The sequence below is a fragment of the Methylobacterium sp. CCH7-A2 genome, from assembly GCF_001557075.1.
Classification (GTDB): Bacteria; Pseudomonadota; Alphaproteobacteria; order Rhizobiales; family Beijerinckiaceae; genus Allobosea; species Allobosea massiliensis.
In genome coordinates, this window is record NZ_LSKN01000016.1 from 1 (window position 1) to 113,737 (window position 113,737).

General features: G+C 68.9%; 100 protein-coding genes, 1 pseudogene and 1 riboswitch (1 of these 102 cut by a window edge). Of the genes and pseudogenes, 52 read left to right on the forward strand and 49 right to left on the reverse strand.

Going from position 1 to position 113,737, the window contains the following annotated elements:
- Positions 1-281: hypothetical protein (locus AX750_RS26695; RefSeq protein WP_210171823.1), on the forward strand; the 281-nt coding region annotated here is incomplete at its 5' end.
- Here the strand turns inward: AX750_RS26695 and pqqE are convergent.
- The 7 genes from pqqE to AX750_RS00950 form a co-directional block, all read right to left on the reverse strand.
- Entirely contained in the window at positions 278-1,369 is a 1,092-nt protein-coding gene (gene pqqE / locus AX750_RS00925) for a pyrroloquinoline quinone biosynthesis protein PqqE (RefSeq protein WP_066722424.1), read from the reverse strand. The two genes, AX750_RS26695 and pqqE, sit on opposite strands and share 4 nt — an antisense overlap.
- Complete coding sequence (gene pqqD / locus AX750_RS00930) at positions 1,366-1,638, reverse strand: pyrroloquinoline quinone biosynthesis peptide chaperone PqqD (protein ID WP_066722426.1); 273 nt, start codon at positions 1,636-1,638, stop codon at positions 1,366-1,368. The genes pqqE and pqqD overlap by 4 nt, the downstream gene beginning before the upstream one ends.
- Positions 1,635-2,363: a pyrroloquinoline-quinone synthase PqqC gene (gene pqqC, locus AX750_RS00935; RefSeq protein ID WP_066722429.1), complete on the reverse strand. Its 729-nt coding sequence runs from the start codon at positions 2,361-2,363 to the stop codon at positions 1,635-1,637. Before pqqC ends, pqqD begins: the two co-directional genes overlap by 4 nt.
- On the reverse strand, positions 2,360-3,244 hold the full coding sequence (gene pqqB, locus AX750_RS00940) for a pyrroloquinoline quinone biosynthesis protein PqqB (RefSeq protein ID WP_066722432.1): 885 nt from the start codon (positions 3,242-3,244) through the stop codon (positions 2,360-2,362). Before pqqB ends, pqqC begins: the two co-directional genes overlap by 4 nt.
- 6 nt (positions 3,245-3,250) lie before the next feature.
- Positions 3,251-3,397 (reverse strand): pyrroloquinoline quinone precursor peptide PqqA, encoded by a 147-nt coding sequence (pqqA, locus tag AX750_RS25280; RefSeq protein ID WP_082735363.1) that lies wholly within the window; start codon positions 3,395-3,397, stop codon positions 3,251-3,253.
- A 103-nt stretch (positions 3,398-3,500) separates the two neighbouring features.
- Positions 3,501-5,021: a sorbosone dehydrogenase family protein gene (locus AX750_RS00945; RefSeq protein ID WP_066722435.1), complete on the reverse strand. Its 1,521-nt coding sequence runs from the start codon at positions 5,019-5,021 to the stop codon at positions 3,501-3,503.
- Positions 5,014-5,424 (reverse strand): DUF2231 domain-containing protein, encoded by a 411-nt coding sequence (locus tag AX750_RS00950; protein WP_066722438.1) that lies wholly within the window; start codon positions 5,422-5,424, stop codon positions 5,014-5,016. The genes AX750_RS00945 and AX750_RS00950 overlap by 8 nt, the downstream gene beginning before the upstream one ends.
- Before the next feature lie 226 nt (positions 5,425-5,650).
- Here AX750_RS00950 and AX750_RS00955 point away from each other — a divergent pair, with 226 nt between their 5' ends.
- A complete protein-coding gene (locus AX750_RS00955; protein ID WP_066722441.1) occupies positions 5,651-6,367 on the forward strand; it encodes a cytochrome c oxidase assembly protein in 717 nt (238 codons plus the stop codon).
- A complete protein-coding gene (locus AX750_RS00960; protein WP_066722444.1) occupies positions 6,364-6,858 on the forward strand; it encodes a CopD family protein in 495 nt (164 codons plus the stop codon). The genes AX750_RS00955 and AX750_RS00960 overlap by 4 nt, the downstream gene beginning before the upstream one ends.
- On the opposite strand, the gene AX750_RS00965 is transcribed toward AX750_RS00960, so the two are convergent.
- Positions 6,825-7,337: a DUF2231 domain-containing protein gene (locus AX750_RS00965; protein WP_066722447.1), complete on the reverse strand. Its 513-nt coding sequence runs from the start codon at positions 7,335-7,337 to the stop codon at positions 6,825-6,827. The two genes, AX750_RS00960 and AX750_RS00965, sit on opposite strands and share 34 nt — an antisense overlap.
- A gap of 60 nt (positions 7,338-7,397) precedes the next feature.
- Between AX750_RS00965 and coxB the strand changes: the two genes are divergently transcribed.
- From coxB to AX750_RS00980, 3 genes are read left to right on the forward strand one after another with little or no spacing between them, the layout of a single operon-like run.
- Complete coding sequence (coxB, locus tag AX750_RS00970; protein WP_245282272.1) at positions 7,398-8,003, forward strand: cytochrome c oxidase subunit II; 606 nt, start codon at positions 7,398-7,400, stop codon at positions 8,001-8,003.
- Positions 8,000-10,501: a cytochrome c oxidase subunit I gene (gene ctaD / locus AX750_RS00975; protein WP_066722450.1), complete on the forward strand. Its 2,502-nt coding sequence runs from the start codon at positions 8,000-8,002 to the stop codon at positions 10,499-10,501. The genes coxB and ctaD overlap by 4 nt, the downstream gene beginning before the upstream one ends.
- Positions 10,501-10,815: a hypothetical protein gene (locus AX750_RS00980; protein ID WP_156446589.1), complete on the forward strand. Its 315-nt coding sequence runs from the start codon at positions 10,501-10,503 to the stop codon at positions 10,813-10,815. The genes ctaD and AX750_RS00980 overlap by 1 nt, the downstream gene beginning before the upstream one ends.
- A gap of 140 nt (positions 10,816-10,955) precedes the next feature.
- Here AX750_RS00980 and AX750_RS00985 read toward each other — a convergent pair whose 3' ends face one another.
- The 4 genes from AX750_RS00985 to AX750_RS01000 form a co-directional block, all read right to left on the reverse strand.
- Complete coding sequence (locus AX750_RS00985; RefSeq protein WP_066722455.1) at positions 10,956-12,239, reverse strand: TRAP transporter large permease; 1,284 nt, start codon at positions 12,237-12,239, stop codon at positions 10,956-10,958.
- A gap of 26 nt (positions 12,240-12,265) precedes the next feature.
- Positions 12,266-12,781, reverse strand: a complete 516-nt coding sequence (locus AX750_RS00990) for a TRAP transporter small permease (protein WP_066722458.1) — start codon at positions 12,779-12,781, stop codon at positions 12,266-12,268.
- A gap of 67 nt (positions 12,782-12,848) precedes the next feature.
- Positions 12,849-13,844 carry a TRAP transporter substrate-binding protein gene (locus AX750_RS00995; RefSeq protein WP_066722461.1) on the reverse strand — a complete coding sequence of 332 codons (996 nt, stop codon included), beginning with the start codon at positions 13,842-13,844 and terminating at the stop codon, positions 12,849-12,851.
- Positions 13,845-13,920: 76 nt separating this feature from the next.
- Positions 13,921-15,261 carry a Gfo/Idh/MocA family oxidoreductase gene (locus AX750_RS01000; RefSeq protein ID WP_066722464.1) on the reverse strand — a complete coding sequence of 447 codons (1,341 nt, stop codon included), beginning with the start codon at positions 15,259-15,261 and terminating at the stop codon, positions 13,921-13,923.
- Positions 15,262-15,518: 257 nt separating this feature from the next.
- Between AX750_RS01000 and AX750_RS01005 the strand changes: the two genes are divergently transcribed.
- The 4 genes from AX750_RS01005 (at position 15,519) to AX750_RS01020 (ending at position 20,296) form a co-directional block, all read left to right on the forward strand.
- Positions 15,519-16,415: a LysR substrate-binding domain-containing protein gene (locus AX750_RS01005; protein ID WP_066722467.1), complete on the forward strand. Its 897-nt coding sequence runs from the start codon at positions 15,519-15,521 to the stop codon at positions 16,413-16,415.
- 291 nt (positions 16,416-16,706) lie between these two features.
- The gene (gene motA / locus AX750_RS01010; protein WP_066722470.1) at positions 16,707-17,564 is read left to right on the forward strand and encodes a flagellar motor stator protein MotA; all 858 of its coding nucleotides are present in this window, start codon (positions 16,707-16,709) and stop codon (positions 17,562-17,564) included.
- A 28-nt stretch (positions 17,565-17,592) separates the two neighbouring features.
- Positions 17,593-18,453 carry a flagellar motor protein MotB gene (locus tag AX750_RS01015; protein ID WP_066722472.1) on the forward strand — a complete coding sequence of 287 codons (861 nt, stop codon included), beginning with the start codon at positions 17,593-17,595 and terminating at the stop codon, positions 18,451-18,453.
- Between the two features lie 115 nt (positions 18,454-18,568).
- Positions 18,569-20,296, forward strand: a complete 1,728-nt coding sequence (locus tag AX750_RS01020; RefSeq protein WP_068072159.1) for a methyl-accepting chemotaxis protein — start codon at positions 18,569-18,571, stop codon at positions 20,294-20,296.
- A 92-nt stretch (positions 20,297-20,388) separates the two neighbouring features.
- Here the strand turns inward: AX750_RS01020 and AX750_RS01025 are convergent, their stop codons facing one another.
- Both AX750_RS01025 and rocF read right to left on the reverse strand, forming a co-directional pair.
- A complete protein-coding gene (locus AX750_RS01025; protein WP_066722477.1) occupies positions 20,389-21,432 on the reverse strand; it encodes an ornithine cyclodeaminase in 1,044 nt (347 codons plus the stop codon).
- 2 nt (positions 21,433-21,434) lie between these two features.
- Complete coding sequence (gene rocF / locus AX750_RS01030) at positions 21,435-22,364, reverse strand: arginase (protein WP_066722480.1); 930 nt, start codon at positions 22,362-22,364, stop codon at positions 21,435-21,437.
- A 128-nt stretch (positions 22,365-22,492) separates the two neighbouring features.
- On the opposite strand from rocF, the gene AX750_RS01035 reads away from it, so the two are divergent.
- The 4 genes from AX750_RS01035 to AX750_RS01050 all read left to right on the forward strand — a co-directional run bounded on the left by AX750_RS01035 (position 22,493) and on the right by AX750_RS01050 (position 24,491).
- Positions 22,493-22,948 (forward strand): Lrp/AsnC family transcriptional regulator, encoded by a 456-nt coding sequence (locus tag AX750_RS01035; RefSeq protein ID WP_066722482.1) that lies wholly within the window; start codon positions 22,493-22,495, stop codon positions 22,946-22,948.
- 135 nt (positions 22,949-23,083) lie between these two features.
- On the forward strand, positions 23,084-23,428 hold the full coding sequence (locus AX750_RS01040; protein ID WP_066722485.1) for a hypothetical protein: 345 nt from the start codon (positions 23,084-23,086) through the stop codon (positions 23,426-23,428).
- 71 nt (positions 23,429-23,499) lie between these two features.
- Complete coding sequence (locus tag AX750_RS01045; RefSeq protein ID WP_066722488.1) at positions 23,500-24,201, forward strand: SDR family oxidoreductase; 702 nt, start codon at positions 23,500-23,502, stop codon at positions 24,199-24,201.
- Between the two features lie 65 nt (positions 24,202-24,266).
- A complete protein-coding gene (locus tag AX750_RS01050) occupies positions 24,267-24,491 on the forward strand; it encodes a DUF2798 domain-containing protein (RefSeq protein ID WP_066722491.1) in 225 nt (74 codons plus the stop codon).
- Positions 24,492-24,497: 6 nt separating this feature from the next.
- Here AX750_RS01050 and AX750_RS01055 read toward each other — a convergent pair whose 3' ends face one another.
- The 5 genes from AX750_RS01055 to AX750_RS01075 all read right to left on the reverse strand — a co-directional run bounded on the left by AX750_RS01055 (position 24,498) and on the right by AX750_RS01075 (position 30,253).
- On the reverse strand, positions 24,498-25,025 hold the full coding sequence (locus AX750_RS01055; protein WP_066722502.1) for a YHS domain-containing (seleno)protein: 528 nt from the start codon (positions 25,023-25,025) through the stop codon (positions 24,498-24,500).
- Between the two features lie 15 nt (positions 25,026-25,040).
- A complete protein-coding gene (locus AX750_RS01060) occupies positions 25,041-26,423 on the reverse strand; it encodes a tetratricopeptide repeat protein (RefSeq protein ID WP_197426657.1) in 1,383 nt (460 codons plus the stop codon).
- Between the two features lie 77 nt (positions 26,424-26,500).
- Positions 26,501-27,685: an OpgC domain-containing protein gene (locus AX750_RS01065; protein WP_066722504.1), complete on the reverse strand. Its 1,185-nt coding sequence runs from the start codon at positions 27,683-27,685 to the stop codon at positions 26,501-26,503.
- The gene (locus AX750_RS01070; protein WP_197426658.1) at positions 27,685-29,328 is read right to left on the reverse strand and encodes a thiamine pyrophosphate-binding protein; all 1,644 of its coding nucleotides are present in this window, start codon (positions 29,326-29,328) and stop codon (positions 27,685-27,687) included. Before AX750_RS01070 ends, AX750_RS01065 begins: the two co-directional genes overlap by 1 nt.
- A 73-nt stretch (positions 29,329-29,401) precedes the next feature.
- Positions 29,402-30,253 carry an alpha/beta fold hydrolase gene (locus AX750_RS01075; RefSeq protein ID WP_066722506.1) on the reverse strand — a complete coding sequence of 284 codons (852 nt, stop codon included), beginning with the start codon at positions 30,251-30,253 and terminating at the stop codon, positions 29,402-29,404.
- A gap of 159 nt (positions 30,254-30,412) precedes the next feature.
- On the opposite strand from AX750_RS01075, the gene AX750_RS01080 reads away from it, so the two are divergent.
- Both AX750_RS01080 and AX750_RS26775 read left to right on the forward strand, forming a co-directional pair.
- Complete coding sequence (locus AX750_RS01080; protein WP_245282273.1) at positions 30,413-30,985, forward strand: sigma-70 family RNA polymerase sigma factor; 573 nt, start codon at positions 30,413-30,415, stop codon at positions 30,983-30,985.
- An 88-nt stretch (positions 30,986-31,073) separates the two neighbouring features.
- Positions 31,074-31,715, forward strand: a pseudogene (locus AX750_RS26775) (DUF1109 domain-containing protein).
- Positions 31,716-31,725: 10 nt separating this feature from the next.
- Here the strand turns inward: AX750_RS26775 and AX750_RS01095 are convergent.
- Positions 31,726-32,508 (reverse strand): class I SAM-dependent methyltransferase, encoded by a 783-nt coding sequence (locus AX750_RS01095; protein WP_066722513.1) that lies wholly within the window; start codon positions 32,506-32,508, stop codon positions 31,726-31,728.
- Positions 32,509-32,724: 216 nt separating this feature from the next.
- On the opposite strand from AX750_RS01095, the gene AX750_RS01100 reads away from it, so the two are divergent.
- The 3 genes from AX750_RS01100 to AX750_RS01110 are packed head-to-tail and all read left to right on the forward strand — an operon-like array spanning position 32,725 to position 35,700.
- Entirely contained in the window at positions 32,725-33,855 is a 1,131-nt protein-coding gene (locus AX750_RS01100; protein ID WP_066722685.1) for an ABC transporter substrate-binding protein, read from the forward strand.
- A complete protein-coding gene (locus tag AX750_RS01105; RefSeq protein ID WP_066722516.1) occupies positions 33,852-34,916 on the forward strand; it encodes an iron ABC transporter permease in 1,065 nt (354 codons plus the stop codon). Before AX750_RS01100 ends, AX750_RS01105 begins: the two co-directional genes overlap by 4 nt.
- A gap of 7 nt (positions 34,917-34,923) precedes the next feature.
- The gene (locus AX750_RS01110) at positions 34,924-35,700 is read left to right on the forward strand and encodes an ABC transporter ATP-binding protein (RefSeq protein ID WP_066722528.1); all 777 of its coding nucleotides are present in this window, start codon (positions 34,924-34,926) and stop codon (positions 35,698-35,700) included.
- 15 nt (positions 35,701-35,715) lie between these two features.
- On the opposite strand, the gene AX750_RS01115 is transcribed toward AX750_RS01110, so the two are convergent.
- From AX750_RS01115 to AX750_RS01135, 5 genes are all read right to left on the reverse strand, one after another.
- The gene (locus tag AX750_RS01115; RefSeq protein ID WP_066722531.1) at positions 35,716-36,120 is read right to left on the reverse strand and encodes a DUF983 domain-containing protein; all 405 of its coding nucleotides are present in this window, start codon (positions 36,118-36,120) and stop codon (positions 35,716-35,718) included.
- A gap of 194 nt (positions 36,121-36,314) precedes the next feature.
- Positions 36,315-37,712 (reverse strand): dihydrolipoyl dehydrogenase, encoded by a 1,398-nt coding sequence (lpdA, locus tag AX750_RS01120; RefSeq protein WP_066722533.1) that lies wholly within the window; start codon positions 37,710-37,712, stop codon positions 36,315-36,317.
- 165 nt (positions 37,713-37,877) lie between these two features.
- On the reverse strand, positions 37,878-39,197 hold the full coding sequence (locus AX750_RS01125) for a dihydrolipoamide acetyltransferase family protein (RefSeq protein WP_066722535.1): 1,320 nt from the start codon (positions 39,195-39,197) through the stop codon (positions 37,878-37,880).
- Positions 39,197-40,213, reverse strand: coding sequence for an alpha-ketoacid dehydrogenase subunit beta (locus AX750_RS01130; protein WP_066722688.1), 1,017 nt, complete (start codon positions 40,211-40,213; stop codon positions 39,197-39,199). Before AX750_RS01130 ends, AX750_RS01125 begins: the two co-directional genes overlap by 1 nt.
- A 4-nt stretch (positions 40,214-40,217) precedes the next feature.
- Positions 40,218-41,447, reverse strand: a complete 1,230-nt coding sequence (locus AX750_RS01135; RefSeq protein WP_066722537.1) for a 3-methyl-2-oxobutanoate dehydrogenase (2-methylpropanoyl-transferring) subunit alpha — start codon at positions 41,445-41,447, stop codon at positions 40,218-40,220.
- A 227-nt stretch (positions 41,448-41,674) separates the two neighbouring features.
- Here AX750_RS01135 and AX750_RS01140 point away from each other — a divergent pair, with 227 nt between their 5' ends.
- Positions 41,675-42,175 (forward strand): Lrp/AsnC family transcriptional regulator, encoded by a 501-nt coding sequence (locus AX750_RS01140; protein WP_066722539.1) that lies wholly within the window; start codon positions 41,675-41,677, stop codon positions 42,173-42,175.
- A gap of 152 nt (positions 42,176-42,327) precedes the next feature.
- Here AX750_RS01140 and phnN read toward each other — a convergent pair whose 3' ends face one another.
- Both phnN and nadC read right to left on the reverse strand, forming a co-directional pair.
- A complete protein-coding gene (gene phnN, locus AX750_RS01145) occupies positions 42,328-44,382 on the reverse strand; it encodes a phosphonate metabolism protein/1,5-bisphosphokinase (PRPP-forming) PhnN (RefSeq protein ID WP_066722541.1) in 2,055 nt (684 codons plus the stop codon).
- A 16-nt stretch (positions 44,383-44,398) separates the two neighbouring features.
- On the reverse strand, positions 44,399-45,232 hold the full coding sequence (gene nadC, locus AX750_RS01150) for a carboxylating nicotinate-nucleotide diphosphorylase (protein ID WP_066722544.1): 834 nt from the start codon (positions 45,230-45,232) through the stop codon (positions 44,399-44,401).
- 449 nt (positions 45,233-45,681) lie between these two features.
- Between nadC and AX750_RS01155 the strand changes: the two genes are divergently transcribed.
- Positions 45,682-46,665 carry a TAXI family TRAP transporter solute-binding subunit gene (locus AX750_RS01155; RefSeq protein WP_197426659.1) on the forward strand — a complete coding sequence of 328 codons (984 nt, stop codon included), beginning with the start codon at positions 45,682-45,684 and terminating at the stop codon, positions 46,663-46,665.
- Positions 46,666-46,714: 49 nt separating this feature from the next.
- Positions 46,715-48,628: a TRAP transporter fused permease subunit gene (locus AX750_RS01160; RefSeq protein WP_066722555.1), complete on the forward strand. Its 1,914-nt coding sequence runs from the start codon at positions 46,715-46,717 to the stop codon at positions 48,626-48,628.
- Positions 48,629-48,637: 9 nt separating this feature from the next.
- Here the strand turns inward: AX750_RS01160 and AX750_RS01165 are convergent, their stop codons facing one another.
- The 5 genes from AX750_RS01165 to AX750_RS01185 all read right to left on the reverse strand — a co-directional run bounded on the left by AX750_RS01165 (position 48,638) and on the right by AX750_RS01185 (position 54,400).
- Positions 48,638-49,783, reverse strand: a complete 1,146-nt coding sequence (locus AX750_RS01165) for an SUMF1/EgtB/PvdO family nonheme iron enzyme (protein WP_066722558.1) — start codon at positions 49,781-49,783, stop codon at positions 48,638-48,640.
- Entirely contained in the window at positions 49,780-50,970 is a 1,191-nt protein-coding gene (locus tag AX750_RS01170) for a hypothetical protein (RefSeq protein ID WP_066722562.1), read from the reverse strand. Before AX750_RS01170 ends, AX750_RS01165 begins: the two co-directional genes overlap by 4 nt.
- 211 nt (positions 50,971-51,181) lie before the next feature.
- Positions 51,182-53,107 (reverse strand): adenylate/guanylate cyclase domain-containing protein, encoded by a 1,926-nt coding sequence (locus AX750_RS01175; protein ID WP_066722565.1) that lies wholly within the window; start codon positions 53,105-53,107, stop codon positions 51,182-51,184.
- Positions 53,100-53,798 (reverse strand): Crp/Fnr family transcriptional regulator, encoded by a 699-nt coding sequence (locus AX750_RS01180; protein WP_066722568.1) that lies wholly within the window; start codon positions 53,796-53,798, stop codon positions 53,100-53,102. The genes AX750_RS01175 and AX750_RS01180 overlap by 8 nt, the downstream gene beginning before the upstream one ends.
- A gap of 2 nt (positions 53,799-53,800) precedes the next feature.
- Positions 53,801-54,400 (reverse strand): FecR family protein, encoded by a 600-nt coding sequence (locus AX750_RS01185; RefSeq protein ID WP_066722570.1) that lies wholly within the window; start codon positions 54,398-54,400, stop codon positions 53,801-53,803.
- A 306-nt stretch (positions 54,401-54,706) separates the two neighbouring features.
- Here AX750_RS01185 and AX750_RS01190 point away from each other — a divergent pair, with 306 nt between their 5' ends.
- From AX750_RS01190 to AX750_RS01225, 8 genes are all read left to right on the forward strand, one after another.
- Positions 54,707-55,537 carry an alpha/beta fold hydrolase gene (locus AX750_RS01190; RefSeq protein ID WP_066722572.1) on the forward strand — a complete coding sequence of 277 codons (831 nt, stop codon included), beginning with the start codon at positions 54,707-54,709 and terminating at the stop codon, positions 55,535-55,537.
- A gap of 114 nt (positions 55,538-55,651) precedes the next feature.
- Entirely contained in the window at positions 55,652-56,050 is a 399-nt protein-coding gene (locus tag AX750_RS01195) for a cytochrome c family protein (RefSeq protein ID WP_066722574.1), read from the forward strand.
- A 304-nt stretch (positions 56,051-56,354) separates the two neighbouring features.
- Positions 56,355-57,941: an ABC transporter substrate-binding protein gene (locus AX750_RS01200; RefSeq protein WP_066722576.1), complete on the forward strand. Its 1,587-nt coding sequence runs from the start codon at positions 56,355-56,357 to the stop codon at positions 57,939-57,941.
- 160 nt (positions 57,942-58,101) lie between these two features.
- On the forward strand, positions 58,102-59,076 hold the full coding sequence (locus AX750_RS01205) for an ABC transporter permease (RefSeq protein ID WP_066722578.1): 975 nt from the start codon (positions 58,102-58,104) through the stop codon (positions 59,074-59,076).
- Between the two features lie 121 nt (positions 59,077-59,197).
- The gene (locus AX750_RS01210) at positions 59,198-60,031 is read left to right on the forward strand and encodes an ABC transporter permease (RefSeq protein WP_066722580.1); all 834 of its coding nucleotides are present in this window, start codon (positions 59,198-59,200) and stop codon (positions 60,029-60,031) included.
- Positions 60,028-61,668 (forward strand): ABC transporter ATP-binding protein, encoded by a 1,641-nt coding sequence (locus AX750_RS01215; RefSeq protein WP_066722582.1) that lies wholly within the window; start codon positions 60,028-60,030, stop codon positions 61,666-61,668. Before AX750_RS01210 ends, AX750_RS01215 begins: the two co-directional genes overlap by 4 nt.
- Positions 61,669-61,749: 81 nt before the next feature.
- A complete protein-coding gene (locus AX750_RS01220; protein ID WP_066722692.1) occupies positions 61,750-63,039 on the forward strand; it encodes an ArgE/DapE family deacylase in 1,290 nt (429 codons plus the stop codon).
- A 172-nt stretch (positions 63,040-63,211) separates the two neighbouring features.
- Positions 63,212-63,655: an NUDIX hydrolase gene (locus AX750_RS01225; protein ID WP_066722589.1), complete on the forward strand. Its 444-nt coding sequence runs from the start codon at positions 63,212-63,214 to the stop codon at positions 63,653-63,655.
- Positions 63,656-63,676: 21 nt separating this feature from the next.
- Here the strand turns inward: AX750_RS01225 and AX750_RS01230 are convergent, their stop codons facing one another.
- The 7 genes from AX750_RS01230 to AX750_RS01260 all read right to left on the reverse strand — a co-directional run bounded on the left by AX750_RS01230 (position 63,677) and on the right by AX750_RS01260 (position 72,762).
- The gene (locus tag AX750_RS01230) at positions 63,677-65,401 is read right to left on the reverse strand and encodes a Na/Pi cotransporter family protein (protein WP_066722591.1); all 1,725 of its coding nucleotides are present in this window, start codon (positions 65,399-65,401) and stop codon (positions 63,677-63,679) included.
- A 145-nt stretch (positions 65,402-65,546) separates the two neighbouring features.
- Positions 65,547-66,614: an ABC transporter ATP-binding protein gene (locus AX750_RS01235; protein WP_066722694.1), complete on the reverse strand. Its 1,068-nt coding sequence runs from the start codon at positions 66,612-66,614 to the stop codon at positions 65,547-65,549.
- 15 nt (positions 66,615-66,629) lie between these two features.
- Positions 66,630-68,837 carry an iron ABC transporter permease gene (locus tag AX750_RS01240; RefSeq protein WP_066722593.1) on the reverse strand — a complete coding sequence of 736 codons (2,208 nt, stop codon included), beginning with the start codon at positions 68,835-68,837 and terminating at the stop codon, positions 66,630-66,632.
- A 148-nt stretch (positions 68,838-68,985) separates the two neighbouring features.
- Entirely contained in the window at positions 68,986-70,023 is a 1,038-nt protein-coding gene (locus AX750_RS01245; RefSeq protein ID WP_066722596.1) for an ABC transporter substrate-binding protein, read from the reverse strand.
- Positions 70,024-70,113: 90 nt separating this feature from the next.
- Complete coding sequence (locus AX750_RS01250) at positions 70,114-70,896, reverse strand: inositol monophosphatase (RefSeq protein WP_066722599.1); 783 nt, start codon at positions 70,894-70,896, stop codon at positions 70,114-70,116.
- Complete coding sequence (gene iolG, locus AX750_RS01255) at positions 70,893-71,915, reverse strand: inositol 2-dehydrogenase (RefSeq protein ID WP_245282274.1); 1,023 nt, start codon at positions 71,913-71,915, stop codon at positions 70,893-70,895. The genes AX750_RS01250 and iolG overlap by 4 nt, the downstream gene beginning before the upstream one ends.
- Before the next feature lie 55 nt (positions 71,916-71,970).
- Positions 71,971-72,762 carry an SDR family oxidoreductase gene (locus tag AX750_RS01260; protein ID WP_066722699.1) on the reverse strand — a complete coding sequence of 264 codons (792 nt, stop codon included), beginning with the start codon at positions 72,760-72,762 and terminating at the stop codon, positions 71,971-71,973.
- 389 nt (positions 72,763-73,151) lie between these two features.
- On the opposite strand from AX750_RS01260, the gene purU reads away from it, so the two are divergent.
- The 5 genes from purU (at position 73,152) to AX750_RS01285 (ending at position 79,908) form a co-directional block, all read left to right on the forward strand.
- Positions 73,152-74,015 carry a formyltetrahydrofolate deformylase gene (purU, locus tag AX750_RS01265; protein WP_066722602.1) on the forward strand — a complete coding sequence of 288 codons (864 nt, stop codon included), beginning with the start codon at positions 73,152-73,154 and terminating at the stop codon, positions 74,013-74,015.
- Positions 74,016-74,226: 211 nt separating this feature from the next.
- Complete coding sequence (locus AX750_RS01270; protein WP_066722605.1) at positions 74,227-76,014, forward strand: peptide ABC transporter substrate-binding protein; 1,788 nt, start codon at positions 74,227-74,229, stop codon at positions 76,012-76,014.
- Between the two features lie 151 nt (positions 76,015-76,165).
- Entirely contained in the window at positions 76,166-77,125 is a 960-nt protein-coding gene (locus AX750_RS01275) for an ABC transporter permease (protein ID WP_066722608.1), read from the forward strand.
- Entirely contained in the window at positions 77,091-78,032 is a 942-nt protein-coding gene (locus tag AX750_RS01280) for an ABC transporter permease (RefSeq protein WP_066722611.1), read from the forward strand. The genes AX750_RS01275 and AX750_RS01280 overlap by 35 nt, the downstream gene beginning before the upstream one ends.
- Before the next feature lie 25 nt (positions 78,033-78,057).
- Complete coding sequence (locus AX750_RS01285; RefSeq protein ID WP_156446591.1) at positions 78,058-79,908, forward strand: ABC transporter ATP-binding protein; 1,851 nt, start codon at positions 78,058-78,060, stop codon at positions 79,906-79,908.
- Between the two features lie 238 nt (positions 79,909-80,146).
- On the opposite strand, the gene AX750_RS01290 is transcribed toward AX750_RS01285, so the two are convergent.
- The gene (locus AX750_RS01290) at positions 80,147-80,614 is read right to left on the reverse strand and encodes an Lrp/AsnC family transcriptional regulator (RefSeq protein WP_082732760.1); all 468 of its coding nucleotides are present in this window, start codon (positions 80,612-80,614) and stop codon (positions 80,147-80,149) included.
- A 161-nt stretch (positions 80,615-80,775) separates the two neighbouring features.
- Between AX750_RS01290 and AX750_RS01295 the strand changes: the two genes are divergently transcribed.
- From AX750_RS01295 to AX750_RS01305, 3 genes are read left to right on the forward strand one after another with little or no spacing between them, the layout of a single operon-like run.
- On the forward strand, positions 80,776-81,804 hold the full coding sequence (locus AX750_RS01295; protein WP_066722616.1) for an ABC transporter substrate-binding protein: 1,029 nt from the start codon (positions 80,776-80,778) through the stop codon (positions 81,802-81,804).
- Positions 81,805-81,808: 4 nt separating this feature from the next.
- A complete protein-coding gene (locus AX750_RS01300; protein ID WP_066722622.1) occupies positions 81,809-82,561 on the forward strand; it encodes an ABC transporter permease in 753 nt (250 codons plus the stop codon).
- Complete coding sequence (locus tag AX750_RS01305; protein WP_066722626.1) at positions 82,537-83,328, forward strand: ABC transporter ATP-binding protein; 792 nt, start codon at positions 82,537-82,539, stop codon at positions 83,326-83,328. Before AX750_RS01300 ends, AX750_RS01305 begins: the two co-directional genes overlap by 25 nt.
- Before the next feature lie 251 nt (positions 83,329-83,579).
- Here the strand turns inward: AX750_RS01305 and AX750_RS01310 are convergent, their stop codons facing one another.
- The 3 genes from AX750_RS01310 to AX750_RS01320 form a co-directional block, all read right to left on the reverse strand.
- On the reverse strand, positions 83,580-84,587 hold the full coding sequence (locus tag AX750_RS01310) for a DUF4105 domain-containing protein (protein WP_066722629.1): 1,008 nt from the start codon (positions 84,585-84,587) through the stop codon (positions 83,580-83,582).
- A 96-nt stretch (positions 84,588-84,683) separates the two neighbouring features.
- Positions 84,684-86,294: a phosphoenolpyruvate carboxykinase gene (locus AX750_RS01315; RefSeq protein ID WP_066722632.1), complete on the reverse strand. Its 1,611-nt coding sequence runs from the start codon at positions 86,292-86,294 to the stop codon at positions 84,684-84,686.
- A 207-nt stretch (positions 86,295-86,501) separates the two neighbouring features.
- Positions 86,502-87,311 (reverse strand): DUF2470 domain-containing protein, encoded by an 810-nt coding sequence (locus AX750_RS01320; protein WP_082735228.1) that lies wholly within the window; start codon positions 87,309-87,311, stop codon positions 86,502-86,504.
- 131 nt (positions 87,312-87,442) lie between these two features.
- Between AX750_RS01320 and AX750_RS01325 the strand changes: the two genes are divergently transcribed.
- From AX750_RS01325 to trxA, 13 genes are all read left to right on the forward strand, one after another.
- On the forward strand, positions 87,443-88,144 hold the full coding sequence (locus AX750_RS01325; RefSeq protein WP_066722635.1) for a response regulator transcription factor: 702 nt from the start codon (positions 87,443-87,445) through the stop codon (positions 88,142-88,144).
- 75 nt (positions 88,145-88,219) lie between these two features.
- On the forward strand, positions 88,220-90,019 hold the full coding sequence (locus tag AX750_RS01330; RefSeq protein WP_066722638.1) for a sensor histidine kinase: 1,800 nt from the start codon (positions 88,220-88,222) through the stop codon (positions 90,017-90,019).
- Between the two features lie 7 nt (positions 90,020-90,026).
- Positions 90,027-90,470: a hypothetical protein gene (locus tag AX750_RS01335; RefSeq protein ID WP_066722641.1), complete on the forward strand. Its 444-nt coding sequence runs from the start codon at positions 90,027-90,029 to the stop codon at positions 90,468-90,470.
- 109 nt (positions 90,471-90,579) lie between these two features.
- On the forward strand, positions 90,580-90,981 hold the full coding sequence (locus AX750_RS01340; protein WP_066722644.1) for a PTS sugar transporter subunit IIA: 402 nt from the start codon (positions 90,580-90,582) through the stop codon (positions 90,979-90,981).
- Positions 90,982-91,041: 60 nt separating this feature from the next.
- Complete coding sequence (locus AX750_RS01345; protein ID WP_245282275.1) at positions 91,042-91,323, forward strand: HPr family phosphocarrier protein; 282 nt, start codon at positions 91,042-91,044, stop codon at positions 91,321-91,323.
- 192 nt (positions 91,324-91,515) lie between these two features.
- Positions 91,516-92,958 (forward strand): adenosylhomocysteinase, encoded by a 1,443-nt coding sequence (gene ahcY, locus AX750_RS01350; protein WP_066722648.1) that lies wholly within the window; start codon positions 91,516-91,518, stop codon positions 92,956-92,958.
- A 409-nt stretch (positions 92,959-93,367) separates the two neighbouring features.
- On the forward strand, positions 93,368-95,848 hold the full coding sequence (locus AX750_RS01355) for a PAS domain-containing sensor histidine kinase (RefSeq protein ID WP_082735229.1): 2,481 nt from the start codon (positions 93,368-93,370) through the stop codon (positions 95,846-95,848).
- Positions 95,845-97,389: a tRNA (adenosine(37)-N6)-threonylcarbamoyltransferase complex ATPase subunit type 1 TsaE gene (gene tsaE, locus AX750_RS01360; RefSeq protein ID WP_066722650.1), complete on the forward strand. Its 1,545-nt coding sequence runs from the start codon at positions 95,845-95,847 to the stop codon at positions 97,387-97,389. The genes AX750_RS01355 and tsaE overlap by 4 nt, the downstream gene beginning before the upstream one ends.
- 208 nt (positions 97,390-97,597) lie before the next feature.
- Positions 97,598-98,317: a nucleotidyltransferase family protein gene (locus AX750_RS01365; protein WP_245282276.1), complete on the forward strand. Its 720-nt coding sequence runs from the start codon at positions 97,598-97,600 to the stop codon at positions 98,315-98,317.
- A complete protein-coding gene (addB, locus tag AX750_RS01370; protein WP_066722655.1) occupies positions 98,310-101,417 on the forward strand; it encodes a double-strand break repair protein AddB in 3,108 nt (1,035 codons plus the stop codon). Before AX750_RS01365 ends, addB begins: the two co-directional genes overlap by 8 nt.
- Complete coding sequence (gene addA / locus AX750_RS01375; protein ID WP_066722657.1) at positions 101,414-104,884, forward strand: double-strand break repair helicase AddA; 3,471 nt, start codon at positions 101,414-101,416, stop codon at positions 104,882-104,884. Before addB ends, addA begins: the two co-directional genes overlap by 4 nt.
- Positions 104,881-105,537 carry a DUF1345 domain-containing protein gene (locus AX750_RS01380; protein WP_066722660.1) on the forward strand — a complete coding sequence of 219 codons (657 nt, stop codon included), beginning with the start codon at positions 104,881-104,883 and terminating at the stop codon, positions 105,535-105,537. The genes addA and AX750_RS01380 overlap by 4 nt, the downstream gene beginning before the upstream one ends.
- 128 nt (positions 105,538-105,665) lie before the next feature.
- Positions 105,666-105,986, forward strand: a complete 321-nt coding sequence (gene trxA, locus AX750_RS01385) for a thioredoxin (RefSeq protein ID WP_066722663.1) — start codon at positions 105,666-105,668, stop codon at positions 105,984-105,986.
- A 77-nt stretch (positions 105,987-106,063) separates the two neighbouring features.
- Here trxA and AX750_RS01390 read toward each other — a convergent pair whose 3' ends face one another.
- The gene (locus tag AX750_RS01390) at positions 106,064-106,456 is read right to left on the reverse strand and encodes a DoxX family protein (RefSeq protein WP_066722665.1); all 393 of its coding nucleotides are present in this window, start codon (positions 106,454-106,456) and stop codon (positions 106,064-106,066) included.
- A 299-nt stretch (positions 106,457-106,755) separates the two neighbouring features.
- On the opposite strand from AX750_RS01390, the gene AX750_RS01395 reads away from it, so the two are divergent.
- Positions 106,756-108,903 carry a PBP1A family penicillin-binding protein gene (locus AX750_RS01395; RefSeq protein WP_066722667.1) on the forward strand — a complete coding sequence of 716 codons (2,148 nt, stop codon included), beginning with the start codon at positions 106,756-106,758 and terminating at the stop codon, positions 108,901-108,903.
- 4 nt (positions 108,904-108,907) lie between these two features.
- On the opposite strand, the gene AX750_RS01400 is transcribed toward AX750_RS01395, so the two are convergent.
- The 5 genes from AX750_RS01400 to AX750_RS26355 form a co-directional block, all read right to left on the reverse strand.
- Positions 108,908-110,104 (reverse strand): multidrug effflux MFS transporter, encoded by a 1,197-nt coding sequence (locus AX750_RS01400; RefSeq protein ID WP_066722668.1) that lies wholly within the window; start codon positions 110,102-110,104, stop codon positions 108,908-108,910.
- A gap of 141 nt (positions 110,105-110,245) precedes the next feature.
- Complete coding sequence (locus tag AX750_RS01405) at positions 110,246-110,986, reverse strand: SprT family zinc-dependent metalloprotease (protein ID WP_066722709.1); 741 nt, start codon at positions 110,984-110,986, stop codon at positions 110,246-110,248.
- Positions 110,987-111,077: 91 nt separating this feature from the next.
- Positions 111,078-112,934: a phosphomethylpyrimidine synthase ThiC gene (thiC, locus tag AX750_RS01410; protein ID WP_066722671.1), complete on the reverse strand. Its 1,857-nt coding sequence runs from the start codon at positions 112,932-112,934 to the stop codon at positions 111,078-111,080.
- A gap of 77 nt (positions 112,935-113,011) precedes the next feature.
- Positions 113,012-113,115: riboswitch (TPP riboswitch) on the reverse strand.
- Positions 113,116-113,166: 51 nt separating this feature from the next.
- The gene (locus tag AX750_RS01415) at positions 113,167-113,364 is read right to left on the reverse strand and encodes a hypothetical protein (protein ID WP_066722673.1); all 198 of its coding nucleotides are present in this window, start codon (positions 113,362-113,364) and stop codon (positions 113,167-113,169) included.
- Between the two features lie 137 nt (positions 113,365-113,501).
- Positions 113,502-113,737, reverse strand: the 3' end of a protein-coding gene (locus AX750_RS26355; RefSeq protein ID WP_066722675.1) for an OmpA family protein. 673 nt of this gene lie beyond the right edge of the window; 236 of the gene's 909 nt are visible here — the last part of the coding sequence; its start codon lies off the right edge, out of view — the gene reads right to left on this strand; its stop codon occupies positions 113,502-113,504.

Below are 113,737 nucleotides of genomic sequence, written 5' to 3' on the forward strand. Positions count from 1 at the left end.
ATCGATATTTCAAATACATAAGTGTTCGCAGTTTTATCCTGAATGGCGCGCCATTTCAGAAACCCTTGAGATCACTCGGGTTTCGGCTTTTCATGACCTTCGCGGAATTCATCGCGCAGCTCGGCTGGCACGGCCTCCGTCACAATCGGCGCAGGGTTCGCGAGGCGCCGCGAGGGGGCTTTGGCTGGCAGGCATCGGCGCGGCGCGGAAGCCCGTTTCCGGTTTTGGGGAGCTATCGCCTCAGAACGCTGCTGCAGCATGGGCCAGGGCCCTGGCGCTAGCGCGTCGAAGCCTTGGCGGGTCGTTCTCGCATGATGTAGGCATCGACGCGGGGGACGGTCGTCAGGTGCTCGACGCGATCGTGGAGCGGAGAGAGGACGCAGACCGGATCCGTGTTGCGGGGATCTCCGGTCAGCGCCATCGCCTGGCAGCGGCAGCCGCCGAAGTCGATCTCGCGGCGCTCGCAGCTCCGGCACGGCTCGCGCATCCAGTCCGTGCCGCGGAACGCATTGAAGGCCGGCGAATCCCGCCAGATCTCCGCAAGGGAGCGATCGCGCACGTTCCAGAACGAGAGGCCGGGGATCGTCTGCGCGGCATGGCAGGGCAAAACCAGCCCGCGCGGCGTCACGTTCAGGGACTGGCGGCCCCAGCCGTTCATGCAGGGCTTGGGATAGCGCGCGAAATGGTCGGGCGGGACGTAGTCGATGGTGATCCGTCCGGCCGTGCGCTCGCGAAGATCGGCCACCGTCGCGCTCGCCGCTACAGCGTCCGTCAGCTCCGGCATCAGGGCCTCGCGATTGCGGGCGGCCCAACCGTAATACTGCGTGTGTGCCAGCTCGATCCGCCGCGCGCCCAGGCCGATCGCCTCGTCGACCATGGCCGCCATGCGGGCCAGGTTGCCGCGATGCAGAACGGCGTTGATCGTCAGCGGCAAGCCAACCTCGGTGACCATGGACGCGAAGGCGCTCTTGCGCCGGTGCGAGCCGGCCAAGCCGGCGATCCGGTCGGCGTTGCCTGCGTCGGTGTCCTGGATCGAGAGCTGGACATGGTCGAGCCCGGCCTGGGCCAGCGCAGCCAGCCGATCGCGATCAAGCCCGATGCCGGAGGTGATCAGGTTCGAGTACAGCCCATGCCGCGCAGCGGCCGCGACGAGCTCGGTGAGATCCTGGCGCGCTGCAGGCTCGCCGCCGGAGAGATGAAGCTGCAGGACGCCGAGGTCGGACGCCTCCTCGAAGACGCGGATCCAGTCGGCGGTCGCCAGTTCGTCGGCCTTGCGATCGAGCTCCAGGGGATTGGAGCAGTAGGGGCAGGCCAGCGGGCAGCGATGCGTCAGCTCGGCCAGCAGTGCGAAGGGGGCCGGGGCGCTCATGGGTCGATCAGACCTCGGGAGGCGAGATCGCCGAGCAGCGCGGTGACGTCGCGTTCGATCCGGGTCCGGTCGGCGGCATAGTCGCGCGCGAGGTGATCGACGATCGCAGGCAGCGAGCGCTGTCCATCGCACAACGCCAGGATCGCAGCCGTCGATGCGTTGATCCGCAGCACATGCTCGGGCGCCAGCATATTATGCCCGCCGCGGACGCGATCCTCCCGGATGCGCACACCCGCCGCCAGCCGGGGCTTCGATCCGGTGTCGGTCACGATTCAGGCTCGAATGCGCCGGGCGGAATCTGCCCCGGCTCGCCATAGGCATGGTCGAGCGCATCAAGCATCGCCCAGAGCACGTCGCATTTGAATTCGAGGGCAGCGACCACCGCCTCCTGATCGGCCGGTGTGGTGGCGTGGGCCGTGACGTAAGCGAGTGCGCTCTCGACATCGCGCGATGCCTGCTCGGGGCGGGCCGTGAAGTAGCTCAGGCTTTCGGCGCTGACGAAGTCGTAATGGGCGAGCATGCCCGCGACGCGCGTCTTGATCACCTGCGGCGAGAAGAGTTCGGTCAGCGACGACGCCACTGCCTCGAGCAGCGGACGCTCACGGACGAATTCGACATAGGCGCCGACCGCGAACCGCGTCGCCGGCAGAACGCCCCTGAACGCGACGACGTCCGCGCGCGCAAATCCCAGACTTTCGCAGAGGCGCAGCCAGCGCTCGATGCCGCCCTCGCCATCGGCCCCACCGTCATGGTCGACGAGGCGCTGGCGCCAGGCCCGCCGCAGAGCGGGATCGTCCAGGCGGGCGATGAGCGTGGCGTCCTTGCGGGGGATCGCGGCCTGATAGGCGTAGCGGTTCAGCGCCCAGGCCTGCACCTCGCCCCTGGTGCAGCGTCCGGAATGAAGACGCTGATGGAACGGATGCCGGTCGTGATAGCGCCGTGCGCCGACATCGCGGAGCCTGTCCAGAAAGGCGTCAGGTGAAAGCAGGCTCACAGAGGGATCTCCATGCCATCCCGGGCGATCTCGACGCCGGCGCTCTCGACGAGCCTGCGCTCGCGCGAGCCCTCGATGAGAACCGGGTTGGTGTTGTTGATGTGGGTGTAGATTTTGCGCGACGCCGGGAGCGCTGCGAGCCAGTCGAGCGAGCCGCCCGGACCGGTCATCGGCATGTGCCCCATCCGGCGACCGGTCTTTTCGCCCAGCCCAGACCTGATCATCTCGTCGTCCTCGAAGAGCGTGCCGTCGAACAGGACGATGTCCGCCCGCTCGGCCTGAACGCGCACCCCGTCGCTCAGAGTCGCACAGCCTGGGATGTAGAGGAGGCGCGTCCCGCGTCGGCTCACCACCAGACCGGCCGTTTCGCCGTCCTCGCTGCCGGTCTCAGGCTCGGGTGTCTCGAGATAGAGCGGCGCCTTGCCGGGCACCGGAAACAGCGTCATTTCGGTCTCGTCTCCAGCCGGGATCGGGGCATCGGCGCGGAGCGCGGCCCAGTCCGCCTGCAGAGGCTGCAGCATCGGATTATCCGCGATGGCGGCTCGGACAGGGTCCAGCGCCCAAATCTGAAAGGCATGGCGCTCGCGCAGCGACAACAGCCCGGCGACGTGATCGATCTCCGCGCTGGTCAGGACAACCTTGGCGATCGGGGAGTGCCGCGCGGATTGCGGCCAGAGAGCCGGCGTGGCGCGCAACTGCTGGCCGATGTCGGGGGAGGCGTTGACGAGGATAGCCTCGTCGCGCTCCACGAGAGCGAGCGAGGATTGCGTCCGCCAGGACGCACGCGGGTCACCGGCCCAGGCCAAAGAACAATTGGCGCAGCGGCAGTTCCATTGTGGAAAGCCGCCGCCCGCAGCGGAACCGAGGACGACGGCCTTCATCGATGGTCAGTCGGCCTGCGTGTCGGCGGTCGGCTGCGCGGGGAGGCTGGCGATCTCATGGCTGGCGATTTCATGGCTCTCGGTCGCCGGCGCGTAGGCCGTGACTTCCATGCCGCAAGCGATGGCTTCGATGGTGGGAGTTTCCCAGGTCATGACGTCTCCTTTCAACGATACAGAGGTAACGCGCCGGCCCGGTGTGAAGGTCCGGCTTGGGCATGCGCCATGATGGCGCGGCTTTCCGTGTCGGTATACGCGCTCACGGCGCCGTCGGTTTTGGTCCCTGTGCCGCCCCGGCACCGTCTTCCGGGCCGACCGCCGGTGCGATGTCGGTCTGCGACGGCTGGGACCGCGCGCCGACTGGCGGGGCCTCGCCGGTCGGACGCCTGGAATCCGGCGCCGCCGACGCGGCCTGAGCCGAGACGCGGTCCGTGGGGATCGGCTGGGGGGTGGTCGAGCCATCCGCCGCCGCGACGCGCCAGACCGTGTTGCCAGCATCGTCGGCAATGAGCAGCGCGCCCGTCCCGTCCATCGCCAGGCCGACCGGCCGCCCCCGCGCCTGTTCGCCCTCGAGGAACCCCGTCACGACATCCTGCGGCATGCCGGTGGGGCGACCGTTCTCGAAGGGGATGAAGATCACCTTGTAGCCGTTGAAGGCATTGCGGTTCCAGCTGCCGCGGTTGCCCACGAAGGCGCCGTTGCGATAGGCCGCCGGCATTGCGGAATCATGGGTGAAGGCCAGCCCCAGCGCTGCGACATGGCTCGTCAGCGCGTAATCCGGCGAGATCGCCTTCGCGACGAGATCGGGACGCGGCGGGACGACGCGCCGGTCGGCATGCTGGCCGTAATAGCTCCAGGGCCAGCCGTAAAACCCGCCCTCGCGAACGGAGGTCAGATAATCCGGCACGAGATTGCCGCCGAGCTCGTCGCGCTCGTTGACGACGGTCCAGAGCTGGCCGGTTTCCGGATGGAAGTTCAGCCCGTTCGGATTGCGCAGACCCGATGCGAAGATACGCGCCGCCCCCGTGCGGCGATCGACCTGCCAGATCGCGGCCCGGCCCTTCTCCGCTTCGAGACCGCGCTCGGCAGCGTTGGAATTGGAGCCGACCGATGCGTAGAGGAAGCGGCCGTCGGGACTGAGCGCCAGATCCTTGGTCCAGTGATGGTTGATCGGCCCGCCCGGTAACGGCGTCAGGACGGTCGGTTGCGCGTCGATCGCGGTCTGCCCGAGCGCATAGGGATAGCTCAGGATCGCATCGGCCGCGGCGACATAAAGCGTGTCCTCGTACCAGGCGACGCCGAAGGGCGAATTGAGCCCCGTGAGCAGCTCGACGCGCTCGTCGACCGTGCCATTGCGGTCCGTGTCGCGCAGAAGCGTGATCCGGTTCGTCTCCGGCTGCCCTTCCGGGCTACCCGAAGCGATCGACATGATGAAGTTGCGGATGATGTCCTTGGGACGGTTGATGGGCTTCCCGGGCGGGGCCTTCGACTGAACGACGAGCACGTCGCCATTCGGCAGGGTATGCACCGTCCGGGGGTTGGCGAGACCCTTCGCGAAGGGGGTTACCACGAGACCTTCCGGCACGCGCGGGGCCTGGCCATCGCGCCAGCCGACCACCTCGGCCACCTTGAGAGCCGGCAGCAGGTCCGAACTCGGAGCCGGCAGCACCGGATCGGGTCCGTACTGCTTTGACACGTCGAAGCTCTCGTCGTTGCAGCCCGCCAGAACGAGGCAGCTGGACGCGAGTGCGATCAGGGACAGGCGGGAGGTTTCAGTCATGGCGCGCTCCCAGCCAGGCGGTGGCGATCATCACGACGACGGTCAGCACCGACACGGTCAGCCCGTACGGCATGACCGCGGTCCAGCCGTCGGCCGTGTGGATGAAGCTGTTGAGCGTGGCGAGCAGCAGAACCACGATCCCCGCGAGGACAGCCGACCAGGCCGGCCGGACGCGGTGGAGGGCAAAATCGATCGCCAGCGTCAGCAGCGCAAACGCGCCGAAGACCAAACCTGCGAACAGCAGCCATTCCGAGAAATGCAGCCACAGCAGATTGAGCGTCTGCCAGTAGGCGACGTCGGTGAGAACCGTGAGCGTGAAGCAGGCGACGGGAAACGACAGCAAGGCCGACGAGACGAGGTCGATCGGGCGATGCCGGTCGAACCGGGCGTGTTGATAGGTCATGCGAACGGCTTGCCTTTGGTGCGAGGAACTCTGGACCCTACTGATGGATCACGCGCTGGTTCCGGGAGGTCACGGACGTGTGAAGGCGCGCGCGGCCCGCAAGCACAACCGATGCAAGCAGCGATCGGGACCCCGAGCTTAGGGAACCTCGCGCGGCGCTTTGCGTATTCCTGACTGGTGACCCCATTCCCTGGCCGGGGTCGCGCGGTCCGGGGAGGTGGTTCGGGTGTCGGTCGGAAGTGTCGTTCCCTATTGCGGGCTGCCACCCGCCCCCGCCGATCTCCTTGCCACCTGGAATTTCGACCCTCCCCTCTTGATGGTGCTGGCGCTGGCTGCCGCAGCCGCCCTCGGGCTGCGGGACCGGCGCCGCCTCGCGGGGCTTGTCGCGGTCGCGGTGCTGACGATCGTTTTCGTGTCGCCGCTCTGCGCCCTCGCCTCGGCGCTGTTTGCAGCGCGGGGCCTGCATCATCTGGTCATGGCTGCGCTGGCCGCGCCGCTCCTGGCTATCGCATTCCCGGCAGGGCGGCCCTCCGGCGTTGCGGCGCCGCTGGGTCTGTCGAGCCTTGCGCTGTGGTTGTGGCACTGGCCGGCGCTCTATGAGGCGCTCTATCGCGATGCGAGCCTCTACTGGCTGATGCAGGTGTTCTTGCTGGCGAGCTTCGTCTGGTTCTGGCGCAATGTGATGTCGGCGCGGACCGCACCGGTGACGGCGCTGCTGGCGATCGCGGCAGGGGCCGGGCAAATGGGCCTGTTGGGGGCGCTGCTCACACTCGCCCCGACACCGCTCTACCCGGTCCACGCCGCGGGCGCGCTGCTCTGGGGCCTCGATCCGCTTCAGGATCAGCAACTCGCCGGGCTGCTGATGTGGGTGCCGGCCTTCTTCATCTATGGCGGTTATGCCCTCTGGACCGCCAAGCGGCTCGACCGGGCGGCATTCTCATGATCGCCTGGCTCAAATTCCTGCACATCACCACCCTCCTGGTCTGGTGCGGCGGTCTGCTGTTGCTGCCTCTGCTGCTGGCGCGGGCCGACAATCCCGTGCGGGCCGGCGAGGCGGCGCGGATGCGGATCTTCGCCCATTTCGGCTATAATTTCTGCGTCAGTCCGGCCGCCGTCCTCGCCACGATCGCTGGCGGCAGCCTGATCTTCGCCCGCTGGGTGTTCGAGCCCTGGATGTTCGCCAAGCTGGCGCTGATCGGCGGGCTGGTCGTGCTGCACACCTATGTCGGGCATTGCGTCGCGCGGCTGGGCGAAGAGGGCTATGTCCGCCCCGCCGTGCCGCCGGCGCTGTTGCTGTCCGCGGGCCTCGCCATCATGACCGCGATCCTGCTTGTCGTGCTCGCCAAGCCGCATCTCGACGCCGCGCTGATGCCAGACTGGCTGCAGCAGCCCCTCAACCGTCAGCTTTTGCTGCCGCCGGCGCCGAGCCGGTAGTCGAAGACGAGCTTCCCGCCATGCCAGCCCGTCAGCCCCGTGAAACCGGCACACAGCACCGACAGCAGAACGCCGAATGGCAGCACCGCGTCCTCGTAACCGCTCAGCCTGTAGCCGAAATTGGCGCCGAGCATGCTGAGCAGCGCGACCGCGATCACGAAATGCGTCCAGCTCGGCGGGCGGGTGCGGATGCCCGGGACCAGCAGCAGTTCGACGGTGCCCGACAGGCCAGCGAGGAGGCCGATCAGGAAGGCGGCGCCAATCGCCCAGAGCGCGACGCGCGTCCAGAAGATGTCGCCGGTCCACCAGTAGAACAGGTCGGCGCCGAGCGTGCACATCGTCAGCGAGATCGGGAAGGCAACCAACATCGCATGGATCGGGTGGCCTGCGACGGCGACGCGGGTGTCGGTGTCGCTCAGCACCTTTTCCGCATGCAGCGGATCCAGCGCCTGGTCGGTATCGGGGCGCGGCGGGCTCATCGCCTCGCCCCCATCGCGACGGCCGGCATCGCTTGCGGGGCGTGCAGCGGCCCTCTCTCCGTGCTCGATCCTGCCGGCCCGGCGGCGGACAGCATCCTCACGCTGATGACCGTGCTGCTCGCGCTCTCGATCCTGTCCTTCGTCGTCATCTTCGGGCTGTTCCTCCTGGCCTGGCGCCGTCGCCGCAGGCCGGCGCCGTCGCTGCGCCTGTTCCTCGTCGGCGGCGGACTGGTCTTCCCGCTGGTCCTACTCAGCGTCGCCACGGTCTATGCGGTGGTGCTCGGCGAGCGCATCACCGGCGCCCGCGAGGTGCCGGCGCTCCGCGTCGAGGCGCAGGCCCGACAATGGCGCTGGGAGTTTACCCGCCAGGGCCCGGGAGGTTCCGTCACGCGCGCCGACGTGCTCGACATCCCGGCCGGGCGCAGCGTCGAGGTCTTCGTCACCAGCGCGGATGTGATCCACAGCTTCTGGGTGCCGCGGCTCGGCGGCAAGATCGACGCCGTCCCCGGCAGCCGCAACCGCATCCTGCTGCGCGCCGACCTACCGGGGCGCTATGGCGGCGTCTGCGCCGAGTTCTGCGGCACCGGCCACAGTGTCATGAATTTCAGCGTCCTCGCCCATGACGAGGCGGCCTGGGCGAAGCTCGCTGGCGGAGACCGTCCATGAGCGCGCTCAAGCTCCACGCCGAACTCGATGCGATCTGGCGGCGGCAGAGCGGCTGGAAAGGCGTTCTCACCAACGTCAATCACAGCGATCTCGGCATCCGCTTCATGGTCGCGGCGGGTGTCTACTTCACCATCGGCGGCATCCTCGCCATGCTGATCCGGGCGCAGCTGGCGACGCCGCGCTCGGCCTTCGTCGGGCCGGAGATCTACAACCAGATCTTCACGATGCATGGCAGCCTGATGATGTTCATGTTCGCGATCCCCTTCTTCGAGGGGCTCGCCATGTACATGCTGCCGAAGCTGCTCGGCTCGCGCGACCTGGCCTTTCCGCGCCTCTCCGCCTTCGGCTGGTGGTGCTATCTCTTCGGCGGATTCATCCTTCTCGCTGCGATGGCGCTGGGGCTGGCACCCGACGGCGGCTGGTTCATGTACACGCCGCTTGCATCGAAGACTTACACGCCAGGCATCAATGCCGATGTCTGGCTGCTCGGCATCACCTTCGTCGAGATTTCGGCCGTCTGCGCCTCGATCGAGATCACCGTCACCGTGCTCAAGCTGCGCGCGCCGGGCATGTCGCTCGGCAAGATGCCGATCTTCGCCTGGTACATTCTGGTCACGGCGCTGATGATGGTGGTCGGGTTTCCGCCGCTGATCCTGGCCTCCACCCTGCTCGAGATCGAGCGCGCCTTCGGCTGGCCCTTCTTCGATCCGGCGCGGGGCGGCCACCCGCTGCTCTGGCAGCATCTGTTCTGGCTGTTCGGCCATCCGGAGGTCTACATCATCTTCCTGCCCGCGGCTGGGGTCATCTCGACCGTCCTGCCGGTCATGGTCCGCCATCCGCTGGTCGGCTATGGCTGGGTCGTGGGCTCGATCCTGGTGCTGGGCTTCTTCAGCTTCGGGCTCTGGGTCCACCACATGTTCGCGACCGGCATCCCGCATCTGGCGCTGGCGCTGTTCTCGGCGGCCTCGGCGCTGGTGGCGGTGCCCACCGTGGTCCAGCTCTTCGCCTGGCTTGCGACGATGTGGGCCGGGCAGCCGCAGATGCGGCTGCCGATGCTCTACATCGCCGGCTTCTTCTTCAATTTCCTGATCGGCGGGCTGACGGGCGTGATGCTCGCCATGGTGCCGTTGAACTGGCAGGTCCATGACACCGCCTTCGTCACGGCCCATCTGCACTATGTCCTGATCGGCGGCTTCGTTTTCCCGATGCTGGCCGGGCTGCATTACTGGTTGCCGCGGCTGATCGCGCGCCGCAGCCACCCGCTGCTCGGGCAGCTCGCCTTCTGGCTCATCTTCGCCGGCTTCAACCTGACCTTCCTGGTGATGCATCTGACCGGGCTGCTCGGCATGCCGCGGCGTGTCTCCAGCTACGAGACCGGCCTCGGCTGGGACTGGCCCAACCTGCTCTCTTCGGTCGGCTCCTTCATCATGGCGATCGGCGTCGCCGTCGCCGTCATCGATTTCAGCCTCGCGGCGCTGTTCGGTCGGCGCTCCGGACGCAATCCCTGGCGGGCGGGCACGCTCGAATGGGCGCTGCCGATCCCGGCGCCGAGCTACAACCTCGCCAGCCTTCCGCAGGTCGACAGCCGCGAGCCGCTCGACCGGCGCCATGCGCTGGCCCGGAGCCTCGCCCAGGGCGAAGGCTATCTCGGGCGGACCCGCGACGGGCTGCGCGAAACGACCGGCGTCGACATCGTCTCGGGCGCGGTGAGCGAGATCGTGATCGTGCCCGGCAATTCCTGGCTGCCGATCGTGACGGCGGCCGTCACGGGGAGCTTCTTCCTCTCGCTGCTGCTCGGCTTCTACATGGCAGCGCCGGTGGCGCTGGCGGGTCTCGTCATCCTCGGATGGCACTGGGCGGCCGGACTAGGGGCCCGGGCCGATCTGGGTCCCATCCCGCTCGGCCGTGGCGAGCAAGCGGTGCCACATCATGAATCGGCGGAGGCGCCGGGTTGGTGGGGCAGCGTGTTCGCGCTGGTGACGGACGCGACCTTCTTCGCCTCGCTCCTCTTCGGCTACGCCTTCCTCGCCACCGTCGGCGCGGGATGGCCTCCGCCCGTGCTGGCGCAGCCCTCGCTCATGGCCGCGATTCTCGTCCTGGCAGGCGTGTCCGCAGCGCTGTTGGCCGAGCAAGCAGCGCTGGCAGCGGTCCGAACGGGGCGGCCGCAGCGGGCGCGCTCCGCTTATGCGCTGGCGACAACCGGCCTCGTCGTCGGGTTGCTGGCGCTCGGCACCTTCGGCTGGCTCGGCCTGCCGAGCCCGCAGAGCCATGCCTATGGCGCGGTTGTCTGGGTGCTGCTGATCTATGGCGCCGTGCATGGGCTGATCGCGCTCGTCATGCTGCTCTTCGTCCGCCGGCGACTGGCGCAGGGCTATGTCTCGCCGGCCCGGCTGCTCGAGCCGCGGGTGGCGCGGCTCTGGCTCCGCTACGGCGTGCTCGCGATGATCGTCTCGCTCGCCGCCATCGCCCTGCCAGCGGGGGCGTCATGGCGGTGGTGATGCGCCTCCTCGCCGGCCTGCTGATCTGGGCCCTGGGCTTCAACGCGATCTACGCCGCCCATGGCCTGGGCTGCGGCCTCGGCTGGGGAGAGCGCCTCCTGCTTGGCCCCTTCACGCTGCTGAACGGGCTGCTGATACCGCTCTGGTTGTCCTGTCTGGCGCTAAGCCTGCTGCCTTTGCGCCAGGCACTGCGCGCCCGCGGCACGACCGCCGATCCGGTGCTGCGGCGTGCCTGGCTCGTCGGCGGCTGGGCCGGTCTCGGCGGGCTTGCCGTCACCGGAGCGCCCGTGCTGCTACCGGCGCATTGCCTCTGACGGCGTTGCGACCATCTGCACCGTCGGCGGCGCATGGTCCTGGCGAGGGAACGCCGCGCCGCCCCAGCGGCACCGTGCGCGCTCATGCGCGAAGAGGCGCTCCGCCGAAGAGAGGCTCTCGCGCATCCACGCAGCGCGGGTCACTGCAACACGAGCCGTGGCAACCAGAGGACGACTTCGGGAACGAAGGTGATGATCGCCAGCACGCCGAAGCCAACGCCTAGGAAAGGCAGCACCTCCCGCACGACGCGCTCGATCTTCACTTGGGCGAAGTTCCCGCAGATGTAGAGCAGGATGCCAACGGGTGGCGTCAGCAGGCCGAGCATCAGGTTGAAAACGATGACCAGCCCGAAATGAACGAGGTCGATCCCCACCGCCTCGACGATCGGGATCAGCACCGGGATCAGGATGATCATGGCCGCGATCGCTTCCATGAAGCAGCCGACGATCAGCAGCAGCACGTTGATCAGGATCAGGATGACCCAGGGATTGTCCGAAAAGGCTCCGATCCACGCGGCAATCTCGCGCGGCAGGCCGCTCACCGCCATCAGCCAGCCGAAGCCGGCGGCAAAGGCGATGATGATCATGACCACGGCGGAATCGAGCCCGCTCTGGACGCAGATGCTCCAGAGCTGGCGCCAGGACAGTTCGCGATGGATGACCATGGCGACGAAGAGCGCATAGAGCACCGCCACGGCCGCGCTCTCCGTCACCGTGACGACGCCGCCAGTGACGCCGAACAGGATGACGAAAGGCATCATCAGCGCCCAGATCGCCTTGCTGCCGGAACGCAGCACCTCGCGCATCGGCACCGCCTCATGGACCGGGTATTTCCGGGCCCGCGAGATCAGGTAGACGACGACCGCGAGCCCGCCGCCGAGCAGCAGGCCGGGAATGACGCCGCCGAGAAACAGGGCGGCGACGGACACGCCCTTGCCGACCGAGAGGGCGTAGATCACGAGCGGGATCGAGGGCGGGATGATCGGCCCCATCACCGAGGCTGAGGCCGTGATGGCGGCGGCATAGCCGGGGTCGTAGCCGGAGCGCTTCATGCCCGGAATCAGCACCTTGCCCAAAGCGGTCGCATCGGCCACCGCCGAGCCGGAGACGCCGGAGAAGACCATGCAGGACATCACGGTGGTGAGGCCGAGCCCGCCGCTGAACCGGCCGACGCAGGCATTGGCGAAGCTGATGATGCGGGCGGTGATGCCGCCGACATTCATGATGTTGCCGGCCAGGATGAAGAACGGGATCGCCAGCAGCGAGTAGGAATCCGCACCGATCAACGCCCGTTGCACGAAGACCGAGAAGGGCAGAGTCGGGTGGTTGGCGATCGTCATGACGGCGGCGAGCGCCATCGCGAAGGCGATGGGCAGGCCCAGCACCATCATCACGCCGAAGGAGAGCATCAGCACGCCGGCCATGGGGATCGTCTCCTCGCAATGCGCGTCTAGAGATGAACGTCGCCGAACGGATCGCGACGGGCCGGATCCAGCAGCTTCTCGATCCAGAACAGGATCATCAGCGCGGCGCAGAAGGGCGCGGCGAAATAGAAGGAGGCCGGGCTGATCTCCAGCGCCCCGAAGGTCTGGCCGAGCGTGCCGATCGAAATCTGCAGCCCGAACCAGAGCATCAGCACGGCCAGCAGCAGGATCAGCCCCTGGTTGAGCCAGAGCACGACCATCTGCAGCCGCTGCGGCAGCATCAGCACGAACATGTCGATCGCGATGTGCAGCATGTTCCGGTAGAGCACCGCGGCGCCGGCGAAGACCGACCAGACGAACAGGATCCGGCAGACCTGCTCCGTCCAGGACAGCGGGCGATCCAGCCCGTAGCGGTACCAGACCGCGACGATGGTGATCAGAACGATGGCCGCGATCGACGCGCCGACGATGGCGCGGGCGATCCAGTCGCCGGCATCACAGACCCTGCGCCACAGCGCAGGCAGACCGGTCAGAGGCTGCATGGCAATCCCGTCACGCGAGAGCAAGGTGCCGGGCCCGACGGGCCCGACAACGGTGGCGATCCGGTGATCAGGCGATCGTCTTGATCCGGTCGACCCATTTCTTCACATGGGCGAACTCGGTCTCCATGCCTTCGAGCGTCTTGCGGAAGGCGTCCTTGTCGACATCGTTGATCGCGATGTTCTTGGCCTTGACCAGGCCGAGAATGCGTTCGTCGTCGGCGATCACCTTCGGACGCAGCGTATCCTCCGTGTCGCGGGCGGCCTGGACGAGGGCCTTGCGCTGGTCCTCGCTGACCGCACGGAAGCTCGCTTCCGAGATCACGATCATGTTGTCCTGCATCATGTGCTCGGTCAGCGCGAGGTTCTTGTTCACGTCGAAGATGCCGCCGTTGAAGGTCAGCGCCATCGGGTTCTCCTGACCCTCGATCACGCCCGATTTCAGCGCCTGGAACACCTCCGGCCAGGGCAGCGGCGTCGGCGAGGCGCCGAAGCGCTCGAAGGTCCGGCGCCACATCGTCGTCTCCGGCACGCGGATCTTGAAGCCCTTGAGATCGGCCGGCGTCTTGACCACGCGGCTGGAGGAGAGCTGACGCGGCATGCGCGGGATGGCGCCGAGCGGACGCAGCTTGGCCTGGGCCGCGACGTCGTTGCCGTATTCGGTCATGATCGCGGTCATGACCTTGTCCTTGTGGGCGACGTTCTTGAACAGATAGGGATAGGTGAAGACCTCGGCCGGCTTGTACCAGCCGGCGAGCAGGGCGGCGCCCGGCGTCGCGACATGGATCGAGCCCTGCAGCAGCCCCTCGACATTCTCGCGCTCACCGCCGAGCGCGCCGGCATGGTGCGAGGCGATGTCGATCTGGCCCTTGGTCAGCTCCTTCACGCGCGCGGCGAACACGTCGAGACTCTGGGCGATGAAGTCGGTCTGCGGCGTCGCCGAGGCGCCGATCCATTTCAGCTGCTGGGCCCGCAGGATGCCGGGCATGGCGACGAGGCCCGCGCCGAGCGCGGCTCCTGCCAGGACGGTCCGGCGGGTCGGCTGGTCTGCTCTGATCTTGGTCATGATGTCCTCCCTGGACGGTTTGGCCGGCCCGTTATCTCGGGCTCTCGCCGGTCTGCACTGCTGGGCCGGGGCGGCGTCAGCCCCGGAAGTGATCCTCCATCTCGCGGCGAACCTTGACCGCGGCGTCGTCGGCATCGAAGGCGACGTCCGACCATTTCAGTCGCTGGCCCAGCGCGATGTCGTGCTTGAGCTTGACGCGATGGGCGAGGCCGAGCGGCAGATAGCCCTCCGCCAGCGAGGTCTTGGCCGGTGTCTGCTTGCCCCAGACGCAGAAGCCGCCCTCGCCATCCAGCATCTCGCCGGCCTTGAGGTCCCGCTTGGCGGTGGCGACGACGTCGGAATTGAAACAGATCGGCGCGCCCGTCGGCTCGTGGCGCAGCGCTGCCGAGGCGACCGAGATTCCGAGCTCGAGCCCGATCATGTGGATCGGCCGGTAGAGGCAGGCATAGCGGCCGCTCTTGTCGGGCAGCATCGAATACTCCCGGAAGCACTCCTCGCTATAGGCGCTGTCGGATTCGAAGACGACATAGGTGCCCATGACCAGGCTGTGGGGCACATCCGCGCCGTCGCGATAGACCGAGGAGGTGACTTCGGTGACGCCGGCCCGCTCGAGCACGCCGCCATCGGCTTTCGGCTTGCAGATCTCGGCATGCTCGAACCGCGTCGCCGGCGGGAAGGACAGACCCTCGGCCTGGGATTCGAGCCCCGTCGCATTGCAGACGGCCGTCATCTCGATGCCCGACTTGGTGCCGTCGACGAAGGAGTTGAACATCTTCGGATTGATCGAATTGCGATCCTTGATCTTCATGTACTTGTCGAGGATGTCCCAGACCGTGTCGGGCGTCGACTGATGATAGGTCGGGTGGTAGCGCGTGCCCTTGCCCGCGCAGACGACGCGGAAGCCGGCCGCGCGGGCCCAGTCGACATGGTCCGCAATCAGGGCCGGCTGATCGCCCCAGGCCAGCGAATAGACGACACCGGCCTCGCGAGCCTTGCGCGCCAGCAGGGGCCCCGCGCAGGCATCAGCCTCGACATTGACCATGACGATGTGCTTGCCATTGGCAATGGCGCGCATCGCGAAACGGATGCCGGCGCCCGGATCGCCCGTCGCCTCGATGATGACCTCGACACCGGGATGGTCGATCAGCGCGTCGCCATCCTCGGTGACGAGCGTCGCGCCGTTCTTCAGGGCATCGTCGATGGAGGCCGCCGCATATTGCTCCTGCGGCCAGCAGGCCAGCTTCAGCTGCGAGCGGGCGCGGGCGGTGTTGAGATCGGCCACGCCGACGATGTGCATCCCGTCCGTGCTGCGCGCCTGGGAGAGGAACATCGTGCCGAACTTGCCCGCGCCGATGATGGCGACGGTGACCGGCTTGCCGGCGGCTTTCCGTTCGAGAAGCAGTCTGTGCAGGTTCATGCGCCGGTTCTTTCCTCGCCAGGCCGGCCATTCGGGCCGGACATCCCGTTTCTGGAGGAGGCACGCATGGAGGACGGTGGCGTACGCGACTGCGCGTCACCTGGCGCCGGTTGCCGGCGCGTTTTTCTCCCTGCGGGCCGCAGCTTCGTTTGATGAGCTGCATTCCTCATGCTTCAGGCGTAACATGGGGCTCGCTCGGGCGAAAAACGAAGAATTTTGGCGTGATCGACGAATAGGGCTCATCGATGATCGGGGGGATGCCACCGCTGCAATGGCTGCAGACCTTCCGCGCCGTGATGGAGGCGGGCAGCTTCTCGGGCGCGGCCAAGCTGATGAACCTGACGCCCTCGGCGATCAGTCACCAGATGCGCGCGCTGGAAGGCATGCTGGGCCGGCCCCTGTTCCTGCGCGTGCGGCGCAGCGTCGTCCCGACCGAGGAGGCGCTGACCTATTCCGCCTCGATCGGCGAGAGCTTCGCGCGGCTGATGACGGCGACGATCCGCGTCGCCTCCGGGGCCGGCGTCAGGCGGCTGCCGATCCATGCCTCGCCCAGCCTCGCCACGCTCTGGCTGATGCCGCGGCTCGGCCAGTTCCTGCGCGAGCACCCCAGCATCGACGTCGCGCTCTTCGCCAGCCATGAGCCGGCCCGGCTCGGGCAGGACGGCATCCTCATCGACATCCAGTATGCGCGGCCCGTTCCCGAGGATTGCGAAGCGGTGGCGCTCGGAGAAGAACTGATCGTCCCGCTCGCCAGCCCCGCCTTCGTGGCCGCACATGGGCTGGAGACGGCCGACGACATCGCGCGCGTGCCGCTGATCCACTCGCTGCGCTGCGTGGTTCCATGGGACCAGTGGGCCGCGCGTCATGCGCCCTTCGTGCCCCTGAGCGCCCGCGGCCTGCAGTTCGACCGCGCCCATCTCGCTCTGGCCGCCGCTGTCGACGGGCTGGGCCTCGCGCTCGAGTCGACCTTGCAGGCGCGCGACCTGCTGGCCGCCGGCCGCCTCGTCATGCCGCTGGGCCCGACCGGCATCGGCGTCGTGGCCCATCGCCTGATCTATCGACGCGCGGAGCGTGCCAATCCCGAGGTTCAGGCTTTCGTGGAGTGGCTGATGCGCGAGATCGTCGAAAAGCCCGTCCCGCCAACGGAGACGTAAGAGCGCCCGCAGGCCTCAAAGCCTTGGACCATCAGCCGGATTGACGGCCTCGGGCCGGTCTGCGGCTGCGACCTCCGGCGTCGGCTCCAGAGCGGTAGGTGCGGCCGGCCTTGCAAAGCTGCGCGGCGCCGCGGCGGCCTCCGCTTCACCGTGACGCAGCGTTAATCGGGGCGCCAGAGGGTGCGCGAAGCCCGGCTCTAAACCCGCCATTAACCTCAATCGGCGAGTTTCCGGGATCACCAGTGGCTTCGCGTGGGCTTTTCCTGCGGCGGCGCGAGGGTAGTAATCGCCATGCGGCTCATCGTCGGCTCGATCATCGTCATCCTCTGCGTCTTCGGCGGCTATGCCGCGATGGGCGGGAAGCTCGGCGTGCTCTGGCAGCCCTTCGAGTTCGTCATCATCCTCGGCGCGGCGATCGGTGCCTTCGTCATCGGCAATCCCGGCCCGGTGCTCAAGGCCGTGCCGTCCATGTTCGGCACTCTGATGAAGGGGCCGAAATACAAGCAGGAAGACTATGTCGAGCTGCTGGGAATGCAGTACTCGCTCTACAAGCTGATCAAGCAGAAGGGCATGCTGGCAATCGAGCAGCACATCGAGAATCCGCACGACTCGTCGCTGTTCAACGCCTTCCCGAGCTTCGCCAACAACCATCACGCGGTCGAGTTCGTGTGCGACTACATGCGCATGCTGACCATGGGCGCCAACAACGTCCACGAGATCGACGCGCTGATGGACGAGGAGCTGGAGACCCACCATCAGGAGCAGGAGCGGATCGTCGGGGCCATGCAGTCGATCGCCGACGGCACGCCGGCCCTGGGCATCGTCGCGGCCGTGCTGGGCGTGATCAAGACGATGGGCTCGATCACCGAGCCGCCGGAGGTGCTCGGCCATCTCATCGGCGGCGCGCTGGTCGGCACCTTCTTCGGCGTCTTCGTCGCCTATGGCTTCTTCAGCCCGATGGCGGCCTCGCTGAAGAGCACCTTCGAGGCCGAGTCGAAATACTATCTCTCGCTCAAGGCCGGCCTGCTGGCCCATATCGCCGGCCAGCCGCCGGTGATGGCGGTCGAGTTCGCCCGCAAGGCGCTGATGAGCGACGTCCGCCCGACCTTCGCGGAAGTTGAAGCGTCGACGGCCAATCTCCCCGCCTGACCCTCTTTCCCTTTCCAGCGGGGTTCCCATGGATAAGCCGGTCCAGCCGATCATCATCAAGAAGATCAAGAAGGCCGCCCATGGCCACCATGGCGGGGCCTGGAAGATCGCCTATGCGGATTTCGTGACCGCGATGATGGCCTTTTTCCTGCTGATGTGGCTGATCAGCATGACCACGCAGGAGCAGAAGGTCGGCCTGGCGGAGTATTTCGCTCCCGCGGCGGTCAGCCCTAGCAACAGCGGCGCCGGCGGCCTGCTGATGGGCACCGCTCTCGACAAATCGGGCAACAAATCCTCGTCGCCGCGCGATGCGGCCATGGGCACCTCCGGGCAGGATGACGGCGCGCGCCGGACCAGCTGGGACCGCGAACTCAGCCGGCCCGCGGCGAACCAGCAGTCCCTGCACAGCGCCATGGTCAGCATCCGTCAGGCGCTCCAGACCATGCCGGAAATCTCCGAACTCTCACGCAACATCCTGATCGAGCCGACGAAGGACGGGCTGAACGTCTCGCTCGTGGACGAATACGGCCGCTCCATGTTCCCCGAGGGATCGGTGCAGCCGCATGAGCGCACACGCCGTCTGCTCGAGGCGCTGGCGCCGACGCTGCGCCGGCTGCCGAACCGGCTCTCCGTCACCGGCCATACCTCGAGCGCGCGGCCGGGCTCGATGGAAACCACCGACGCCTGGAGCCTGACCGCCGGCCGCGCGCTCGCCGTGCGCGAGATCCTTTCCGGCGCGGGCTTCCCAAGCGACCGCTTCGCTTTCGTGGCGGGGCGCGCCGACACCGAGCCGGTCTTTCCCGACAATCCCTACATTCCGCAGAACCGGCGCGTGACGATCACGCTGCTGAACGCGGAGCCGCCCCTGCCGCCCAACGTGCTGCGCTGAGGCATCGCCGGGGAACAGAGCCAATATGGTTCCAGATGGAACCAGATCGCAATCCTTTGGTAACCTGAATCGCCAAGGTTCCTGACCCAGCGGCATAACGGTCAGGAACCCCATGATGAATTTCTTCAACAGGAAGACGACGCAGTCCCTGGCGGAAGCCTCCTCGATCCGGCGCTGGCAGGCCGTGATCGAGTTCGATCTCGACGGCACCATTCTCGAGGCCAACGACCTTTTCCTGAAGACCGTCGGCTATGAGCGCGCCGAGGTCGTCGGCAAGCACCATTCGATCTTCGTGCCGCCGGAGGAGCGCGCCTCGGTGGGCTATCAGGGCTTCTGGCGAGATCTGCGCAGCGGCAAGGCCTTCCAGGCGGAGTTCGCCCGCATCACCAAGACCGGCAGCCGGATCTGGCTGCAAGCGACCTACACACCGATCTGCGGCACGGACGGCAGCAAGCCGTTCAAGGTGATCAAATACGCGACCGACATCACCGCCATGAAGGCCATGGTCTCGAACGCGGAAGGTCAGATCGCCGCAATCCAGAAGGCGCAGGCCGTGATCGAGTTCGATCTCGACGGCACCATCCGCGACGCAAACGAGAACTTCCTCAAGACGCTCGGCTACACCCTCGCCGAGATCAAGGGCCGCAAGCACGACATCTTCGTCGCGCCCGCGGAGCGCGGGAGCGAAGCCTATCGCCAGTTCTGGGCGAAACTCGCCCGCGGCGAGCATGACGAGAACCAGTATCTGCGCATCGGCAAGGGCGGGCGCGAGGTCTGGATCCAGGCGAGCTACAACCCGATCCTCGACCCGTTCGGCAAAGCCTACAAGGTGGTGAAATACGCCACCGACATCACCGCCTCAAAGCAGGCGGCCGAAGCGCTGGCTGGCGCCGTTGCGGAAACAGGCTCGGTGATCGCGGCAACCCAGGGCAACGACCTGACCCGACGCGTGCCGCTGGAAGGCAAGAGCGGCGCGATCTTCGAGCTTTGCCGCGGCGTCAACGCGCTGCTCGACACCTTCTCAGGCGTGATCCAGGTCGTCGGCCAGATCTCGGGTCGGATCACCACCGGATCGCGCCGGATCGGCGCCGACAGCCGCGACCTCGCCCAACGCACCGAGGAGCAGGCCGCCTCGCTCGAGGAGACCGCGGCGACGACCGAACAGCTCGCCGCCTCCGTCAAGCAGAGCTTCGAGCGGGCCACGGAGGCCGCGGGCCTCGGCGCCGCCGCCAACGACATTGCCCATCGCGGCGGTTCGATCGTCACCGACGCCGTCATCGCGATGGAGCGGATCGAGAAGGCGTCGACCGATATCGGCGACATCATCCGGGTGATCGACGACATCGCCTTCCAGACGAATCTGCTGGCTCTGAACGCCGCGGTCGAAGCGGCGCGGGCCGGCGATGCCGGCAAGGGCTTCGCCGTCGTCGCCTCCGAGGTGCGGACGCTCGCCCAGCGCTCCGGCGAGGCGGCGAAGGACATCTCGGGGCTGATCAACAATTCGAGCGTCCAGGTCGCCAGCGGGGTGAAGCTGGTCAAGGAGGCGGGCTCCGCCCTGTCCGAGATCGTCGGCTCCTCGACCAGCGTCTCGGCCTCGCTCGACGAGATCAAGAGCGCCTCGCGCGAGCAGGCCCATGGCATCGAGGAGGTGGCGCGGGTCGTCGCCCATATGGACGAGATGACCCAGCAGAACTCCTCGGTCGCCGACCAGAGTGCGAAGGTGGCTGCGGACCTCCAGCAGGCCACCGAGGCATTGCAGGCCCTGGTCGAGACCTTCCGGATTCGCGCCGATCGCTCCGGCACGGCCGGCCCGTTGGGCAGTGCGGTGCCGCGAGCCGCCTAGCGCACGGCAACCGGCGTCGGGCGCGGCTGGGTACGGTATCTGTCCGTTACTGCTACGCGAGTTGCTGGCGTGCCCGCTGTCCGTCGACCTAACTACAATTGTTGGGCTCGCAGCAGCATGCCGAAGAGATCGCGCGGCTCGTCGGGGTCGGCGAGGAGGTCGAGTTCATCATACTCGCCCTGCCGCACAGCTTCCTTGGCCAGCCAGCGCAGGGCCGAGAAATCCTCGATCGCGAAGCCGACCGAGTCGAACAGCGTGATCTGGCGTGGATCGCGCCGGCCCGGATGCTGGCCTGCAACGACGCGCCAGAGCTCGGTCACGGAATGATCGGCCGGCAGCTGCTGGATCTCCCCCTCGATGCGGGTCTGCGGCGGGTATTCCACGAAGATCTCGCTGCGGCGCAGGATGTCCGGATGCAGCTCCGTCTTGCCGGGGCAATCGCCGCCAACGGCGTTGATGTGCAGGCCGGGCCCGACCATGTTGTCGGTGAGGATGGTGGCGTTGGCCTTGTCGGCCGTCGCCGTGGTGACGATCTCGGCGCCGAGCATCGCGGCCTCGGCGGAGGCGCACAGCGCAATGTCGAAGCCGTAGCCGGTGAGATTGGCGGCGCAGCGCGCGCTGGCCGCGGGGTCGATGTCGTAGAGCCGCAGCCGGTCGACGCCCAGCAGCGCCTTGAAGGCGAGCGCCTGAAACTCCGACTGCGCGCCGTTGCCGATCAGCGCCATGCAGCGCGCCCCGGGCGGGGCGAGGTGGAGCGCCGCCAGGGCCGAGGTCGCGGCGGTGCGCAGCGCGGTCAGGATCGTCATCTCGCTCAGCAGCAGCGGATAGCCCGTCGCGACATCCGAGAGCACGCCGAAGGCGGTCACGGTCTGGCGGCCGTCACGCGTGTTGCCGGGATGGCCGTTGACGTATTTGAAAGCGTAGTGCTCGCCATCGCTGGTCGGCATCAGCTCGATGACGCCGGTGCGGCTGTGGGCGGCGACGCGCGCCGTCTTGTCGAACCGCTCCCAGCGCCGAAAGTCGGCCTCGATCTCGCTCGCCAGCGCGGCCAGGGCCGGCTCGATGCCGCAGGCGCCGATGATGCGCATCATCCGGTCGACGCTGACGAAACGGACGAGGTTGAGCTTGCGATCCATCGTCAGAAGCTCCGGGTCGGGCGGTCGAGCACGCTGCGGCCCATCAGGCTGGCTGTGAGATCGACCATCAGCCGCGCCGTGCGGCCGCGCTCGTCGAGAAAAGGGTTGAGTTCGACCAGATCGAGGCTGGCGACGCGGCCGCTGTCATGCAGCATCTCCATGATCAGATGCGCCTCGCGGAAGGTGGCCCCGCCGGGAACGGTGGTGCCGACGCCGGGCGCGATGTCGGGATCGAGGAAGTCGACGTCGAGGCTGACATGGAGCAGCCCGTCCTGCGCCGCGACCTCGTCGAGAAAGCCGCGCAGCAGCGCCGCGACACCGTTCTCGTCGATGGCGCGCATGTCGTGGACGCGCAGACCCGTGGCGGCGAGCACCTGACGCTCCGCCGGATCGACGCTGCGCAGCCCCATCATGCAGACCCGCTCGGGAGAAAGCGCGGCGGCGAGCGGCGGGAAGATGCCGTCGAAACCCGGCAGGCCGAGCGCATAGGCCATCGGCACGCCGTGGAGATGGCCGCTCTCGGTCGTCTCCAGCGTGTGCATGTCGGGATGCGCGTCGAGCCAGAGCACGAAGAGCTTGCGGCCGCGCTCCTGGGCGAGGCGGGCATGGCCGGCGAGCGTCCCCGCGGCGAGGCTGTGGTCGCCGCCGAGCACGATCGGCATGCCCTCGGTGCCGGCGTCGTAGACGGCCTGCGACAGCACTTCCGTCCAGGCGACGATCTCCGGCAGCGCGTGGATGGCGGGGTTGGGATGGCTCAACGGGCGCAGCGGCGCCGGCGCGACATTGCCGCGATCGACGACGCCATGGCCTAGCGAGCGCAGCGCTTCGCCGATGCCGGCGGCGCGGAAGGCGCTGGGGCCCATGTCGCAGCCGAGCCGGCCGGTGCCGTCCTGGACTGGGGCCCCGAGAAGAATGCAGTTCGTCCGATCCATCGCGCCCTCGCCCTCGAACGGCGGGTCTAGACCGGTGGGGTGGCGGGACGAAGAAGCCAGATTGGCAGAAATGGAGGCTTAATCTATCGTTTTGAAATTCTCGACTTATCATAACGGCAGAACCGGACATGGATGATCTCGACCGCCGCCTGGTGACGCTGCTCCGGCGCAACGGGCGCCGCGCCATCTCGGACCTCGCGCTCGACCTCGGCGTCTCGCGGGCTACGGTGCGAACGCGGCTGGAGCGCCTCGAACGGGCGGGCGAGATCGTCGGTTACACCGTCATCCTGCGGGCGGACGTGGTCTCGGCGCCGGTGCGCGGCATCACGCTGATCGAGGTCGAGGGCCGGGCCAAGGACCGTGTCGTGACGGCGCTGAGCGGCTTCGCCGAGATCACCGCAATCCACACCACCAGCGGCAAATGGGATCTCGTCGCCGAACTCGGCACCGACAGCCTGACGGCCCTCGATGCCGTGCTGACCCGCCTGCGGCTGATCGGCGGCATCGCGGCGTCCGAGACCCATCTCCTGCTGGCGACGCCGCGCAGCAGCCGGGCAGGGCTCGGTCCGACGCAGCCGGGCTGAACAGCGGATCGCCTGGCGCGGATGGCCGCGCTTGCGGCGGGCCGCCCACCCCGGCACTAAGAGGGACGGGGAACGAATCGGCGGGCCCGGGGGTTGACGTCCCGCCGTATCAGGACGGCGCGAAAGGAATTTTGGATGAGCAGGCTTTCCGCCCTCGCGGGCCTCTTTGGCCTCGTCGTGCTGGCCAGCACCGGAGCGTCCGCTCCGGCCGCGGCGTCCGAGGCCCTTCCGGCCGAGGCCGCGCAGCGGCTCGACGGGCGGGATCTCGCCTTCACCATGACCGCCGCCAAGCAGCGCCGCCTCTACATGATGCAGGAAACCGCGCGTCAGCAGCGCGGCCGCGGCGGCCCCGGCTATGGCCGCGGCTACGGCCCCCGCCCCTCTTACGGCCGTCCCGGATATGGACCGCGGCCCTATTACGGTCGTCCCGGCTACGGCCCGCCGCCCGGCTATGGCTATCGCCGCTACGACCGCTACTGAGGTCAGGCCGCCCTATCCATCGCGCCGCTCGAGACGCTAGAACAGCGGACCGACAGCGCGAGGAGCAGGGCATGAGCAGGAAAGTCGCCATCGTCACCGCAGGTGGCAGCGGCATGGGGGCGGCGACCGCGCGCCGCCTCGCGAAGGACGGCTACGAGGTTGCCATCCTGTCCTCCTCCGGCAAGGGCGAGGCGCTGGCCAACGAGTTGGGCGGGCTGGGCGTCACCGGCTCGAACCTTTCCGGCGAGGACGTCAAGCGCCTGGTCGATCTGACGATGGCGCGCTGGGGCCGTATCGATGCGCTGGTCAACAGCGCCGGCCACGGGCCTCGTGGGCCGCTGCTCGAGATCAAGGACGAGGACTGGCAGCGCGGGCTCGACGTCTATTTTCTCAGCGCGGTGCGTGCGATCCGGCTGGTGACGCCGATCATGCAGGCGCAGAAATCCGGCACGATCGTCAACATCACCACCGCCTGGGCCTTCGAGCCCGAAGCGATGTTCCCGACCTCGGCGATGGCGCGGGCGGGGCTCGCCACCTTCACCAAGATCTTCGTCGACCAGTATGGCGCGGACAACATCCGCATGAACAACGTCCAGCCGGGCTGGATCGACAGCCTGCCGGCGACGGAAGAGCGGCGCCAGCGCGTGCCGATGCAGCGCTATGGCCGAAGCGAGGAGATTGCGGGAACGATCGCGTTCCTGCTCTCGCCGGATGCGGGCTACATCACCGGGCAGAACATCCGGGTCGATGGCGGGCTGACGCGCTCGATCTGAGCCGCCACATCGCCTGGCACGAAAATGGCCTGCACCACGCATCACCCGACCGAGGAACCCTCTCCATGGCCATCCCCAGGCGTTACGCGCATGTCCTCTTCGGCGTGATCCAAGCCGGGCTCACCTCGGCCATCGCCTCGGGGGTGGCGGTCGTAGCCGCTCCGGGGGCCGCGCCCGCCCTGCAGCGCTGGCTGTCGGCCTGGTTCCTGTCATGGGCCATGATGCTGCCCGTGGTCGTTTTCGCCGCGCCCTTCATCCGCCGGGCCGTCGAGGCGCTGACGGCGGACTGACGTGCGTCAGCGAATGTCCCGCGCGGTGAGGTTCGGCCAATTCCGCTCGGAGCGCGCGAGATAGGTCTTCGTGTCCTTCGACCAGGTCTCGCGGACATCGAGATCATAGTTGAGATACAGCCGCCCTTCGACGATCGACCAGGCCTCGGGCTCGATCTTCACGAGATAGCCGCGCGAGGTGCCATAAGCGCAGAAGCCGCCATAGGCCGGCTTGTAGCGCTCCGGATCGGCCAGGAAGAGCGCGCGGTTGGCGGCGCTGGCGAAATGCCAGGTCGCGCCGTCATGGCGGACGGCGTGCTCGGGCGAGCCCCGGCGCGGGCCGCCGTCGCGGAAATAGGCGACGGGGTCATAGCCGCGGATCGCGATGCCTTCCGCCGAGCCCAGCGTGTTGACGGGCTTGCCCGTCATGGCCGGCGCGATCGCGACGCCGGGAACGAACAGCGCAGCGAGAAGTCCGGCGATCAGCGCGACGAGGGCACCGGCCCGGCGGCGGCGGTTGGGTGTCGAGGCTTCCGGCAGGGTGACGTCGGACATGGGCACCGTCCCCGTTCAATGAGCGATGGCGAGGGGCGTCGCGGCGAGCGCGAGCGCCGCCAGCCCGGTTCGCGTGGTATCGAGGCGGGCGAGCCGGCGGCCGGCGAAGAGATTATGCCCGCCGCGGCGCGCCAAGCGCTCACGCAGCACATGGGCGGCACGGTCCCGCGCGCCGGAGCGGATCAGGCTCTCGATATAGGCCTGCTCGAAGAGATCGCGCTGGGCATGGCTGCCGCCGATCGCGACGAGGCCGCCGCGGGCGGCGCCGAGGAGCCGGGCCGCCTCGGCATGGTCCCGCTCGCGCAGCGCGATCAACCCATAGGCGGCGAGCGCCCCGGCGCGGGCGGCCTCGCGGCGCTCGCCGCTGGCATGGCCGTGGCTGTCGGCGGCGAGCGACCGGGCGATGGCTTCAGCCGCTTCCTCACGCCCGGCGCCGAGCAGGGCGAGCGCGTAATGCAGATCGGCGAAGACGAGGCGTCGGTCGTCGAGGCGGGCCTCGGCCTTCTCCGCCAGCTCCTCCCAACGCGCGCCGACATCGACTCCGGCATAATCGAGGCGGGCCAGCAGCGCGGCGCCATTGGCGATGTCGCGGTAATCGTCGGTCTGCTCGGCGCGGATGCCCTCGTCATAAAGCCGCAGCACCTCCGTCGTCTCGCCGCGCTCGAGCCGGAACAGGGCGAGATGCCAGGTGATGTGGAAGCGGAAATTGTTGGCATGGGCCCAGCCGGCGCTGTCGGCCAGCCAGGCGACGCCTTCGTCCGTGCGGCCGGTCATCTCCATAACATGGGCGACGGCATGGCGCCCCCAGGCGTCGCGCGGCGCCCGCTCGACGGCACGCCGGCCGGCGGCCTCGGCCTCGCGGTAGAAGCCGCGTTCCTCCAGCGCGAAGGCGTAGCAGCCGGAGACGTAACCGGCGAAGGGGTGGTCCTCCGGGAAACGCGGCACGATCCTGCGCAGGCAGGCGAGCATCTCGCCCTGATCGCCGAGCATGAAGCGGATCCCGTGGGAGAGCTTCAGCGCCAGCACGTCGCGGGGATGCTCCTCGAGAACGGCTTCAAGCGCTCGGGCGGCCCGGCGCGGCCTGTCCTCGAGCCACTGCGCCAGCGCCTCGACGAAAGCCGTCTCGCGCGTGGTCACCGGACGCTCGGCGATGGCGCGGCGGGCCTGGGCGAGACAATCCCGCGCGGTGCCGACCAGTTCGGCGCGCGCCAGGGAGAGCAGCATCAGGCCCTTGGCGGCATGGGCGAGCGCAAAACGCGGATCGGCCGCCAGCGTCCGGCCGAGATGCTCGGGCGCGGCCGCGGCATGGGCCAGGACCGCTTCGAGAGTGGCGTCCCAGGCGAGCCGGGCTTCGTCATTGGCGACGGCGATGCGGTGACCGCAGCAATCGAAGAACATGGCCGGCTCCTGGCTTTTGGGCGAGGCCCGACCCCGCCGCTCGACAAGGACTTCGCAGCGGCGCGATCAACCGCCGTTCAACTCGCTTCACGCAGGCGTGATGTCGACGCGGCCGGCATCTCGGGAGCCTCGCGCGGCGCGGGCGGCGGGCCGGCCCAGGGCGCGCGCTTGAACCATGCGACGACGCAGGCGACGCCCAGCAAGGCCGCAAAGCCGGCCAGGTTGAGCAGGGCGACGACGACCGCGTCATGGCCCGCCATCTCGGATGCCGTCCAGGCCAGCCGAGCGAGCACGATGCTGGCGAGGAAGGCCGCGAGCGACTGCCGGCCGATCAGGATGAGCAGGTGGCCCAGGCCTGAATCGAGCCGGTCCCGCACCGGCTCGATCGCGCTCAGGACGATGTAGGCCAAAGCGAGGAAGTGCAGGATGCGCAGCGGGTGCAGGTTGCTCTTCTCGAAATCGCCCGGCAGCAGGATGTCGCGCCAGCTCTGCGCGGCGGGCCAGATTTCCAGGATCCCCCAGAAGGAGAGCGGCACCGCTGCGACGACGATCAGCCCCGCCGCCAGCAGCAGGGCCGGCCGGCGCAGCGGCGGCACCGGCAGCCACTTCATCGCAATGAAAAAGCCGATGAAGAAGATCGCCTGCCAGGCAAAGGGATTGAGGAACCAGCCGGCGCCGTTCCAGGGATTTCCGGGGAGGTTGAGCCCTTCCGTCCAGACCAGGGCGTAGAGCAGCGCCACCATCAGGAAGGGCAACCAGGGGTGGAGCCGCCGCAGCGCGATGGCGAGCGGGATCAGCGCCAGGATGACGAGATACATCGGCAGGATGTCGAGATAGTCGGGCTGCCAGGTCAGGGTGACGAGGCCCAGCAGCGCGCGTTCTGGGTCGGCCATCAGCGGCGCGAACTGGCGCCCGAGTTCGGCACTGCCGACCAGCGTGTCGAGCAGCGCGGCCAGCGCCACCAGCGCGACGACGAGGCCGATATGGGCCCAGTAGACCTGCCAGAGGCGCTGCAGGATACGCGCCGTGCCAAGCCACCAGCCGCGCCGGACGAAGGTCGCCCCGAAGGCGAGCGCGCTGGCGAAGCCGGAGCAGAAGACGAAGAGTTCGGCGCCGGACGAAAAGCCGAAGCGGGCGGGTATCCAGGCGTTCCAACTGTTCGCCGGCACATGGGCGACGAAGATGATCAGCATGGTCAGACCGCGGAAGATGTCGAGGCGCTCGTCGCGCGGCCGTTTCGATGGGCGGGCGGCCTCGGCCATCAGAAGGCCCCCTGATAGGCGGCGGCGTCGATGCGGCAGGCGAGCAGGCTGAAACCGGGCCGCGCGAAGGCGGCGGCCGCCTCGCGGGCGAGGCTTTCTCGGTCCGCCACCGTCGCGCCATGGCCGCCGAGGGCACACGCCACCGCCGCGAAGTCGCTAAGGCCGAGATCGACACCGGCGCGGGCGAGGCCCATCTGCTTCTGCTTCAGCGCGATCAGCCCGAGCGCCTCGTCGACCAGCACCACGACGACGACCGGCACAGCGAGGTCGCGCAGCGTCGCGAGTTCGCCCAGCACCATTTCGAGCCCCGCATCGCCGACGAAGCAGAGCGTCGGCTGGCCGCTGCCCAGCGCCGCGCCGGTGGCGAGCGGCAGGGCGCAACCCATAGTGCAAAGCCCCGTCGACTGCAGCAGGCGGCGCGGCCCGTCGCAGGTCCAGAGCTGCGAGAGCAGGATGCGGTGGGCGCCGGAATCGGCGGTGGCGACCGTGCCGGATGGGGCGACCGCCCGCAGCGTCTCGAAGACGGCATGCGGGCCCCACTCCGCCGGTGCGGCGAAGGCCTGCCGGAAGGCGGCGCGGACCGCGGCCGGCTCGCCTTGGTCCCAGACAGTCATGGGCGAGAGCCGCTCCGTCAACCGGTCGAGGATCGTGCCGACATGGCCCTCGAGCGTCAGCGTGGCGCCATGCATGCCGTGCGGCAGTGCCTCTGCGACGATGTCGATGACCGGCTTGTCGGCCGGCCAGGGATTGCGCCAGCCCTGTCGCATCTCGATCGGGTCATAGCCGGCCAGCACGATCAGATCAGCCGCCTCGATCAGCGGGCGGATCAGCGCATCGGCCTTCGGCGAGAGGCCGACGCCGCCGATGACGCGCAGGTCGTCCTCCGGCAGCAGCCCCTTGCCCTTGTAGGTGGTGAGCAGCGGCGCGCCCGTCCTGTCGAGCAACCGCACGAGCGAGGTGGCCGCGTTCTCGTTGACGAGGTCCAGCCCGGCGAGCACGAGCGGCCGTCGCGCGCCGGCGAGCAGCGCCACCGCGCGGTCGAGGTCGGCGGGCACACACGCGGGCGCCATGGCGGCCGGCGGCGGCGGAACAGCGACGGCCTTGGCCTCGGCGACGGCGATGGGCAGGTCGATATGGACCGGGCCGGGCCGGCCGGAGCGGGCGATGGCGAGCGCCTTGTCGACGACCAGCGCCTCGGTGCCGGGCGCGGCGCGGAAGCTCGCCTTGACCAGCGGTCGCAGCACAGCCTGATGATCGAAGACCTGATGGGTGTAGCTCTCGGCGAGCGCGTGATCGACGCAGCCGGTGATGAAGATCAGCGGCACGCGGTCCTGCTGGGCATGGGCGACCGCCGTTACCGCATTGCTGACCCCCGGCCCCAATGTCGCGACCAGCACCGGCAGCGCCCCCGTGACGTGCCAGAGCCCCTCGGCCATGAAGCCCGCGGCGTTCTCGTGCCGCGCCAGTTCGAAGCGGATGCCGGCGCGCCCGAGCGCATCGACCAGTCCCAGGACCTCGCCGCCGGGAATGCCGAAGGCATGGGTCGCGCCCGCCGCCGCCAGCCTCGCCGCGATGATGTCCGCGCCCGTCAGGCCGGCCGCGCCGGCCGAGGTAGGAACGGGCGGCGGGGTCTGGATCGTCATGCAGGCAACTCCTCGCGGGCGACACGCCCAGGGCGGCGGTTCAGGCTGACAATCGTGGCGCAGCCTCCCGGGGTTACCGCTTCACGGAAAGGTGATCGGGTCGCGGCCCCTCGCCGCCCATCGTCAGCCGCCAGGCCCGCTCGATCCAGGCGGGATCGACGACATGGCCGCCCGGATGCAGGCAGAGTTCGAGAGGCGCCGTTCCTGCCGCATTCAGCGGCAGGCAGGCGAGCGCGTCCGGGCCGGTGGCGAAGTCCGCCACCGCGACCGCCCTCGCCTGCGGATCGAGAATGGCGAGGCTGCGGAAGACATCCCCCTGGCGGTAGCCGCCGCGCAGGGCCCGGCCGGCGAGCGGCACGGTTGCGTCGGCCGTACCGTGGGTGTGGATCAGCGCCGGCCGCGGCCCGGCGCAGGAGGCGGGCAGCGGCTCCCAGAAGGCGCCGGCGACGGGCGCGAAGGCCCGGAAACGCTCGGGCATGCGGCAGGCGAGATACCAGACCATCGAGCCGCCCTGCGAGAAGCCGCTAGCCATGATCCGGCGGGGATCGATCGGGAAACGCGCGGCGACGTCGTCGAGTACGCGGCCGACAAAGGCGAATTCGTCGCGATGACGGCCCGGCGAGCCGGGATAGGACCAGGTGCGCCCGGCGCCGTCGGGCGCGATCAGGGCGACGCCGAGCCGCGTCGCGAGCGCCCGCAGGCCGGGATCGGCCGCCGTCTCCTCGGCCGAGCCCTGCCAGCCATGGAAGTACATCAGCGCCGCGAGAGGAGCCGCAGGAGCCGCATCGGGCAGGACCAGCCGGTAATGCCCGCCCTCGACCTGGCAGCCCTGCTCGCCCGGGCAGGCCTCGACCGGATCGGCCCGTCCGGGGCCGGCCAGAACAAGGCCGGCGAGAACGAGCCAGAGCGGCCAGCGGCTGATCATCGATCGGCTCCATGGCCGGCCCGCCGATCGCCGGCCGCGCCCGAAACCGACGCTAGCGGCGTTCGGGAGCGACCGCGAGGCCCGCTCGCCGGCTTGTGAGCGGTGGAAAAGTCGTGCAAGGAGAAGATCTGCCTCCCCGTTCCGGACCCCTCACCGCCCGTGTCGCTCGACGATTTCGAAGCCGTGCTGCACCCCGCCTTCATGGCCGGGCTTGAGGGCGACGCCGGCGCCTATCGCCGCTTTCTCGACCTGATCGGAGGGCGCCTGCGCGGCTTCCTCCGCGGCCATCTGGCCCGGGCCGGCCTCGCCGGCGCCGAAGAGGCGGAAGACGTGCTGCAGGAGACGCTGCTGGCGCTGCACCTCTCGCGGCATACCTACGACCCGGCCGTGCCGGTCTCGGCCTGGGCCCATGCGATCGCGCGCTACAAGCTGATCGACCATCTGCGGCGCTCCGGCCGGCATCGCGGTCATCTGCCGATCGACGACGAGGCGCTCGCGCAGCCGGAACCCGGAGGCGCCGCCAGCGACGCGAAACTCGATGTCGAGCGTGCGCTCGCCGCCCTGCCGGAACGCACGCGGACGCTGATCGACCGCGTCAAGCTGCAGGGCGGCAGCCTCGCCGAGGCGGCGCAGGCCACCGGCATGACCGAAAACGCCGCCAAGGTCGCGCTTCATCGCGGTCTCAAGGCGATGGCGAAGGTGCTCAGCCGCCGCGGCACGCGGACCCCATGATCTTTCTTCCCCTGAGCCGCGTAACTTTCTTGTTCCCGCCTTCGAACTCCTTGAACCGCAGCAGGCCCCCGCAGGTTTCGACAGCGCCATGAAAACCGACGATCTCGTCACCCTTCTCGCCAGCGATGCCGGCCCCGTCGCCAGGGCAGGCTTTGCTCGCGCGACGGGTTTGACCGCGCTGGCCGGGCTCGCCGCCTGCTCCGCCGCCGTGCTCTGGATGTTCGGACCGCGGCTCGACCTGGCGGCGGCCGTGATGACGCTGCCCGTTCTCGCCAAATTCGCCCTGGGCGCCTCGGTGGCAGGGCTCTCGCTCATCGCCTTCCAGCGCAGCCTGCGGCCGGGGCGGGCGGCGGGAGGCCTGCTCGGGCTCGTCCTGCTGCCGGTCGCGGCCGTGCTCGCCTGGGCGATTGCCGTGCTGGCGACCCAGCCGATGCCGGCCTGGCCGGCGCTCCTGCTCGGGCGCACCTAGTCCGCCTGCCTTGTGCTGGTCCCGCTCTATGCGCTGCTGCCGCTGGCCGGGCTGTTCGCCCTCGCCCGCCGCGGCGCGCCCGTCCGGCCGCGGCTGACCGGTCTCGCAGCCGGTATCGGCGCGGCGGGGCTGGCCACGGTCGCCTATGCGCTGCACTGCCCGGAGGATGCGGTGCCTTTCCTCGCCACCTGGTATCCGCTCGCGATGGCCGTGGCCGGGGGGCTCGGGGCGCTCGCCGGGCCTCGCCTGCTGCGTTGGTGAGCCCTGCGCCTCAGGGCTTGCGGGCGGAGACGATGAACCGGTCCTGGCTGGCGCGCTCCAGCCGCTGATGCAGCGGCATGAAGCGCCCCTGCGCCCGGTGGATGGCGCGCAGGTCGCGGTCGATCACGACATCGACGAAGCCGGCCTCCACCAGCAGCCGCGCGATCTCCTCCGGCCGGCACCCTCCCGAGAAATAGACGCGCGAGACGATGTCGTCATGCGTCGCCTTGTAAGGCGGCGGCGGCTTCGGTGCCGAGACCATGCGGGCGAGCTTCGCCAGCAGGCGCAGCACCTTGCCGTTACCGGGGCGCGGATTGGTCATGTCGACATCGACGATGGCGACGCGGCCACCGGGCTTCAGCACGCGATGCCATTCGCGGAAGGCGGCCGGCGGGTCGGGCAGCGTCCAGACGAGATGGCGTGTCGCCACCGCGTCGTAGCTGTCGGAGGCCTCCAGCGTGTCCTCGGCGTCGCCCGCATAGAGGCGGATCGGCTTGCCGACCGTCTTGGCCCGGGCACGGGCGAGCATGGCCTCGGACAGGTCGAGCCCGGTGACGGCATAGCCGAGATCGGCCAGCAGCAGGGAGATGACGCCGGTGCCGCTGGCGAGGTCGAGCGCCTTCGCGCCCTGGGGCGGAAGGCCGAGATGGCGCGCGAACAAGGCGAGCCAGGCCTGGCGCTCCGCGACCGAGAAAATCTCGTGGCCGGGCATGGTGTCGAAGGTTTCGGACCGCATCGACCAGAAGTCGCGGATCTCGTCCTTGAGGCTGAGATTATGGTGCAGGGTCGTCATGGCCGGCACGTCCGATGCAGGGCTGTCGGCTGCGAAAACCACGGAAACCCGGGCACCGCAAGCTGTTTCGGCGAAATCAGCCAACTCCAATACGATTACTGCCGAAAACGCTATCGCCGATTTTGTTTGCAATAATTCTAAAAGATAAGACTTGACCCTTTACTGGCGCGGACATACGGACCCGGCCACTTTTCCCGGAGAACGCCCATGTCCCTGCTGCGCGTCCTGCTCGCTGCCGCTACGGTCGCCACCTCGCTATTGGCCGGCGGCGCGCCCGCCCTCGCCGACAAGGTCATGGTCACCGACGTGCTCGGCCGCAAGGTCGAAGTCGAGGCGCCGGTGCAGCGCGTCATCCTCGGCGAGGGGCGCCAGATGTATGTCGTCGCCGCGCTCGACAAGGACGATCCCTTCAAGCGCGTCGTCGCCTGGCGCGACGACCTACCCAAGGCCGATCCCGACAGCTACAAGCAGTATCTGGCGCGCTATCCGCAGGTCGCGAAGCTCCCGAGCTTCGGCGGCATGAAGGAAGGCGCCTTCGACATCGAGCAGGCGATCGCGCTCAAGCCCGATGTGCTGTTCCTCAACATCGAGGCTAAGGTCGCCAGCGACGAGGCGAGCCTGGTCGAGAAGTTGGCCGCAGTCGGCATCCCGGTGGTCTATGTCGACTTCCGCGAGAAGCCCTTCCAGAACACCGAGCCGTCGCTGCGGCTGATGGGCAAGCTCTTCGGCCGGGAGAAGGTCGCCGAGGACTTCATCGCCTTCCGGGCCGCCGAGATCGCCCGCGTCACCGACCGTCTCGCCAAGGTCCAGGGGCTGAAGCGCCCGCTGGTGATGATGGAGCGGGCCGGCGGCTACAGCGACGATTGCTGCATGTCCTTCGGCAACGAGAATTTCGGCAAGATGGTCGACATCGCCGGCGGCAAGAACTTCGCCTCGGACCTGATCCCGGGCACCTTCGGCACGGTCAATCCCGAGGCCGTCGTCGCCGCCAACCCCGACGTCGTGGTCATCACCGGCGGCAACTGGGGCGCCTATGTGCCGGGCGGGGCCTGGGTCGGCCTGGGGCCGGGCAGCGACCTCACCGAAGCGCGCCGCAAGCTGGCGGGCCTCGCCAGGCGGCCGGCCTTCAGCCAGACCAAGGCGGTGAAGGACGGGCGCGTGCACGCCATCTGGCACCAGTTCTACAACAGCCCCTACCAGTTCGTGGCGATCCAGGAGATCGCGACCTGGCTGCATCCAGAGCTGTTCAAGGATCTCGATGCCGAGGCGACGCTGAAGACCCTGCATGAGCGCTTCCTGCCGCTGCCCTACCAGCCGGGCTACTGGGTGACGGTGGAGCGCAAGTGAGCGCGGCCGTCGCAGCCACGGCCCGGCCGGCCCGGCTCGCCTATCGCGCGCTGACGCTGCGGCGGCGGCTGATCCTGCTGGCCATGTTCGGCCTGCTGCTGGCGAGCTTCGTCGTCGATCTGATGCTGGGCCCGGCGCGCTACGACGCCGGCCAGGTGCTGCGCACACTGATGAATCCCTCCGAGGCTCCGGCCGCGTTGCGGGTGGTGATCTGGGACATCCGGCTGCCGGTCGCGCTGATGGCGGTCGTCACCGGGGCGGCGCTCGCGATCGCGGGCGCGCAGATGCAGACGATCCTGAACAACCCTCTCGCCAGCCCCTTCACGCTCGGCATCTCGGCGGCCGCCTCCTTCGGGGCGGCGCTGGCGCTGGTCTTCGGCGTGGCGCTGGTGCCCTTCGCGATCGACTACATCGTGCCGATCAACGCCTTCATCATGGCCATGGGCGCGGCGATGCTGATCCATGTGCTGAGCCAGCAGCGCGGCGTGACGACCGAGACGGTGATCCTGCTCGGCATCGCGCTGGTCTTCACCTTCAACGCGCTGCTCTCGCTGCTGCAGTTCTTCGCCTCCGAGCAGGCGCTGGGCGCCGTCGTGTTCTGGACGATGGGCTCCCTGACCAAGGCGAACTGGCACAAGCTCGGCATCACCACGGCGGTTCTGCTCTTCACCCTGCCCTTCTTCCTGCGCCGGGCGTGGGCGCTGACGACGCTGCGGCTGGGCGACGACAAGGCGGCGAGCTTCGGCATCGATGTGCGCCGCTTACGGCTCGAGATCATGTTGCTGGTCAGCCTGCTCGCCGCCGTCCCGGTTTCCTTCGTCGGCACGATCGGCTTCATCGGGCTCGTCGGCCCGCATATCGCGCGCATGGTGATCGGCGAGGACCAGCGCTTCTTCCTGCCGGCCTCGGCGCTGGCGGGGGCGGCGATCCTCTCGGCCTCCTCGGTGGTCTCGAAGTCGCTGATCCCGGGGCTGATCTTCCCGATCAGCATCGTCACCGCGCTGATCGGCGTGCCGTTCTTCTTCAGCCTGATCATGGCGAGCCGGAAGCGCTCCTGGTGAGGTCCTGATGGTCCAGCTCTCCCTCAGCGGCGTCGGCGTCGCCTATGGCAAGCGCCGCGTCCTCAGCGACGTCGATGCCGCCGATCTGCGCGGCGGCGAGGTTGTGGCGCTGATCGGCGCCAATGCCGCCGGCAAGTCGAGCCTGTTCCGGCGCATCGCGGGGCTCGCCGCCGGGGACGGTACGGTCACGCTCGGCGGAACCAGCCGCGTCGCCGGCCGGACCACGCCGCAATGCTGCTACCTGCCGCAGGATACGGCGGTGAACGCCGTGCTCACGGTCTATGAATCGATCCTGCTCGCGCTCAAGCAGGGCGGGGCCTGGTCGGTCAGCGACGAGGAACTGCGGCGCATCGACGGCGTGCTGCGCGACCTTGAGATCGAGGACCTCGCCTTCCGGGGCCTGGGCGAGCTCTCCGGCGGGCAGCGCCAGCTCGTCTCGATCGCGCAGACGCTGGTGCGCGAGCCGGACGTCCTGCTGCTCGACGAGCCGACCAGCGCGCTCGACCTGCACCGGCAGTTCGAGGTCCTGAGCCTGGTGCGCCGGCTGGCGCGCGAGCGCGGCATGCTGGTGCTGATCTCGATCCACGATCTCAACCAGGCGCTGCGCTTCGCCGACCGGGTGATGGTGCTGGCGCATGCCCGGCTCGTCGCGATGGGCGATCCGCGCGCCATCGTGACGCCGGCCCTGCTCGACGAGGTCTACGGCGTGCGCGCCCGCGTCGAGACACTGCCGGGCGGCGAGCCCTATGTGCTGGTCGAGGGCTCGAGCCGGCAGGCGGCTTGAAGCGGCCCTCGCGCGTCAGGTCCGCGACGGCGGCAGCGGCTCATCCGGCCGGGCGAGGCGACCCTCTTCCGCCTTGTGGACATATTGCGACGCCACCAGCCAGCCCTTGAGCGGTTGCAGCGGCGGAATGCAGGTCAGCAGGATCAGCGGCAGCGTCGTGACCAGATGCACCCAGGTCGGCGGCTGGTAGGCGAGTTCGAGCCAGAGCGGGAAGGCCACAGCCGGCACGCAGACAAACATCATCACAAAGAAGGCCGGACCATCGGCCGGATCGGCGAAGGAATAGTCCAGCCCACAGACCTCGCAGGACGGCCTGATCTTCAGGAAGCCGTCGAAGAGATGGCCCTTGCCGCAGCGCGGACAGCGGCCGCGCAGACCGGTCTGCAGCGGCGACAGGGTCGGCCAATGTTCGCCGGACATCTCGTTCTCCTACGCAGTGCCGCAAAAATGGGCATAGACCCGAGATGGGCGCCATCGCCGCCGAAGGCAATCGTCGTGCGCGCATCGCGGGGCTGCATCATGCAGGTCAGACCGTCGAGATCACGGGAATTGACCACGAAGGGGCCCAAGATGGCCCCTGACGCATGCAAACGAGACGGTTTGCCGCAGCCGGCTCAGATGTGGATGGCGTGGCCGAGCGCCTTGAGCGCCGCCTCCTGGAAGCCCTCGCCCTGCGTCGGATGGGCGTGGATCGTGCCGGCGACATCCTCCAGCGTCGCCGCCATTTCCAGCGCGAGCCCGAAAGCGGTGGCGAGCTCGGAGACGCCGCAGCCGACGGCCTGGATGCCGAGCACCAGCCCGTTCTGCGCCTGGGCGACGATGCGGACGAAACCCTGCTCGCCGTCGCGGGTCATGGCCCGGCCATTGGCGGCGAAGGGGAACTGGCCGATCCGTACCTCCTGCCCTGTGCGCCGCGCCTCCTCGGGCGAGAGGCCGACCGAGACGATCTCGGGGTCGGTGAAGCAGACGGCGGGGATGGCGCGCTTGTCCCAGGCGCGCGGCAGGCCGGCGGCGATCTCGGCCACCATCTCGCCCTGTGCCATGGCACGGTGCGCCAGCATCGGCTCGCCGGTGACGTCGCCGATGGCGAAGATGCCACGCATCGAGGTCTCGCAGCGGTCGTTGATGCGGATGAAGCGGCCGTCCCGATCCAGCACCAGCTCCTCCAGCCCGAGGCCTTCGGTGGCCGGCGCCCGGCCGACGGTGACGAGGATTTTGTCGGCGGGGATGCGGCGCTCCTGCCCGTCGGCGGTCTCGACCAGCAGCGCGTCGCCCGCGGGCGCGATGCCGCGCGCCTTGGCGCCGAGCAGGACCTCGATGCCGAGCGCGGTCAGCCGCTTCGCGACGGGCGCGGTCAGCTCCGCATCGTAGAGCGGCAGGATGCGGGCTTGCGCCTCGACGATGGTGACCTTGCTGCCGAGCTTGGCGAAGGCGATGCCGAGTTCGAGCCCGATATAGCCGCCGCCGACGACGGCGAGACGCTGCGGGACTTCCGCAAGGGACAGCGCCTCGGTCGAGGAGATCACCGCCCCCCCGAAGGGCAGGAAGGGCAGCTCCACCGGCACGGAGCCGGTGGCGATGACGACGCGCTCGGCACGGATCACCTTCGGGCCGGTTTCGGTCTCGACCACGACGGTCTTGCCGTCGCGGAAGCGGGCGCGGCCTTGGACGATCTTGACCTTGGCCTTGCGCAACAGGCCGCCGACGCCGTTGTTGAGGCGGCCGACGATGCCGTCCTTCCAGGCGACAGCCTTGGCGAAGTCGAGCGCGGGCGCACCCCCCGTCAGGCCGAAGGGCGTCCGGCCGGCGGCGGCGTGGGCGGCCTTCTCGTACTCCTCGGCGACATGGATCATCGCCTTGGAGGGGATGCAGCCGACATTGAGGCAGGTGCCGCCGAGCTTGCCGGCCTCGACGATGACGGTGTCGAGGCCGAGCTGCCCGGCGCGGATGGCGCAGACATAGCCGCCGGGCCCGGCGCCGATGACGAGCAGCTTGCAGGTGATCTCGGTCATGGGCGGCCTCTCCGGTGCCGGGTCCCGGCGTCATTCGATGCTCCGTCCGTCATTGCGAGCGAAGCGAAGCAATCCAGGAGCGGCAGCACTCGACGCCCCCCTGGATTGCTTCGCTGACGCTCGCAATGACGGGGAGCGGAGTGCTTGACGAACATCCGCACCGCATCAGACATCGATGAACAGCGTCGCCGGGTTCTCCAGCAGCTCCTTCAGCCGCTGGACGAAAACCGCCGCGTCCCAGCCGTCGACGACGCGGTGGTCGAAGCTCGACGACAGGTTCATCATCTTGCGCGGGACGAAGGTCGTGCCGTCCCAGACCGGGCGGACCATCATCTTGTTGACGCCGACGATGGCGACCTCCGGGTGGTTGATCACCGGCGTCGTGGCGATGCCGCCCATCGCGCCGAGCGAGGTGATGGTGATGGTCGAGCCGGTGAGCTCGTCGCGGGTGGCGGTGCCGTCGCGGGCGCGCTCGGCGATGCGGTTCAGCTCCAGCGCGCAGCCGAAGATGTCGCGCGCCTCGGCATGCTTCACCACGGGCACCATCAACCCGCCCGGCGTCTGCGTCGCGATGCCGAGATGGATGCCGGCATGCTGGCGCACGATGCCGGCCTCGTCGTCATAGAGCGCGTTGAGATTGGGCTGCTCGGCCAGCGCCTTGACCATGGCGCGCATCAGGAAGGGTAAAAGCGTCAGCTTCGGGCGCTCGGGCGTCGGCTTTCTGTTGAGGACGGCGCGCAGATCCTCCAGCGCCTGGACGTCGACCTCCTCGACGATGGTGATGTGCGGGATGCGCGCTTTCGACAGCGCCATCTTCTCGGCGATCTTGCGCCGGAGGCCGACGACCTTGACCTCGCTGACGGCGCTCTTCTCCGCGAGGCCGGGCTTGCGCTCGGTCTCCGGTCCGCGCAGCAGGAAGGCGTCGAGATCCTCGTGCAGGATGCGTCCGGCCGGGCCGGTGCCTGCGACCTGGCGCAGATCGACGCCGGCCTCGCGGGCCTTGAGCCGCACCGCCGGAGACGCCAGCGGCGTTTCGCCCGGCGCGCGTCGCGGCAGGGCCGGAGCGGAGGCGGAGGCGCCCGCCAGCGCCTTGGCGGGGCGGGGCACGGTCATGGCCTGAGGGGGAGCGTCCGCCGTCTCGGGCTGGCGGGGCGCCGGCGCGGCCGGCGCCTGTGCTGCGGGGGCCTCCGCAGTCTGTTCCGGAGCGGCGTCCTCGGCCGCCGTTTCAGTCGCCCCGCCCTCGCCCGCGACTTCGAGCCGGACCAGCGCCGAGCCGATCGCGACCGTGTCGCCGATCTCGGCGCCGATCCAGGTGACCTTGCCGTCGACGGGGGCCGGGATCTCGACGGTCGCCTTGTCGGTCATCACGGCGGCGATGAGATCGTCCTCGCGGATGATGTCGCCGATCTTGACGTGCCACTCGACCAGCTCGGCCTCGGCGATGCCCTCCCCGACATCGGGGAGCTTGATGATGCGCTCGGCCATCAGCGGCTCTCCATGATCTCGCGCAGCGCCTGGCCGACGCGGGCGGGGCCGGGGAAATAGGCCCATTCCTGGGCATGGGGATAGGGCGTGTCCCAGCCGGCGACGCGGCGCACCGGCGCCTCGAGATGGTAGAAGCAGGTTTCCTGGACGAGCGCGGCCAGCTCGGCGCCGAAACCCGAGGTCAGCGTCGCCTCGTGCAGCACCATGCAGCGGCCGGTCTTGGCGACGGAGGCCGTGATGGCGTCGAGGTCGAGCGGGACGAGGGTGCGCAGATCGATGACCTCGGCATCGATGCCGGTCTCCTCCGCGACGGCTTCCGCGACATGGACCATCGTGCCGTAGGTGAGAATCGTGCAGGCGGAGCCCTCGCGGCGGATCGCGGCCTTGCCGAGCGGGAGGACAAAATGCCCCTCGGGCACCTCGCCGAGCTCATGCTTCGACCAGGGCGTGACGGGGCGGTCGTGGTGGCCGTCGAAGGGGCCGTTGTAGAGGCGCTTGGGCTCGAGGAAGATCACCGGGTCGGGGTCCTCGATCGCGGCAATCAGCAGGCCCTTGGCGTCGTAGGGGTTGGACGGCACCACGGTCTTCAGGCCCGAGACATGGGTGAAGAGGGCTTCCGGGCTCTGGCTGTGGGTCTGGCCGCCGAAGATACCGCCGCCGGTCGGCATGCGGATCACGATCGGGCAGGTGAAATCGCCATTCGAGCGGTAGCGCAGGCGCGCCGCTTCCGAGACGATCTGGTCATAGGCCGGATACATGTAGTCGGCGAACTGGATCTCGATGCAGGGGCGCAGGCCATAGGCCGCCATGCCGATCGCCGTGCCGACGATGCCGGCCTCGCTAATGGGCGCATCGAAGCAGCGGCTGACGCCGTATTTCTGCTGGAGCCCATGAGTGCAGCGGAAGACGCCGCCGAAGAAACCGACATCCTCGCCATAGACGACGACGTTCTCGTCGCGACCCATCGAGACGTCCATGGCGGAGCGGATCGACTCGATCATCGTCATGCGCGGCATGGCGTCAGACTCCGAGTTGCTGGCGCTGGCGGCGCAGATGCGGCGGCAGCTCGGCATAGACGCCCTCGAACATGTCGCGCGCCGAGGGCTTGCCGCCGGAATGCAGCGTGCCGAAGCGCTCGGCCTCCTTCTGCGCCGCGATCACCGTCTCCAGGATCTCGGCCTCGGTCTGCTTGTGGCGCTCCTCGCTCCAGGCGCCGATCGCGATCAGATGCTCCTTCAGCCGCAGCAGCGGGTCGCCGAGCGGCCAGCCGTCCGACTCCTGCTTGGGGCGATAGGCGGAGGGGTCGTCCGAGGTCGAATGCGCGCCGGCGCGGTAGGTGACGTATTCGATCAGCGTCGGGCCGAGATTGCGGCGGGCCCGCTCGATCGCCCATTGCGCCACGGCATAGGTGGCGAGGTAGTCGTTGCCGTCGACGCGCAGGGCCGGAATGCCGAAACCGAGGCCCCGCGCCGCGAAGGTGCCGGAGCCGCCGCGCGCGATGCCCTGGAAGGTCGAGATCGCCCACTGGTTGTTGACGACGTTGAGGACGACGGGGGCCTTGTAGGTCGAGGCGAAGACGAGCGCGGCGTGGAAATCCGATTCCGCCGTCGAGCCATCGCCGACCCAGGCGGCGGCGATCTTCGTGTCGCCCTTGATCGCCGAGGCCATCGCCCAGCCGACGGCCTGGACGAATTGCGTGGCGAGATTGCCGGAGATCGAGAAGAAGCCGTGCTGCTTCGAGGAATACATGATCGGGAGCTGCCGCCCCTTCAGCGGGTCGCGCTCGTTGGAGTAGATCTGGCACATCATGTCGACGAGCGGGTACTCGTCGGCGATGAGAAGCCCCGCCTGGCGGTAGGTCGGGAAGTTCATGTCGCCGGGCCGAAGTGCGATCCGGAAGGCGCAGCTCACCGCCTCCTCGCCGGTGTGCTGCATGTAGAAGGAGGTCTTGCCCTGGCGCTGGGCCATCTGCATGCGGGCGTCGAAGCTGCGCAGCGTCATCATGTGACGCAGGCCCCGGATCAGATCCTCCTGGCTGAGATCGGGCACCCAAGGGCCGACCGCCTGCCCCTCGCGATTCAGCACGCGGATGATCGAATAGGCGAGGTCCCGGATCGCCTTCGGATCGACGTCGACCGGCGGGCGCTCGACCGAGCCGGCCTTGGGGATCACGACATGGGAGAAATCCGGCTGCTCGCCCGGGCGGGAGGCCGGCTGCGGCACGTGAAAGCGAAGGGGTGTGTCGGTCATGCGCTCCGTCCCTGATCCGCCATATCGTCCGGTCGGCCAGCATTCCGCCGTCCGGCCCGGACGGCAAGCCGTCCGTGTTGGCGGGGCTTTGGTCGCGAGCGGCGACGCATCCCTCTTGGCGTCAGGCTAGCGCGGGGCTCGCGGAGATTCCTGTCGAAATCAGTTGCGTCCGGAACCGTCTGCGGAAATATCTTCCGACTTCTACCCACAGTGCAGGATGATGTTCCGTGATACCGCGCAACCGCCGGAGCGATGAACCGGACGCCACCGATCTGCGGATTCTCTCCGCCCTGCAGGAGGATGGCCGTCTGACCGTCAATGCGCTGGCGGAGAAGGTTGGGCTGTCGCCCTCGCCCTGCTGGACGCGGGTGAAGCGGCTGGAGGAGAGCGGGGCAATCGAGAAATATGTCGCCGTGCTCGACCAGAAGGCGCTGGGTTTCGGCAATGTCGTCTTCGTCGAGATCACGCTCGACAAGCATGACGACAAGATCCTCGATCATTTCGGCGAAGCGCTGACACGGATTCCGGAGGTGGTCGAGGCCTATCTCGTCACCGGCGAATACGATTACCTCGTCAAGGTCGTGGTCAGCGGCACCGACCATTACGAGCGCTTCCTGCGCGAGATGCTCTACCGCATCCCCGGCATCCGCCAGACGCGCACGACCTTCGGCCTGCGCACGCTCAAGCGCGCGATCTCGATCGATCCGTTGAAGATGCCGCGGACTTGAGGGGATTGAACCCGCCCCGACCCGCCAGGTCGTCCCGGGCTTGACCCGGACCCATTCCGGAACCTCTCCGTCAGCGCTCCGGAATGGATCCCGGATCTCCGCTGCGCTGCGTCCGGGATGACGCGCGTTCGGGTCGGACAAGAACGTGCCCGCTATCCCAGCACGAACCCCTCATCCGCAGCCGCCAGCGCCACCGCCGCTTCGAGGTCCGGCGCGGCGGCGGCATGGATGGTGAAGAGCCCCTCGCCCGCCGTCACATCGTCGCCCACAGCGCGCAGCAGGTCGATGCCGGCGCTCTTGTCGAAGGGCGCGCCGGCGCGGCGCGCGATGCCGGCGATGCGCCAGCCGTCGATCTCGCTGATGCGCCCGGCGCGGGTGGCGCGCATGGTGTGGCTCAGGGCGGCGGGCTTCGCGACGATGTCGCGGCGTCCCTGCGCCGCGACGATGCCGTCCAGCGCCGCGCGCGCCGCGCCCGAGGCCAGGAGTTCGGCCGCCCGGGCGCGACCCGCTACCGCTGAGCCGATCGCCGGGTCCCAGGCCAGGATGCGGCCGGCGAAGTCGAGCGCCTTCTCGCGCAGATCGGCCGGGGCCTGCGCATCGCCCTCCAGCACCCAGAGCACGTCGCGGACCTCGAGCGCCGGCCCGATGCCCCGCCCGATCGGCCCGGCGCCGCAGGTGGCGACCGCCTCGACCTGCAGGCCGACGGAACGCCCGACGCTCTCAAACAGCGCGCCGAGTTCGCGTGCCTCCGCCTCGCTGTGGAGCTTAGCGCGGCGGCCATAGGGCAGGTCGACCACGACATGGGTCGAGCCGGCGGTCAGCTTCTTCGAGATGATCGAGGCGACCGACCAGCGGTTGGAATCGATGCCCAGCGGGCGCGTGATCGCGTTCATCACGTCGTCGACGGCGGAGTGGTTGAGGCGGCCATTCCAGGCGATGCAGGCGCGCGCCTGGGCCACCGTGCGGCGGACATCGTCCTCCGTCAGGTCGACCCTGGCCAGAACCTCCATCGCGTCGGCGGTGCCCGCGGCCGAGGTGATGGCGCGCGAGGAGGTCTTGGGCATGGCGAGCCCATGGGCGGCGACGATCGGCGCGACGATCAGCGTGATGCGGCTGCCCGGAATGCCGCCCATCGAGTGCTTGTCGACGACGATCGGCTCGTCCCAGCGCAGCGGCGTCGAGAAGCCGGCGCGGACGCTCGCCAGCGCCGCGACCTCGGCATCGCTGAGCGAGCGCGTCGCAGCGACGAGGAAGGCGGAGATCTCGCCCTCCGGGTAGCGACCCTCGACGATGTCCCGAAGCAGCATGGCGTAGTCGGCGGCGCCGAGTTCGGCGCCCTGGATCTTGGCGCGCAGCGCATCGCGGCTGTGCTGCGGCGGGGTGCGTGTCAGCGTGATCTCGCTGCCTTCGGACAGGCCAAGCTGCGCGAAGGCCTCGCGCGACAGCCCGATCTCGTGAGGCTCCAGCAGCCAGCCGGCCTCCACGACGTTGACCCGCGCGCGGATGCTGCGGCGTGTCCCGTCCGCGGCGATCGGCCCGGCGACGTCGACCTTGCCCGGCCCGTCGAAGTCCGCGACGCCGATCACGCTGTCGCGCGGCAGATAGGCGATGCTGTCGCGCCAGCCGTCGATCGGGACGGGCTTCAGGGACAGGCGGCGTGTGGCGGCGTCGATGGCAGCGAGGAAATGCTCGATGCCCTCCTCGACGGTGCCATCGTTGGAGACGGTGATGGTCTCGATGCCGTCCGGCCATTGCGGCGGCTTGCGGGCGAGCCGCGCGGCGATGTCGTCCGCCGTCTCGCGTCCTCGGGAGGCGAGACGACGGGCGAGCGTCTCGGGGGAGGCGGTGACGTTGATGATGATCAGCCGCGGCACGGCGCCGGCGAGCGTCTCCAGCACCCCGCGCGAGCCATTGGCGACGATGTGCCGGCCGGCGGCGAGTTCGTCCCGCAGCGAAGCGCGCAGCCCGTAATGCAGACCATGCGCCTGCCAGGACACTAGAAGGCCGCCGGCAGCCGCGAGCGCCGCGAAGCCGGCCTCGTCGATCGCCTCGTGATCCTCACCGCCGGCATCGGCCGGACGGGTGATCAGGCGCCGCGCGAAGCCGAAGCGCTCGCCCTGCACCAGGACCCGCCTCGCCCCGTCCATCAGGGTATCCTTGCCGGCCCCGCTCGGCCCGACGACGACGAAGAGGATGCCTGGCCGCATGGAGGTTTCGTCGCCTTCAGGCCTCGTCGAGGCCGATATCGACGGCGGGCGCCGACTGGGTGATCTTGCTGGTCGAGATGTAGTCGACGCCCGTCTCGGCGATGGCGCGGATGGTCTCGTAGCGGATTCCACCCGAGGCTTCGAGCTTGGCGCGGCCGGCGACATAGGCGACCGCCTCCTTCATCTCCGGCACCGGCATGTTGTCGAGCATGATCACGTCGGCACCGGCGGCGACGGCCTCGCGGACCTGCTCCAAACGGTCGCACTCGACCTCGAGCTTGGTCAGGACGGGCAGCTTGCGCCGCGCGCGCTCGACCGCCTGGGCGATGCCGCCGCAGACGGCGATGTGGTTGTCCTTGATCATCACGCCGTTATCGAGCCCGAGGCGGTGATTCAGCCCGCCACCGCAGGCGACCGCATGCTTCTCCAACATGCGCAGGCCGGGCGTGGTCTTGCGGGTGTCGATCAGCCGGGCGTTCGTGCCCTTGATGATGTCGACATAGCGGGCCGTCTCGGTCGCGATGCCGGAGAGCCTCTGGACGATGTTGAGCGCCGTGCGCTCGGCGGTGAGGATGCCCTGGGCCGGCCCCTCGACGAGGATCAGCGTCGCGCCCTTCTCGACGCGGTCGCCATCGGCGGCCTCGACCTTGACCGAAAGCCGGGGCTCGTAGCGGGAAAAGACGCTGGCGGCGACGTCGATGCCGGCCAGCACCATCGGTTCACGGGCGTTCATGCGGAAGGCGCCGGTCTCGTCCGGCTCGATCATGAGCTGGACCGTGAGGTCGCAGGCGCCGATATCCTCGCTCAGCCAGAGGTCGATCAGCCGCTGCGTGGTGAAACGGTCATACATGCTCAGCCCCTGCCGCGCGCTCCGCCCGCCTTCGCGGGCATCGCCATGGGAGCGAATAGCATGGATGGCCCGATCTCATGACTGTTTGCACACCAACGATGCGAAGTGGGTTCCGACGTGTCAAGCAGGGATTCGGTGACAGGCTGATGACGGCAGGGGGCTTGATGGGTGAGCCCGCGAATTCGGCGTACCAAGCCCAGTTTTCGTCTGAGAGTTGCAAATTTTTGCTGCAGCGCACGCCCTGTTTTCGATCGTCGGACAGCATTGACAAGCCATATGCACACCAACAAACTCATCCTCGTGCTACGCAAGACAGCATTCGACAAGGCGGCTTGAAGCCGCCGGGGAACGGCAGCTACGTCAGATCGTCGGCCGATCCGATCGGCCGGCACCATGCGGTTGCGCGGCCCGCCTGCGGGCGCGCCCGACACGAGGCCGGGAGGGTGACCATGAAGAGACTGGGATTGGCATCGCTGGTGGCGGGTGCGCTCGCCCTTGGCGCGGGTCTTGCGGCGGCACAGACCGCTCCGGCGAAGAAGATCACCCTGACCGGCGGCTCGGTCGGCGGCGCCTGGAGCGCGATCGGCAACGCCATCGGCGAGACGATCCGGCGGGAATCCCCCGGCGTCGCCTTTGGTTACGAGCCCGGCCGCGAGGCAGCCAACATCCAGCTCGTCTCGACCGGCAAGGTCGAGCTCGGCATCGCCCACGCCCAGCTGGTGAAGCGCGCGCAGGCCGGTGAGGAGCCTTTCAAGGCGCCGGTCACGAACCTCCGCGCGATCGCCCTGATCGACCCGCAGGCGGCGGTGCAGATCCTCGTCCGCGAAGATGCCGGCATCGAGAGCTTCGAGAGCATCCTCGCCGCCAAGAAGCCGGTCCGCGTCGCGCTCAACCAGCGCGGCACGCTGATGGCGGTGACCGGCGAAGAGGTGTTCAAGGCCTATGGCATCAGCGCCAAGGACATCGAGTCCTGGGGCGGGCGCATCCACCATGTCGACTACAATGCCGGCCTGGAGATGATGAAGAACGGCCAGGCCGACATCATCATCAACATGCTCGCCTTCCCGTCGGGGCAGATCAACAGCGCCACCCGCGAGATGAAGGTCAAGATGCTCGGCATTTCGCCGGAGGCCAGCGCCAAGCTCGGCGCGCTGCTCGGCACGGCGCCGATCACCGTGCCGGCCGGGACCTACGCCTTCCAGCCCGCGGCGGTGTCGACCATCACCGGCAGCGTCGTGCTCTTCGCCTCGGCCGAGATGAAGAACGAGGATGCCGCCCTGATCGCCGACGGGATGATCAAGCATTTCGACTATCTGCGGCAGGCGCATGCGATGATGGCCCGGCTCGAGCCGGTCAACCTGACGCAGACCGCGCCGCTGGCGCTGCATCCCGGCGCCGAGGCCGCCTATCGGAAAGCCGGCCTGCTGAAGTGAGGCCCGCAGCGTCGCTCCCGTTCCACCGCCGAGAGAACGAGGTGTCGCCATGCTCGCCCTGCTGAAGCTGATCGCACCGGGACGGTCCCGCCAGCTCGGCACGCCGGAGCAGTGGACGGTGCACGTCATCGGCGTGTCGGCGGCGGTGCTGCTGATCGCAATTTCCTTCGGCTGGTACATCAAACGCGAGATCGCCCTGTTCCTCTTCCTCGGCGCGGTGCTGTCGCTGGCCTTCCTGACGACGACGGCCAATCCGCTGCGGCCGACCGGACGCTCCACCCCCTCCTGGTGTCTGGTCGCGCTCTCGCTAGGGTCCTGCGGCTATTTCGTCTGGATGCAGCCGGTGCACGAGATGCGGCTGCCGATGATCGACGAACTCTCGACCGCCGACATCGCCGCCTCGATCGTGCTGATCGCGCTGGTGATGGAGGCGACGCGGCGCTGCATCGGCATGATCCTCGTCGTGCTGGTCGCGACCTTCCTGGCCTATGCGATCTTCGGCAACCGACTCACGGGCTCCTTCGCGCATCGCGGCTTCAGCACGCAGGAGATCGTCGACCATCTCGTCTTCTCGACCAACGGGCTGTTCGGCCCGGCGCTCGAGGTCGCGGCCTTTCTCGTCGTCGTCTTCGTCGTCTTCGGCGCGTTGCTGGACCGCATCGGCGGGGCCGACTTTTTCTACGACATCGCCAACAGCCTCGTCGGCAAGCAGGTCGGCGGGGCGAGCAAGGTCGCCGTGGTCTCGTCGGGCCTCTACGGCTCGATCTCGGGCTCGCCGACGGCCGACGTCGTCACCACGGGATCGTTCAGCATCCCGCTGATGATCCGCACCGGCACGAGCCGGACCTATGCGGGCGCCATCGAATCGGCGGCCTCGACGGGCGGCGCCCTGTTGCCGCCGGTGATGGGCTCGGCCGCCTTCCTGATGACGGACTTCACCGGCATTCCCTATGCCACGATCGCGCTGTCGGCGCTCATCCCGGCCCTGCTCTACTACCAGTCGGTGTTTCTCGCGGCGCATTTCAAGGCGCATCGCGACGGGCTCCAGCCGATGTCGGAGGGCGAGACGCCGTCGATCCTCGCCGTCTTGCGGCGCGACTGGGCCTATCTCGTGCCGATCGGCCTGCTCGTCTGGGGCGTGCTGAGCCTGAACCGGCCCGCCTTCGCGGGCGCGCTCGCCTGCGCCGCCCTCGTGCCGGTCGCCGTGCTGCGTCACCCTGATCCGGTCCGGCTCGTCAAGACGCTGTTCTTCGGCCTGAGCGACGGCATGCGCGGGATGATCGGCGTCGGGGTCGCCTGCGCCATCGCCGGTCTCGTCGTCGGAACGCTCTCGATGACGGACCTCACCGGCAAGATCAGCTCCGGCCTGTTCCACATGTCCGGCGGCAGCCCGATCCTGACCATCCTCGTCTCCGCCTTCGTGATCATCGTGCTCGGCATGGGCATGCCGACCCCGGCGGTCTATGCGCTCTCGGCGGTGCTGGCGGCGCCGGCGCTGATCGCGCTCGGCGTCGCGGTGCTGCCGGCGCATCTCTTCATCGTCTACATCGCCTCGATGTCCGCGATCACGCCGCCGGTGGCGGTGGCGGCCTTCGCGGCGGCCTCGATCGCCAAGGCCAATCCGGTGCTGATCGCGGTGGTCGCCTGCCGGATCGCGATGGTCGCCTTCCTCCTGCCCTTCGTCTTCATGTACCAGCCGGCCCTGCTGCTGATCGGATCACCCGCCCAGATCCTGATTTCGGTCGGCACCGCGATCCTCGGTGTGCTGGCGCTCAACGCGGCGATCGAGGGCTACTTCATGATCAGGCTGGACGGGCTGAAGCGGGTGCTGCTGTTTCTCGCCGGCGTCGGCCTGTTCCTGCCCATCCCGAGCACCGAGATCGCAGGCGCGCTGCTGCTGTCGGCGACCACCGCGTGGCTCTGGTCGACTCGCCGGTCGGCGCCGCGCGCCCGTCCCGCGTGACCGTCGCGCTCAATGGCCGAGGTCGCGCGCGACGCGAAATCCGGCGACCTGATCGCGGATGCCGGGCTCGCTGACGATCCTTGAATCGAGCCTCCGCGCCGCCGGCGGATCGGCCCAGGAGCCGCCGCGCAGGATGCGCCCCTCCTCCTCGCGGCAGACCGGCGGCGGGAAGGGCTGGCCCGGCACCGAAGGGTCGGGCGGGCAGGTGTCGACCCATTCCCAGAGATTGCCGCTGAGATCGGACAGGCCCCAGGGGCTCGCCGCGAAGCGGCCGACCGGCGCCGTGGTGCGGAAGCCGTCACGGCAGGGGGCAACCGTCCAGGAGGGCATCGCCTGCTTCGCGGTCTCGTCGGCGCCATTACCGATGGCGCAAAGGCGCGCCGGATCGGCCATGTCCTTCGCCGAGGAAGCCGCGACATGGTGCCATTCGGGGTCGGTCAGCAGCCGGTAGCGCTGGCCGGTGCGCTTGGACAGCCACGCGACATAGGCTTTGGCATCGCCATGGCTGACGCAGGCCACGGGCTCGTCGTCGCCCTGCGGGTAGCCGGGATCCTGCCAGGACAGGGTCGGATCCAGCTTCCAGACCGGCGCCCGGACATGGCAGCCGAGATCGACGACATGGCCGGATTGCTGCATGAAGGCCTTATATTGCGCCCGCGTCACCTCGAAGCGGCCGACGGCGAAGGGCTGGGCCAGCGCGACCTCGACGATCCGCGGCGTCGTGCCCGTCCGGAGCTCCATGCGGACATCGCCTTCGGGCACCAGCACCAACTCCGGACAATCCGCGCAATCGCGGAAGCCCTCGCCGCCGCCCGGCTTCAGCCAGATCCGCTGGCCGCCCGCGGCGAGATCGACGAAGCCGAGCTGCGCCAGCCGCGCCGTGATCCGGGCCTTCTCGACGCCAGCCGCCAGAAGCTCGAGCAAGGCGGCCCGGTCGGTGGTGGCCGCGATGCGCGCGGCCATGTCGGCGCCGGCATCGCGGGGCGGGGCCACAGGCGCCAGCTTCAGCGTGGGCAGGGCCGAGGCGGGGCCGGGCTGAGGGCCCGTCTGCGCCGCGACCGGAGCCGCCAGTGCCAGGCCCGCCGCAGCGACTGCGACTTCGAGAAGGGCCCGCCGGCCTGCCGCCGGCGCTGGGGCGGAGGGCCGGGCGGTCATGCGCAGGGCGCGGTCTTGAACTCGACGCGGCGGTCGACCGCCGTGCTGGCATCGTCCCGCGGCAGGCCGACCAGCGTCTCGCGGAAGCCGACACCGGTGGCCCGCAGCCGCTGCGACATGCCCGGCGCCTGGGAACTCATCAGCCCGGCGATGCGCTCCGCCCGCTCGCGGGAGAGCCTGTCGTTGAGGGTCTCGGGGCCGGTGCGGCTGGCATGGCCGACGACCTCGAGGCAGACGCCGGCCCGCGTCGCCCGCATCGCGATCTCGCGCAGCCAGGCGGGGTAGCTCGCCGAGAGCTTGCGGTCGGCGTTGAAGGCGGTGGAGTTCGGCTCGAACAGGAACTTCACGCCGAGCCGGCCGAGGCTGAAGCCGCGCTCGACCATCTGGCCGAAGGTCTCATCCGCCGCGCCGGTCTCGCCGAGCGCGGCGTAGGAGAGGTAGAGCCCGTTCAGCACGCGCAGCTGGTCGCCGCCGGGCTGGGCCTGCGCCTCGCGGTAGAGATCGCGGGCGCGGCGATGGTCGCCGGCCTCGTAGGCCGCGCCGGCCTCGCGGATGCGGGCGGCCGCACCGAGCTGGTCGAGATAGGCCGGCGAGACCGGCGTACCCGGCTGCGAGCGCTGGCAGGCCTCGATATAGGCGCGCGTGGCGGCATCCAGCCCCCAGACCGGCGAGTCGGCATGGGAAGCGGCCGGTGCGATATCGACATCGCCGACGGTGGAGCGGGCGACGCTGCGGGCATAGACCGTCTTGGCCTCGCGCTCGACCAGGGCGAAGCAGATCCAGAAGGCGTCGCGATCACCGCCGGGCTGGCCGGCATTGTTGATGGTGTTGAAGGTGCCGATGAAGACGAAGCGGGCCTTGGCGACATTCTCGGGCGTGAAGGCGAGGACCTTCACATGGGGATAACGCTCGGCCACCAGTTCGGCGATGCGCCGGTCGAAGCCGCGCGTTGCCGCCGACTGGATGCCGGTGATACCGTCGATGAGGGGGTCGATGACCATCGTGACCTCGCCGCCGCCGGCGGGGAGTTTGGCGAAGAGATCGGTCGCCGCCTTCATGAACGCCTGTTCGAGCGGCAGCAGAGCCGGCGCCCGCGCCGCGGCGACGGGGTGGGCGATGGCGGCAGGGGCGCTGCCGACCGCGGCGAGCCCGAGCATGACGGCGGTGGTGACGGAACGCAGGGTCATGCGGCGGCTCCGGCGAGGCCTGTCGCCGCCCTGCTCCCCAGCCGGATCGCGACGAAGGTCGATCGAGTGCTGAACCATAGCGTCAACTCCTTTTTCGGGACAATCCTCTCCATGCGGTGAGGATCGGCATGAGCTGATCCTGCGCCACTCTCGGTCCGATGACTGTTCCAGGCGGAACAGCGACCGGGCGGACGCTGCGGCAGCCGCCCCGTCAGGCCGGCGAAAACACCGGGACGGGGCCTATTCCCCGCAGATCGACCTCGGCGAGCCGCCGCAGCCGGACGGGATCGCAGCGTGCCGCCGCGGCCGGACCGACGCAGATCGACGAGCCGAGCTCCTTGTTGAGCGCCTCGAGCCGCGCGGCCATGTTCACCGCCTCGCCATGGGCGGTGTAGTCGAGCTTGGCGCCGAAGCCGACGTCGCCGACGATGGCGAAGCCGGTCTCCAGCCCCTGCCGCGTGCGGCCGAGGCCGATCGCGGCGGCGGGACCGCTCGCCCGGTACGCTTCCGTCCAGGCGAGAATCGCGACGGCACAGTCCAGTGCGCGGCGCGGATGGTCCTCGAGGTCGAGCGGCGCGTTGAAGAGTGCGTGGACCGCGTCGCCGACGAGCTTGTCGACCATGCCGCCATGCTCGCCGACGATGCGGGTGACGCCCTCGAAATAACCGTCCAACACCGCGACGAGCTGTTCCGGCCCGGCCTCGCGGGTGGTGCGGGTGAAGCCCTCGATGTCCGTGAAGAGGGCGGTGACCTCGCGTCGCTCGCCGCTCAGCCTGAGGCTGTTCGGGCTCGCGACGATGCGCTCGACCACGCCCGGCGCCAGATGCTGCTCGAAACGGCGGCGCAAGCGGCTCTCGCGCCAGCGCGCTTCGGAAAATCCCGCGAGCGAGGCGGCGAGAAAGGCCAGCAGCGCCGCCGCCACAGCCGGCGTCGGATCGATCAGCCAGTCGGCGCGGGCGAGAAGAGCGCTGCCGAGGATGAGTGCGGCAACCAGCATCGCCATCGCGAGGGCTGCCGGCAGCGGGCCGAGGCGACGGGCGACGACGACCGCGCCTGCGATGGACAGCACCGCCAGCGCCATCTCCCAGAGGGTGGCCCCGGCCGGCCGTAAGGGGACGATGCCGGCGGCGAGCTGGCGCAGGGCCTGGAGCTGGAGAAGGGCGGAAGGGGTGAGCGGATCCTGCGCGCTCGCCCGCAGCGCCCCGAGTTCGGGCGCGCTGCCGCCGATGACGACGACGGCTCCGGCGAGCGAGGCGAGATCGGCCCCGCCCTGCAGCAGGGCCGAGGCGGGGATGACGGGAAGCGGGGCTGCCACAGGCAGCAGCCGCAGCATCCCGTCCGGCGGCAGGGGCCGGCTGACCGCGCCGAAGGTCAACCGCGGCGGATCCGCCGAGAGCAGATAGCCCGAGGCGCCTGCCGCCACGCGTGCGGCTTCCAAGGCCAGCCCGGGCCGCAGCTCGCCGCCCGCTCCAACGAAGAGCGGGACGCGCCGCACCAGACCATCCGCGTCGCCCGGCAGGGACAGCGTGCCCGCGCCCGCCGCGGCCGCCGCGAGCCTCGGTGGCGGGCCGCTCGCGCCGGCCTCTCGCCAGAGCCCATCCAGCGACACGCCTTCGCGCAGCAGCACCGGCACCGGCGCGAGCGCATCGGCGCCGCGTGGATCGAGCACCCAGCCGAGGACGACCGGGCCCGCGGCGATGGCGGTGGCGAGAGCCCGATCTCCGTCCGTCAGGGTGGGGGCGAGCGCGGCGATCTCGGCGCGGCCGGTGGCTTCGGCGAGCCGGCGGGCGAGTGCCGCCGGCGAGCGCTCGTCCTCCCCCGCCAGCAGGATGTCGATAGCGACGGCGGCGGGCCTGGCGGCCGTGACTTCCGCGACCAGTCGCGCCAGCGTCTCGCGGGGCCAGGGCCAGGGGCCGACCGCATCCAGGCTCGTGTCGTCGATGGCGACGAAGGCTATACGGGTCTCGGGCGTGGCCGGGCGCCACGGGGCACTCGCGTCCAGCGTCAGGTCGAAGACGCGCTCCCGCAAGCCGTCGCGCCAGGCGGAAGGCGCCGTCTGCGCCAGCAGGAGCACGGCCAATCCCGCCAGCAGGCCGGCGAAGACGGGCCTGGACGGCCGCAGCCGGCTCTCAGCCATCGCCCGTTCCGGCCGCTCGGGCGAGAAGATCGGGGTCGCAGAAGAGACGGTCGGCCGTGCGGCGGATGGCGCCGGCCTGTTCGAGCGCGCCGAGCGCCGCATTCACCTTGGGCCGGCTGGCACCGAGCAGCTGCGCCAGCTCGCCCTGCGAGAACGCCACGTCGAGCGGCACGCGCTTGCCGGGCGCGGCACGGCGCCCGGCGAGCCCCACCAGCAGGAAGCGCGCGAGCCGCGCCTCGATCGGGTAGAGCGCGATGCCTTCCAGCTGGTCGGTGGTCTGGCGCAGGCGGCGGCAGAGGAAGGCGATGATCCCGGCCGAGAGTTCGGGATGGCGCGCCCTGAGCTGGTCGAGCGCCGCCCGGCGCAGGGACAGGGCCAGGACCGGCGTGATCGCCACGGCGTCGGCGCTGCGGGTTCCGCCATCGAGAACCGCGATCTCGCCGAGCAGTTCGCCGCGCGCGGCGTGGCGCATGCTGAGCTCGCGGCCTTCCTCGGTCGTGACGGACAGGCGCACGCGTCCCTCCGCAACGAGGAGAAGACGGTCCCCCGGCTCGCCGCGGGCGAACAGCATCTGGCCGGCCTCGAAGCGCTGCTCGCGGAACTCGGCGGCGCAGTCGAGCAGCGCCTGCGGCGGCAGCCCGGCAAAGAAGCCGGCCTCGCCCAGCATGGCCGCGATGGCGGAGGACTCCATCGTCAGGCGATCTGGGCGAGCGCGGCCGCGATGCGCGCCTCACCCCAGCGCCGGGCGGGCGTCGGCGCGGCGCCGCGGCGGGCGATGTCCGTGCCCTCGCCCGCCGTCAGCACGACCTCCCGGCCAGCGGCCCGCACGGCAACCTCGCCGCGCTCGACGAAGACGCCGAAAACGCCGTTGCTCGGGCCAGCGAAGAAGCGCGTGCCACGCACCGCGATCAAGCCATAGGAGGAGCGGATGCGGATCCGCCCGGCCTCGCTGCCGGGTGCCTTGTCGACCAGGAGCGCACCCGCGCCCAGGCTGATGGTGCCGCCGGCATCGACGATGAAACGGTCGATGGTGATGCGGGTGTTCTCGCCGAGGCGCAGATCGGTGGCCCGGCCGAGGCGAAAACCGGCGCGGGCGCCCTCGCCCGTCTCGACCCGGTCGCCGACGAAAACGGGGCCGTCGGTCGCGAGTCTGCGCCGCGTCTCGCGGAGCTGGGCCATCGCGTCCCCCCGCAGATCGGTCACCAGCCCGGCGGTCGGCGCGCGCTCCGCCGTGGTCTGCGCCAGGGCAGCCAGCGGCAGGCCGCCGAGGCCGAGCAGGGTGGCGGCGCGCATGAGTCGGCGGCGGTCCAGAGCCCCTTCACCCGACCCCGTCGCTCCATCCCTGATCCCAGCCATGACGCCCGCCTTTCCCGCCCGCGATGCAGTTGCCCATGCCCGATGCTCCACGGTCAAGCGGAGGAGCATGGGACTGACCGATATCCTATCGGTCGCCGGGGGGCGAAGGCTGGTTCATGCGGCACTGTCCTGCGCCGACCGCGTCTCGCCCCTGCCGTCGCGACCATGGCGGTGCCCGGTCGGCTGCGCCATCCTTGGCGCAATGCCGGGCCGCAACGCACCGGTCGAGAAGGAGGTTGCCCCATGACCGCTCACCAGAGCGACCTGCCCGCCCCGGCCGGCTTCGATGTCCGCACCTCGGATGGCGCCGTGCTGAGCGCCTTTGTGGAAGGCCGCGGCCAGCCCCTGCTCCTGGTCACCGGGTTGGGCGGCGGCGCGGCCTTCTGGGCGAGCATCGCCGAGACGCTGGCTCGCTCCTTCCGCGTCATCCGCTTCGATCAGCGCGGCATCGGCGCCAGCACGCGCGGCAGCGACGCCTGCAGCATCGAGACCCTCGCGCGGGACTGTCTGGCCGTACTCAACGAGGCCGGGATCGACCGGGCCGTGGTGCTCGGCCACTCGACCGGCGGCTGCATCGCTCAGACGCTCGCGCATCTCGCCCCCGAGCGGGTCGGCGGGCTGATCCTGAGCGGGAGCTGGCTAAGGCCGAACCACTATATGGCCGGCTATTTCGGCGCGCGGCGCGAGATCATCGGAACGAACCCGGAAGCATACGCTGCCACCTCGGTGCTCTGCGCCTATCCGCCGGCCTGGATCGAGGCCAACTGGCATGTCTACGAGGCGGCACTGGCGGCCGCGCCGCTGACCGCCGTGCAGCAGGAGGTGATGCGCGAGCGGATCGATGCGCTGCTGGCCTTCGACGGCCGCGATCAGATGGCGGCTCTGACCGTTCCGGTGCTGGTGCTGGGCGCCCGCGACGACATGATCGTGCCCGCCTTCCTCCAGGAGGAGATCGTCGCTGCCCTGCCCGGCTGCGCCAAGACGATGCTCGATACCGGCGGGCACCTCTTCCCGGTGTCGCGGCCGGATGCCTTCACCGCGACGGTGGCGGACTGGATCAGCCGTCTCGCCTGAGGGAACCGGATGCTCCGCGTCGAATTGGCCCCTTAGCCGAGCGCCCTCTTTGGATTATGCCAGTTCCAGGGTTCGGCCGCTCGCCGACCCGCGCCGCAAGCCAAGGATACCCGCATGCACGCTCTCGCCCGCCTCGCCGCCCTGTCCGCGCTGTTTTCGCCCGTCCTCCTCGCCGCCCCGGCTTCAGCGCAGGATGTCGCCGCCGGCGAGCGCTCCTGGAACAAGTGCCGCGCCTGCCACCAGATCGGCGAGGGCGCCAAGAACATTGTCGGCCCGCAGCTGAACGGGCTGTTCGGACGGACCGCGGGCACGGTCGATGGCTACAGCTATTCGGCGGCGAACAAGAACTCCGGCATCACCTGGGACGAGGCGGTCTTCGCCGAATACATCAAGGACCCGCGCGCCAAGATCCCGGGCACGAAGATGGTGTTCGCCGGCATCAAGAACGACAAGGAAATCGCCGATCTGACGGCCTTCCTCAAGCAGTTCGGCAAGGACGGCAAAAAGCTCTGAGACACGCTTCGCGGCCGGCGATCCGCTCGCCGGCCCCCGCATCCTGCGCCCGGCGGCCATGTGCCGGGCGCAGTGCCCGGCACGGTCCTTTCCCCGATTGTTTTCCCTCCGGGCCGTCGCGCGCAACATCGTGCGAAAGCGGCCGCACGCGCCCCATCATGGCCCGTAACTTGAAAGCTCTCCCGCGCCACCGCACGGGCCGATGGCCTGTGCGACGGCTGCATGCTGTGTTCTAGTCGGCGCCGGACGGAGTCTGAGGGGGCTCCGCCACGCGCGACGGCGTGACGTACAAAGGGAGAGATCCATGACGACTTCATCAGTCCTTCGGGGGCGGCTGGCGGCCGCCACGGCGCTCGGCCTCATCGGCCTCGTGAGCGCGGGCCTGCCGGCCCTGGCTCAGACACCGAAACAGGGCGGGACCGTGCATGTCGTCGTCCAGCCCGAGCCGCCGATGCTGATGCAGGGCCTCAACCAGAACGGCCCGACCAACATGGTCGCCGGCAACATCTACGAGTCGCTGCTGCGCTATGACGAGAAGCTGCAGCCGCAGCCTTCGCTCGCCAAAAGCTGGGAGATCTCGGCCGATTCGAAGGTCTACACCTTCAAGCTCCAGGAAGGCGTGAAGTGGCATGACGGCAAGCCGTTCACGGCCGACGATGTCGTCTTCTCGCTCGACAAGTTCCTGCGCGAGGTGCATCCGCGCTGGCGCCCGATCGCCAACAACCAGGTCGAGAAGATCGAGAAGGTCGACGATCTGACGGTGCGGATCACGCTGAAGCAGCCCTTCGGCCCGCTCCTGCTCTCGCAGGAAGCCGCCGGCGCGCCGATGATCCCCAAGCACATCTATGACGGCACCGACTATCGCGCCAATCCGGCCAACAACACGCCGATCGGCACCGGCCCCTTCAAGCTCAAGGAGTGGAAGAAGGGCTCCTATATTCACCTCGTGAAGAACGAGGACTACTGGCAGAAGGGCAAGCCGAACCTCGCCGAGATCTACTGGCAGATCATCCCCGACGCGGCTGCGCGCGCCGTCGCCTACGAGACCGGCAAGGTCGATGTGCTGACCGGCGGCTCCGTCGACGTCTATGACGTCGCCCGCCTCTCCAAGCTGCCCAACACCTGCGTCACCACCAAGGGCTGGGAGATGTTCGCGCCCCATGCCTGGGTGACCCCGAACATCGCGCGCGGCGGCCCGCTCGCCAACAAGCAGTTCCGCCAGGCGATGATGTTCGCGATCGACCGCGAATTCGGCCGCGAGGTCGTCTGGGGCGGCCTCGGCAAGCTGCCGACCGGGCCGATCTCCTCCAAGACGAAGTTCTACTCGCCCGACGTGCCGAAATACGGATTCGACCCGGCCAAGGCGAAGGAACTGGTCAAGGCCTCCGGCTACAAGGGCGAGCCGCTCAAGATCCTGGCGCTGCCCTATGGCGAGGTCTGGAGCCGCTGGGCGGAAGCCATCAAGCAGAACCTGACCGATGTCGGCATCAATGTCTCGATCGAGACCACCGATGTGCCGGGCTGGACGCAGAAGGCCAGCAACGGCGATTTCGATCTGACCTTCAACTTCCTCTACCAGCTCGGCGACCCGGCGACCGGCGTGGCGCGCAACTACATCTCGACCAACATCGTCAAGGGCAACCCCTTCGGCAACCAGGGCGCCTATGTGAACCCGGAGGTCGACAAGCTCTTCGCCGAAGCCGCGATCGCGCCCACGGATGCGGCCCGCCAGGAGCTCTACACCAAGGTGCAGAAGCTGCTCGTCGACGAGGTGCCGGTGCTCTGGCTGCTGGAGATGGATTTCCCGACGATCTATCGCTGCAACGTCAAGAACCTCGTCACCACCGCGATCGGCGTGAACGACGGCTTCAAGGACGCGTGGAAAGAGTGATCGGGGTCGCCCCCTATCGGGTGATCACGCGCATCTCGTCATGGTCGGGCTCGTCCCGACCAACCACGGCTTCGTCGACCGAGGATGGTGTTCAAGGCGTGGATGCTCGCCACGAGGGCAAGCATGACGGCGAGAGCCTATCCGTCCGGACCATGACTGCATGAACCTCCTGCACTTCCTTTCCAGCCGGCTGGCCAAGGGCGTCCTGACGCTGCTCGCGATCGCCGTGCTCAACTTCTTCCTGATCCGTGCCGCGCCGGGCGATCCGGCGCAGGTGCTGGCCGGCGAGGCGGGGGCGGCCGATGCGCAGCTCCTGGAACAGCTGCGCGAGCGCTTCGGCCTGAACGAGCCGCTGCTGACCCAGCTCTGGATCTATCTCAAGGGCTATCTGACCTTCGATCTCGGCTTCAGCTACCGGCAGCAGCAGCCGGTGCTGACGCTGGTGCTCGACCGGCTGCCGGCGACGCTGCTTTTGACCGGCGCGGCCTTCCTGATCTCGCTCGGGCTCGGCGTGGTGATGGGCGCGCTGGCCGCGCGGCGGGCCGGGCGCTGGTCGGACAGCCTGATCACGACGCTCTCGCTCGTCTTCTATGCGACGCCGCTGTTCTGGATCGCGCTGATGAGCCAGATCGTCTTCGCGCTGAAGCTCGGCCTCGTCCCCAATGTCGGCTACGAGACGATCGGCGCGAACCATACCGGCCTGGCGCGGGCGCTCGACATCGGCCACCACCTGATCCTGCCGGCGCTGACGCTCGGCCTGTTCTTCACCGCGCTCTATGCGCGGATGATGCGGGCGTCGATGCTGGAGGTGGCGGGCGCCGATTTCGTCAAGACCGCGCGCGCAAAGGGGCTTTCGCCCGGCATCGTCTCGCGCCGCCATGTGGCGCGCAACGCCATCCTGCCCGTGGTTACGCTGGCGGGGCTGCAGGCGGGCCAGCTCGTCGGCGGCGCCGTGCTCACCGAGACGGTCTTTGCCTGGCCGGGCATCGGCCGGCTGATGTTCGATGCGCTGGTGCGCGACTATTCCGTGCTGCTCGGTGTCTTCTTCATGTCCTCGGCCATGGTCGTCGGCTTCAACATCCTGACCGATCTCATCTACCGGATCGCCGATCCGCGCATCGAGGCCGCGTCGTGATGGCGCCGGCCTCTCCGTCATGGTTGGGCTTGTCCCGACCATCCACGCCTTCGCTCGTCGAGGCCTGTGTTCAAGACGTGGATGCTCGCCACAAGGGCGAGCATGACGGCGAGGGCTGCCCATGAACTTCCTCAAGCGGTTCTGCCGCAATCGTGGCGCCGTATTCGGCCTCGTCATCCTGCTCGCGGTCGTCGCCTTCGCGCTGCTGGCGCCGACGCTCTATCCGCAGTCGCCCTGGCGCCCGGTCGGCCGGCCCTTCCTGGCGCCCTTCGTGATGGAGCGCTTCCCGCTGGGCACCGACACGCTGGGGCGCAACCTCGCCGCCGGCCTCGTTCATGGCGCGCGGGTCTCGCTGATGATCGGCGTGGTCTCGACGCTGGTGGCACTGCTGATCGGCGTGCCGCTGGGTGCGGCGGCGGGCTATGCCGGCGGCTTCGTCGATGCGCTGGTGCGCTTCACCGAGTTCTTCCAGACCATCCCCTCCTTCGCTTTGGCGATCGTGCTGGTGGCGATCCTGCAGCCGGCGCTGGGCTCGATCGTGATCGCGATCGGCGTCGTCTCATGGCCGCCGGTGGCGCGGCTGGTGCGGGGCGAGGTGCTGTCGCTGAAGACGCGAGAATATGTCCAGGCTGCCGTCACCATCGGCCAGTCGACGCCCCGCATCATCTTCAGCCAGGTCCTGCCGAACACCATCGCGCCGATCATCGTGATGGGCTCGCTGATGATCGGCTCGGCCATCCTGCTCGAATCCTCGCTCTCCTTCCTCGGGCTGGGCGATCCGAACCTGATGAGCTGGGGCTATATGGTCGGCGCCGGGCGCACGCGCCTGCTCGACGCCTGGTGGATCTCGTTCTTTCCCGGATTCGCGATCTTCCTGACGGTGCTTGCGCTCAACCTCGCCGGCGAGGGCCTGAACGACGCGCTGAACCCGCGCCTCGCCAGGGGGCGCGAATGAGCGAGGTCATGGCCAAGCCGGCCCCCGTCCTTGCCATCGAGACGCTGACGCTGGCTTTGCCGGCGCTGGCCGACCGGCCCCATGCGGTCGCCGACGTTTCGCTGACGATCGGGGCCGGCGAGACGCTCTGTGTCGTCGGCGAGTCCGGCTCCGGCAAGTCGATGATCGCCCATGCGGTGATGGGGCTCCTGCCCAAGGCGGTGAAGCCGGCCGGCGGCGCGATCCGCCTTGCCGGGCGCGATCTGCTGCAGCTCGACGAGGCGGCGATGCAGGATCTGCGCGGCCGCGAGGTCGGCATGATCTTCCAGGAGCCGATGACCTCGCTCAACCCGGTGATGCGGGTGGCGGATCAGATCGTCGAGACCTTCGAGGCGCATGGGCTGCACAGCCGTTCCGAGCGGCAGCGTCGCGCCGTCGAGCTGCTCGCCGAGGTCGGCCTGCCCGATCCGCCGCGGCTGGCGCGGGCCTATCCGCATGAGCTCTCGGGAGGGCAACGCCAGCGCGTGATGATCGCGATGGCGCTCGCGCTCGAGCCCAAGCTCCTGATCGCCGACGAGCCGACGACCGCGCTCGACGTGACGACGCAAGCGCAGATCCTCAAGCTGATCGACAACCTCCGCCACAAGCACGGCACCGCCGTGCTGTTCATCACCCATGACATGGGCGTCGTCGCCGAGATCGCCGACCGCATCGCGGTTCTGGAAAAGGGCGTCCTGGTCGAGGAGGGCACGGTCGATCAGGTGCTCGGCGCGCCGAACCACCCCTATACGCAGAAGCTCTTGGCCGCCGTGCCCTCGCTGACGCCGCCGGAGCGGGCGCCGCTGCCGGACTCGGCGCCGGTGCTGACGGTGGAAGGCTTGGGCAAGGTCTATCGCAAGCGCAGCTTGTTCGGCACCGCGCGCGAGGTCAGGGCGGCCGACGACATCAGCTTCTCGCTCCGGCGCGGCGAGACGCTGGGGCTGGTCGGCGAATCGGGCTCGGGCAAATCGACCGTCGGGCGCTGCTGCCTGCGGCTGATCGAGCCCGATGCCGGCCAAATCCGCCTGAGCAGCGCAGCGGCGGGCGATCTCGTGCTGAGCGATCTCAAGCCGGCGGCGCTGCGTGCCCAGCGCAAGCGCATCCAGATGGTGTTCCAGGACCCATTCGCCTCGCTCAATCCGCGCCAGACGGTAGGGCGCATCATTTCGGACGGGCCGGTGGCGCATGGCACCTTGCGGTCCGAGGCGCTGGCGAAGGCGGCCGAGCTGCTCGAACTGGTCGGCCTCTCGGCCAATGCGATCGACCGCTATCCGCATGAATTCTCGGGCGGCCAGCGCCAGCGCATCGGCATCGCGCGCGCGCTGGCGCTGGAACCGGACGTGCTGGTCGCCGACGAGGCGGTCTCGGCGCTCGACGTCTCGGTCCAGGCGCAGATCCTGACGCTGATCAAGGACATCCAGCAGCGGCTCGGGCTCGCCATCCTGTTCGTGACGCATGACCTGCGCGTTGCGGCCCAGATCTGCGACCGTATCGCGGTGATGCAGCGTGGCCGGATCGTCGAGGCGGGGCCGACGGCGGCACTCTTCGCCGCGCCGAGCCACGACTATACGCGGGCGCTGCTGGCCGCCGTGCCGGGCGCCGGGCGGTTCGGGCATTGATGACGTAACGAGACGACACTGGTTTCCGAGATGGTCGGGTCGAGCCCGACCATGACGCCCTCTCCCAGGAGCCCTATGACCATGCCTCTCGATCCCGCCCTTCGCGACCAAATCCTGGCTTCCGTCGAGGCCGGCTTCGCCGAGCAGATCGCCTTCACGCAGGAGCTGATCCGCTTTCCCTCGCTGCGCGGCGAGGAGCACGCCTGCCAGGACTTCGTCTACCGGGCGCTGCGGGAGCGCGGCTTCACGGTCGACCGCTTCAAGATGGACGAGGCCGCGATCAAGGCCCATCCCGGCGGCGGGCCGTTCTCCGAGCATCATTCCGACGCGCCGATCCTCGTCGGCATCCACCATCCGCGCGAGGAGAAGGGCCGTTCCCTGATCCTGCAGGCGCATGTCGATGTGGTGCCGACCGGGCCGGTCGAGCAGTGGACCCATGCGCCCTTCGACCCCGTGATCGAGGGCGACTGGCTCTATGGCCGCGGCGGCGCCGACATGAAGGCCGGGCACGGCGCCAATTTCGCCTGCCTCGACGCTCTCCGGCGCATCGGCCTGCAGCCGGCGGCGACGCTCTATCTCGGGTCGGTCGTCGAGGAGGAATCGACCGGCAACGGCGCGCTGATGACGCATCTGCGCGGCTACCGCGCCGATGCGGCGCTGATTCCCGAGCCTGAATACGAGATGCTGTGCCGCGCCAATGCCGGCGTGATCTGGTTCCAGTTCGAGGTACGGGGCGTGCCTGTCCATGTCCGCGAGATGGGCGCGGGCGCCAATGCGATCGATGCCGCCTATCGGGTGATCGCGGCGCTGCGCAAGCTCGAGGAAGAGTTCAACGCCGAGAAGGTCGGCCGGGAGCATTTCGAGGACCAGGCCCACCCGATCAACCTCAATATCGGCAAGATCGAGGGCGGCGACTGGGCCTCCTCCGTGCCCTGCTGGTGCCGCGTCGATTGCCGCGTCGGGCTCTATCCCGGCGTCGCCGCTCAGGAGATCGCCCAGCGCATCGAGGACTGCATCAGGACCGCGTCGCGCAGCGACAGCTTCCTCGCCAACAACCCTCCCAAGGTGACCTTCAACGGCTTCTGGGCCGAGGGCTATGTGCTGGAGCCCGGCAGCGAGGCGGAAGCGGTGCTGGGCCGCGCGCATGAGGCCGCCATGGGGCGGCCGCTCCAGTCCTTCATGACGCCGGCCTATCTCGATGCCCGCGTCCATGCGCTCTACGACAAGATCCCGGCGCTCTGCTACGGCCCGATGGGCGAGAACATCCACGCCTTCGACGAGCGCGTCAGCCTCGCCTCGGTGAAGCGCATCACCGGTTCCATGGCCCTGTTCGTGGCCGAATGGTGCGGAGTCGAACCGGTCTCCGGCTGAGCGGCCGCGACCGTCGCGCGCAGCCCCTTGTCTGCGCGCCAGGCGCCCCCAAATGCGATGGGCGGAGATGTGGAATGGTCTTTCCATCTCCGGCCTTTGGCGCAATATTTGAATCGCCGACAGAGCAGCGCGAATCGCGCGCGCTGCGCCAGGCGAGGGGCGACACCGATCGATGAAGAAGACCAAGGCCTCGGCTGGAGTGCCGCGCGCGCAGATCGCTGCGATGCCGGTACGGCGCCTGCCCAATGGCAGGCTCGAGGTCATGCTCGTCACATCGCGCACGACGCGCCGCTGGATCGTGCCCAAGGGCTGGCCGATCAAGGGCCTGACAGCTCCCGAGGCGGCGGCGCGCGAGGCCTATGAAGAGGCCGGCGTCGTCGGGCGCATCGTCAAGGAGCCGGCCGGCCGCTACACCTACTGGAAGCGCAAATCGGACCATTTCGTGCTCTGCGAGGTGACGCTGTTCCTGCTCGAGGTCGAGCGCCAGTTGCCGGTCTGGGCCGAGCAGGGCCAGCGCGAGAGCCGCTGGTTCAGCCCCGAGGACGCTGCCGATCTCGTCGACGAACCGGAGCTCGCCACCGCGATCCGCCAGGCGACGATGGCGCTCGCCGCCTGAGAGGATCGGCCGCTGCCGGGCTCAGCGCCCCGGCTGCGCGGCGGACATCAGGCTGTCGCGCTCCTGACGGGCGCGCGCCTCCTTGGTCTCCATCAGACGGCTCTCGCGCAGGGCATTGGCGCTTTCCAGGATCGGATAGCCGATCGAGGCGACATGGCCGTGGATGCGCTTGAGATCGCGGATGATGTCGAGATGGATCGCGCTGGTCTCGATCGATTCCGGGCGCCCGTCGCGCAGCCGCTCGAAATGGCTTTCGGTGGCGCGGCGTTCGGCATCGCGCATCGTCGCCTTCTCGGCGAAGAGCTGCCGCGCCAAAGCGAGATCGCGCGTGGCGAAGACGTTGAGGGCGAGACCCAGGCCCGAGGCCACGCGCTGGTGGAAATCGCGGATCTCCGCCAGCCCCTCCGGTGAGAAGGCATAGCGCTTGCGGATCTTCTTCTCGGCGAGTTCGCGCAGGTTCTTGTCGATGATGTCGCCGATATGCTCGAGATTGGTGATCAGGGTGATGATCTCGAGCAGCCGGCGGCCTTCCTCGTCGCTCAGTTCGTTGCGCGAGACGCGCACCAGATAGAGCTTGATCGCCTCGTGGATCGAATCGACGCCGTCATCGGCCTGGGCGATCGCGCGCGAGAGCTTGAGCTCGTCCCTCTCCAGCAGGGTCATGGTGTCGCGCAGCATGCGCTCGACGCGGTCGCCGAGATGGAGCGCCTCGCGCATCGCGCAGGCGAGCGCCTCGGTCGGGCTGTCGAGGGCGTTCGGATCGAGATAGCGCGGGGCGACCTCGGCCTCGGCGGTGTCGCGATCCGGCATCAGGCGCTCGACCAGAGCGGCCACCGGGGTCACGAAGGGCAGGAAGAGCACGGCCCCGACCATGTTGAGCGCGACATGGAACTCGATGGCGACCCGCGCATCCGCCGAAGGCAGGGCCAGCAGCCAGCCGGAGAGCGGCGCCACGAAGGGCAGCACGGCGGCGGCCAGGAGCAACCGGGTCGCGAAATTGGCGATGGCGGCGCGGCGCTGCGCCACGGGCGAGCCGAGCTGATCCAGCACCGGGATCAGAGCATTGCCGAGATTGGCGCCGATCACCAGCGTCAGCGCGGTTGCCGGCGGGAACAGGCCGGAGGCGGCGAAGGTCGCGATCAGCAGGATGACCGCGATGCTGGAATGGGTCAGCCAAGTGGCCGCGACAGCGACCAGAACGGCCAGCAGCGGCTCGCTGGCGAGCGCCGAAAGCAAGGTGCGGAAGGTGGGCGACTGGGCGAGCGGCGCGGCGGCCGCGTTCAGCTCGATCAGCGACAGCAGGATCAGCCCGATCCCGACGAGGATGCGCCCGATATTGCGGGCCCGGTCCATCGCCTCATGGCCGAGATAGAGCGCGACGCCGATCGCCAGACACAGGCCCCAGAGCCAGCCGAGATCCATCGAGATCACGAAGGCGGCGAGGGACGTGCCGAGATTGGCGCCGAGCAGCACGGCGAGCGCCATGGCCGGCGCGATCAGCTTGCGGCCGGCGAAGGAGGAAACGAGCAGCGTCGTCGCGGTCGAACTCTGCAGGACGATGGTGACGAGCGCGCCACTGCCGAAGGCTGCGAAGCGGTTGCGCGTGAAGCTCTGCAAGGCCTGCCTGAGCGAGCCGCCGAAGGCGCGCATCGCCCCGGTGCGGACCAGTCGAACGGACCAGATCAGCAGCGCGACGCCCCCGGCGAGGTGAAGCAGGATCATGGTCGCGCTGTCGTTCGTGGTCATCGCCGCCGGGTCTTTCTCCGATTCAGGGCGCGAGGATACGCCACAATCGCTGCTTTTTCATTAGCCAACTTAGCACTGATGCATGCAAAACGTGCTCATAATGCGGCTGTGAGAGCGAAACTGCCTGTCTAGGCGGCGGTTCCGCTCAGTTGGGCGGGATCAGCGTTACGCCCGAGCCGGCGAGCGTGAGATTCACCGGTGTCCCGGCTGCCAGCATCGGATGGTGGCCATACTGCACGACGAAGAGTTCGCCGACCTGTGTCTCGACCATCAGGTCGAGATGGTTGCCGAGATAGGCGCATTTGCGCACCGTTCCGGGCAGTGAGCCCGGGCCGGCCTGCCCGGTCAGCAGCAGGCTTTCGGGGCGGATCGCGACGCGGGCGGGACCCGCGGGAAGCCCCCGGGCCGGCAGGCTGACGCTGGCCGGGCCGATCGCGACGGTGGCCCGCCCGTCCGCGACGGCGGTCACGGTCACGTCGATCAGGTTCGCATCGCCGATGAAGTCGGCGACGAAGGCGTTGGCCGGCTCCTCATAGAGCTCGCGCGGGGCGCCCTGTTGGGCGATCTTCGCGTTCGACATGACGATGATCTTGTCGGAGACGGCCAACGCCTCCTCCTGGTCATGGGTGACATAGGCCACGGTCAGGTTGAGGTCCTGTTGCAGTTCGCGGATTTCCTCGCGGACCCGGCGGCGCAGCTTGGCGTCGAGATTGGACAGAGGTTCGTCGAAGAGCAGCACCTGCGGCTCGAGCACGAGGGCACGCGCCACGGCGACGCGCTGCTGCTGGCCGCCCGACAATTCGGAGGGATAGCGGTTCTCGAAGCCCTTGAGGCCGACGAGCGCCAGCTTCTCCAGCGCCATTTCGCGGGATTTCTCCTTGCCGAGCCCCTTCACGGTCGGCCCATAGGCGGCGTTCTCCAGCACGCTCATATGCGGAAACAGCGCATAGGACTGGAAGACCATGCTGACGTCGCGGTCCGCGGCCGAGAGTTTGGTGACGTCCTGTCCGCCGATCAGGATCTGCCCGTCGCTGGCGATCTCGAGGCCCGCGATCATGCGCAGGGTCGTGGTCTTGCCGCAGCCGGAGGGGCCGAGCAGCGTCACCAGCTTGCCCGCCTCGACGGTGAAGCTGACATTGTCGACGGCCGTCACCGCGCCATAGCGCATGGAGACGTTGCGGAATTCGACGGATGCGGGGCCGGCCTTCGCCATGATCTGCAAAAATCCTTATCCGATGGCGGGAGCGGGCGCGGGCGCCGCGGAGGCCGCCACGCGGGCGCGCCGGCCGAGCTTGCGCTCGCCGACGCCGAGCTGGATCAGGCCGATTCCCAGCGCCATGAAGACGATCAGCACCGAGGAATAGGCGATGGCGAGGCCGAATTCGCCGGCTTCGACGCGCCCGACGATATAGGCGGTGGCGAGGTTGTACTCGGCCGAGACCAGGAAGATCACCGCGCTGACCGCGGTCATCGAGCGCACGAAGGAATAGACCAGGGCCGAGACCAGCGCCGGCCGCAGCAGCGGCAGCACGACGCGCCAGAGCGTGGTGAAGCTGCGGGCGCGCAGCGTGGTCGAGGCCTCGTCCAGGCTCTTGTCGATCTGCGACAGGCCGGCGATGCCGGAGCGGACGCCGACGGGCATGTTGCGGAAGACGAAGGCGATGACGAGGATCAGCCCTGTGCCGGTGATCTCGATCGGCGGCACGTTGAAGGCGAGGATATAGGCCACGCCCAGCACCGTGCCGGGAATGGCGAAGGAGAGCATCGTCGCGAATTCGAGCGTGCCACGCCCGGCGAAGCGCTGGCGGGTCAGCAGATAGGCCGTGAGCAGGCCGATGATCGCAGTCAGGGGCGCCGAGATCGCCGCGACCTTGACGGTCGTGAAGAAGGAGTTCCAGGCCGAGCCCTGGAAATAGATGCCGTTGCTGAAGTCGATCGCGAAGCCGGTGGCATAGTGCTCCAGCGTCGGGGTGTGGTTGCGGCCCATCGATTTCACAAAGCCGCCGACGAGAATGACGAGATAGATCACGAAGGTCAGCGCGACCCAGGGCACGATCGCGGCCGCCGCGAGCCAGGTGATGCGGCGCGGCAGCGGGGTCGGCAGGCCGGCATCGCCCTTGCCGGTGACGGTCGTGTAGGATTTGCCGCCGAGCCAGCGCTGCTGCACCCAGAAGGCGCCGAGCGTGAAGGCGAGCAGGATGATGGCGAGCACCGCCGCCTGGCCCTGGTTGTAGGCCGCGCCGACCACCGCGAAGAAGATCTTGGTCGAGAGGACCTCGAAATTGCCGCCGAGCACGAGCGGATTGCCGAAATCCGCCATGCTCTCGACGAAGCCGAGCAGGAAGGCATTGGCGATGCCGGGCTTCAGCAGCGGCCAGGTCACGGTGCGGAAGGTCTGCCAGCGCTTGGCGCCGAGCGTCTGCGAGGCCTCCTCGAGGCTGGGGGAGATGCCCTGCACCACGCCGATCAGGACGAGGAAGGCGATCGGCGCGAAGGCCAGAACCTGCGCCAGCAGCACGCCGGGCAGGCCATAGAGCCAGCGCGAGCGCGGCACGTCGAACCATTCGTAGAGGAAGGTCGAGACCACGCCGGCACGGCCGAAGAGCAGGATCAGGGCGAGGCCGATGACGAAGGGCGGGGTGATGATCGGCAGCACCGTCAACGCCCGCATGACGCGCTTGCCGGGCATGCCCGTGCGCAGGATCAGGAGGGCGCAGGCGAGGCCGAGCAGGGTGGTGATGACGCCGCAGAGCACCGCCAGCACCAGCGTGTTCCAGGCGACGCCGCAATTGACGTTGGCCGTGAGGCAGCCCAGCCCCCAGATCGAGGAATCGAAGAAACGCGCGAGGAAGGCGGCCGGAGCGAAGGCGCCCGCCTGATCGAGCAGGGCGCTGCGCAGGATGGTCGAGACCGGGTAGAAGATGAACAGCCCGATCAGCAGGATGACGATGCCGATCGAGGAGGTGGTGAACAGGTCGCCGCGGCAGATGCCGCGATAGGCGAGGCCGTGGCAGAGCAGCAGCAACAGCGCCACGATGGTGATGAAGGCGCCGCCGCCCATGCCGCGCTGGATGCCGCCGGCCCCGCCGAGCAGCGAGGCGAGCCAGGGCATGCCCTGGCCCTGGAGGCCGATGGCGAAGCCCTGCGCGAAGAGAAGGGCGAGGCCGAGGGCCCCGGCCCAGACGAGCGCGGTCGCGGTGCGTGCCGCATCGCGGCTGGCGACGAAAGCGGTCGCGCCCGCCAGCGCCGCACCGATCCAGAGCAGCCAGGGCGCCTGACCCGACAGGCCGAGCGCAAGCGCGCTGCCGGCCTTGCCGAAGGGATAGCCGGCCGCCCAGCCCAGCCGCGTCAGGCTCATGCCCTCGACGAAATACCAGGGCAGCACGGCATAGCCGAGCCAGCCGAGCAGGAGCACGAGCTTCGTGGTGGCGCGCATCCTTGCCAAGTCCCCTCACCCCAATCGGCCTGACCGGCTCGCCCGGCTCTTTTTGGCCCTGTTTGTCGTTTGGCTCCGGACCTCACCGTGATCCCGGGTCTGCCCGGGATCACGGCGATGGTTCAGGACATCGAGCTGCAGAAGCGACTTACTTCGGCAGCGCCTTCACTTCCTTGTCCCATTTGGCGAGCAGGCGCGTGCGCTCGGCCGAGGAGCCGTATTTCACGAAGTCGTAGTTGATGAGCTTCATCTCGCTCATCTTCGGCGACTGCGGCGGCACGGGGGCGTTCTTGTTGGACGGCACCTGGTAGGACTTGGCCGGGGCGGCGAGCGCCTGGGCGGCCGGGGTCAGGGCCCAGTCATAGAACTTCTTGGCGTTCTCGAGATTGCGCGCGCCCTTGACGATCGACATCGAGCCGATCTCGTATCCGGTGCCCTCGCAGGGGGCGACCGGCTTGATCGGATCGCCCTGGACCGCGAAGACGACCGCGTCGTGGATGAAGACGATGCCGACCGCGGTCTCGCCGAGGCTCGCCGCCTTGGCGGGGGCGGCGCCGGACTTGGTGTACTGGCTGACGTTCTTGTGCAGGGCCTTGAGATATTCGAAGCCCTTGTCCTCGCCCATCAGCTGGATGACGGTGGCGAGCAGATTATAGGCCGTGCCCGAGGAATTGGGATCGGCGACCTGCACGTCGTCCTTGAGCTTGGCATTGAGCAGATCGGCCCAGCATTTCGGCTCGGGAATGCCCTTCGACTTGATCTGCTCGGTGTTGAAGCCGAAGCCCAGCGCGCCGGCATAGATCCCGATGGAGCGCTGCTTGGCGGCCGTCCACTGGTTCAGCGCCCAGTCGTGCAGATCCTTGTTCGCCGGCGAGGCGTATTCCTGCGTAAGCCCCTCCTCGGCGGCCTGGAGATGCGGGTCGCCCGTGCCGCCCCACCAGATGTCGCCGCGCGGATTGGACGATTCCGCCTTGAGCTGGGCATAGATCTCGCCCGCCGATTTGCGGGTCATCGCGACCTTGATGCCGGTCTCCTTCTCGAAGGCGTTCGACATGGCGCGGCACCATTCCTCCTGAACGCCGCAATACATGACGAGCGAACCCTGCGCCTGTGCGGCGCCCGCCGACAGGGCGACACCCGCCGCCGCGGCGAAAAGCCCCGTCTTGAACCATGACCTGATCTTCATGATGACCTCCCTGGATGGTGTCCGGCTTTTTGCCGGTTATCGTGAAACTGAGACGACTTGGGTGCAAAGATCAATCGCATTGACCGCCGGCTAAGCGATTCCGGTGATGTCCCTTAGCGGCGCCACCAGTCCGGGCGTGCAGCAGAGGATGGGATTGCCCTTCGACAATCCCTCGCCGGCGAAGAAGTCGTTGATCTGCGCGCCCGCCTCGCCCGCGATGACGATGCCGGCGGCGACGTCCCAGGCGTTGATGTGCAGCTCGGCATAGGCGTCGCTCGCGCCATTGGCGACATGGCAGAGCCCGAGCGTGCCGGAGCCGGCCCGCCGCACGGCGGCCCCGGCCCCGTAGCAGCGCCCGATGATCTCGACATAGCGCTCGGCGGGAACGCGGGTCGACCAGCCGAGCTCGACCGAGGCCCGGGCGATGTCGCTGCCGCCCGAGACCTTGATCGGCTCGCCGTTCAGCGTCACCCCGGCGCCGCGGCGCGCGGCGTAGAGCTCGCCGAGAGCAGGCGCCGCGACGACGCCGATCTCGGGGCGGCGGTCGACGAGGAAGCCGATCGAGATGCACCAGTTGCGGTCGCCATGGGCGAAATTGGCGGTGCCGTCGATCGGATCGAGGATCCACACGGCGTCGGAGGCCTCGCCGCCGGCTTCCTCGCCGATGACCGTGTCCTGCGGAAAGAGCTGCGACAGGCGCTCGCGCAGGAAGGCCTCGACCTTGCCGTCCGCGACGGTCAGCCAGTCCTGCGCGCCCTTCATGGTGGTGCCGAGGGTTTCGCGGCGATTGAAGTAGCCCTGGGCGAGGTGGCTCGCCTCGGCGGCGAGGCCGAGCGCGGCGTAATAACGGAGATCGCGTTCGGCCGGCGTCATCGGGCGGCCTCCAGATCGACCATGACGGGCTTGCCGGTGCGGGCCGATTCCGTCGCCGCATCGGCGAGGATCTGCGCTTTCAGCCCGTCGAGGCCGGACGGTGTCGGCGCGACGCCGCCGCGGCAGGCGGTGAAGAAGGCGTCGAGCTCCGCGCGGTAGGCGCTCGCGTAGCGCTCCAGAAAGAAGTTCTGGACCGGATCGGCGCGGAAACCGTTGCCGGTTGCGCTTTCGACGGTCGTCTCGTGGATGTTGCCGGCGCGCAGCATGCCCTGGGAACCATGGACCTCGATGCGCTGGTCGTAGCCGTAGGTGGCGCGGCGCGAATTCGAGATCTGCGCGATCCTGCCGGACGCGGTCTTCATCAGCACGGCGGCGGTGTCGACATCGCCGGCCTTCCCGATGGCGGGATCGACCAGCGCCGAACCCAGCGCGAAGACCTCGACCGGCTCCTCGGCCAGGAGGAAGCGGGCCATGTCGAAATCATGAATCATCATGTCGCGGAAGAGACCGCCCGAGCGCTTCACATACTCCACCGGCGGCGGCGAGGGATCGCGCGAGATCACGCTGACGATCTCGACGGCCCCGGCCTCGCCGGCCCGCAGGCGGCGCTCGAGGGCGGCGAAGCTCGGATCGAAGCGGCGGTTGAAACCGATCATCAGCGGCCGGCCGGAGGCCTCCACCGTGGCGAGGCAGCGGCGGATGCGGGCGGCGTCGAGATCGACCGGCTTCTCGCAGAACACGGCCTTGCCGGCAGATACAGCGGCCTCGATCAGATCGGCATGGGTGTCGGTCGGGGTGCAGATCAGGATGGCGTCGATGCCGGCATCCGAGAGGATGGCCTCCGTGCTCGTCGCCTTCGCGCCCGTCTCGGCAGCCAGCGCGGCGGCGGCCGCCGGCACGGCATCCGTCACCGCCACGAGTTCCGCATCGGCCCGTGCCGCCACGTTCAGCCCATGGATGCGGCCGATCCGGCCCGCCCCCAGCAATCCCACCCGCATCGTCGGCACTCGCGTCGTCATCTCGTCTGTCGTCCTGTCAGGCCCCGAGCGGGCCGTAGTCCCATCGGCGGCGATGTCAATTATGGGCGCCGAGAATCGTCTGGTCGAAATCGATGTTGGAGCCGGTCATCAGCCCGGACTCGTCCGAGGCCAGATAGGCCACCGCACGCGCCACCTCGCGCGGATCGACCAGGCGGCCGAAAGGCTGGCCCGCGGCGGCCTGCTCCAGCCAGCCATCCTGCGCGCCATGGTGGCGGCGCATCACCGCATCCTCGCCCGGCGTCGCCATCCAGCCGATATTGAGGCCGTTGACGCGGATGCGGTGCGGCAGCAGCCCATAGGCCGCGTTGCGGGTCAGCGTCGCGAGCGCGCCCTTCGAGACGCTGTAGGCGCTCAGGAATGGCTGGCCGCCATGGGCCGACATCGACTGGATGTTGACGATCGACCCCGTGATGCCCTGGCGCCGCATCAGCTCGGCGGCGTCCTGGATGAGAAAGAAGGGCGCGCGCAGATTGACCGCCATCACCCGCTCGTAGAGTTCGGGCGAGGTGTCGAAGATCGTGCCGCGGTCGGTGTCGCCCGCCGCATTGACGAGGATGTCGAGCCGGCCAAAGGCGCGCTCCGCCGCCGGGACGATGCCCTTTACCGCCGCGAGTTCGGCGAGGTCGGCCGCGTGGAAGCGGACGTCGCAGCCGGCCGCCTTCAGGCTGGCCGCCACGGCTTCGCCGCGCTCGCCGTTGCGGCCGGTGAGGATCAGGCCCGAAAGCCCGCGCGCCACCAGTTCGCGCGCGACCGCCTCGCCCAACCCCTGGCTGGCGCCGGTGACGATGGCGACCTTGCCGGTGAGAGCGCCGCTATGCGACTGGATTTCCGGCACCTCGAACGCTCCCCGACGTCAATGGCACGTTTTTTTGATTTATCGCCTCTTATGGAACATGCATTCCATTTTTGAGCCTGCGTCGTCAAGCGTGTGCAGCGGGAGGGCCGGGCCGCGGCATGGCCGCCGCTTGACAAGAGCAGCGGCTTTCGAGCGTGCTGACCATCCGACACACGGATCCGAAAGACGGCGATTGCGCCCGATGCCAGCCTGCATCACCAGACTCGGCTTCATGCCCGTGGCGGTGCCCGTTCGCCAGCGGCCGACCGCGGCTTCGCGCATCTCCGGCCGAGGTTGACGGCAGCGCGTCGCGCGCCCGTCCGATCCGCCATCCCGTTCCCGTCTTGATCCGAGAGGGCCGCCAGCCGGCGGCATCCGCCATGTCCGATCGCACCGCCATCCTGACCCTGTCCTGCCCCGACCGCCCCGGCATCGTCGCCGCCGTTTCGACCCTGCTGTTCGAGGCGAACTGCAACATCCTCGACGCCCAGCAGTTCGATGATGTCGAAACCGGCCGCTTCTTCATGCGCGTCGTTTTCGCCAGGCTGGAGGTGAGCCCGCCGCACGACGCCATCGCCGCCTCAGTCGCCGATCTCGCCCAGCGCTTCGGCATGAAGGTCTCGTTGCGGGAGCGTGCGACGAAAAAGCGCGTGATGCTGCTGGTCTCGAAATTCGACCACTGCCTGAGCGATCTGCTCTATCGCTGGCGGATCGGCGAATTGCCGATGGAGGTGACGGCCATCGTCTCGAACCATGGGCGCGAGCACATCGCCTCCACCGACATCGGCGACCTGCCGTTCCTCCACATGCCGGTGACGCGCGAGACCAAGATGGAGCAGGAGGCCGAGATCTGGCGCCTGATCCAGGAGACCCGCACCGACCTCGTCGTGCTGGCGCGCTACATGCAAATCCTGTCGGACGGTTTTTCGGCCAAGCTGCAGGGCCGCTGCATCAATATTCATCACTCCTTCCTGCCCGGTTTCAAGGGCGCCAAGCCCTATCACCAGGCCCATGAGCGCGGCGTGAAACTGATCGGTGCGACCGCCCATTACGTGACGCCCGACCTCGATGAGGGGCCGATTATCGAGCAGGACGTCGAACGCATCTCGCATCGCGACAGGCCGGAGGATCTGGTGCGCAAGGGTCGCGACATCGAGCGGCGCGTGCTGGCGCGTGCCGTGCTGCATCATCTGGAGGATCGGGTTATCCTCAATGGAAAGAAAACCGTCGTCTTCCCCGATTAGTCCGCATAAACTTGCGAGCAAGAGGTCGCCGAGGACACAATCGATCAAATGTGTTCGGGCTGAGAAGCCGGCCCTGCGGCGCACGCAGATTCGCCCTGCGCTGCACAGTTGACGCTTTCGTTGGCACATGGCTTGCTGAGGGCCGACCGAGAGGGAGAACGGCGCAAAAAGCGTTGAACGGCCGTCAACGCGCTACGAGTGGAGACTTCGCATGAAAGACCAGGATCTGGGCCATCTGATCGCCCGCGTGAAGGAAGGTGCCCTGTCGCGGCGCTCCTTCCTGAAGAAAGCGGCAGCGGTCGGCGTGGCCGCGCCCTTCGCCAATCAGCTGCTGGCCTTCAACGGCGTCGCCATGGCGAACGCCACCCTGCCCTACAAGCCGACCAAGGCCGGCGGCGGCGGCCCGCTGAAGGTGCTGCTCTGGCAGGCACCGACGCTGCTGAACCCGCATTTCGCCTCGGGCACCAAGGACCAGATCGCCTCGCGCGTCTTCTTCGAGCCGCTCGCCGGCTGGGACAAGGAAGGCAACCTCATCCCCTGCCTCGCGGCCGAGGTTCCCTCGAAGGCCAATGGCGGCCTCTCGGCTGACGGCAAGGAAGTGACCTGGAAGCTGAAGCCGAACGTCAAGTGGCATGACGGCAAGCCCTTCACCGCCGACGACGTCGTCTTCACCTGGGAATATGCCGCCGATCCGGCGACCGCCGCCTACACAACCGGTTCCTACAAGGACATCAAGGTCGAGAAGGTCAACGACCTGACGGTCAAGGTGATCTTCAAGGAGCCGACGCCGTTCTGGGCCGACCCCTTCGTCGGCACCGTCGGCCAGATCCTCCCGAAGCACCATTTCGCCGAGTACAAGGGCGCCAAGTCGCGCGAGGCGCCGGCCAACCTCAAGCCGGTCGGCACCGGCCCCTACAAGTTCACCGAGTTCAAGCCGGGCGACATCCTGACCGGCGAGCGCAATCCCGATTACCACATCGCCAACCAGCCGCATTTCGACACGCTCGAGATCAAGGGCGGTGGTGACGCCGTCTCGGCGGCGCGTGCCGTGCTGCAGACCGGCGAATACGACTACGCCTGGAACCTCCAGGTCGAGGACGAGGTCCTCAAGCGCATGGAGACCGGCGGCCGCGGCAAGATCAGCGCCGTGGTGTCGGGCGACATCGAGTTCATCATCCTCAACACCACCGATCCGTGGACCGAGGTCGATGGCGAGCGCTCCAGCGTCAAGACCAAGCATCCGACCCTGTCGGACCCGAAGGTGCGCGAGGCGATCAACCTGCTGATCGACCGCGACTCGATCCAAAAGTTCATCTATGGCCGCGGCGGCATTGCCACGGCGAGCTTCGTGAATCAGCCGGCCAAGTTCAAGTCGACCAAGCTCAAATACGAGTTCAACATCGACAAGGCGAACAAGATCCTGGACGAGGCCGGCTACAAGCGCGGCTCCGACGGCATCCGCGAGAAGGACGGCAAGAAGCTCAAATACGTCTACCAGACGTCGATCAACGCGCCGCGCCAGAAGACCCAGCAGATCATCAAGCAGGCCTGCCAGCGCGCCGGCATCGACCTCGAGCTGAAGTCGGTCACCGCCTCGGTGTTCTTCTCCTCCGACGTGGCCAACCCCGACACCTACACCAAGCTCTATGTCGACATGGAGATGTACACGACCACGCAGCCGCAGCCCGATCCGGAGCGCTTCCTCAACCAGTTCGTGTCGTGGGAGATCGCCAACAAGGAGAACAAGTGGCTCGGCCGCAACGTCTCGCGCTACTCCGACCCGGCGGCGGACGAGGCCTACCGAGCGGCCCAGAAGGAACTTGACCCCGACAAGCGCGCCGCGCTGCTGATCAAGGTCAACGAGATCTTCTGCGAGGCGCATGTCATTCTGCCGCTGCTCTCTCGCACCCGCGTCGCCGCTGCGGCGACCAACCTGATGCACGACCACAGCGGCTGGGACGTCGACAGCTGGAACATCGCGGCCTGGTACCGGGCCTGATCCTGCCGGGAGCAGAGCCTCCGTCGCGGCCCAGGTCGCGCCGGGGGCCTGCTCCCTCTTCTTTTGGACTGTAAGACAGGCCGCCGCCCTTCCAGGGACGTGCGGCCCTCGTCCATGGCGGCACCAGACCGCGTAGAAAAGAGTTTTGCCGATGGGCGCTTATCTGTTGAGGCGACTGCTGATCGCGATTCCGAGCCTGCTCGGCATCAGCCTCATCCTGTTCACCGTGCTCGCCCTGGCGCCGGGCGATCCCTTCTCGGAAATGGCGACCAACCCCAACGTGCCGCCGGAGGTCCGCGAAGCGCTGCGCGCGAGCTTCGGGCTCAACGATCCGATCATGGTGCGCTATCTGCGCTGGCTGTCGAACATGGTGCAGGGCGACTGGGGCTTTTCCTTCGCCAGCCGCATCAATGTCGACACGCTGATCATGCAGCGCGTCCCGACCACGCTCTTCGTCGTCGGTTCCTCGCAGATCCTCGCCCTGATGATCGCGCTGCCGGTCGGCATCTACGCCGCGACGCGGCCCTATTCGGTGTTCGACCAGATCGCAAACACGCTGGCCTTCGTGGGCTTCTCGCTGCCGACCTTCTTCACCGGCCTGCTCCTGATCCTGATCTTCTCGGTGACGCTCGACTGGTTCCCCTTCGTCTACCGCTCCGACCTCGCCGCGACGGGCTGGCGCTGGTACTGGGAGATGTTCCGCCAGGCGATCATGCCGATCACCGTGCTCGGCCTGTTCCAGGCGGCGTCCTATACCCGCTATGTGCGCTCGGCCGTGCTCGACGTGATCCGGCTCGACTATGTCACCACGGCGCGTGCCAAGGGCCTGAGCGGCAAGACCGTGACCCTGCGCCACGTCACGCGCAACGCGCTGATTCCGGTCGTGACGCTCGTCGCGCTGCAGATGCCGGCGGTGTTCGGCGGAGCCATCGTCACCGAGCAGATCTTCCGGATTCCCGGCATCGGCTCGCTCCTCATCGACGCGATCCTGGCCAACGACACGCCGGTCATCATGGCCGTGACCTTCGTCTTCGCCTGCCTCGTCGTCCTGTTCAATCTCATCGCGGATATTCTTTATGGCTGGCTCGACCCTCGCATCTCCTTCAGCTGAGCCGGTGTCCGGCGCAGCCCAGACGAGCGCCGCGACCTCCCCTGGCCGCGAGACGTGGAAGCGCTTCCGCCGCCACAAGCTGGCGATGGCGAGCAGCTTCGTGCTCGGCACGATGATCCTCGGCGTCATCGTCGGTCCCTGGCTCTGGCCGGTGCCGATCAACGAGATCGACTTCTCGGCTCAGCTCCAGACGCCGTCCCTGAAGCACCCCTTCGGCACCGACGATCTCGGCCAGGACCTGCTGGCGCGGATGATCTATGGCGGGCGGATCTCGCTCGCGGTGGGCCTCGCCGCGATGGTCGTCGCGACCTTCGTCGGCATCCTGATCGGCGCGATCGCGGGCATGTCGCGCGGCTATGTCGACAATTTCCTGATGTGGGTGACGGACCTGTTCCTCTCCCTGCCGCAGCTCCCGCTACTGCTGCTGGTGATCTATTTCTTCCGCGAGCAGCTGAAGGCGGTGTTCGGAGTCGAGGGCGGCGTCTTCATCCTCATCGTCATCGTCATCGGCGGGCTGAAATGGATGCCCGTGGCACGACTTGTGCGTGCCCAGTTCATGTCGTTGCGCGAGAAGGAGTTCGTCGAGGCCGCCCGGGCGCATGGCGCCACCAAGTTCCGGCAGATGGTCCACCACATCCTTCCCAATGCGATCGGGCCGGTGATCGTGGCCGCGACGATCGAGGTGTCCTCGGCGATCATCGCCGAATCGACGCTCTCCTTCCTCGGCCTCGGCTTCCCGCCGGACATCCCGACCTGGGGCCGGCTGCTGTTCGACGCGAAGGACCATCTCGACTCGGCGCCGCATTGGGCGCTGTTCCCGGGGGCCGCGATCTTCCTGACCGTGCTTTCGATCAACTTCATCGGCGACGGACTGCGCGACGCCCTCGATCCGCGTCGCGTCATCTGACACTCAACACCCGGAAGGCATTCGCATGACCACTCCCATCCTCTCCGTCAGCAACCTCAGCACCTCCTTCCGGGTCGAGGGCGCCTGGAAGCAGGTCGTCCGGAACGTCTCCTTCGACATCGCGCCGAAGGAGACGGTCGCGGTGGTCGGCGAATCCGGCTCGGGCAAGAGCGTGACCGCGCTCTCGATCATGCGGCTGACGCCGCAGGGCTCGAGCAAGATCGAGGGCTCGATCAAGCTCAACGGCAAGGAACTCCTGACCCTGCCGGAGCCGCAGATGCGCGACATCCGCGGCAACGAGGTCGCGATGATCTTCCAGGAGCCGATGACCTCGCTGAACCCGGTGCTGACGATCGGTTTCCAGATCGCCGAGGCGCTGATCCTGCACCGCGGCATGTCGCGCTCGGAGGCGGAAGCCGAGACGGTGCGCCTGCTCGAGAAGGTCCGCATCCCGGCCGCGAAGTCGCGCTTCCACGAATATCCGCACCGCTTCTCGGGCGGCATGCGCCAGCGCGTGATGATCGCCATGGCGCTGGCCTGCAAGCCGAAGCTGCTGATCGCCGACGAGCCGACGACTGCGCTCGACGTGACCATCCAGGCGCAGATCCTGCAGCTCATCAAGCTGCTGCAGGAGGAGGAGGGCATGTCCGTCCTCTTCATCACCCACGACATGGGCGTGGTCGCCGAAATCGCCGACCGCACGGTCGTGATGTACAATGGCCAGGCGGTCGAGACCGGCCCGACGGAGGACATCTTCGCCCGCGCCCAGCACCCCTATACGCGCTCGCTGCTCTCGGCGGTGCCGAAGCTGGGCTCGATGGAAGGCCGCAAGCGGCCGATGCGCTTCCCGGTCGTCGACCGCGCCACCGGCGAGTCCGACATTCCGGAAGAGACGCCGGACACGGTGAAGGAGGCCGAGCGGCCCGTGCTCGAGGTCTCGAACCTCACCACCCGCTTCGAGATCCGCTCCGGCCTGCTGAGCTCGGTCACGGGCCGCGTCCATGCCGTCGAGAACGTCTCCTTCAGCGTGAAGGCCGGCGAGACGCTGGCGCTCGTCGGCGAATCCGGCTGCGGCAAATCCACGACCGGCCGCTCGGTGATGCGCCTGATCGAGCCGCTGGCCGGCTCGGTGCTGCTCGACGGCGTCGACGTGCTGAAGCTCAACCAGACCGATCTGCGCGAGCAGCGCAAGCGCATGCAGATGATCTTCCAGGATCCCTTCGCTTCGCTGAACCCGCGCATGAATGTCGGCGCGGCCATCGCCGAGCCGCTGCTGATCAACAAGCTCGCCACCCGCTCCGAAGCGCGCGACCAGATCGCCGAGCTGCTTCGTCGCGTCGGCCTGCAGCCGGACATGGCGAGCCGCTTCCCGCACGAGTTCTCGGGCGGCCAGCGCCAGCGCATCTGCATCGCGCGCGCGCTCGCGGTCGAGCCGCGGCTGATCGTGGCCGACGAGGCCGTCTCGGCGCTCGACGTCTCGGTGAAGGCGCAGGTCGTCAACCTGATGCTCGAGCTGCAGGCCCGCATGGGGCTGGCCTATCTCTTCATCTCGCACGACATGGCGGTGGTGGAGCGCGTCAGCCATCGCGTGGCGGTGATGTATCTCGGCGAGATCGTCGAGATCGGTCCGCGCGAGGCGATCTTCGGCAATCCGCAGCACCCCTACACCAAGCGCCTGCTCGCGGCGGTGCCGATCGCCGATCCGACGCGCCGGCACGAGAAGACCCCGCCCTCCAACGACGAGATCAAGAGCCCGGTGCGTGCGCCGGACTATGTCCCGCCGGTTCGCCAGTTCCGCGAAGTCTCGCCGGGCCATGCCGTGATGGTCTGGGGCGAGGAGTGGGAGAAGAAGACGATCGAGGCCGTCGCGGCCTGATCGGGCGACGCAACGGTCGCTCGTGAGAGCGCCAGCCTGCATATTATGCTAGGGGGCTTCGGCAGCGGGGCCCCCTAATGGTTCAACCAGACCCCGTCATCCTGGACCAGCCGCGAAGCGGCGCAGGCCGGGATCCATCATAGGGCGATGTCGCACCTCATGATGGATCCCGGTCGGCCTGCGGCCGCCCAGGATGACGGTGGTGGTTGAGACTGACTCGAACGACCAGACGCGTCCCTCACACCTTCGGCAGGTCCGGCACGCGATAGGCCGTGGTCGACTTGATCCGCTCCATGGCGAAGCGCGAGGTGACGTTCTTGAGCGGGATCGTCTCGATCAGCCGCTTGTAGAAGCCGTCATAGGCGGCCATGTCCGCGACGACGACGCGCAGCATGTAGTCGACATCCCCCGCCATCCGGTAGAACTCCATGACCTCGGGCATGGCGGAGACCAGCTGCGCGAATTTTTCCAGCCAGGGCCCGGAATGGTCGGCGGTTTCGATCTGGACGAAGACGGTCAACCCCAGCCCGATCCTCTCCGGAGCGATCAGCGCGACGCGCTTGAGGATGACGCCCGCCTGTTCGAGCTTCTGGATCCGCTTCCAGCAGGGGGTCTGGGACAGGCCAACGCGATCGGCCAGTTCGGCGATCGAGATGTTGGCGTCACCCTGCAGCACGGTGAGGATTTTTCGGTCGATCGCGTCCATTCTCTGATCCCAGCCCGACAGGATAATTTCTACTCGTGACAGCCGCCAATGGAGATCGATTTTCTTTTTTGGCGGATACTCTTGTGCCGCGATAGAAAATCCTTTTCTCAGACTGTCAAGAGGCGCCCTTCGGGCCGCTGTTGCTGAGAGGATCTTCGACCATGGACCGCCGTCAGTTCCTGCTCGCAGGCTCCGCGCTCGCCGCGACCGCCGCGCTTCCTCACACCGCCGCGGCCCAAGGTGCTGTGCCGGCCCGGATCGGTTACATCCCGATCATCGGGACCGCTCCGGTCTTCGTCGCCCAGGGCGAGGGCTGGCTCAAGGAAGCTGGCATTGCCGCGAGCTTCACCGTGTTCGAGTCGGGCCCGAACATGATCCAGGCCTTCGCCTCGGGGACGATCGATTTCTATCTCGCCGGAATCGCGCCGCTCGCGGTGGCGCGCTCGCGCGGCGTCGATGTGCGGGTGGTGGCGGCGACCGCCGTCGCCGAGAACGTCTTCGTCGCAGCGCCGGCGCTGGCGAAGTTCTTCACGCCGGGCACGAGCGCCGCAGCCGCCTTCAAGGCGCACCGGGCGTCGACGGGCAAGGCAGCGCGCCTCGCCACCCAGCCCGCCGGCTCGGTGCCCAACACGACGCTGCAATACTGGCTCTGGGAGGTCGCCAAAGCCGACAAGGCCGATATCGAAATCGTGCCGATGGGCATCGACGCGACGCAGCAGGCCGTGCTGGCCGGGGCCGTCGAGGGCGGCATCGTGCGCGAGCCGGCGCTGACCATCGTGCAGACCCGCAACCCGGGCATCAGGCTGATCGCCGGCGGCGAGGAGCTTTTCCCGGGCCAGCCCGGCACGGTGCTCGCCGGCTCCGGCGCCTTCGTGACGAAGCATCCCGAGGCGGTGGAGCGAACGGTCGGCGCCCTGATCCGTGCGGCCGCCCTGATCGCGTCGAACCCGGACAAGGCCGCGCCCCATGTCGGCGCGGCACTCGGCAAGGGCATCGTCGATCCCGCCCTGATCCGGAAGGGGCTGACCTCGCCTGCGAGCAAGTTCGAGATCGACCCACGCAAGATCATCGAGCCCTCGCGCGCCATGCAGGCCTATCAGGTGAAGCTCGGCTCGCTCGAAAAGGAGCTGCCCTTCGACGGGCTGTTCGAGACGCAGTTCTACGAGCGCGCCCTGAAGGCGGCCGGCTGAGCGCATGGCCTCGCTGCGGGCGACCGCCCTCGCCTTTCTGGGGCTCGTGGGCTTCCTGCTGCTGTGGGAGGCCCTGCCGTTCTTCGGCTGGGTCAACCCGGCCTTCCTGCCCGGGCCGAGCGCACTGCCGCGCGCCTTCCTGGCGGAGATCCGGTCCGGCGCCTGGCTGTCGGCGATCCGGGGTTCGCTCGGGCACTACTTCACCGGGCTGATCACCGGCTCGGCGCTGGGCGTGGCGCTGGGCGTTCTGGTCGGCATGTCGCGCATCGCGGAAGAGGCGACGGCGTGGGTGGTGCGGGTGCTGCGGCCGATTCCAGGCCTCGCCTGGGTGCCCTTCGCCATCATCTGGTTCGGTGTGAATCCTTCGGCGGCCGTCTTCATCATCGCCATCGGCGTGTTCTGGATCGTGTTCTTCGCGGCGCAGGGCGCGATCCGCGGCGTCGACCGCGACCTGATCGAGGTGGCGGATGCCTTCGGCTTCACCTCCTCCTGGCAGCGGCTGTCCAAGATCCTGCTGCCGGCCGCCATGCCCGGCATCCTCGTCGGCGTCCGGACGGCTCTGGGACAGGCCTGGATGGCGGTGGTGGCGGCTGAGATCTTCGGCGTGGCCGGGGTGGGGCAGCGGATGATGCAGGCCTCCAGCCTGCTCGCGACCGACATCGTGGTGGTCTACATGCTGACCATGGCCGGGCTCTACGGCTTCCTCGACACCCTGTTCGTCGCCTTCCAGAAATGGGTGCTGCGTTGGAAAGCGTGACCGACAAGCCCGTCATCGAGATCCGGGGCCTCTCGCTGACCTTCACCCGCGACGGGGAGGCAACCGAGGTGCTGCGCCAGCTCGACCTCTCGGTTGCGCGCGGCGAGTTCCTCGCCATCGTCGGCCCGTCGGGCGTCGGGAAGTCGACGCTGCTGCGGGTCATCGCAGGCCTCGCGAAGCCGAGCGCCGGCGAGGTCCCGATCCACGCCGCCGACAGCACGCGGCGGCCGGTGGCGCTGGTCTTCCAGGATTCGCGGCTTCTGCCCTGGCGCAAGGTGATCGCCAATGTCGGCTTCGGCCTCGAGGGACAGGCGCCGCGGGCCGAGCGGCTGGCGCGCTCCCAGGCGATGCTCGATCTCGTCGGGCTCGGCGCGCTGGCGCAGCGCTGGCCGCATCAGCTCTCGGGCGGGCAGCGGCAGCGCGTCTCGCTGGCGCGCGCGCTCGCGGTCGAGCCCGAGATCCTGCTGATGGACGAGCCGTTCTCGGCGCTCGATGCGCTGACCCGCGAGAGCCTGCAGGACGAGTTGGTGCGCGTCTGGCAGCGCACGGGCAAGACCGTGCTCTTCGTCACGCACGACATCGACGAGGCCGCCTATCTGGCCGACCGGGTGGTGATCCTGTCGGGCGCTCCAGGGCAGATCATCGCCGAGCACCGCATCCGCGAGCCGCATCCGCGCAAGCGCGGCGGGGCGGCGGAGGCCGATATCGTGCGCTCGATCCGTCTCGGGCTCGGTGCCGAGACGGTCAGCGACGGCGCGGCGATCTGAGCGGCGCCGTCGAACCGCATCAGCCCTCATCCTGAGGAGCCGCGGAACGCGGCGTCTCGAAGGATGGTCGGTAGCTTCGGAACCATCCGGAGCATCCTTCGAGACGCAGCCTGCGGCTGCTCCTCAGGATGAGGGCTGAGAGCCCCGAAGGCGAGACACCGTCATTGCGAGCGGAGCGAAGAAATCCAGGCGCCGTAGAGCTCTGCTGCCTCTGGATTGCTTCGTCGCTGACGCTTCTCGCAATGACGCCTTCAAGGCCGGACCGTCGGCACGCCCTCGCGGATCTTTGTCGAGAAATCGGGATCGTCCAGCGAGATCGCCCGCGCCCGCTCACCGATCCGGGCCTGACGGACCAGTTCGTCGAGCGGGATGTCGCTGCGGACGGCGCCGATGCGCTGGAGATAGCCGGGCAGATAGCCAGAAAGCAGCACGCGCGGATCGAGCGGCAGCGAGAATTTCCAGGCTGGCGCGACCGAGCCGACCAGGGTGTAGACGACCGTGGTGCAGTTGGTCGTCAGCGTGTTGTACCAGCGCGGCCGGCCCGCCAGCTCGTTGACGTCGGCGACATAGGCCAGCAGCACGTCGCGCGCCTGGGCGGGCGTGGCGGCGATGCGGAAGAGCCGGACGTCCTCCTTGCGGGCATGGCTGCGCAGGCCGACGAGATCGCGCTCGGGCGCCGCGACATAGGCCATCTCGTAGCTGCGGAAGAAGCCCGCCAGCGCCGACCATTCTTCGCCCTTCTCGCGGCGGACCTCGATCGAGAAGGTCAGGGGCGGCTGATCGGCGAAGGGGAAGCTGACGAGGAGATGCGCGATCGCCTCGCCCGACCAATAGGAGAGATAGAGGTCGATGCCCTCGACCTTGCTGAGATCGTAGCGGCGCGTCTCCCAGCGCTCGTCGTAATCCGTCTCCGTGCGCCAGTTGAAGTTGCGGAGGTTGGAGACGGTCAGGATGTCGCCCTCGCGGGCGATCGAGGGCAGGCGCGCCAGCTCGGGAATCCAGGCCCGGTCATGCGACGGCATCAGCCCGTTCCACCAGCCGAGCAGGCCGAGGAAGAGCACCGCGAAGGAGAGCGGCAGGCGCGCCGCGCCGCTCCACAGGCCGACAGCACCGGCGAGCCCGGCGACGCCGAAGCCGACCGCCGCGAGGGTCCCGGTCGTCCCGGGCAGGCGGAAGATCAGCAGGCCGGCGGCCCAGGTGGTGGCGCCGAGGATGCCCAGCGTGGCGAGGAGGCGGAGGGCGATGAGGAGGATGGCCACAGCGTCACCGCCCCGGGATGCGAGATGCGAAGCGCGGGCCGCCTTCCCCCTAAGGACGAGAGATGGCCCGCACCCCGATGATAGGACGCGAGGGCCTCACGCCGCCAGCGAGTTGACCGGCGCCGCCGCCTTCACCGCGTCGTCGACATGGGCTTCGAACTTCTCGAAGTTCTTGGCGAACATGCCGATCAGGTTCTTGGCCGTCTCGGCGAAGGCCGCCTTATCCTGCCAGGTTTTCACCGGATAGAGGATGTGCGGCTCGACGCCGGGAACCGAGGTCGGCACCGCGAAACCGAAATAGGGATCGCGGCGGAAATCGGCGCGGTTCAGCGAACCGTCCAGCGCCGCCGACAGGAGACGGCGCGTCACGCGGATCGGCATGCGCCGCCCGGTGCCATACTGCCCGCCGGTCCAGCCGGTGTTCACCAGCCAGCAGTCGACATGGTGCTTGGCGATGAAGTCGCGCAGGAGATTGGCATATTCCGACGGGTGCCGCGGCAGGAAGGGCGAGCCGAAGCAGGTCGAGAACTCCGGCTCGACGCCGACGAGGCCGCGCTCCGTGCCGGCCACCTTGGCGGTGTAGCCGGAGAGGAAGTGGTACATCGCCTCGGCCGGGGTGAGCTTGGCGATCGGCGGCATCACGCCGAAGGCATCCGCCGTCAGCATGACGATGTTCTTCGGGATGCCGGCTCGGCCGGTGCGCGAGGCGTTGGGGATGAAGTCGAGCGGATAGGCCGAGCGGGTGTTCTCGGTCTTGCTGCCGTCGTCGAAATCGACCTCGCGGGTGATCTCGTCCATGACGACGTTTTCCAGCACCGTGCCGAAGCGCAGCGAGGCGGCGTGGATCTGCGGCTCGGCCTCGGCCGAGAGCTTGATCGTCTTGGCGTAGCAACCGCCCTCGAAGTTGAAGATGCCGTCCTTCGACCAGCCATGCTCGTCATCGCCGATCAGCGTGCGGTCGGGATCGGCGGAGAGCGTCGTCTTGCCGGTGCCGGAGAGGCCGAAGAAGATGGCGGAATCGTTGTTCGGGCCGACATTGGCGGAGCAGTGCATCGGCACCACGCCCTTCGTCGGCAGGACGAAGTTGAGATAGGTGAAGACCGACTTCTTCATCTCGCCGGCATAGGCCGAGCCGCCGATCAGCACGATCTTGCGGGTGAAGTCGATGGCGATGACGGTCTCGCTACGGCAGCCATGGCGGCCCGGGTCGGCCTTGAAGCTCGGCAGATCGACGATCGTCATCTCGGGGACGTAGTCGGCGAGTTCCTCGCGCGCCGGCCGGATCAGCAGGTTGCGGATGAAGAGCGAGTGCCAGGCCATCTCGGTGTAGACCCGGGCCTTGACGCGGTGAACCGGGTCGGCGCCGCCATAGAGATCCTGCGCGAAGAGGTCCTTGCCCTTGGCATGGGCGATGAAGTCGGCGAGCAGCGTCTCGAAATGCTCCGGGGACATCGCGTTGTTGTTGTCCCACCAGACGCTCTTGTCGGTGAGCGCGTCGCGGACGGTGAACTTGTCCTTGGGCGAGCGGCCGGTATGGGTGCCGGTGTCGGCGGTGATGGCGCCGTGGCGCGAGAGCTGGGATTCGCCGCGGGCGAGCGATTCCTCATAGAGCCGGGCGGCCTCGAGGTTCCAGTAGACGCTCTTCAGGTCGCGAAAGCCGAAGGACTCCGCCCCCTGCGCGGCATTGAACTGACCGATGGATTTCAACGGAACCTCCCGAGGCAGGCTGGCCCCGAGGAGCCGCCTGATCTGCAGACATGCGCGAACGGAGAAACGCGCGCGGGCGACCTTTGTGCCGGCCGGTGCCGGTCCCCTTAAGGCCATGTTGGACCCGGCTCAAGAGACGGCAAAGCCCCCGCCGGAAACATTCTCATCTAAATCGATTGAATCGAATCGACGTGGTAAATCAGGGCGCTAGGCCGCGGCGCGGGCCGCAGCCGCGAGCTCGACCAAGGTCCTCCGCATCGCGGCGGCATCGCTGACGGGCGCCGGGAAGGGCAGGCGCAGGACGGCATCGCCGCGGGCGAGATCGGCCCCGTCCGGATCGAGCCCGGTGAGACGCCACTCGCCGTCCTCGGCCTTCAGCAGTCCGGTGGCGTAGGCGCGGATCGCGTCGGCATGGTCGGCGTTCATGTGTTCGACCGCGCCCTCCTCCATCGCGGCGATGGCGCTCGAGGCTTTGGCATCGCTGAGCAGGTCAGCCGGCACGAGTTCATAGGCCCGTCCAAAACCGCCGTTCAGGCTCGCGCCCTGGAGGTCGAGGGCAAAGAAGGAGAAATCGCCGAAATCGACATAGAGCGCCGCCTTGGGCTGGCGGGCGAGGAAGCGCCGCCGGACGCGCTCGCCTTCCGCGCCCTCGCGCGCCACCTTCCTCGCCCTAAGCTTCAACGTGATCCGGGCATGGGCGAGCGGATCTCCCTTGCCGCCCGGCGCCAGCAGCAGCGAACAGCGCGGGTCGGTCTCCAGATGGGCCGTGTGGGCGGACAGGGCCGAGACCAGGATCAGAGGGGTGCCGTCGCCGTCGGTCGCCAGACTGACGAGGCTCGACGAGGGGTGACCGTCGCGTCCCAGCGTCGCCAGCGCCCCGGAGCGGGCGCCGCGCAGGAGCTGCCGGCCGAGGGCGCGGGCCTCGTCGTCGGTCGGGCGGATCGGGTCCTTACGCGGGGTGGGCTGCCCAGGCTCCTCGGTGAAATCGGCGGACGCTGCGATGGAACCTGCGGACATTTCGGGACTTTCCGTATCGGGGTCATAGGCAAGCCGCCATGCGACCGCTAGATTGCGGCCACGGTTTGGCCCTTCTCTCGCGAGAGTGGACCCTGCGTCATTGCAACACGGCCAAAAGAGACAAACGACTTATGCCAACCATTGCGCTGGTCGACGACGACCGCAACATCCTGACCTCGGTGTCCATTGCGCTCGAAGCCGAGGGCTACCGCATCATGACCTATACCGACGGCGCCTCGGCGCTCGACGGGCTGAAGCAGAACCCGCCCGACCTCGCCATCTTCGACATCAAGATGCCGCGCATGGACGGGATGGAGCTGCTGCGCCGCCTGCGCCAGAAGTCCGACCTGCCGGTGATCTTCCTGACCTCGAAGGACGAGGAGATCGACGAGCTGTTCGGGCTCAAGATGGGCGCCGACGACTTCATCCGGAAGCCGTTCTCGCAGCGCCTGCTGGTCGAGCGGGTGAAGGCGATCCTGCGTCGCGCCGGCGCCAAGGATCCCGCCGCGACGCCCCGCAACGAGGATGCCAAGGCGCTGGAACGTGGCCTGCTGCGGATGGACCCCGAGCGCCACACCTGCACCTGGAAGGGCGAGCCGGTGACGCTGACCGTGACCGAGTTCCTGATCCTGCAGTCGCTGGCGCAGCGGCCGGGGGTGGTGAAGAGCCGCAACGCCCTGATGGACGCCGCCTATGACGACGAGGTCTATGTCGATGACCGCACCATCGACAGCCACATCAAGCGGCTGCGCAAGAAGTTCAACCAGGTCGATGCCGATTTCGACATGATCGAGACCTTGTACGGCGTCGGCTACCGGTTCAAGGAAAGCTGAGCGTCCGGCCCATCCGGGCGGGCTGGGGCGGCAGGCGCATGACGCCGCCGCCGGCCGGGACGCACGGCGGAGACGATGGCGACGATCGAGCAGGAACGCAGGGCTGAAACCGGCCAAAGCGTGGCCAAGGCCACGCTGAGGACCCGGCTGCGCGGATTCCTGCGGCGCGGCCTGCGCGCGATCTCCTCGGGTGCGGCATCCAGCCTGACGCGCCGCATCGTCGTGCTCAATCTCGGAGGGCTCTGCGCACTCCTCGTCGGCTTTCTCTATCTCAACCAGTTCCGCGAAGGGCTGATCGAATCCCGCGTGCAGAGCCTGCTCACGCAGGGCGAGATCATCGCCGGCGCGATAGCCGCCTCGGCGACGGTCGAAACCGACGCGATCAACATCGATCCCGACAAGCTGCTGCAGCTCCAGGCCGGGGAGAGCGCGGGCATCGCCGAGGATCCGCTCGACTTCTCGATCAATCCCGAGAAGGTCGCGCCGCTGCTGCGCCGCCTGGTGACGCCGACCAAGACGCGCGCCCGCATCTACGACCGGGACGGGCTGCTGACGCTGGATTCCCGCAGCCTCTACTCGCGCGGCGACGTGCTGCGGCTCGACCTGCCGCGCGTCGGCGAGCCCGACGAGGCGCCGCTGCTGGAGCGGACCTGGAACCTGTTCCGCAACCGGCTCGGCCGAGCCGACGTGCCCGCCTACGACGATTTCGAGAACGCCAACGGCAAATCCTATCCGGAGGTGGCGCGGGCGCTGAGCGGGACGCCGGCCAGCGTGGTCCGCGTCAACGCGCGGGGGCAGACGATTGTCTCGGTGGCGGTGCCGGTGCAGCGCTTCCGGGCGGTGAAGGGCGCGCTGCTGCTCTCGACGCAGGGCGGCGACATCGACGCGGTCATCATCTCGGAGCGCTACGGCATCTTCCAGGTCTTCGCCGTTTCGGCGGCGGTGATGATCCTGTTGTCCGTGCTGCTGGCGGGCACCATCGCCGAGCCGATCCGCAAGTTGGCCGATGCGGCGCAGCGTGTCCGGCGCGGGGTGAAGTCGCGCGAGCAGATCCCGGATTTCGGCAACCGGCATGACGAGATCGGCCATCTCTCCGGCTCGCTGCGGGACATGACCAAGGCGCTCTACAGCCGCATCGAGGCGATCGAGAGTTTTGCGGCCGATGTCGCGCATGAGCTGAAAAATCCCCTGACCTCGCTGCGCAGCGCGGTCGAGACCTTGCCGCGGGCGAAATCGGACGAGTCGCGCGGGCGGCTGCTCGAGGTCATCCAGCACGATGTCCGCCGGCTCGACCGGCTGATCTCCGACATCTCCGACGCCTCGCGCCTCGATGCCGAGCTCGCCCGCAACGATGCCGGACCGGTCGATCTCGCCCAGGTCCTGGAGGCGGTGGTCTCGGTGCAGAACGAGATGCGCCGCGAGGGCCGCGCGAAGATCGAGCTCGTCACCGAGCGGCGCGGCCAGCGGCCCGGCGGGCGCGACGGCTTCATCGTGCTCGGCCACGATTCCCGGCTGGGCCAGGTGCTCGTCAACCTGATCGACAATGCCCGCTCCTTCTCGCCGCCGGACAAGCCGGTGCGCGTGCTGCTGTCGCGCTCCGGCGACGAGGTGCTGGTCACGGTGGAGGATGAGGGGCCAGGCATCGAGCCGCATGCGCTGGAGCGCATCTTCGAGCGCTTCTACACCGACCGCCCGAATGAGGGCTTCGGCCAGAATTCGGGGCTCGGCCTGTCGATCTCGCGCCAGATCGTCGAGGCGCATCGCGGCACGATCCGCGCCGAGAACCGGCTCGGCCCGGCCGGCCCCGATGGAGAGCGGCCGCGGCTGGGGGCGCGCTTCATCGTCTGCCTGCCGGCGCTGCCGCAGAGCGCATGAGGCGACCGTGACGGGCCAGACCATCCATGCCACGACGGTGGTGCTGGGCGAACTCGGCGTGCTGATCCGGGGCGCCTCGGGCGCCGGCAAGTCCAGCCTCGCGCTGGCGCTGATCGCGCTGGCGGGAAGCCAGGGCCGCTTCGCCCGGCTGGTCGCCGACGACCGGACCGCGCTGGGCGCCAGGGGCGGACGGCTGCTGGCGCGGCCGGTGGCGCCGCTGGAGGGGCTGATCGAACGTCGCGGGCTCGGGCTGACGCCGGAGCCGCACCAGCCGGCCGTGGTGGTGCGGCTGATCGTCGACCTCAGGGGCGAAGAGCCGGTGCGCATGCCGGAACCCGAGGATCTGGTCGAGCGGATCGAGGGCATCGACCTGCCGCGGCTGACCGTCGCGGGGCGGGCCGGCGACGAGCGGCTGGTGCTGGCGGCGCTGCGGCTCTTCACCGAAGGCTGATCTCGAAAATTTGTCGAGTTCGAAGCGGGCCGCTTGCCTATCCTTCGCACCTGCCGCATAAACCGCCACCTTGTCCGGGCGCCGAAAGCGCTCTCCGGTGCCATAGTGAATGATCGGACTGGTCCTCGTGACGCATGGGCATCTGGCCACGGAGTTCCGTGCCGCGCTCGAACACGTCGTCGGCCCCCAACAGCATCTCGCCACCATCGCCATCGCCCCCGATGACGACATGGAAGGCCGTCGCCGCGACATCATCGCGGCGGTCGAAGAGGTCGAGACCGGCAAGGGCGTGATCGTCCTGACCGACATGTTCGGCGGCACGCCCTCCAACCTCGCCATCTCGGTGATGGAGCCGGGCCGGATCGACGTGGTCGCCGGTATCAACCTGCCGATGCTGATCAAGCTCGCCAGCGTGCGCGAGGAAAAGAGCCTCGACGAGGCGGTCACCTGCGCGCAGGATGCCGGCCGCAAATACATCACCGTCGCCAGCCGGGTCCTGGCGGGGAAGTAAGGAAACGCTGCCGTGGACGACAGGCAGGAGATCGACGACTGCGATTGCCCTGAGGTCGAAATTCCCGCAGGCGCCGTCTATGGCGAGTTTCAGATCGTCAACAAGAAGGGGCTGCACGCCCGCGCCACGGCGAAATTCGTGCAATGCGCCTCGTCCTTCGACGCCGACATCACCGTCACCCGCTGCGGCGAGACGGTCGGCGCGACCTCGATCATGGGCATCCTGACGCTCGGCGCCGGCATCGGCTCGACGATCACGGTGGTGGCGAAGGGTCCGCAGGCGAGCGAAGCGCTGAAGGCGCTGGAGGCTCTGGTCGCCGACAGGTTCGGCGAGGGCGAATAGGCCCGCTCTGCTCAGCCGCTGCGGGCGCCGCCGCCTCCCCTCTCGCATCGATCCCTTCATGAGCGCTCAACCGAGGCCCATTCCGGCCCCGATAAGTGACCTTACGTCACAAAATCGACAGACCGCTCCCTTTCGACCGATCACATAAAGACATCTTTATATCTTTGATTGCCTTTGGGCGTGGGCGCTGCTATGGACCCGCCCATCATTCGAAGACCAGCTGGAGCACGCCCCGTGTCGACAACCGATTACATCGTCAAGGACATCAGCCTCGCGGATTACGGCCGCAAGGAAATCAACATGGCCCAGGACGAGATGCCGGGCCTGATGGCGATCCGCGAGGAGCACAAGGGCAAGTTCCCGCTCAAGGGCGCGCGCATCGCCGGCTGCCTGCACATGACCATCCAGACCGCCGTGCTGATCGAGACGCTGAAGGAACTCGGCGCCGATGTGCGCTGGTCGTCCTGCAACATCTTCTCGACCCAGGACCACGCCGCCGCCGCGATCGCCGCGAGCGGCACGCCCGTCTTCGCCATCAAGGGCGAGACGCTGGAGGAGTACTGGGAGTACGTGCTCAAGACCGCGACCTGGGGTGACGGCGGCACGCCGAACATGATCCTCGACGACGGCGGCGACCTGACCATGCTGATCATCCTCGGCGCCGAGGCCGAGGCCGGCAAGACCGAATTCCTCGACAAGCCGGGCAATGAGGAAGAAACGATCTTCTTCGCGCTGATCAAGCGCCAGCTCAAGGCCAATCCGGGCTGGTTCACCAAGACCCGCGACGCGATCAAGGGCGTCTCGGAGGAGACCACCACCGGCGTCCACCGCCTCTACGAGCTCGCCAAGGCGAACCGCCTGCCCTTCCCGGCGATCAACGTCAACGACTCGGTCACCAAGTCGAAGTTCGACAACCTCTATGGCTGCCGCGAGTCGCTGGTCGACGCCATCCGCCGCGGCACGGACGTGATGATGTCCGGCAAGGTCGCGGTCGTCGCCGGCTATGGCGACGTCGGCAAGGGCTCGGCCGCCTCGCTGCGCCAGGCCGGCTGCCGCGTCATGGTCACCGAGATCGACCCGATCTGCGCGCTGCAGGCGGCGATGGAGGGCTACGAGGTCGTGACGATGGATGACGCCGCCCCGCGCGCCGACATCTTCGTGACCGCGACCGGCAATCTCGACGTCATCACCGTCGACCATATGCGCGCGATGAAGCACCGCGCCATCGTCTGCAACATCGGCCACTTCGACTCGGAGATCCAGGTCGCCGGGCTGAAGAACTTCAAGTGGGACAACGTCAAGCCGCAGGTGGACGAGATCGAGTTCCCCGATGGCAAGCGCATCATCCTGCTCTCGGAAGGCCGCCTGGTGAACCTCGGCAACGCCACGGGTCACCCGTCCTTCGTGATGTCCTGCTCGTTCTCGAACCAGACGCTGGCCCAGGTCGAGCTCTGGAACCATCACGCCAAGTACGAGAACAAGGTCTACACGCTGCCGAAGCACCTGGACGAGAAGGTCGCGGCGCTGCACCTCGCCAAGGTCGGCGCGAAGCTGACCGTGCTGAACGACCAGCAGGCCAAATATATCGGCGTGCCGCAGACCGGGCCGTTCAAGCCCGAGCTGTATCGCTACTGACATCCGGCACAGCCCGGACGGCAGGAGGCCCGGCGCTCGCGCCGGGCCTTTTTCATTTGCCGAGGGCGACGTCGCTCAGTCTGAAGACGCTACTAATGGGCCCCGAGCCGGAGCAAGCCGCTAGGTCTTGGGTCGGCTTCGTTTCCTGCCGCCGGCCCGGCAAATCCGCCCGATTTACCGCTCATTAAGCACTTCCTGCCGGACTCCACCGGTGATTAGAGTGGGGCTGATTCGGCCTCCGGCGCGTGGCGCGGGGGCGGGTCGACACGCAGTGATCGGTGTGGTGGCAGGCGTGCGTCAGGGGTCCGGCAAAAGCGGGCCGGGGGGCGGCGGGCCGCCGTTCGGCGCCCGGCCGGACGGATATCAGGATGGGGCGGCCGGCGCCGCCCCCGGAGCAGACGGACGCGGAATGACCAGGTCGAGCCGACAGGAACGAAGCCGCCGGCACTGGCGCAGCCATGCGCTTCTGCCGGGTCTCGCCGCCAGTCAGGCTCCCTCCGCCGCGCTCGCCCAGGGCGCCTGGCTGGGGCCGTTGCGCCCGGATCTGTTCAGCACCGGCGCGCTCTCGATCGTGCTTGCGGGCCTCGCCGTCTTCGCCGCCACCACCTCGCTGGTCTATGTCCGCGAGCGCGGGCGCTGGCACCGGCGCGAGGCGGCGCTGGCCGGCGAACTCGAGGCCACGCGCGGCCAGCACGACCGGCTGACCGCCCTGCTCGCCACCGATCCCCAGGTCGTGGTCAGCTGGACCGGACGGCAGGCCGACCCCGTCTTCGAAGGCGACAGCGGCTTTCTCGGCGCGCCGGGTGCGACGCTCGCCCTCGCTTATGGCGCCTGGGCGCCGCCGGCCGACGCCAAGCGACTCGAACTCGCCACCGACGCGCTGAAGGAGCGCGGCGAGTCCTTCGGCATGACGCTGCGAAGCAAGGCGGGGCCCTTCATCGATGTCGAGGGCCGGCCCGTCGCCGGGCGCGCCGTGATCCGCTTCCGCGAGGTCACCGGCGAGCGGGCGCGGGTGATGGCGCTGCAGGGCGAACTCGACCGGCTGAACACCGAGCACGAGGCTCTGGCCGGCCTGCTGGACGGGCTGCCGCAGCCGGCCTGGACACGGACGCCGGACGGGCGGCTGAGCTGGTGCAACGCCGCCTATGCGCGCGCCGTCGAGGTCGCGGATGACGGCGCGGCGGTGAAGGGCGGCATCGAACTGCTCGACCGGACGGAGCGCGAGGCCGCCGCCAAGGCCCGGCGCGAGGGCCAGGTCTTCTCCGCCCGCGCGCCGGCCGTCATCGCCGGGCAGCGGCGCACGCTCGACATTCTCGAACTGCCGACGCCGACCGGCTTTGCCGGCATCGCCACCGACATGAGCGAGCTGGAAGCCGTCCGCACCGATCTCCAGCGCCAGATGGACGCGCATGTGCGCACCCTCGACCGGCTGAAGACCGCGGTCGCGGTGTTCGACGCCTCGCAGCGGCTGGTCTACCGAAATTCCGGCTTCGACGCGCTCTGGTCGCTCGATCCCGCCTTCCTCGACGGCCACCCCAGCGACGGCGAGATCCTCGACCGGCTCCGCGCCGAGCGCCGCCTGCCCGAGCTCGGCGACTATCGCAGCTGGAAGGCGGGCGTCCAGGCCGCCTATACCGCGACCCGCGCGAACGAGGACTGGTGGTACCTGCCCGACGGGCGCACCATCCATGTCGTGGCGAGCCCGAACCCGCAGGGCGGCGTCACCTATCTGCTCGACGACGTGACCGAGCGCTTCACCCTCGAATCGCGCTTCAACGCGCTGTCGCGGACGCAGCGCGAGACGCTGGATTCGCTGCGCGAGGGCGTCGCCGTGTTCGGCTCGGACGGGCGCCTCAAGCTCTCGAACCCGGCTTTCGCCCAGGCCTGGCGGATCAAGGCGGACCTTGCCGCCGCGGCGCCGCATATCGACGAGGTGGTGCGGCTCTGCCAGCCGCTCTTCCCGCAGGACGAGATCTGGGGCGAGTTGCAGAGCGCCGTCACCGGCGTGCGCGACGCGCGCGAGGACTATGTCTGCCGGATGCAGCGGCGCGACGGCACGGTGCTGGACTGCGCGGCCGCTCCGCTGCCCGACGGCGCGACGCTGATCACCTTCGCCGACGTCACCGCCAGCGTGAATGTCGAGCGCGCGCTGACCGAGAAGAACGAGGCGCTGGAGAAGGTCTCGCGGCTGCGCGAGGATTTCGTCCACCACGTCTCCTACGAGCTGCGCTCGCCGCTGACCAACATCATCGGCTTCGCGCAACTGCTCGGCACCGAGGCCGTCGGCGCGCTGAACGAGAAGCAGCGCGACTACACCTCGCATATCGTGCGCTCTTCCGGCGCGCTGCTCGCCATCATCAACGACATTCTCGACCTCGCCACGATCGACAACGGCGCGCTGCAGCTCGATCTCGAGGAGGTCGACGTCGCCGACACCATCGCCCAGGCGGCGGCGGGGCTGCATGACCGCCTCACCGACAGCAAGCTCGAACTCAAGGTCGAGATCGCGCCGGAGGCCGGCCCGCTGCGGGCGGACGGCAAGCGGCTGCGCCAGGTGCTGTTCAACCTGATCTCCAACGCGATCGGCTTCTCCTCGCCGGGCCAGACGATCACCGTCAGCGCAGCGCGCAGCGAGGGCCATGTCCGCATCACCGTCGCCGACCAGGGCCGCGGCATTCCGGCCGAGGTGAAGGAGAAGGTCTTCGACCGTTTCGAGAGCCACTCGCTCGGCTCCAGCCATCGCGGCGTGGGCCTGGGTCTCTCGATCGTGCGCTCCATCGTCGAGCTGCATGGCGGACGGGTCGAACTCGATTCGGCGCCGGGCCGCGGCACGCGCGTCACCGCGGTCTTCCCCTCCGCGGGCGTGCCGCTCTCGGACGCCGCGGAATGACGGACGAGGCGCGCAAATCCGGCCCGCACCGTCTGGTGCTGGCCGACGAGGCCGCGACGCTGCGGCTGGCCGCCGATCTGGCGGCGATCCTGAAGCCCGGCGACATCGTCGCGCTCTCCGGTCAGCTCGGGGCGGGCAAGTCGCTGCTGGCGCGGGCCATCCTGCGCGAACTCGCCGACGATCCCCGTCTGGAGGCGCCGAGCCCGACCTTCACCCTCGTCCAGAGCTACGAGACGCCGCGCGGGAGCGTGCTCCACGCCGATCTCTACCGCGTGCGCTCGCCCGAAGAGCTGGACGACATCGGACTGACCGAGGATCTCGACCGGGTGGTCCTGCTCGTCGAATGGCCGGACCGGGCGGGCACGCGCCTGCCGGGCGGGCGGCGCCTCGACATCGTGCTCGACGTCGACCCGGACCATCCCGAGACGGGGCGCATCGCGGATCTCTCCGGCGGCGTGCTCTGGCGGCAGCGTCTTTCGATCGCGATCGCCTCGCGCCGGCTCATCGACGAGGCCGGCTGGGACGATGCCCGCCGCGACTTCATGCAGGGCGACGCCTCGAGCCGCGCCTATGAGCGCCTGACGCGGCCCGACGGCGACAGCGCCGTGCTGATGATCTCGCCGCCGCGCCCGGACGGGCCGGCGATCCGGCTCGGCAAGCCCTACAGTGCGATCGCCCATCTCGCGGAAAACGTCGACGCCTTCGTCGCGATGGATCGCGGGCTGCATTCGCTCGGCTATTCGGCGCCGGAGATCTATGCGCAGGATCTCGAAACCGGGCTTTTGCTGATCGAGGATCTCGGCCACGAGGGCGTGATCGACGGCGACGGCCCGATCGCCGAGCGCTACGAGGCGGCGGCGCGGCTGCTGGCGGATCTGCATCGCCACACCCTGCCGACGATCCTGCCGGTGGCCGAAGGGCGCGACCATGTCCTGCCCGACTATGACCGCGCCGCGCTCGCCATCGAGACCGAGCTGATCCTGGAATGGTACGCGCCTCATATCGCGGGCGTGACCCTGCCCGCGGTGACGCAGGCCGAGTTCTCGCGGATCTGGAACCGGCTCTTCGACGAGATCCTGGAGGCACCCGGTACCTGGACGTTGCGGGATTTCCACTCGCCCAACCTGATCTGGCTGCCGGCCCGGGAAGGCCATGCCAAGCTCGGGCTGATCGACTTCCAGGACGCGGTCCTCGGCCATCCGGCCTATGATCTCGCCTCGCTCGCGCAGGATGCGCGCATCGACGTGCCGGCGGCGCTGGAATTGCGGCTGCTCGCCGCTTACGGCCAGGCGCGCCGCGCCGACGAGCCCGATTTCGACCTCGCCGGCTTCGCCCGCGCTTATGCGATCCTCGGCACGCAGCGCAACACCAAGATCGCCGGCATCTTCGCGAGGCTCGACAAGCGCGATGGCAAGCCGGCCTATCTCAAGCACCTGCCGCGCATCGAGGCCTATCTGCGCCGCAACCTCGAACATCCGGCGCTGGCGGAGCTCAAGGACTGGTACCAGGCGCATCTGCCGAAGCTGTTCGAGGTGGGGTGAGGTTTCGCCCGCGCTGCCCACTCCCTTTGCCGTCATCGCGGACTAGCGGCGCAGCCGCGCCGATCCGGGATCCATGCCTGAACCGTTCCGGAATGGGTCCCGGGTCTCCCTCCGGTCGCCCGGGACGACCGCCGCGAATGTCTGATAGGTTTGCGCGATGGAGGAGATTCGCGTGACGCAGGCCTATTCCCAACCGATCCGCCGCGCCATGGTGCTGGCGGCGGGGCTCGGCAAGCGGATGCGGCCGATCACCGACACGCTGCCGAAACCGCTCGTCAGCATCGGCGGCAAGCCGATGCTGGACCATGCGCTCGATCGGCTGGCTGAAGCCGGCGTCGAGGAGGCGGTGGTCAACGTCCATCATCTCGCCGAACGGATCGAGGCGCATCTGGCCGGCCGCAGCGCGCCGCGCATCACCATCTCCGACGAGCGGGGGCTGCTGCTGGAGACCGGCGGCGGGGTGAAGAAGGCGCTGCCCCTGCTCGGAAGCGAACCCTTCTTCCATGTGAATTCGGATTCGCTCTGGAGCGAGAGCCGTGGTTCGGCGATGCAGGCCATGGCACGGGGCTGGGATGCCGCGCGGATGGATATGCTGCTGCTGCTGGCCCAGCGCGAGGGCAGCGTCGGCTTCGACGGGCGCGGCGATTTCTTCAAGGCTGCGGACGGGCTGCTGACACGGCGCGGCAGCGCCGAGAGCGCACCCTTCGTCTATGCCGGTGTCGCCATCATGAAGCCTGACCTCTTCGCGGACACCCCCGAGGGACCGTTCTCGCTGAACCTGCTGTTCGACCGCGCCATCGCGGCGGGCCGGCTGCACGGGCTCGTGCTCGCCGGGCAATGGCTGCATGTCGGCACGCCCGAGGCGATCGCGCCGGCGGAGGCCGCCTTCGCGGCGGCGCAGACCGCGCCCGCGCGAGCCGATGGCTGACCTCAACCTGTTCACGATACCCGCCGGCGCGCCCTTTCTCGAGGTGCTGGCCCAGGCGATGCTGGAGGGTCGCTTCGGGCGCGTCCATGACCCTGAGGACCCCGCCGCGCTGGCGCGCGTGACGCTCTATCTGCCGACGCGGCGGGCGGCGCGGGCCTTCGCCGCCTGCCTCTCCGACAAGCTCGGCGGCGCGCCGCTGCTGCTGCCGCGCATCCTGCCGCTGGGCGATGTCGACGAAGCCGAGACGGCGCTGATCGGCGCCGGCGCGCTGGCCGATGACCGTATCGCGCCCATCGACCTGCTGGCGCGGCGGATGATCCTGACCCGGCTCGTCGACGCCTGGGGACGCAGCGCCAATCGCAGCCATCTGCGGCTCGATCCCGCAGAGCCCTCGCTGGTGCCGGCGACGCTGGCCGAGGCTTATGGGCTCGCCGGCGACCTCGCCGCGCTGCTCGACCAGATGCAGACGGAGGATGTCGCCGTCGAACGGCTCGGGCGGCTCGACGCGGCCCGTTTCGACAAGGTCTGGCAGCTCAACGCCGAGTTCCTCTCGATCCTGGGCGGCGCCTGGCCGACCATCCTGAGCGAGCGTGGCGCCTGCGACCCCGCCACCTTCCGCAACCGCATGCTGGCCGCCGAGCGCGAGCGGCTGCTGTCGGGCGCGGTGACGGGGCCGATCATCGCGGCCGGCTCGACCGGCACGGTCCCGGCCACAGCGCGGCTGCTCGCGGCGATCGCAAGGCTGCCCAACGGCGCGGTGGTGCTGCCGGGGCTCGACCTCGAACTACCCGATGAGGCCTGGCGGGCGATCGCCGAGGAGCCCGCGCCCTCGCATCCGCAGGCGGCGCTGCACCATCTGCTCGACACGCTGCAGGCGGTGCGGGCCGATGTGCGCGCACTGGCCGAACCCGATGCCGCGCATGGCGCGCGCTCGCGGCTGCTGCGCGAGGCGATGCTGCCGGCCTCCGTGACGCAGAGCTGGGCCGATTTGCGCGAGCGCCTTCCGACGGCTGAAGCGGAGCTGGCCTTCCGCGACCTGCGCCTCGTCGAGGCGGCCGACGAGCGCGAGGAGGCGCTGGCGGTGGCGGTCGCGCTGCGCGAGACGCTGGAGACGCCCGGCCGGCAGGCGGCGCTGATCACGCCCGATCGCGGCCTCGCCGAACGGGTCACGGTCGAGCTCCGGCGCTGGGACATCGCGGTCGACGATTCGGCAGGCCTGCCGCTGGCGCGCTGGCCGGCGGGCTCGCTGCTGCGGCTCGTGCTGGACGCGGCTCTGGCACAGATGACGCCGGGAAGTCTCGTGCCGCTGCTCGCCCACCCGCTCTGCCGGCTCGGGCTTTCGCGCGAGGAGACGGTGCGCGGGGCCTCGGCGCTGGAGATCGGGCTGTGGCGCGGCGAGAGCGTCGGCCGAGGGCTGGCCGGGCTCAACGAACAGCTCGGACGCTGGAGCGAATTGCGCGAAGTCCGCCATGCGCCGGGCCCGCGCAAGCGCCTGAGCGACGCGGATGCCGCGGCGGCGGCGACGGTGCTGGCGGCGCTCGGCACCGCCTTCTCGCCGCTGCTGGAGGCGCTGTTCCTGCAGGCGCCGTCGCTGGCGGTGATGACGGCCGCGGCCCGCGCCACGGTCGAGGCCGTCAGCCGGGACGAGGACGGGCAGGCCTGCGCCTTCCGCGATGCCGATGGCGAGGCGCTGGCCGGGCTCTTCGACGATCTCGCCGCCGCGCAGTCCGACATGCCCGAGGGCGGCCGGCCCGCCGATGTCGTCGCGATCCTCGACGGGCTGCTGGCCGAGCGCGTGGTCAAGCGCAGCGGCGGCGGTCATCCGCGCGTGCGGATCTGGGGCCTGCTCGAAGCGCGCCTGCTCGAGGCCGACCATGTCGTTCTCGGCGGGCTGAACGAAACCGTCTGGCCGCCGCAGACCACGACCGACGCCTTCATCAACCGGCCGATGCGGGCGGAGCTTGGCCTGTCGCCGCCGGAGCGCCGCATCGGCCAGACCGCGCATGACTTTTCCATGGCGCTGGCGGCGCCTTGCGTGACGCTGACGCGGGCGCGCAAGGCCGGCGAGTCCGAGACGATCGCCTCGCGCTTCTGGCAGCGGCTTCAGGCGGTGACGCCAGCGCCCGTCTGGGGTGAGGCGCTGGCACAAGGGAAGCGGCTGACGGCGCTGGCGGGGCGGCTCTCGGCCCCGGCACCGGTGCGCCCGGTCGGCCGGCCGGCGCCGAAGCCGCCGCGCGCGCTGCAGCCGCTCTCGCTCAGCGTCACCGATGTCGAGACGCTCTATCGCGATCCCTACCAAATCCATGCCCGCAAGATCCTCAAGCTCGACGCGCTGCCCGGGCTGGTCGAGGATCCGAGCGCGCAGGATCGCGGCAGCCTGCTGCACGAGATCGTCGAGACCTTCGCCGCGACCTATCCGGAGCAATTGCCGGCGGATGCCCATGGCCGGCTGATCGCGATCGGCGAAGAGGCGTTCCGGCGCTTCGCGGATGCGCCGGAGGTGCGAGCCTTCTGGTGGCCGCGCTTCCTGCTGACGGCCGGGCATTTCATCGACTGGGAGCAGCGGCGGCGCAGCGCGCTCGCCCGCGTGGCCGTCGAGGTCTACACGGGATCGCGCTTCCCGCTTGCCGACGGGCAGACGCTATGGCTCAGCGGCAAGGCGGACCGGGTCGAGATCACGCGGACGCCGACCTTGCGCATCATCGACTTCAAGACCGGCGCCCCGCCGAGCCAGGCGCAGGTCGAGAAGGGGTTTGCGCCACAGCTGACCCTGGAGGCGGAGCTGGCGGCCCGGGCCGGCTTCGAGGGCGCGGTCGGCCCTACGCCGGTCGAGGCCGTGCTCTACATGAAGCTGCATCACGACCCGAAGGCTTGGGCCAAGGACAAGCCGCTGGCGTTCGACGACGGCAGCCTGGCGGATGTGGCGAGCCGCCACCTCGAACGCCTGCTGGCGCATGTCGAGGCGCTGCGCAGCGGCCGCGAGGCCTTCGTCTCGCGGCGCGCGCCGGATTACATCAAGTTCGCCTCGCCCTATGACCAGCTCGCGCGGGTCAAGGAATGGGCCGCCGCCTCCGAGGGCGACGAGGGGGACGGGGCATGAAGCCCGGCTGGATCGTCCCACCCCTCACCCAGCAGAACCAGACGCTGGCGGCCGATCCGCGGCTCAGCGCCTGGGTCTCGGCCAATGCCGGTTCGGGCAAGACCTATGTGCTGGTCAACCGCGTGCTGCGGCTGCTGCTCGACGGCGTCGCGCCCGGGCGCCTCCTCTGCATCACCTATACCAAGGCCGCCGCCGCCAATATGGCCAACCGCGTCTTCGCGGCACTCAGCGCCTGGGCGACGCTGCCGGAGGCGGAGCTGGTCAAGGAGCTGACCAATCTCACCGGCAAGCCACCCTCGCGCGACAACCTCGCCGCGGCGCGGCGCCTGTTCGCGCAGGCGCTGGAGACGCCGGGCGGGCTGAAGATCGAGACGATCCACGCCTTCTGCACGCGGGTGCTGCAATCGGCGCCCTTCGAAGCCAATGTCCCGCCGCGCTTCGAGGTCGCCGACGACCTCGCCCAGGCCGATATGCTGCGCGAGGCGCGGCGCGAGCTGTTGCGGGCGGTCGCGGCCGACCCTGACGGCGAAGAGGCGCAGGCGCTCGACCTGCTCGCCCGACAGGCGGCGCAGGACACGTTCGATGCGATGATGCAGGAGGCGCTGCGCCAGCGAAGCCTGTTCAACGACGCGGAGGGCCGGGCCCGCGATGCCGGCGAGATGCGCGAGGGCATCGCCGCCGTGCTCGGCATCGCGCCGGATCTGTCGGCGGAGACGGTGCGAACCGGCTTCGAGGGCTGGCTGGCGCAGGCAGCGGGCATGGAGGGGCTGGTCGCGACCCTGGAGCGGGGCTCCAAGACACAGAAGGACGCCGCCGACATCCTGCGCCGCGCCCTGAAGGGTCAGGGGTACGACCCCGTCGAACTCTGCCGCTCGGGGCTTTTGACCAAGGCGCAGACCGTCCATGCCGATGTGCGCGGGCGTTCCGACAAGACGCGCATCCAGCCGCCCGCGAGCGACGTGCTCGATACCCTCGAGACCGAACTCTGCGGCGCCATCGATCGCCTCAACGCGATCGCGATCCGCGACCGCAGCCATGCGCTGGCGCTGCTGGTGACGCGGATGCTCGCCTCCTACCAGCGCCAGAAGAGCGAGCGCTCGCTGCTCGACTATGATGACCTGATCGCCCGGACGCGCTCGCTGCTGACGCGGGTCGAGGCGGCCTGGGTGCTCTACAAGCTCGACGCCGGCATCGACCACATCCTGCTCGACGAGGCGCAGGACACCAGCGACGCGCAATGGGCGATCCTGCGCCAGCTCGCCGACGAGTTCAGCGCCGGGGGCCGCGAGGCAGGGCCGCGCCCCCGCACCGTCTTCGTCGTGGGGGACGAGAAGCAGTCGATCTATGGGTTCCAGGGTGCCGCACCCGCCGCCTTCAACACGCAGCGCCGGCAGCTCGGCCAGCGCATCCGGGAAGCCGAGCAGCGCTTCGAGACGATCAGCCTTAACACCTCCTTCCGCTCGGCGCCCGACATCATGCAGGCGGTCGACGCCGTCTTCGCCCTGCCGGAGCATGCGCGCGGCCTCGTCTTCGACGGCTCGGAGCGGCCGGAAATCCATGACACGGTGCGCCGGAGCGATCCCGGCTGCGTCGATCTCTGGCCGCTCTGCGCCAATGATTCCGGCGAGCCGCCCGATGCCTGGACAACCCCGGTCGACGCGCCCGAGCGGCGCAGCGGCACGGCCAAGCTCGCCCAGCGCATCGCCGCGACGCTCGCCGGCTGGACGCGCCGGGGCGTGGACGATCTCGGCCGGCCCTTCTCGCCCGGCGAGGTGATGATCCTGCTGCGCCAGCGCGGCGCGCTGTTCGAGACCATCGTCAAGGCGCTGAAGGATGCCGGCGTCCCCGTCACCGGCCGCGACCGGCTGACGCTCGCCACCCATCCGGCGGTCGAGGACCTCGTCGTGCTCGGCCGCACGCTGCTGCTGCCGGAAGACGACCTGACGCTCGCCACCGCGCTGAAGACGCCGCTGATCGGGCTGGACGACGACGACCTCCTGCGCCTCGCACCGGAGCGCAGCGGCTCGCTGCGGGCGGCGCTGCGCGAGGCGGCGGCGAGCGAGCCGCGTTATGCGGCCGTCGAGGCCCGGCTGGCCGAGCTCGCCGCGGAGGCGGGGCGCTGCGGACCGTTCCGCTTCTTCGCCGGGCTGCTCGGGCCGGGCGGCGGGCGCAATCTCGCCTTGGCGCGTCTGGGGGCCGAGGCCGGAGACGCGCTCGACGCCTTCCTGTCTGCGGCGCTCGACCATGAGCGGCGCTACGGCCCCTCGCTCGCCGGCTTCCTCGACCATGTCTGCGGCGCCGCCACCGATGTGAAGCGCGATCTCTCCTCCAGCCGCGGCGAGGTCCGCGTCATGACGGTTCATGGCGCCAAGGGGCTCGAGGCGGGGATCGTGATCCTCGCCGATCTCGCCCCGCCGCCCGGCGCCAAGAGGTTGCCGAAGATCCTGGCGGTCGAGCCGCCGCGACGGCCGGCGGTGCCGATCTGGCCGCCGGCCAGCACGGAGGATGCGCAGGCGACGGCGCAGGCCAAGGCCCGCGTCGTCGAGCAGATGGTCGAGGAGCATCACCGCCTGCTCTATGTCGCGATGACACGGGCGGAGAACCGGCTGATCGTCTGCGGCGCGCAGGCCAAGGGCGAGGCGCCGGCCGGGAGCTGGTATGCCATGGTCGAGGCAGGCCTCGCCGCCTCCGAACCGGGGCTCGTCGAGATCGGCGAGGGCGAGAGCGCGATCCGCCGGTTCATGATCTCGCGGCCGCACACGGTGGCCGTGGAGGCCTCGGCGAGCCCTGCGACGCCCGAGCCTGCACCCGACTGGCTGTCGCGCCCGCCGCCGCGGGAGGCCGAGCCGGCGCCCCCGCTGAAGCCCTCCAGCGCGCTTACTGCCGCCGATGCTCCCGACCGACCGGTCGACGGCCCCTTCCTGGCGGAGGCCGCTGCGGCCGGGCGCTTCGCCCATCTCCTGCTGCAGATGCTGCCGGACATCGCGCCCGAGCGGCGCGAGGCGGTGGCGGCGGCGCTCGCCATCTCGCGCGGCGCCGCGCTGCCGGAGCCGAGGCGCGAGGCGATCGTCCAGGACGCACTGGCGCTGCTGGCCGATCCGGCGCTCGCCGCCCTGTTCGGGCCGGGCTCTCTGGCCGAGGTGCCGATCACGGGCCTGCTCGCCTGGGGGGCGGGCGAGAGGCGACCCGTCTCGGGACAGATCGACCGGCTCGCCATCATGCCCGAGGAGGTCATCATCGCCGACTTCAAGACGACCGCGAGGCCGCCACGCGACCTCGCCGCCATCGCGCCGACCACATTGGCGCAGCTCGCGGTCTACCGGGCGCTGGTCGGGCAAATCTATCCCGGCCGGCGGGTGCGCGCGCTGCTGGTCTACACGGCGACGCTGACGCGGCTGGAGCCCGAGGCCGCCGTGCTCGACGCGCTGCTCGCCCAGCTTGGCGCAAAGGGGATGGACGCGGCATGAGACTGGTCCCGCGCGCCCTTCGCGTTCGGCCGCGGCTGTTCCTGGCCCTCGCGGCGATGGCCGGCCTCGCGCTGGCCCTGCCCTCGGGTTGGAGCTGGACCACGAGGCTGCTGATCGCCTGGGATGCGGGCGCTGTGCTCTATCTCGCCATGCTCGCGGCGACGCTGCTGAACGAGACCGTTCCCCAGATCCGCGCCCGCGCCGCGCGGCAGGACGAGGGCGGGGCAGCCATTCTGGTCATCGCCTGCCTGGCGGCGACGGCCAGCATCGCGGCGATCGGCTTGCAGCTCGCAGGGATCGGCGGCCTGCCACCGGGCGAGCGCGGGCTGCATCTGGCACTCGGCGGCATCACGATCCTGTGCTCCTGGACGCTGCTGCACGCCTTCTTCACGCTGCACTATGCCGGCGCCTACTATGCCGGCGAGGACGGGCCCTGCCTCGATTTTCCGGGCGAGCGCGACCCCGACTATGTCGATTTCCTGTATTTCGCCTACACGATCGGCTGCACCTCGCAGACCTCGGACGTCGCCGTGACGACGCGGGCTGCGCGCGGGCTCGTTCTGGTGCACTCGATCCTGGCCTTCGTCTTCAACACCAGCATCCTGGCGCTGGCCATCAATGTCGGGGCGAGTCTTGTGTCCGCCGGCTCCTGAGGCGGCGGCATGATCCGTGGACAGGGCTGCCCCTGCGGCGGCGGCGCCTTGACCCCGAGGGGGCGCGTTCCTAGCTTGCCCAACGAAGGCGGCGCTCCCGCCACCCCTCTTTGAAAGGCGAAACGCCCATGGCCACGAGCAAAGTCACCGATGCGAGCTTCGAGGCGGACGTCCTCAAGTCGAGCGAGCCGGTCGTCGTCGATTTCTGGGCCGAGTGGTGCGGCCCCTGCCGCATGATTGGCCCGGCGCTCGAGGAGATCGCCGGCGAAATGGACGGCAAGGTCAAGATCGTGAAGATGAATGTCGACGAGAACCAGGCGATCCCCGCCCAGTTCGGCATCCGCTCCATCCCGACCCTGATGCTGTTCAAGGACGGAAAGCTGACCTCCCAGAAGGTCGGCGCCGCGCCCAAGAGCGACCTCTCGCGCTGGATCGCCGGTGCCGTCTGAGCGTCGCGAGGCCTCCCGAACGACAAAAGGCCCGCCCTCCTTCCGGAAGGCGGGCCTTTTCTGTTCGCAGGGCCCGATCAGCCGCGGCGCGCGCCGTCGACGCTGAAGGCGCCGGGGCCGGCGGTGAAGATGTAGAGGAAGATGAAGCAGAACAGCATGGCCGCCTCGCCGCCGTTCAGGATCGGATAGAAGCCCTTCGAGCCATGGGCCATCCAGTAGGCCACCGCCATCAGGCCCGACAGGATGAAGGCGGCCGGACGGGTCAGGAAGCCGATCAGCACCAGCGCGCCGCCGACGATCTCCAGCACGCCCGCGGTCCAGGGCAGGGAGAAGGCGGCCGGCATGCCCCAGGACGGTGCAGCCGGGAAGGCGAGCAGCTTCTGCGTGCCATGGGAGATGAAGCTGAGGGAGGTGAATATCCGCAGAAGTGCAAGGGCGTAGGGCTGGAAGCGCTGGGCTGATGCGAGCATGGATGTCTCTCTCTGAGGCAGTTCGCCGGCAGGACCTTGGGTCCCCGGCCAGGATGAGGTTGTCCCGGCGTTTCCCTTGCGATTTTTGCCGAGGTGATGGCGGAATGTCGCAGGCTCCGCAAGGCAGGGCGGCCGCCAGGCCGGTCTTGCATTCGCGCAACATCTTCACGTTACCGCGACAAGGAGGCTATGCGCGGGGGGCGGCAGGCTTAACCACCCCTTAAAAGCGCCATGTTTAACTCCTGTGTGAGGATCCGGCCGGCCGTGACCTCCGGCGGCCTTCGGCGTGACGGGGCAGGATGAACGACCGGACGAAACGGGCCGAGCGGCGCGAGCCCTCCTTCGAATCAGGGCGGGGCGGAAGCCGCGACGACTTCGACATGCGCCTTTCCGACGATGACCGGCCTGTCAGGGGCCATCGCGCCCCGCCCCGCAGCGAGGCACGCCAGCCGCCGCGTCGCGACAAGCGCAGCGGTGGCGGCGGAGGCCGCCGGCGCGGGCGGCGCGGACGGTCCTTCCTCGGCGGGCTGTTCTACTGGACGCTGGTGCTCGGCCTCTGGTGCGCGATCGGGCTCGGAGGGCTGATCGCCTATCACGCCGCGCAGCTGCCGCCGATCAACCAGCTCACCGTCCCGAAGCGGCCGCCCAATATCGCGATCCTGGCCGCCGACGGCTCGCTGCTGGCCAATCGCGGCGAGACCGGCGGGCGCACCATCACCATCGGCGAGGTGCCGCCCTATCTGCCCAAGGCTTTCGTGGCGATCGAGGACCGGCGCTTCTACGAGCATTTCGGCATCGACCCGATCGGCCTCGGGCGCGCGCTGGTCAACAATCTGCGCCGCAGCGGTGGCGTGCAGGGCGGCTCGACGCTGACGCAGCAGCTCGCCAAGAATCTGTTCCTGACCCAGGAGCGCACCGCGGCGCGCAAGATCCAGGAGGCGATCCTGGCGCTCTGGCTGGAGCGGACCTACAGCAAAGACCAGATCCTCGAGCTCTATCTCAACCGCGTCTATTTCGGCTCGGGCGCCTATGGCGTCGAGGCGGCTGCGCAGCGCTATTTCAACAAATCGGCGCGTTCGGTGACGATCGCCGAGGCCGCGATGCTGGCCGGCCTCGTCCAGGCGCCGTCGCGCCTCGCGCCCAACCGCAATCCGGAAGCGGCCGAGAAGCGCGCCCAGCTTGTCATCGCCGCCATGGCCGACCAAGGGCTGATCTCGCAAAACGCCGCCAAGACCGCGCTCGTCGCCCCGGCGGAAGCCGCCGAGCGCATCGGCGCGGGCTCGGTCAACTACGCCGCCGACTATGTCATGGACGTGCTCGACGACTTCATCGGCGCGGTCGAGGGCGACGTCACCGTGCTGACCACGATCGATACCAAGCTGCAGGCCTCGGCCGAGACCATCCTGGTCGAGGCGCTGGCGGCGCAGGGCGCCAAGCAGGGGGTGAGCCAGGGCGCGGTCGTCTCGATGGCGAGCGATGGCGGCATCCGTGCGTTGATCGGCGGGCGCGACTACACCAAGAGCCAGTTCAACCGCGCCACGGCGGCGAAGCGCCAGCCGGGCTCGGCCTTCAAGCCCTTCGTCTATCTCGCTGCGCTGGAGAAAGGCCTGACGCCCGACACAATCCGCGACGACAGCCCGGTCTCGTTCAAGGGCTGGGAGCCGGAAAACTATTCGCGCAGCTATCGCGGCCCGGTCACGCTCCAGACCGCGCTGGCGCATTCGCTGAACACGATCGCCGCGCGGCTGATCAACGAGGTGACGCCGCGCGAGGTCATCCGGACCGCCCAGCGCCTCGGCATCAATTCGGCGATGCAGCCCAATCTCTCGCTGGCGCTGGGCACCTCGGAGGTCACCCCGGTCGAGCTGACGGCGGCCTATGCGACCTTCGCCAATGGCGGCCAGAGCGTGCTGCCCTATGTCATCCGGGAGGTGAAGTCGTCCGCCGGCAAGGTGATCTATGCCCGCGCGGCGACGAGCTTCGGCCCGGTCATCCAGCCGCAGACGCTGTCGATGATGAACGCCATGCTGCATGAGGTGATGGTCAGCGGCACCGGCGCCAAGGCCAACATCCCCGGCTGGGAGGTCGGCGGCAAGTCCGGCACCACGCAGGATTTCCGCGACGCCTGGTTCGTCGGCTACACGGCAAGGCTCGTCACCGCGGTGTGGCTCGGCAATGACGACAACAGCGCGATGAAGCGCGTCGCCGGCAGCGGGCTGCCGGCCGAGATCTGGGGCAAGTACATGAAGGCGGCCCATGCCGGGGCGCAGGCCGCGCCCCTGCCCGGCGGCCTCTGGCAGGGCACGCCGCGCTCGATCTTCGACGGCGGCGCGCCCGTCGCAGGGGTGCGCCCGCCCGCCAACACCCAGACCGCCGACAGCGACCGCGCCTGGGTGCCGCCACCGCCGCAGGAGAAGAACTTCCTGGAGCGGCTGTTCGGCGGCTGAGCCTTCAGGCCTTGGCCGCGCGGATGGCCGCGCTCGCCCTGAACAGCACCAGCGCGGCGACACCGATCGCCGACATGACCAGCGGCAGGGGCAGCGCGCCGCTCTTCAGCGCATGGCCGACGAGCAGCCCGACGCAGGCCGAGAACAGCATCTGGCAGAGCCCGGTGAAGGAAGAGGCGGCGCCAGCCCGGTCCGGAAAGGGCATCATCGCCGAGGCCTGGGCCTGCGGCATGGTCAACCCGACGCCGCAGGCATAGAGCGCCATCGGCACGATGACGCCGAAGGGGCCGGCGAAGCCGGTCAGCACGCAGAGCAGCATGGCGAGCCCGCCGGCCGCGAGGCAGGCGACGCCGAGCGCGATGACACCATCCATGCCGCGGCGCCCGACCAGCCTCTGCGCGAGGATGGTGCCGAGGATGAAGCCGAGCACGCCGAAGCCGAAGGACAGGCCGTATTGCGCCGGCGTCAGGCCGTGGATGCCGATCAGGACGAACGACGAGCCCGAGATGAAGGCGAAGAGGCCGCCATAGGCCAGCGCCGTCAGCCCGACATAAACCCGGTAGGCGCGGTTCTGCAGCAGCGTGCCGAAGCCCTTGATGATGGCGAGCAGGGACAAGGGCTCGCGCGAACGGGTCTTCAGGGTTTCGGGCAACAGGAGACCGACCACGACAGCCAGCACCGCGGCGAAGGCGAGCGAGGCGACAAAGGTCGAGCGCCAGCCGAAGGCCTGCTGCAGCACGCCGCCCAGCACCGGCGCGACCGCCGGCACCAGCCCCATGATCATGCCCATCCGGGCGAGTTCGCGGCCGGCGCGCGGCCCTTCATAGAGATCGCGCACCATGGCGCGGCCCAGCACGATCGGCCCGGAGGCCCCCAGCGCCTGGACGGCGCGGGCCACGGTCAGCGCCTCGATCGAAGGCGCCAGCGCGCAGGCTAGGGTCGCGAGCGTGAACAGGGCGAGCCCCGTCAGCAGGACCGGGCGGCGCCCTAGCCGGTCGGAGAGCGGCCCCCAGAGAATCTGCCCGCCCGCGAAGCCGAACAGGAAGGTCGAGAGCGTCGCCTGCGCCCCGGCCACGTCGGTCTCCATGACGCGGACGATGTCGGGCAGCGAGGGCAGGTAGAAATCGGTCGAAAGCGGGCCCAGCGCCGTCAGCATGGCGAGAACGGCGGTCATCGCCAGCGTGTCGGGGCGGAGTGTCATGGGTAGCCTGTTTTGCCTCGGAAACACCGCGTCATCTCGGACAAGCGGCGCCAGCCGCGTCGCTTCGCTTCCGCCGGGATGACGAGGATCGCTCCACAGATCGAGCAGCCCCTCTAGGCTTCGCGCCTAGGTCTGTCGAGGCTACCCATAGGCATGCAGCCCCGCGCCGTGGCGCTTGAGCCAGGCCTCCGCCTCCTCCGTGCGCGGGCAGAGCTTGTGGGTCAGCGCCCAGAAGCGGTGCGAATGGTTCATCTCCTTGAGATGGGCGACCTCGTGGGCGGCGAGATAGTCCAGCACCAGCGGAGGCGCCAGGATCAGCCGCCAGGAGAAGCTGAGATGGCCTTGGGAGGAGCAGGAGCCCCAGCGGCTGGTCGTGTCGCGGATCGTGATCCTGCGAGCCGGGATGCCCAGCGCGGCCGTATGGCGGGCGACCGCCGCCTCCAGATCCTCGAGCGCGGCGCGGCGCAGGAAGTCCTTGATCCGGCGAGGGACATGGGCGCTCTCGCCGGCAACCGCGAGGATCGGCGCGCCGTCCTGGTCGGTGGTGGCGCGGGTCAGTCCGCGCGCCTTGCTCCAGTGGACGATGCGGTGCGGCGTGCCGCGGAACGGAATCGTCCGGCCCGGCTCGAAGGGAGTGAGCTGGGGCCGCTTGGCGAGGCGGGCCGCGATCCAGCCGCCATGGTTCTCGGCGAAGAGCCGGCCCGCGGCGAAATCGGCCCGCTCCGGCAAGGTCAGCGTAATCTCGCCGCTGGCCTGCGAAACGCGCAGCGTCATCCGCCGCGCGCTCGCCCGCCGCTTGATCTGCACGGGATAGAGCACCCCGGCATAGGAGACCTCGATCCGCTCGGGATCGGGCTTGCGCTTGAAAAGGGAGAGCCGCATCGCCCGCGATTGTGCGGGATTCGCGGCCATTCCGGAAGGGGGCGGCGAGCGCCCCCTTCCGTGCGGCGGGCCGACTTCGGACCCGCAGATGCTACTCCGCCGGCAGATAGAGGCTGGCACCGCGGTCGCGGAATTCCCGCGCCTTGCCGGCCATGCCCGCCGCCCGGTCGAGCGCGGCGCGCTGCGCGTCGTCCATCGCCTGGACCTCGGCCCGCAGATCCTGCGTGATCTTCATCGAGCAGAATTTCGGCCCGCACATCGAGCAGAAATGCGCGACCTTGTGGGCGTCCTTAGGCAGGGTCTCGTCGTGATAGGCGCGCGCCGTATCGGGATCGAGCCCCAGATTGAACTGGTCCTCCCAGCGGAAGTCGAAGCGGGCCCGCGACAGCGCATCGTCCCGGATCTTGGCCGCCGGATGGCCCTTGGCGAGATCGGCGGCGTGGGCGGCGATCTTATAGGTGACGACGCCGGTCTTGACGTCGTCGCGGCCGGGCAGGCCGAGATGCTCCTTGGGCGTGACGTAGCAGAGCATGGCGCAGCCATACCAGCCGATCATCGCAGCGCCGATCCCCGAGGTGATGTGGTCATAGCCCGGCGCGATGTCGGTGGTCAGCGGTCCCAGCGTGTAGAAGGGGGCCTCGCCGCATTCGCGCAGCTGCTTGTCCATGTTCTCCCTGATCTTGTGCATCGGCACATGGCCGGGGCCCTCGATCATCACCTGGCAGCCCTTGTCCCAGGCCACCTTGGTCAGTTCGCCCAGCGTTTCCAGCTCGGCGAACTGGGCGCGGTCATTGGCGTCGGCGATCGAACCCGGCCGCAAGCCATCGCCAAGCGAGAACGAGACGTCATAGGCGCGCATGATCTCGCAGATCTCGTCGAAGCGCTCGTAGAGGAAGCTTTCTCTGTGATGGGCCAGGCACCAGCGCGCCATGATCGAGCCGCCGCGCGAGACGATGCCCGTGACGCGGTTCGCCGTCAGCGGCACGTAAGCCAGGCGTACGCCGGCATGGATGGTGAAGTAGTCGACGCCCTGTTCGGCCTGCTCGATCAGCGTGTCCTTGAAGACCTCCCAGTCGAGCTTGACCGGATCGCCCCCGACCTTCTCCAGCGCCTGGTAGATCGGCACGGTCCCGATCGGCACCGGCGCATTGCGCAGGATCCAGGAGCGGATGGCGTGGATGTTGCGGCCGGTGGAGAGGTCCATCACCGTGTCGGCGCCCCAGCGGATCGCCCAGACCAGCTTCTCGACCTCCTCGGCCGCGCCCGAGGTAACGGCCGAGTTGCCGATATTGGCGTTGATCTTGACCAGGAAGTTGCGGCCGATCGCCATCGGCTCCAGCTCGGGATGGTTGATGTTGGCGGGGATGATCGCCCGCCCGCGCGCGATCTCACTCCTCACGAATTCCGGCGTGACGAATTCGGGGAGGCTGGCGCCGAAGCTCTCGCCATCGGCCAGGCGCTCGCGAGCGTCTTCCCGCATCGCGGCGCGGCCGAGATTCTCGCGATGGGCGACATAGATCATCTCGGGGGTGACGATGCCGGCCTTGGCGAACTCGTATTGCGTCGCCATCCGGCCGGGCTGCGCCTTCAGGACCGGGCGCTGGGCCGGACAGGCGGGTACGGCCTGCGACGGCGCCGCATGGCCGTTATCGGCGGGCGTCACCGCCCGGCCCGCGATGGCCTCGAAGCCGCGCCGGTCGAGCCAGGCGCGCCTCACCTGCGGCAGGCCCGCATTGAGGTCGATCGCGACATCGGTCTCGGTATAGGGGCCGGAGGGGTCGTAGAGGCGCACCGGAGGCTCGGCCTCGGTGCTCAGCGACACCTCGCGGAAGGGCACGCGGATCGAGGAATCCTGCGGGGTCGGGACATAGATCTTGCGCGAGCCGGTGATCGGCCCGGTGGTGACGCCGGTCGGGGCGCCGAAGGACGTGATAGGGTGGGAAGGCATTTTTGGATCTCCGCCTTTGAGGTCAGGAGATCCGGCGTCGAAAGCGGTTCAAGCGCTGTGATGCGGTCGCAAGGCGGGCTCGCGCCGCGTTCCAGTCCCTCCGCCGGTATGACCCGGATCAGGTTCGATGGGTTCGGCCGGGAAGCCGTCTCAGCCCTTGCGGGCACCCCTCGGAACGGGATCGAGGTTAGGCGGGCCAGCGGCGATGCGCAACCGGCTCGGACCGCGCGCCTCAGGCGGTGATGTCGACAGTCTGGCCCTGGCCGGCGGGGAGCACCGCCTGCAGCTGCTCGGCGCTCTGCTGCAGCAGGGCGACGATCGCCTGGTCGCCCTGGGTCTGCTGGCGCAGCATCTCGGTCTGCAGCGCCTGCTGCGTCGAGGCCGCCTGCATCGCGGCGAAGCTCTGCGCGATGGCCATGGAGTCGCTCATCGGGGATCCTCCCTTGCTCCGGTGATAGGCGCGGGAAGTTGAGCCTTCGTGAATGCGAGGGCGCGAATGCGGGACTCTTCCAAATGAGAAGGCCGCCTCGCGGCGGCCTTCCGTAGCGAGCGTGAGGGCTGCGGTGGTCAGTTGCCCTGCCCCGCCAGCAGCGGGGTGATCCGCCGCAGGGTGACGCGACGGTTCTCGCGCGCGGCGTCCTGCGTGTTCACCTTGAGATATTGCTCGCCATAGCCCTGCGTCGTCAGGTTCTCGGGCGGCACGCCGAAATCCTTGGTCAGGATTTCCGCGACCGACTGCGCGCGCCGGTCCGACAGCGAGAGATTGTCGATGTCCGAGCCGACGGCGTCGGTGTGCCCCTCGA

Bases quoted from the DNA above. Each gene is read 5' to 3' on its own strand.
- pqqE (WP_066722424.1), bottom strand. From the start codon at position 1,369: ATGAGCGCCCCGGCCCCCTTCGCACTGCTGGCCGAGCTGACGCATCGC.
- pqqB (WP_066722432.1), bottom strand. From the start codon at position 3,244: ATGAAGGCCGTCGTCCTCGGTTCCGCTGCGGGCGGCGGCTTTCCACAA.
- pqqA (WP_082735363.1), bottom strand. From the start codon at position 3,397: ATGACCTGGGAAACTCCCACCATCGAAGCCATCGCTTGCGGCATGGAA.
- AX750_RS00945 (WP_066722435.1), bottom strand. From the start codon at position 5,021: ATGACTGAAACCTCCCGCCTGTCCCTGATCGCACTCGCGTCCAGCTGC.
- AX750_RS00950 (WP_066722438.1), bottom strand. From the start codon at position 5,424: ATGACCTATCAACACGCCCGGTTCGACCGGCATCGCCCGATCGACCTC.
- AX750_RS00960 (WP_066722444.1), top strand. From the start codon at position 6,364: ATGATCGCCTGGCTCAAATTCCTGCACATCACCACCCTCCTGGTCTGG.
- AX750_RS00965 (WP_066722447.1), bottom strand. From the start codon at position 7,337: ATGAGCCCGCCGCGCCCCGATACCGACCAGGCGCTGGATCCGCTGCAT.
- ctaD (WP_066722450.1), top strand. From the start codon at position 8,000: ATGAGCGCGCTCAAGCTCCACGCCGAACTCGATGCGATCTGGCGGCGG.
- AX750_RS00980 (WP_156446589.1), top strand. From the start codon at position 10,501: ATGCGCCTCCTCGCCGGCCTGCTGATCTGGGCCCTGGGCTTCAACGCG.
- AX750_RS00985 (WP_066722455.1), bottom strand. From the start codon at position 12,239: ATGGCCGGCGTGCTGATGCTCTCCTTCGGCGTGATGATGGTGCTGGGC.
- AX750_RS00990 (WP_066722458.1), bottom strand. From the start codon at position 12,781: ATGCAGCCTCTGACCGGTCTGCCTGCGCTGTGGCGCAGGGTCTGTGAT.
- AX750_RS00995 (WP_066722461.1), bottom strand. From the start codon at position 13,844: ATGACCAAGATCAGAGCAGACCAGCCGACCCGCCGGACCGTCCTGGCA.
- AX750_RS01000 (WP_066722464.1), bottom strand. From the start codon at position 15,261: ATGAACCTGCACAGACTGCTTCTCGAACGGAAAGCCGCCGGCAAGCCG.
- AX750_RS01005 (WP_066722467.1), top strand. From the start codon at position 15,519: ATGCCACCGCTGCAATGGCTGCAGACCTTCCGCGCCGTGATGGAGGCG.
- motA (WP_066722470.1), top strand. From the start codon at position 16,707: ATGCGGCTCATCGTCGGCTCGATCATCGTCATCCTCTGCGTCTTCGGC.
- AX750_RS01015 (WP_066722472.1), top strand. From the start codon at position 17,593: ATGGATAAGCCGGTCCAGCCGATCATCATCAAGAAGATCAAGAAGGCC.
- AX750_RS01020 (WP_068072159.1), top strand. From the start codon at position 18,569: ATGAATTTCTTCAACAGGAAGACGACGCAGTCCCTGGCGGAAGCCTCC.
- AX750_RS01025 (WP_066722477.1), bottom strand. From the start codon at position 21,432: ATGGATCGCAAGCTCAACCTCGTCCGTTTCGTCAGCGTCGACCGGATG.
- rocF (WP_066722480.1), bottom strand. From the start codon at position 22,364: ATGGATCGGACGAACTGCATTCTTCTCGGGGCCCCAGTCCAGGACGGC.
- AX750_RS01035 (WP_066722482.1), top strand. From the start codon at position 22,493: ATGGATGATCTCGACCGCCGCCTGGTGACGCTGCTCCGGCGCAACGGG.
- AX750_RS01040 (WP_066722485.1), top strand. From the start codon at position 23,084: ATGAGCAGGCTTTCCGCCCTCGCGGGCCTCTTTGGCCTCGTCGTGCTG.
- AX750_RS01045 (WP_066722488.1), top strand. From the start codon at position 23,500: ATGAGCAGGAAAGTCGCCATCGTCACCGCAGGTGGCAGCGGCATGGGG.
- AX750_RS01050 (WP_066722491.1), top strand. From the start codon at position 24,267: ATGGCCATCCCCAGGCGTTACGCGCATGTCCTCTTCGGCGTGATCCAA.
- AX750_RS01055 (WP_066722502.1), bottom strand. From the start codon at position 25,025: ATGTCCGACGTCACCCTGCCGGAAGCCTCGACACCCAACCGCCGCCGC.
- AX750_RS01060 (WP_197426657.1), bottom strand. From the start codon at position 26,423: ATGTTCTTCGATTGCTGCGGTCACCGCATCGCCGTCGCCAATGACGAA.
- AX750_RS01065 (WP_066722504.1), bottom strand. From the start codon at position 27,685: ATGGCCGAGGCCGCCCGCCCATCGAAACGGCCGCGCGACGAGCGCCTC.
- AX750_RS01070 (WP_197426658.1), bottom strand. From the start codon at position 29,328: ATGACGATCCAGACCCCGCCGCCCGTTCCTACCTCGGCCGGCGCGGCC.
- AX750_RS01075 (WP_066722506.1), bottom strand. From the start codon at position 30,253: ATGATCAGCCGCTGGCCGCTCTGGCTCGTTCTCGCCGGCCTTGTTCTG.
- AX750_RS01095 (WP_066722513.1), bottom strand. From the start codon at position 32,508: ATGACGACCCTGCACCATAATCTCAGCCTCAAGGACGAGATCCGCGAC.
- AX750_RS01110 (WP_066722528.1), top strand. From the start codon at position 34,924: ATGGTCCAGCTCTCCCTCAGCGGCGTCGGCGTCGCCTATGGCAAGCGC.
- AX750_RS01115 (WP_066722531.1), bottom strand. From the start codon at position 36,120: ATGTCCGGCGAACATTGGCCGACCCTGTCGCCGCTGCAGACCGGTCTG.
- lpdA (WP_066722533.1), bottom strand. From the start codon at position 37,712: ATGACCGAGATCACCTGCAAGCTGCTCGTCATCGGCGCCGGGCCCGGC.
- AX750_RS01125 (WP_066722535.1), bottom strand. From the start codon at position 39,197: ATGGCCGAGCGCATCATCAAGCTCCCCGATGTCGGGGAGGGCATCGCC.
- AX750_RS01130 (WP_066722688.1), bottom strand. From the start codon at position 40,213: ATGCCGCGCATGACGATGATCGAGTCGATCCGCTCCGCCATGGACGTC.
- AX750_RS01135 (WP_066722537.1), bottom strand. From the start codon at position 41,447: ATGACCGACACACCCCTTCGCTTTCACGTGCCGCAGCCGGCCTCCCGC.
- phnN (WP_066722541.1), bottom strand. From the start codon at position 44,382: ATGCGGCCAGGCATCCTCTTCGTCGTCGTCGGGCCGAGCGGGGCCGGC.
- nadC (WP_066722544.1), bottom strand. From the start codon at position 45,232: ATGTATGACCGTTTCACCACGCAGCGGCTGATCGACCTCTGGCTGAGC.
- AX750_RS01155 (WP_197426659.1), top strand. From the start codon at position 45,682: ATGAAGAGACTGGGATTGGCATCGCTGGTGGCGGGTGCGCTCGCCCTT.
- AX750_RS01160 (WP_066722555.1), top strand. From the start codon at position 46,715: ATGCTCGCCCTGCTGAAGCTGATCGCACCGGGACGGTCCCGCCAGCTC.
- AX750_RS01165 (WP_066722558.1), bottom strand. From the start codon at position 49,783: ATGACCGCCCGGCCCTCCGCCCCAGCGCCGGCGGCAGGCCGGCGGGCC.
- AX750_RS01170 (WP_066722562.1), bottom strand. From the start codon at position 50,970: ATGACCCTGCGTTCCGTCACCACCGCCGTCATGCTCGGGCTCGCCGCG.
- AX750_RS01175 (WP_066722565.1), bottom strand. From the start codon at position 53,107: ATGGCTGAGAGCCGGCTGCGGCCGTCCAGGCCCGTCTTCGCCGGCCTG.
- AX750_RS01180 (WP_066722568.1), bottom strand. From the start codon at position 53,798: ATGGAGTCCTCCGCCATCGCGGCCATGCTGGGCGAGGCCGGCTTCTTT.
- AX750_RS01185 (WP_066722570.1), bottom strand. From the start codon at position 54,400: ATGCGCGCCGCCACCCTGCTCGGCCTCGGCGGCCTGCCGCTGGCTGCC.
- AX750_RS01190 (WP_066722572.1), top strand. From the start codon at position 54,707: ATGACCGCTCACCAGAGCGACCTGCCCGCCCCGGCCGGCTTCGATGTC.
- AX750_RS01195 (WP_066722574.1), top strand. From the start codon at position 55,652: ATGCACGCTCTCGCCCGCCTCGCCGCCCTGTCCGCGCTGTTTTCGCCC.
- AX750_RS01200 (WP_066722576.1), top strand. From the start codon at position 56,355: ATGACGACTTCATCAGTCCTTCGGGGGCGGCTGGCGGCCGCCACGGCG.
- AX750_RS01205 (WP_066722578.1), top strand. From the start codon at position 58,102: ATGAACCTCCTGCACTTCCTTTCCAGCCGGCTGGCCAAGGGCGTCCTG.
- AX750_RS01210 (WP_066722580.1), top strand. From the start codon at position 59,198: ATGAACTTCCTCAAGCGGTTCTGCCGCAATCGTGGCGCCGTATTCGGC.
- AX750_RS01215 (WP_066722582.1), top strand. From the start codon at position 60,028: ATGAGCGAGGTCATGGCCAAGCCGGCCCCCGTCCTTGCCATCGAGACG.
- AX750_RS01220 (WP_066722692.1), top strand. From the start codon at position 61,750: ATGCCTCTCGATCCCGCCCTTCGCGACCAAATCCTGGCTTCCGTCGAG.
- AX750_RS01225 (WP_066722589.1), top strand. From the start codon at position 63,212: ATGAAGAAGACCAAGGCCTCGGCTGGAGTGCCGCGCGCGCAGATCGCT.
- AX750_RS01230 (WP_066722591.1), bottom strand. From the start codon at position 65,401: ATGACCACGAACGACAGCGCGACCATGATCCTGCTTCACCTCGCCGGG.
- AX750_RS01235 (WP_066722694.1), bottom strand. From the start codon at position 66,614: ATGGCGAAGGCCGGCCCCGCATCCGTCGAATTCCGCAACGTCTCCATG.
- AX750_RS01240 (WP_066722593.1), bottom strand. From the start codon at position 68,837: ATGCGCGCCACCACGAAGCTCGTGCTCCTGCTCGGCTGGCTCGGCTAT.
- AX750_RS01245 (WP_066722596.1), bottom strand. From the start codon at position 70,023: ATGAAGATCAGGTCATGGTTCAAGACGGGGCTTTTCGCCGCGGCGGCG.
- AX750_RS01250 (WP_066722599.1), bottom strand. From the start codon at position 70,896: ATGACGCCGGCCGAACGCGATCTCCGTTATTACGCCGCGCTCGGCCTC.
- iolG (WP_245282274.1), bottom strand. From the start codon at position 71,915: ATGACGACGCGAGTGCCGACGATGCGGGTGGGATTGCTGGGGGCGGGC.
- purU (WP_066722602.1), top strand. From the start codon at position 73,152: ATGTCCGATCGCACCGCCATCCTGACCCTGTCCTGCCCCGACCGCCCC.
- AX750_RS01270 (WP_066722605.1), top strand. From the start codon at position 74,227: ATGAAAGACCAGGATCTGGGCCATCTGATCGCCCGCGTGAAGGAAGGT.
- AX750_RS01275 (WP_066722608.1), top strand. From the start codon at position 76,166: ATGGGCGCTTATCTGTTGAGGCGACTGCTGATCGCGATTCCGAGCCTG.
- AX750_RS01280 (WP_066722611.1), top strand. From the start codon at position 77,091: ATGGCTGGCTCGACCCTCGCATCTCCTTCAGCTGAGCCGGTGTCCGGC.
- AX750_RS01285 (WP_156446591.1), top strand. From the start codon at position 78,058: ATGACCACTCCCATCCTCTCCGTCAGCAACCTCAGCACCTCCTTCCGG.
- AX750_RS01290 (WP_082732760.1), bottom strand. From the start codon at position 80,614: ATGGACGCGATCGACCGAAAAATCCTCACCGTGCTGCAGGGTGACGCC.
- AX750_RS01295 (WP_066722616.1), top strand. From the start codon at position 80,776: ATGGACCGCCGTCAGTTCCTGCTCGCAGGCTCCGCGCTCGCCGCGACC.
- AX750_RS01300 (WP_066722622.1), top strand. From the start codon at position 81,809: ATGGCCTCGCTGCGGGCGACCGCCCTCGCCTTTCTGGGGCTCGTGGGC.
- AX750_RS01305 (WP_066722626.1), top strand. From the start codon at position 82,537: ATGGGTGCTGCGTTGGAAAGCGTGACCGACAAGCCCGTCATCGAGATC.
- AX750_RS01320 (WP_082735228.1), bottom strand. From the start codon at position 87,311: ATGTCCGCAGGTTCCATCGCAGCGTCCGCCGATTTCACCGAGGAGCCT.
- AX750_RS01325 (WP_066722635.1), top strand. From the start codon at position 87,443: ATGCCAACCATTGCGCTGGTCGACGACGACCGCAACATCCTGACCTCG.
- AX750_RS01330 (WP_066722638.1), top strand. From the start codon at position 88,220: ATGGCGACGATCGAGCAGGAACGCAGGGCTGAAACCGGCCAAAGCGTG.
- AX750_RS01340 (WP_066722644.1), top strand. From the start codon at position 90,580: ATGATCGGACTGGTCCTCGTGACGCATGGGCATCTGGCCACGGAGTTC.
- ahcY (WP_066722648.1), top strand. From the start codon at position 91,516: ATGGACCCGCCCATCATTCGAAGACCAGCTGGAGCACGCCCCGTGTCG.
- AX750_RS01355 (WP_082735229.1), top strand. From the start codon at position 93,368: ATGACCAGGTCGAGCCGACAGGAACGAAGCCGCCGGCACTGGCGCAGC.
- tsaE (WP_066722650.1), top strand. From the start codon at position 95,845: ATGACGGACGAGGCGCGCAAATCCGGCCCGCACCGTCTGGTGCTGGCC.
- AX750_RS01365 (WP_245282276.1), top strand. From the start codon at position 97,598: ATGGTGCTGGCGGCGGGGCTCGGCAAGCGGATGCGGCCGATCACCGAC.
- addB (WP_066722655.1), top strand. From the start codon at position 98,310: ATGGCTGACCTCAACCTGTTCACGATACCCGCCGGCGCGCCCTTTCTC.
- addA (WP_066722657.1), top strand. From the start codon at position 101,414: ATGAAGCCCGGCTGGATCGTCCCACCCCTCACCCAGCAGAACCAGACG.
- AX750_RS01380 (WP_066722660.1), top strand. From the start codon at position 104,881: ATGAGACTGGTCCCGCGCGCCCTTCGCGTTCGGCCGCGGCTGTTCCTG.
- trxA (WP_066722663.1), top strand. From the start codon at position 105,666: ATGGCCACGAGCAAAGTCACCGATGCGAGCTTCGAGGCGGACGTCCTC.
- AX750_RS01390 (WP_066722665.1), bottom strand. From the start codon at position 106,456: ATGCTCGCATCAGCCCAGCGCTTCCAGCCCTACGCCCTTGCACTTCTG.
- AX750_RS01395 (WP_066722667.1), top strand. From the start codon at position 106,756: ATGAACGACCGGACGAAACGGGCCGAGCGGCGCGAGCCCTCCTTCGAA.
- AX750_RS01400 (WP_066722668.1), bottom strand. From the start codon at position 110,104: ATGACACTCCGCCCCGACACGCTGGCGATGACCGCCGTTCTCGCCATG.
- AX750_RS01405 (WP_066722709.1), bottom strand. From the start codon at position 110,986: ATGCGGCTCTCCCTTTTCAAGCGCAAGCCCGATCCCGAGCGGATCGAG.
- thiC (WP_066722671.1), bottom strand. From the start codon at position 112,934: ATGCCTTCCCACCCTATCACGTCCTTCGGCGCCCCGACCGGCGTCACC.
- AX750_RS01415 (WP_066722673.1), bottom strand. From the start codon at position 113,364: ATGAGCGACTCCATGGCCATCGCGCAGAGCTTCGCCGCGATGCAGGCG.